The sequence below is a fragment of the Aquimarina algiphila genome (assembly GCF_947494415.1).
GTDB lineage: Bacteria > Bacteroidota > Bacteroidia > Flavobacteriales > Flavobacteriaceae > Aquimarina > Aquimarina algiphila.
This window is the reverse complement of record NZ_CANLVC010000010.1, coordinates 288357-403699: the sequence shown is the minus strand read 5'-3', so window position 1 is coordinate 403699 and position 115343 is coordinate 288357. Positions and strand designations below refer to the sequence as shown.

General features: G+C 32.2%; 99 protein-coding genes and 1 riboswitch (1 of these 100 only partly in view). Of the genes, 47 read left to right on the top strand and 52 right to left on the bottom strand.

Annotated features, from left to right (window positions below; genetic code table 11):
* The 3 genes in view from PQF96_RS25315 to PQF96_RS25305 are tightly spaced (at most 23 nt apart) and all read right to left on the bottom strand, a layout consistent with a single transcriptional unit that may run on beyond the window.
* Positions 1-385, bottom strand: the 5' portion of a protein-coding gene (locus PQF96_RS25315) for a hypothetical protein (protein WP_271769548.1). The gene continues 131 nt to the left of window position 1, outside the view; only the first 385 of its 516 coding nucleotides appear in the window; the start codon lies at positions 383-385; its stop codon lies beyond the left edge, outside the window.
* A gap of 19 nt (positions 386-404) precedes the next feature.
* Positions 405-2801 carry a hypothetical protein gene (locus PQF96_RS25310; protein ID WP_271769545.1) on the bottom strand — a complete coding sequence of 799 codons (2397 nt, stop codon included), beginning with the start codon at positions 2799-2801 and terminating at the stop codon, positions 405-407.
* 23 nt (positions 2802-2824) lie between these two features.
* The gene (locus tag PQF96_RS25305) at positions 2825-4387 is read right to left on the bottom strand and encodes a T9SS type A sorting domain-containing protein (protein ID WP_271769543.1); all 1563 of its coding nucleotides are present in this window, start codon (positions 4385-4387) and stop codon (positions 2825-2827) included.
* A gap of 764 nt (positions 4388-5151) precedes the next feature.
* Between PQF96_RS25305 and PQF96_RS25300 the strand changes: the two genes are divergently transcribed.
* Positions 5152-5637: a hypothetical protein gene (locus tag PQF96_RS25300; protein WP_143915791.1), complete on the top strand. Its 486-nt coding sequence runs from the start codon at positions 5152-5154 to the stop codon at positions 5635-5637.
* 450 nt (positions 5638-6087) lie between these two features.
* On the opposite strand, the gene PQF96_RS25295 is transcribed toward PQF96_RS25300, so the two are convergent.
* Positions 6088-8097: a tetratricopeptide repeat protein gene (locus PQF96_RS25295; RefSeq protein WP_271769540.1), complete on the bottom strand. Its 2010-nt coding sequence runs from the start codon at positions 8095-8097 to the stop codon at positions 6088-6090.
* 645 nt (positions 8098-8742) lie between these two features.
* Between PQF96_RS25295 and PQF96_RS25290 the strand changes: the two genes are divergently transcribed.
* From PQF96_RS25290 to PQF96_RS25265, 6 genes are all read left to right on the top strand, one after another.
* Positions 8743-9549 carry a glycosyltransferase gene (locus tag PQF96_RS25290; protein WP_271769537.1) on the top strand — a complete coding sequence of 269 codons (807 nt, stop codon included), beginning with the start codon at positions 8743-8745 and terminating at the stop codon, positions 9547-9549.
* A gap of 108 nt (positions 9550-9657) precedes the next feature.
* Entirely contained in the window at positions 9658-13668 is a 4011-nt protein-coding gene (locus PQF96_RS25285) for a DUF6923 family protein (protein WP_271769535.1), read from the top strand.
* A gap of 165 nt (positions 13669-13833) precedes the next feature.
* Complete coding sequence (locus PQF96_RS25280; protein ID WP_271769532.1) at positions 13834-15039, top strand: oligosaccharide flippase family protein; 1206 nt, start codon at positions 13834-13836, stop codon at positions 15037-15039.
* Positions 15040-15148: 109 nt separating this feature from the next.
* Entirely contained in the window at positions 15149-15445 is a 297-nt protein-coding gene (locus PQF96_RS25275) for an STAS domain-containing protein (RefSeq protein ID WP_271769530.1), read from the top strand.
* A 28-nt stretch (positions 15446-15473) separates the two neighbouring features.
* The gene (locus PQF96_RS25270; RefSeq protein WP_271769527.1) at positions 15474-15773 is read left to right on the top strand and encodes an STAS domain-containing protein; all 300 of its coding nucleotides are present in this window, start codon (positions 15474-15476) and stop codon (positions 15771-15773) included.
* 240 nt (positions 15774-16013) lie between these two features.
* Positions 16014-17231 carry a glycosyltransferase gene (locus tag PQF96_RS25265; RefSeq protein ID WP_271769524.1) on the top strand — a complete coding sequence of 406 codons (1218 nt, stop codon included), beginning with the start codon at positions 16014-16016 and terminating at the stop codon, positions 17229-17231.
* A gap of 96 nt (positions 17232-17327) precedes the next feature.
* Here PQF96_RS25265 and PQF96_RS25260 read toward each other — a convergent pair whose 3' ends face one another.
* The 4 genes from PQF96_RS25260 to PQF96_RS25245 form a co-directional block, all read right to left on the bottom strand.
* Positions 17328-18155, bottom strand: coding sequence for a M57 family metalloprotease (locus PQF96_RS25260; RefSeq protein ID WP_109433976.1), 828 nt, complete (start codon positions 18153-18155; stop codon positions 17328-17330).
* Between the two features lie 415 nt (positions 18156-18570).
* Entirely contained in the window at positions 18571-20118 is a 1548-nt protein-coding gene (locus tag PQF96_RS25255; protein WP_271769521.1) for a cellulase family glycosylhydrolase, read from the bottom strand.
* Positions 20115-21347 (bottom strand): hypothetical protein, encoded by a 1233-nt coding sequence (locus tag PQF96_RS25250; RefSeq protein ID WP_235010877.1) that lies wholly within the window; start codon positions 21345-21347, stop codon positions 20115-20117. Before PQF96_RS25250 ends, PQF96_RS25255 begins: the two co-directional genes overlap by 4 nt.
* The gene (locus PQF96_RS25245; RefSeq protein WP_109433978.1) at positions 21347-24433 is read right to left on the bottom strand and encodes a hypothetical protein; all 3087 of its coding nucleotides are present in this window, start codon (positions 24431-24433) and stop codon (positions 21347-21349) included. The genes PQF96_RS25250 and PQF96_RS25245 overlap by 1 nt, the downstream gene beginning before the upstream one ends.
* A 173-nt stretch (positions 24434-24606) precedes the next feature.
* Between PQF96_RS25245 and PQF96_RS25240 the strand changes: the two genes are divergently transcribed.
* The 10 genes from PQF96_RS25240 to PQF96_RS25195 all read left to right on the top strand — a co-directional run bounded on the left by PQF96_RS25240 (position 24607) and on the right by PQF96_RS25195 (position 37670).
* A complete protein-coding gene (locus tag PQF96_RS25240) occupies positions 24607-25428 on the top strand; it encodes a dolichyl-phosphate beta-glucosyltransferase (protein ID WP_271769518.1) in 822 nt (273 codons plus the stop codon).
* A 413-nt stretch (positions 25429-25841) separates the two neighbouring features.
* A complete protein-coding gene (locus PQF96_RS25235; protein WP_143915781.1) occupies positions 25842-26399 on the top strand; it encodes an RNA polymerase sigma factor in 558 nt (185 codons plus the stop codon).
* A 2-nt stretch (positions 26400-26401) separates the two neighbouring features.
* Positions 26402-27088, top strand: a complete 687-nt coding sequence (locus tag PQF96_RS25230) for a tetratricopeptide repeat protein (protein WP_271769516.1) — start codon at positions 26402-26404, stop codon at positions 27086-27088.
* A 225-nt stretch (positions 27089-27313) separates the two neighbouring features.
* Positions 27314-28933 (top strand): S8/S53 family peptidase, encoded by a 1620-nt coding sequence (locus PQF96_RS25225; RefSeq protein WP_271769514.1) that lies wholly within the window; start codon positions 27314-27316, stop codon positions 28931-28933.
* Between the two features lie 271 nt (positions 28934-29204).
* On the top strand, positions 29205-31982 hold the full coding sequence (locus PQF96_RS25220) for a CHAT domain-containing protein (protein ID WP_271769512.1): 2778 nt from the start codon (positions 29205-29207) through the stop codon (positions 31980-31982).
* Between the two features lie 146 nt (positions 31983-32128).
* Entirely contained in the window at positions 32129-32968 is an 840-nt protein-coding gene (locus PQF96_RS25215) for a DUF2490 domain-containing protein (protein ID WP_271769509.1), read from the top strand.
* Between the two features lie 43 nt (positions 32969-33011).
* Complete coding sequence (locus PQF96_RS25210; RefSeq protein ID WP_271769507.1) at positions 33012-34055, top strand: P-loop NTPase family protein; 1044 nt, start codon at positions 33012-33014, stop codon at positions 34053-34055.
* Positions 34056-34085: 30 nt separating this feature from the next.
* A complete protein-coding gene (locus PQF96_RS25205; RefSeq protein ID WP_271769505.1) occupies positions 34086-34550 on the top strand; it encodes a hypothetical protein in 465 nt (154 codons plus the stop codon).
* Entirely contained in the window at positions 34543-35877 is a 1335-nt protein-coding gene (locus tag PQF96_RS25200; protein ID WP_271769502.1) for a DCC1-like thiol-disulfide oxidoreductase family protein, read from the top strand. Before PQF96_RS25205 ends, PQF96_RS25200 begins: the two co-directional genes overlap by 8 nt.
* Positions 35878-35996: 119 nt before the next feature.
* Positions 35997-37670, top strand: coding sequence for an ABC transporter transmembrane domain-containing protein (locus PQF96_RS25195; protein WP_271769499.1), 1674 nt, complete (start codon positions 35997-35999; stop codon positions 37668-37670).
* Between the two features lie 123 nt (positions 37671-37793).
* On the opposite strand, the gene PQF96_RS25190 is transcribed toward PQF96_RS25195, so the two are convergent.
* The 4 genes from PQF96_RS25190 to PQF96_RS25175 form a co-directional block, all read right to left on the bottom strand.
* Positions 37794-38048: a hexameric tyrosine-coordinated heme protein gene (locus PQF96_RS25190; RefSeq protein WP_235010880.1), complete on the bottom strand. Its 255-nt coding sequence runs from the start codon at positions 38046-38048 to the stop codon at positions 37794-37796.
* An 83-nt stretch (positions 38049-38131) separates the two neighbouring features.
* Complete coding sequence (locus PQF96_RS25185) at positions 38132-38974, bottom strand: helix-turn-helix domain-containing protein (RefSeq protein ID WP_271769496.1); 843 nt, start codon at positions 38972-38974, stop codon at positions 38132-38134.
* A gap of 117 nt (positions 38975-39091) precedes the next feature.
* Positions 39092-40597, bottom strand: a complete 1506-nt coding sequence (locus tag PQF96_RS25180; protein WP_271769494.1) for an aminotransferase class V-fold PLP-dependent enzyme — start codon at positions 40595-40597, stop codon at positions 39092-39094.
* A 192-nt stretch (positions 40598-40789) separates the two neighbouring features.
* Complete coding sequence (locus PQF96_RS25175) at positions 40790-41518, bottom strand: LexA family transcriptional regulator (protein WP_271769492.1); 729 nt, start codon at positions 41516-41518, stop codon at positions 40790-40792.
* A gap of 335 nt (positions 41519-41853) precedes the next feature.
* On the opposite strand from PQF96_RS25175, the gene PQF96_RS25170 reads away from it, so the two are divergent.
* From PQF96_RS25170 to PQF96_RS25155, 4 genes are all read left to right on the top strand, one after another.
* Complete coding sequence (locus tag PQF96_RS25170) at positions 41854-42126, top strand: hypothetical protein (protein ID WP_271769490.1); 273 nt, start codon at positions 41854-41856, stop codon at positions 42124-42126.
* A gap of 267 nt (positions 42127-42393) precedes the next feature.
* Positions 42394-42882: a hypothetical protein gene (locus PQF96_RS25165; RefSeq protein WP_271769488.1), complete on the top strand. Its 489-nt coding sequence runs from the start codon at positions 42394-42396 to the stop codon at positions 42880-42882.
* Between the two features lie 125 nt (positions 42883-43007).
* Entirely contained in the window at positions 43008-44753 is a 1746-nt protein-coding gene (locus PQF96_RS25160; RefSeq protein ID WP_271769486.1) for a tetratricopeptide repeat-containing sensor histidine kinase, read from the top strand.
* Entirely contained in the window at positions 44746-45492 is a 747-nt protein-coding gene (locus PQF96_RS25155) for a LytR/AlgR family response regulator transcription factor (RefSeq protein WP_143915768.1), read from the top strand. The genes PQF96_RS25160 and PQF96_RS25155 overlap by 8 nt, the downstream gene beginning before the upstream one ends.
* 68 nt (positions 45493-45560) lie before the next feature.
* Here the strand turns inward: PQF96_RS25155 and PQF96_RS25150 are convergent, their stop codons facing one another.
* The 4 genes from PQF96_RS25150 to PQF96_RS25135 form a co-directional block, all read right to left on the bottom strand.
* Positions 45561-46511 (bottom strand): DPP IV N-terminal domain-containing protein, encoded by a 951-nt coding sequence (locus PQF96_RS25150; protein ID WP_271769484.1) that lies wholly within the window; start codon positions 46509-46511, stop codon positions 45561-45563.
* 6 nt (positions 46512-46517) lie between these two features.
* The gene (locus PQF96_RS25145; protein WP_271769482.1) at positions 46518-47426 is read right to left on the bottom strand and encodes a TolB family protein; all 909 of its coding nucleotides are present in this window, start codon (positions 47424-47426) and stop codon (positions 46518-46520) included.
* A gap of 13 nt (positions 47427-47439) precedes the next feature.
* On the bottom strand, positions 47440-48492 hold the full coding sequence (locus tag PQF96_RS25140; protein ID WP_271769481.1) for a DUF2911 domain-containing protein: 1053 nt from the start codon (positions 48490-48492) through the stop codon (positions 47440-47442).
* Between the two features lie 244 nt (positions 48493-48736).
* A complete protein-coding gene (locus tag PQF96_RS25135) occupies positions 48737-49210 on the bottom strand; it encodes a hypothetical protein (RefSeq protein ID WP_109434017.1) in 474 nt (157 codons plus the stop codon).
* A 99-nt stretch (positions 49211-49309) separates the two neighbouring features.
* Here PQF96_RS25135 and PQF96_RS25130 point away from each other — a divergent pair, with 99 nt between their 5' ends.
* The gene (locus PQF96_RS25130; protein WP_271769479.1) at positions 49310-50422 is read left to right on the top strand and encodes a sensor histidine kinase; all 1113 of its coding nucleotides are present in this window, start codon (positions 49310-49312) and stop codon (positions 50420-50422) included.
* Positions 50419-51174, top strand: coding sequence for a LytR/AlgR family response regulator transcription factor (locus tag PQF96_RS25125; RefSeq protein WP_109434019.1), 756 nt, complete (start codon positions 50419-50421; stop codon positions 51172-51174). The genes PQF96_RS25130 and PQF96_RS25125 overlap by 4 nt, the downstream gene beginning before the upstream one ends.
* Positions 51175-51257: 83 nt before the next feature.
* On the opposite strand, the gene PQF96_RS25120 is transcribed toward PQF96_RS25125, so the two are convergent.
* The 6 genes from PQF96_RS25120 to PQF96_RS25095 all read right to left on the bottom strand — a co-directional run bounded on the left by PQF96_RS25120 (position 51258) and on the right by PQF96_RS25095 (position 55729).
* Complete coding sequence (locus PQF96_RS25120; protein WP_271769477.1) at positions 51258-52079, bottom strand: MOSC domain-containing protein; 822 nt, start codon at positions 52077-52079, stop codon at positions 51258-51260.
* 29 nt (positions 52080-52108) lie between these two features.
* Entirely contained in the window at positions 52109-52519 is a 411-nt protein-coding gene (locus PQF96_RS25115) for a nuclear transport factor 2 family protein (RefSeq protein ID WP_200825072.1), read from the bottom strand.
* 164 nt (positions 52520-52683) lie between these two features.
* Positions 52684-53436, bottom strand: coding sequence for a LytR/AlgR family response regulator transcription factor (locus PQF96_RS25110; protein WP_143915754.1), 753 nt, complete (start codon positions 53434-53436; stop codon positions 52684-52686).
* Positions 53417-54499, bottom strand: a complete 1083-nt coding sequence (locus PQF96_RS25105) for a sensor histidine kinase (RefSeq protein WP_235010881.1) — start codon at positions 54497-54499, stop codon at positions 53417-53419. Before PQF96_RS25105 ends, PQF96_RS25110 begins: the two co-directional genes overlap by 20 nt.
* A 10-nt stretch (positions 54500-54509) precedes the next feature.
* Positions 54510-55310, bottom strand: a complete 801-nt coding sequence (locus tag PQF96_RS25100; protein WP_271769475.1) for a hypothetical protein — start codon at positions 55308-55310, stop codon at positions 54510-54512.
* On the bottom strand, positions 55307-55729 hold the full coding sequence (locus PQF96_RS25095; RefSeq protein ID WP_109434025.1) for an ABA4-like family protein: 423 nt from the start codon (positions 55727-55729) through the stop codon (positions 55307-55309). Before PQF96_RS25095 ends, PQF96_RS25100 begins: the two co-directional genes overlap by 4 nt.
* A 354-nt stretch (positions 55730-56083) precedes the next feature.
* On the opposite strand from PQF96_RS25095, the gene PQF96_RS25090 reads away from it, so the two are divergent.
* The gene (locus tag PQF96_RS25090) at positions 56084-57154 is read left to right on the top strand and encodes a DUF5700 domain-containing putative Zn-dependent protease (protein WP_271769473.1); all 1071 of its coding nucleotides are present in this window, start codon (positions 56084-56086) and stop codon (positions 57152-57154) included.
* A 104-nt stretch (positions 57155-57258) separates the two neighbouring features.
* On the opposite strand, the gene PQF96_RS25085 is transcribed toward PQF96_RS25090, so the two are convergent.
* From PQF96_RS25085 to PQF96_RS25065, 5 genes are all read right to left on the bottom strand, one after another.
* Entirely contained in the window at positions 57259-57825 is a 567-nt protein-coding gene (locus PQF96_RS25085) for an RNA polymerase sigma factor (protein ID WP_271769471.1), read from the bottom strand.
* Positions 57826-58135: 310 nt separating this feature from the next.
* Positions 58136-58804 (bottom strand): response regulator, encoded by a 669-nt coding sequence (locus PQF96_RS25080; protein WP_271769469.1) that lies wholly within the window; start codon positions 58802-58804, stop codon positions 58136-58138.
* A gap of 12 nt (positions 58805-58816) precedes the next feature.
* Positions 58817-60796, bottom strand: a complete 1980-nt coding sequence (locus PQF96_RS25075) for an ATP-binding protein (protein WP_271769467.1) — start codon at positions 60794-60796, stop codon at positions 58817-58819.
* A 32-nt stretch (positions 60797-60828) separates the two neighbouring features.
* Entirely contained in the window at positions 60829-60987 is a 159-nt protein-coding gene (locus PQF96_RS25070) for a hypothetical protein (protein WP_271769465.1), read from the bottom strand.
* A gap of 573 nt (positions 60988-61560) precedes the next feature.
* Positions 61561-61806 (bottom strand): hypothetical protein, encoded by a 246-nt coding sequence (locus PQF96_RS25065; RefSeq protein WP_109434030.1) that lies wholly within the window; start codon positions 61804-61806, stop codon positions 61561-61563.
* An 812-nt stretch (positions 61807-62618) separates the two neighbouring features.
* On the opposite strand from PQF96_RS25065, the gene cobW reads away from it, so the two are divergent.
* Genes cobW through PQF96_RS25005 form a run of 12 tightly spaced genes read left to right on the top strand, consistent with a single transcriptional unit; the run spans position 62619 to position 73561 of the window.
* A complete protein-coding gene (gene cobW / locus PQF96_RS25060; RefSeq protein WP_271769462.1) occupies positions 62619-63704 on the top strand; it encodes a cobalamin biosynthesis protein CobW in 1086 nt (361 codons plus the stop codon).
* Between the two features lie 4 nt (positions 63705-63708).
* Complete coding sequence (locus tag PQF96_RS25055) at positions 63709-64296, top strand: cob(I)yrinic acid a,c-diamide adenosyltransferase (RefSeq protein ID WP_271769459.1); 588 nt, start codon at positions 63709-63711, stop codon at positions 64294-64296.
* A 2-nt stretch (positions 64297-64298) separates the two neighbouring features.
* Positions 64299-64991 carry a precorrin-2 C(20)-methyltransferase gene (gene cobI / locus PQF96_RS25050; protein ID WP_271769456.1) on the top strand — a complete coding sequence of 231 codons (693 nt, stop codon included), beginning with the start codon at positions 64299-64301 and terminating at the stop codon, positions 64989-64991.
* The gene (cobJ, locus tag PQF96_RS25045) at positions 64988-66343 is read left to right on the top strand and encodes a precorrin-3B C(17)-methyltransferase (protein ID WP_271769453.1); all 1356 of its coding nucleotides are present in this window, start codon (positions 64988-64990) and stop codon (positions 66341-66343) included. Before cobI ends, cobJ begins: the two co-directional genes overlap by 4 nt.
* 5 nt (positions 66344-66348) lie before the next feature.
* Positions 66349-67011 (top strand): 5,6-dimethylbenzimidazole synthase, encoded by a 663-nt coding sequence (bluB, locus tag PQF96_RS25040; protein ID WP_271769450.1) that lies wholly within the window; start codon positions 66349-66351, stop codon positions 67009-67011.
* A gap of 24 nt (positions 67012-67035) precedes the next feature.
* On the top strand, positions 67036-68226 hold the full coding sequence (gene cbiE / locus PQF96_RS25035) for a precorrin-6y C5,15-methyltransferase (decarboxylating) subunit CbiE (RefSeq protein WP_271769448.1): 1191 nt from the start codon (positions 67036-67038) through the stop codon (positions 68224-68226).
* Positions 68223-68762 carry a hypothetical protein gene (locus PQF96_RS25030; RefSeq protein WP_109434037.1) on the top strand — a complete coding sequence of 180 codons (540 nt, stop codon included), beginning with the start codon at positions 68223-68225 and terminating at the stop codon, positions 68760-68762. The genes cbiE and PQF96_RS25030 overlap by 4 nt, the downstream gene beginning before the upstream one ends.
* Before the next feature lie 40 nt (positions 68763-68802).
* Positions 68803-70656: a precorrin-4 C(11)-methyltransferase gene (gene cobM / locus PQF96_RS25025; protein WP_271769444.1), complete on the top strand. Its 1854-nt coding sequence runs from the start codon at positions 68803-68805 to the stop codon at positions 70654-70656.
* Positions 70656-71387 (top strand): precorrin-6A/cobalt-precorrin-6A reductase, encoded by a 732-nt coding sequence (locus PQF96_RS25020; RefSeq protein ID WP_271769442.1) that lies wholly within the window; start codon positions 70656-70658, stop codon positions 71385-71387. Before cobM ends, PQF96_RS25020 begins: the two co-directional genes overlap by 1 nt.
* A 3-nt stretch (positions 71388-71390) precedes the next feature.
* Positions 71391-72488, top strand: coding sequence for a cobalt-precorrin-5B (C(1))-methyltransferase (locus tag PQF96_RS25015; protein ID WP_271769440.1), 1098 nt, complete (start codon positions 71391-71393; stop codon positions 72486-72488).
* Positions 72485-73195: a hypothetical protein gene (locus tag PQF96_RS25010; RefSeq protein WP_109434040.1), complete on the top strand. Its 711-nt coding sequence runs from the start codon at positions 72485-72487 to the stop codon at positions 73193-73195. Before PQF96_RS25015 ends, PQF96_RS25010 begins: the two co-directional genes overlap by 4 nt.
* A gap of 48 nt (positions 73196-73243) precedes the next feature.
* Positions 73244-73561 (top strand): Hpt domain-containing protein, encoded by a 318-nt coding sequence (locus tag PQF96_RS25005; RefSeq protein ID WP_271769437.1) that lies wholly within the window; start codon positions 73244-73246, stop codon positions 73559-73561.
* Between the two features lie 30 nt (positions 73562-73591).
* Here PQF96_RS25005 and PQF96_RS25000 read toward each other — a convergent pair whose 3' ends face one another.
* Complete coding sequence (locus PQF96_RS25000; protein WP_109434042.1) at positions 73592-74755, bottom strand: response regulator; 1164 nt, start codon at positions 74753-74755, stop codon at positions 73592-73594.
* A 748-nt stretch (positions 74756-75503) separates the two neighbouring features.
* Between PQF96_RS25000 and PQF96_RS24995 the strand changes: the two genes are divergently transcribed.
* The 4 genes from PQF96_RS24995 to PQF96_RS24980 all read left to right on the top strand — a co-directional run bounded on the left by PQF96_RS24995 (position 75504) and on the right by PQF96_RS24980 (position 83788).
* Positions 75504-77168 carry an AAA family ATPase gene (locus PQF96_RS24995; RefSeq protein WP_271769435.1) on the top strand — a complete coding sequence of 555 codons (1665 nt, stop codon included), beginning with the start codon at positions 75504-75506 and terminating at the stop codon, positions 77166-77168.
* Between the two features lie 11 nt (positions 77169-77179).
* Positions 77180-78511 (top strand): cobyrinate a,c-diamide synthase, encoded by a 1332-nt coding sequence (locus tag PQF96_RS24990; protein WP_271769432.1) that lies wholly within the window; start codon positions 77180-77182, stop codon positions 78509-78511.
* A gap of 134 nt (positions 78512-78645) precedes the next feature.
* Complete coding sequence (gene cobN / locus PQF96_RS24985) at positions 78646-82392, top strand: cobaltochelatase subunit CobN (protein ID WP_271769430.1); 3747 nt, start codon at positions 78646-78648, stop codon at positions 82390-82392.
* Positions 82393-82486: 94 nt separating this feature from the next.
* Entirely contained in the window at positions 82487-83788 is a 1302-nt protein-coding gene (locus tag PQF96_RS24980) for a serine hydrolase domain-containing protein (protein ID WP_271769427.1), read from the top strand.
* A gap of 93 nt (positions 83789-83881) precedes the next feature.
* Here the strand turns inward: PQF96_RS24980 and PQF96_RS24975 are convergent, their stop codons facing one another.
* The 11 genes from PQF96_RS24975 to PQF96_RS24925 form a co-directional block, all read right to left on the bottom strand.
* Positions 83882-84283, bottom strand: coding sequence for an HIT family protein (locus PQF96_RS24975; protein ID WP_271769425.1), 402 nt, complete (start codon positions 84281-84283; stop codon positions 83882-83884).
* A gap of 33 nt (positions 84284-84316) precedes the next feature.
* Positions 84317-85255: a sirohydrochlorin chelatase gene (locus tag PQF96_RS24970; RefSeq protein ID WP_271769422.1), complete on the bottom strand. Its 939-nt coding sequence runs from the start codon at positions 85253-85255 to the stop codon at positions 84317-84319.
* Positions 85256-85326: 71 nt separating this feature from the next.
* Positions 85327-86049, bottom strand: a complete 723-nt coding sequence (gene cobA / locus PQF96_RS24965; protein ID WP_143915735.1) for a uroporphyrinogen-III C-methyltransferase — start codon at positions 86047-86049, stop codon at positions 85327-85329.
* Between the two features lie 2 nt (positions 86050-86051).
* Positions 86052-86864, bottom strand: a complete 813-nt coding sequence (locus PQF96_RS24960) for an NAD(P)-binding domain-containing protein (protein WP_271769418.1) — start codon at positions 86862-86864, stop codon at positions 86052-86054.
* Complete coding sequence (locus PQF96_RS24955; protein WP_271769415.1) at positions 86854-87678, bottom strand: (2Fe-2S) ferredoxin domain-containing protein; 825 nt, start codon at positions 87676-87678, stop codon at positions 86854-86856. The genes PQF96_RS24960 and PQF96_RS24955 overlap by 11 nt, the downstream gene beginning before the upstream one ends.
* A gap of 144 nt (positions 87679-87822) precedes the next feature.
* A riboswitch (cobalamin riboswitch) is annotated at positions 87823-88006 on the bottom strand.
* 13 nt (positions 88007-88019) lie between these two features.
* Positions 88020-88544, bottom strand: a complete 525-nt coding sequence (locus tag PQF96_RS24950; RefSeq protein WP_271769412.1) for an AAA family ATPase — start codon at positions 88542-88544, stop codon at positions 88020-88022.
* Positions 88541-89470, bottom strand: coding sequence for an adenosylcobinamide-phosphate synthase CbiB (cbiB, locus tag PQF96_RS24945; RefSeq protein ID WP_271769409.1), 930 nt, complete (start codon positions 89468-89470; stop codon positions 88541-88543). The genes PQF96_RS24950 and cbiB overlap by 4 nt, the downstream gene beginning before the upstream one ends.
* Entirely contained in the window at positions 89455-90474 is a 1020-nt protein-coding gene (locus PQF96_RS24940; protein ID WP_271769406.1) for a pyridoxal phosphate-dependent aminotransferase, read from the bottom strand. The genes cbiB and PQF96_RS24940 overlap by 16 nt, the downstream gene beginning before the upstream one ends.
* Positions 90471-91940, bottom strand: coding sequence for a cobyric acid synthase (locus tag PQF96_RS24935; protein ID WP_271769403.1), 1470 nt, complete (start codon positions 91938-91940; stop codon positions 90471-90473). Before PQF96_RS24935 ends, PQF96_RS24940 begins: the two co-directional genes overlap by 4 nt.
* A gap of 87 nt (positions 91941-92027) precedes the next feature.
* Positions 92028-92525 (bottom strand): DinB family protein, encoded by a 498-nt coding sequence (locus PQF96_RS24930; RefSeq protein WP_271769400.1) that lies wholly within the window; start codon positions 92523-92525, stop codon positions 92028-92030.
* A gap of 106 nt (positions 92526-92631) precedes the next feature.
* Positions 92632-92799 (bottom strand): hypothetical protein, encoded by a 168-nt coding sequence (locus tag PQF96_RS24925; protein WP_160114007.1) that lies wholly within the window; start codon positions 92797-92799, stop codon positions 92632-92634.
* Positions 92800-93153: 354 nt separating this feature from the next.
* On the opposite strand from PQF96_RS24925, the gene PQF96_RS24920 reads away from it, so the two are divergent.
* Positions 93154-95031 carry a sulfatase family protein gene (locus PQF96_RS24920; RefSeq protein ID WP_271769397.1) on the top strand — a complete coding sequence of 626 codons (1878 nt, stop codon included), beginning with the start codon at positions 93154-93156 and terminating at the stop codon, positions 95029-95031.
* A 106-nt stretch (positions 95032-95137) separates the two neighbouring features.
* Here the strand turns inward: PQF96_RS24920 and PQF96_RS24915 are convergent, their stop codons facing one another.
* The 4 genes from PQF96_RS24915 to PQF96_RS24900 form a co-directional block, all read right to left on the bottom strand.
* Positions 95138-96010: a sulfurtransferase gene (locus PQF96_RS24915; RefSeq protein ID WP_271769394.1), complete on the bottom strand. Its 873-nt coding sequence runs from the start codon at positions 96008-96010 to the stop codon at positions 95138-95140.
* 34 nt (positions 96011-96044) lie between these two features.
* Positions 96045-96464 carry a RidA family protein gene (locus PQF96_RS24910; RefSeq protein ID WP_271769391.1) on the bottom strand — a complete coding sequence of 140 codons (420 nt, stop codon included), beginning with the start codon at positions 96462-96464 and terminating at the stop codon, positions 96045-96047.
* A 276-nt stretch (positions 96465-96740) separates the two neighbouring features.
* Positions 96741-97622 carry a helix-turn-helix domain-containing protein gene (locus tag PQF96_RS24905; protein WP_271769389.1) on the bottom strand — a complete coding sequence of 294 codons (882 nt, stop codon included), beginning with the start codon at positions 97620-97622 and terminating at the stop codon, positions 96741-96743.
* Positions 97623-97699: 77 nt separating this feature from the next.
* Positions 97700-98452 (bottom strand): SDR family oxidoreductase, encoded by a 753-nt coding sequence (locus PQF96_RS24900; protein WP_271769387.1) that lies wholly within the window; start codon positions 98450-98452, stop codon positions 97700-97702.
* Positions 98453-98933: 481 nt separating this feature from the next.
* Between PQF96_RS24900 and PQF96_RS24895 the strand changes: the two genes are divergently transcribed.
* Together PQF96_RS24895 and PQF96_RS24890 are read left to right on the top strand one after the other, a co-directional pair.
* Complete coding sequence (locus tag PQF96_RS24895) at positions 98934-100475, top strand: polyamine aminopropyltransferase (RefSeq protein WP_271769384.1); 1542 nt, start codon at positions 98934-98936, stop codon at positions 100473-100475.
* Positions 100476-100484: 9 nt separating this feature from the next.
* Complete coding sequence (locus tag PQF96_RS24890; protein WP_271769381.1) at positions 100485-102002, top strand: flavin monoamine oxidase family protein; 1518 nt, start codon at positions 100485-100487, stop codon at positions 102000-102002.
* On the opposite strand, the gene PQF96_RS24885 is transcribed toward PQF96_RS24890, so the two are convergent.
* The 9 genes from PQF96_RS24885 to PQF96_RS24845 form a co-directional block, all read right to left on the bottom strand.
* Positions 101999-103537: a polyamine aminopropyltransferase gene (locus PQF96_RS24885; protein WP_271769378.1), complete on the bottom strand. Its 1539-nt coding sequence runs from the start codon at positions 103535-103537 to the stop codon at positions 101999-102001. The two genes, PQF96_RS24890 and PQF96_RS24885, sit on opposite strands and share 4 nt — an antisense overlap.
* Before the next feature lie 23 nt (positions 103538-103560).
* A complete protein-coding gene (locus PQF96_RS24880) occupies positions 103561-104430 on the bottom strand; it encodes a DUF350 domain-containing protein (protein WP_109434066.1) in 870 nt (289 codons plus the stop codon).
* 33 nt (positions 104431-104463) lie between these two features.
* On the bottom strand, positions 104464-105168 hold the full coding sequence (locus PQF96_RS24875; protein ID WP_160114008.1) for a hypothetical protein: 705 nt from the start codon (positions 105166-105168) through the stop codon (positions 104464-104466).
* Between the two features lie 10 nt (positions 105169-105178).
* Positions 105179-105712 carry a DUF4178 domain-containing protein gene (locus tag PQF96_RS24870; RefSeq protein ID WP_271769373.1) on the bottom strand — a complete coding sequence of 178 codons (534 nt, stop codon included), beginning with the start codon at positions 105710-105712 and terminating at the stop codon, positions 105179-105181.
* Between the two features lie 5 nt (positions 105713-105717).
* A complete protein-coding gene (locus PQF96_RS24865; RefSeq protein WP_109434069.1) occupies positions 105718-106512 on the bottom strand; it encodes an ion transporter in 795 nt (264 codons plus the stop codon).
* Entirely contained in the window at positions 106502-106879 is a 378-nt protein-coding gene (speD, locus tag PQF96_RS24860; protein WP_271769371.1) for an adenosylmethionine decarboxylase, read from the bottom strand. The genes PQF96_RS24865 and speD overlap by 11 nt, the downstream gene beginning before the upstream one ends.
* 166 nt (positions 106880-107045) lie before the next feature.
* Positions 107046-107762, bottom strand: a complete 717-nt coding sequence (locus PQF96_RS24855; RefSeq protein WP_109434071.1) for a PspA/IM30 family protein — start codon at positions 107760-107762, stop codon at positions 107046-107048.
* 519 nt (positions 107763-108281) lie between these two features.
* Positions 108282-109394, bottom strand: coding sequence for a hypothetical protein (locus tag PQF96_RS24850; protein ID WP_271769368.1), 1113 nt, complete (start codon positions 109392-109394; stop codon positions 108282-108284).
* Positions 109395-109713: 319 nt separating this feature from the next.
* Positions 109714-109860 (bottom strand): hypothetical protein, encoded by a 147-nt coding sequence (locus PQF96_RS24845; RefSeq protein WP_271769366.1) that lies wholly within the window; start codon positions 109858-109860, stop codon positions 109714-109716.
* A gap of 259 nt (positions 109861-110119) precedes the next feature.
* Here PQF96_RS24845 and PQF96_RS24840 point away from each other — a divergent pair, with 259 nt between their 5' ends.
* From PQF96_RS24840 to PQF96_RS24825, 4 genes are all read left to right on the top strand, one after another.
* Entirely contained in the window at positions 110120-110638 is a 519-nt protein-coding gene (locus PQF96_RS24840) for an RNA polymerase sigma factor (RefSeq protein WP_271769363.1), read from the top strand.
* Between the two features lie 71 nt (positions 110639-110709).
* Positions 110710-111666 carry a FecR family protein gene (locus PQF96_RS24835; protein WP_271769360.1) on the top strand — a complete coding sequence of 319 codons (957 nt, stop codon included), beginning with the start codon at positions 110710-110712 and terminating at the stop codon, positions 111664-111666.
* Positions 111667-111752: 86 nt separating this feature from the next.
* Positions 111753-114443 carry a TonB-dependent receptor gene (locus PQF96_RS24830; RefSeq protein WP_271769357.1) on the top strand — a complete coding sequence of 897 codons (2691 nt, stop codon included), beginning with the start codon at positions 111753-111755 and terminating at the stop codon, positions 114441-114443.
* 4 nt (positions 114444-114447) lie between these two features.
* Positions 114448-115251 carry a DUF4249 family protein gene (locus PQF96_RS24825; protein ID WP_271769354.1) on the top strand — a complete coding sequence of 268 codons (804 nt, stop codon included), beginning with the start codon at positions 114448-114450 and terminating at the stop codon, positions 115249-115251.
* The last annotated feature ends 92 nt before the right edge of the window (positions 115252-115343 follow it).

Sequence of the window (115343 nt, the reverse complement as noted above, 5' to 3'; positions counted from 1 at the left end):
AATATTCATAATAATAAGATCGTAGACGTATCTGTTTATGTATACTTGTTATATCTAAAGGGTGAATTTGTTGTATAAACTTCTTTAACGGAATAGCATTTCTTTTTCTTATAAAATTTTGCACCATTTCTTTAGGTAATAAATATCTAAACAAATTACGATGACCATTTTCAATATTATAGTGATTCATATTTATTTTCCATTCTCCCTTTTCACCACCTCCAGTTACTCTTAAATCAATTTTAGTGTTTTCAGGTCTATTTGAAATTTTAATTGAATCACTTTCTTTATTTGCAATTAGAAAAAGGCTATTAGAGGGCACTTGAGCATAAACTATGTTTAGTCCAATTATCACATAAAATGGTATAAAACTAATTAACTTCATATCTATAGGTTTTAAGTTACTAATTTGTAGGACAAGTTTTGGTTGTTGCATGAAAATATTCTTGCGTAGCGTCTATTAATCTCTGTTGTTCTTCATCTCCTAAATCTGTCCAAGCTTTTACACCTTGATTTCTTAAACCGCTCCATGCTAAACCTTGATAAAAATCATCTAAAGAAATTGTTCCGTTATTGGTTAGATAATTATAATCGCCAACTAATACGTTTTTATGAAATTCTTTTAGGGTGTTTGCTATTTGATTAACATATAATAGTGCCATTGTACTATGTTGTGGCTTGGGTTCAAAATTAGTCCTTTCAAACTGGTCAAATGTAAGTCTAAAATCAAGTACTTCTTGTGCTTGTTGATCGGCTGCATTCGTTTTTCTAAACATATCGGCATGAATATATTCATGTATTATTGTTCTTGCAACACTTAATGCAGAACGAGATATTGCTTTGTCTATACTTATTTCAATTACAATTATTCCATCTTCTGGAGGATGAGTTTTTCCACTTACTTCTTTCCCGTCGCTTCCAAACACTTTTTGTTTTGAAACAATTTTGATACCAAACTCGCTATTCCCTTCAAAATTAGCCATAATATCTTTAATAAAATTACTTCCTTTTTCTGCAAGAAATTCATGTAAGCATTTTGCTTTACCTGTTAATCCATCACTCACTATTTGCAAGTCTAAATCTACAAATTCCCCTGCCAAATATGCGATTCTTGCCTCGTTTGCAAAAGCTATACTATTTGCTGAAGAATTATTTGCGGTTAAATAATCAAAAATTAAGCCAGTTTCCGTTGGCATATTAATCAACTCGTTTTGTTGCGCAGGATTTAAATTAAGGGCTTGAGAAATATCATACACTTTCTTTCTAAAAGCAAAGTCAAAAGTTTCACCTCTGGCTGTTGCTAAGGCTCCTTCAACCGCATAAGGAATTTGTAACATTGAGGGGAAACTTAAACCATTTGCCCATAAAACACTTCCAACATTATCTTTAAAGTTTACCCAATATGTAGCTTCTCTTAATGTGAAATATTGTTCTTCTATGAGAAAATCAAATAATAAAGCGGTGTCTTCATAACTAAGTATGCCTTGCATATTGATACCATTATCAGACGCTATTTCTTGTATAAATTGACCTACTAGATTAGGTTTTACATTTGTCCTGTCAAGAACCTCAAGCATTTTAGCTAAACCATAATATTCTCTATTGGATGTTAAGCTTCTTTTGATATTAAAAGCGAGGTCTTGGTTTGATGCTGTTTGAAAATTAACAGGTGTTACAGAATTATATGTATAATTAGCATGAGGAAAAGGAGTGTCCGCATTAACCGCATTTAATAAGCTCTCTGACAAATTTAAAGAGTTTTCTTTATAACCTTGATATCCTAAATAATCTTTAACTCTTTTTCTTATATCAGGTTGACTGTTAAAAAAATTAAGCAAGTTATTGTTGTCAAAACCATTTATTGCATAATTAAACAATACTTCATCGTCCGAAGGTGTGTTTCCAAAGACAGGAGGAGAATAGCCTACTTGTGTTGGTTGTGCGCTTGCGCCTGTTCTTGCAAAAAGTGTCTGTAAGTTTTGTGATTCAGTGCCTTCTGCCGTTAAACTATAATCGTCAGCTTCATTAAAAAAAACAAGTGGATTCCCTTCAAAATCTGTTAAATTTTTTGGTGCATCATCAACCCCTGTTGCATTACGAATCATATAGGTAGTCATAAAACGAATAGCAGGTTCATAATCTAAATGATTATAATGTACAACAAGACTACCTGCCAAAAAGTTAGATATGTATCCGTCAGATTGCATACGCAATAAACGACTATTACGAACACCAAATCTATTCGCTGCCTCGCGTTGACTATTTCTAACCCCTAACTGCTCGCTATACAAAGAATTCACTTCATTGTCTGTTATGTCTTTAAGATATCTGTTGCGAAATTTTAAGTCTCCATAATTACCATTTCTTTTTCTGATATCTAATATACTTACAGCAGCAGTAGAAGTTTGTAATGTCGCCTCATTATAGTTTTCTATTGAAGCTATACTCGCTGATAATCTAGAGACATAATTTAAGGCAAGTTGATTGGTTTCAACACGTTTAAAATAGTTCCTTTGAACATCTGTAAAACTTTCAGTGGGTAAGCCACTCATAGCTGTTTTTAACAAGCCTTCCTGACCACGCAACCATTCTTCTTTTGTGTTATTTATGGGTATGGCAAGATTAAAGGCATTAAAATGAAATAATTGAGTACAAAGGCAGCCACTAGTTTCACTGTTTTTTGATTCACAATCAATACAGCTGTCTGTACCGTCATTAGAATATTGTTCTATTTGTGCATATGTAGCGTTTGATATTAGGCAGACCATACCTAATACTAATATTTTATATATAAATTTCATAATTATTATCTTGTATGGTTAGCTTATTCTTTAATTACAGTTTTAGTAAAATACTGCCCGTTTATCCTCATTTGTACAATGTATGTACCACTAGGTAGAGTACTACTATCTATAGTTACAAATTGTAAGCTAGTATCTGAATTATTTTGACTTGGTAAGCTTAGACGTTGTTGTCCAAATAAATCATAAATAGAAATCTGCACTTCTGCTTCTTTATCTAAAGAATAGGTAATGTTAAATTGATTCCCAATAGGGTTAGGTGCTATAGTAGCAAAGTTTTTATCCAGTTCTAAAGGTGTTGATGTTTTTATGTCTGTTTCTGCAATAGCAGCTATTGGGGTAATAGGTGTTTCTTGCGGGTATAAAACAAACCTAATAGGAGTATGTATTCTTTCTTTAAACTCTACAATTTCACTAGATGTAGTCATTTTAACGATTAGTGCTTCTTTTTGGTTAATTGTTTCTTGTTTAAAAAGCAAACTATTAGTTTTATAGGTAAGTGTGTTTTTGTCTGGATGGTCTTGTAATAGGTTTTTTAATGGCGGTACTATCAAAAATTTACCACCTCCTATATTCATTACAAGCTCACTTCCGTGATTAGTGCTTTTTCGAAGGGTTGCATTTACAACTTTTCTTTGATCTTCTATATCTAGCGAAAGAGTAATGTCCTTATGTGTGCCATAATCTTCTTTTGTTGTTATAGATGCTTTGACAGGGACATATTGTTTTACACCAGATGCCGTCCAGTCATAAATTATAAGATGACCATTAAAAATAGTGTTTCCATCGTTAATAACCGTAATGTCATTGTTGTTTGAGTTGTAATTTTCTAAAGAGGCTAAACGTTCCTCTGCTGAAATCGGAATCCATTCATTGTTTTGACTTTGCAACGTTTGAGCTAATGTCGTGCTGTTAAGAATATCATTATCCGTTAAGATTTGTAAAGCTTTTGTTTTGTCCTCTGGAGTACCATAACCAAAATGATGCATGATAGCTAACCAGTGTTTTGCCATTGGATGATTACTCGCTTCAAAGTGGGCTTTAGCTTTATTTATTTGGCTGACGTTTGTAAAATCCTCGTATGAAGTTAAGTTTTTAAGGCTTAAATACCCTAAAATATAATGTACTATGTCTTTTTTATAATCTTGAGCTAACAAAGGCTCAAGATTGTTAGCTATACTTACTGTGTTTACATCGTGTCCTCCTATGTACTTTCTAGTTAATAAATTAATACTATGGGTAAGTACTGCCGGAGGGTATTGGTTATATGATGCCCTAGAAAGGTGCAAAAAAGATAGTTCACGGATACTACCAAAAACTATAGCGTGATCTCCTTTTTTAAGATGAAGTAACCCTTTAGCATAACCAGATGCGGGACTAAGCCTTCCGTAGCCACTCTCTGCACATGGAGTAATAAAACTAATAAGCTCGTCAATAAACGGAGCAGGGTAATCTTTAAAACTATTTTTTAGCTCTAATACGGTTTCTGCTTTTTGATCACATTCGGTTTTTGTGAGTTGCGCAAACGTAGGTTGCGTAAAAGTTAGGGCAAGGCATAACAAGCCCCATATAATGGATTTGTTCATTTGTAATAATTTAAATGGTTATTAATTACACTTCGACAATGCCTGTCCTGAGCTTGTCGAAGGGCTCAGTGTGACATAAAGTATTCAAACCAAACATTGAGCCTTGATTTTATAAATACCTTATATCGAACTTGCGTTATGTTCATATTGGGGTAAAATCAGACCTAAAGTCACAATAAGGTCTGTTAAAGGAGAAACTCCTTTGTGATCAATAACTTGAATACAGCGCTATACTCTTATTGTTTTTTTCTATGTTATGATTTATTATGTGATTCTTCTAGTGAGTGTAATATGGTATCGTTTTCATAAGTTGGATTTTTATTTGTTATTATTTTGTGTTGTTATTCATTGCAATATTAAGATACGCCAGTTTCATTTTTCGGGATTCTGTAAAATGACATTGTTAATTAATCGTTAAAGTCAAACATCACTGAAGAACACTTTTCATCATAGGATTAGGTTTTGAGAAATTGATATATACGTCTATGTCTTAAATGTTAGATTTGTTACGTGTTATTACACGTTTTTTTTAATTATTTGATAGTAACCCCAGAAATTTCCTTGTTCATTGTAATAGTAAAACATGCCATTTTAGAAAATGTGGTTGATCTGGTTTTCTTCAATCTTTTGTGCATTCGAGATATATCTAGATTTCCTGATACCAAAAAAACTTAATAAAAAATTAGCCAGTTTCAAAAAATGAAACTGGTACTATGTATCCTTGTATCATAAAATAAGTATTAATCACTTAAAACCATAAAAGTATGGCATTAGAAAATCTAATTAGTGTTACGTTTACAGAAGACGAATTAAACAAACTCACTAAAGGATTACAGATTGTAAAAGAGGTTTTATCGAATAAAACAGTCAATCTTACTCCAGAACAACGAGGACAGTATGGACGTATTGCTAATCAAAACAAATTGATTGTAGATAAAGCTAAGAATTACATGGAGCAACATCCTGATTGGATTCCTCGATTTTTGGATAAAGAAGAGTTTGATCGCGATTATACTACTCGTAAACAAGTAGAAACTCATGTACAGCAGTTACAGAATTTATCGCAACAATTACTCGATACCAAAACCCTGCTAGATCATGATAACTATACCAATGCATTAAGTTTTTACCGTATGATGCGTTTTTTGGCTGGCGAAAACGAGCCTGGAGCCAAACCTGTATATGAGGATATGAAACTATTATTTAAACGTAGCAGTAGTACTAATAACGATGAAGGCTCTAATACATGATGTTATAGATAGCCAAGATAATATGAAGCTTTACAAAGGTAATTAGAAGGCGTATCATACTCCTTTGAAACACCTACCCAAGTGGTTCGAATGATCAAAAAGGTATTGCGAAGCGATCCTTAGGTAATTCGAACCACCTTTTTTTGGATTGACACTCCTCAATCTATCGCAAAAAACCGTAAACCTATCCCTTTTATCCCATAAAGTATCAAAAAGAAGTTTGAGCATATCGCTTCGAAGCCTGACATTATCCAATCGAAGCGGCACATGATCGGTGCTAATTACCTTTTGTTGGATTGGAGTCTCTTATGAGATAGCTTACCCCCTTGTCGAGAAGGGGTACTATCATTTATACATTATACCAACTTATTGCATTTCTATCTCTTATAACAAAGCACTAATATATAATACTGATCTAATACCGTCTCCCAAAATATAGTCTCAATGTCACTACGGTTCTAATCCCATTATCTTTTTATTAAAAATAGGATTTTTCATAAAATACCATTTTAATCTAAACCCAAGTTCTACGAATTCAAAACCAGCAGCAGTGGCAGAAGCAATGTTACTATATTTACCATAGATATTGGCATTAAACCGCTGAGAAAATTGATGACCAAATTTTCCTTCTGCCCTAAAAGTAGAAGATGCCGGATCATCCTCTACAAATTGTTGACCAAATGCTGCACTTGCACTATAATACCAATTCTTTTGTGGATCACTAACAACTTCTAGGAATACTTCGCCTAGATTAAATTGATCAGGACTAAAATAAATGGTAGGTACCTGATTTTTAAAAGTGATATATTGATAATTGAGCCCTGCCTTTAGCACTGGTTTTTGTAAAATAGAGTAATATAAAGATGTAAATAATAGATTCCTTGTATTCTCATCTGTCTGCGAAGTGTAAATATATTGTGTATACCAGCCTAAATTAAAATTAGTCCCTAAATTATAATTTAGGCTATAATTGTTCATTACAATTTCTCTGTTTAATAAATCTGCATTAAAATTTTGCAATTCTCTCTTGTACCCTATATCTAGGTTTTGTAATCTAAAAGGTTTTGTTTTTAATACTACCTCGGCGACCAACTCTGTATAATCTGCTGTAAATCCATCTGCATTTGTCAATCCTACCTTAGATTGCAAAGAAATATTACCGTTGAATTTATAAAGAGTTCCTAACCAAAAGTCATTCGAAGTTGCTTCATTTCTAGTGACTGTATTTTTTGTTGTTCTATAATCATATTGGGCTTCTGTTTTAAATCTAGTGGATAAGGGAACTTCTACTTTTAAAGTAATGTTTACCGCTTCATTGTCTCCATTATCAAAAGTATATGCCGTTTTCTCCTCTATAAAAGGAGTATGGGATTTTTTTAATGTTTTGATTAGTTTTTCGGTATCTGGTTGTTTAGGATAATACTCCAGGGTTTTAAAAGCATAGGTATAGGATTTGATATCATCTCCAACAGCTCTATATGCGTTTGCAATACCTAAATTACCATCAAAAGAACCCGCTTCTTTTTCTAAAATCGTGTTATAATTTTGAAGACTGGTTTTAAAACGACTAGTATACATCCCGTGAGTTGCGTATAATGCCAGTACTCTCGAATGATCAGGATACAATAGTTGTAATTGATCTATACTTTCTTTAGCATCCTTAAATTTTTTATTCCATAATAGGGCTTGTATATATCGTTCTGCGGTAGACAGATAAAGTGTTTTATCATCATCTTTAAAATGTTCTGCTTTATTTTTTGCTTGACCTGCAATGAATAATGCCTTTTTCTCTTTATTATTCTTATGGGCTACCAAAGCAAGGCCATTTAAAGATAGGATACTATCCTTAGGGCTAACAGCTAAAGCTTTATATGTATCCTCAGCATTTTCGAGATTATTGGTAATAAGGTAAATATTTGCTTTATTTAACTGTGTATCTTTATCATTAGGAAAATCAATCAGGTTTTGATCCAATAGTTGTAGTGCCTCATCATATTTTTTGTCCTGAGCTATTGCATTAGCATACCCCAAACGAACATACTTTCTGGATAACAACGCATTTGCATTTCTTTTCTGTAATTGTAATGCTTTATTCACTAATATTAATGCTTTCTCATATTTCTTGAGATTAGAAAGTGTATTAGCATATCCCAATACTGCCGGGAAACTTGTATCATCCTCTTGAGTTAATTTTTCATAGAAGCTCTCTGCTTTGGTAAATTGACGATCCCAAAGTAGCGATTCTGCATAATTTAATTTAATCTCAAAATCATCTGAATATTCTTGTAATAATGTTGTAAAAATAGATACTGCTTGCTTAGACTCTCCCAAAAGTCCTACTGCTCTCCCATAACATAAACGGGCGGTTTTGTTTTGAGGATATTGTTTTAGAATGTCTTCAAAAAATGTTTTTGCGTTAGCATATTTACCTGTTTCGAGATACTTAAAACCTTCTTGCATATTTTGAGCAAACAAAGATGAAAATGATACCAAAAAAAGGAAGCTATAAAAAAATGGTTTTAAGTGCATTATTTTGTGTACAAGTTGATTAATTATCGTTAAAGTAAGAATAACTAAAAAAATAGCGGGTAAAAACTCAATAAGTTTTATAAACTTTATATTCTACTCAACTCCTTTCTTAAGAAAACAGGTCTTTGTATTAACACAATTTTAAGTAATTATGTAAAAAATCAGGGGAAAAACCCCCTTAATTTAACACAAAAACCCGTTATTAATCTTTCATTTTATTAACATTTGTAAGATTTTACTTTCTTAAAAACAATAAACAAATGTTAAAGTTTCAGTGAAAACCACACGAATATCGACAAAATACACTGTTTTTGGACTTCACATAAACATTTTGTGGTTTTACCGTATTTAACTTTCAAAAACTGGTATTACTTTTACACCGTATTGATCACTAACTATTTATGATCAATTCAAGTTCAAAAGTAAATTCGTCAAAATGTAAAATAGTCTTCAAAAATCCCCAGAAGAATGTTTAACATAATTTAAAAGATCAGGGACCTAATAAAAAGAAAAGGTCACTTTTAAAAATTTAATACTTCTACTACCCCAAGAAGTAGCCCTAAATTTAAAATTGATATGACGAAAATTACCGGAATCATTGTTCCTTGTTATAATGAATATAACAGACTACCAAAGGAAAAATTTTGTAACTTCTTAACTAATAACCCTTCTTACCATTTATGTTTTGTAAACGACGGCAGCTCTGATAATACTTTGGAGATGTTAAATGAACTTAGACAATTCAACCCTCAAAAAATAACTGTACTCAACCTAGAGGTTAATCAAGGTAAAGCTACTGCAGTTCAAACTGGAGCTAATTATCTTGCAGATCTTGATTTTGTAGAAAACATTGCTTTTCTTGATGCTGATCTTTCTACATCATTAGAAGAAATGGATAATTTGGTACAAAAACTAAATAGTAATCCACAATTAACCATGGTCTTTGGATCTAGAAAAGCAGATGAGTCAGCTAACATCGATCGAAATATCATTAGAAAATTCTTATCTAATTTTGTTGGATTCTTCATTCGGTTTATTCTTCAGCTTCCTATAAAGGATACGCAATGCGGAGCCAAAGTATTTAGAAAAAGTATTATCGAGAATGTGTATAGCCAAAAATTCATAAGCAGATGGTTATTTGATATTGAGATTTTCTTAAGGTTAAAAAAACACATTGGATTAAAAGATCTTTTAAATACTATTAGTGAAGAACCACTGGATAGTTGGATCGAAGTAGAAGGTTCTAAAATCACTTTAAAAGACTCTTTCTTGATTCCTATCAATTTATTAGTAATCTGGTTTAGTTACTTAAAAATCAGAACTCGTATCAAAAGTGCTTCAACTATCTTTAATCTTAAAGCAGAATACAATATGGTAAAATAACTACTTTCTTCTTTTTAAAAACCGATTCAACCAAAATTCTAAATCATAAAAAACTGTCTTTAGTTAGTAATCTAACAATTACAAAAAAGACAAACATCAATATATACTATGAAAAAGACCATCATCCTTTTGGTAATTCTTATAGCAAACATTACTTATGCTCAACAACCTTTTGATTGTAATGAAGGGAAGTTTTATCAAGTAATCTCTGGAGCATTGAGATCGTATGACCCTATAACGGGTACGTATTCTGACCCACTCCATACACATTCTGCGTACAATGCAGGAGGATATAACCCTATAGATAACTTTTTATATGCGATAAGAAATAGTGACAAGCATTTATTACGTATTGGAACTGATCTTATAGTAGATCTGGGAGCAGTAGCGCCTAATGGAGGTATCAATTTTGGAGGCGGTTATGCTGCCGATGTTGATAGTGAAGGAAATTTATGGGTCTTTCAAAATTCATTGGATAAACAATCTTTTCATAAGATTATTAATCTACAGAGTTATGATGGTTCATCCTCTCCTGTATTTGAGATTGTAGTTTCTGATCAACCATCGCCAACGCCTTGTGCCGATATTGTATTTATTGATGGCAATCTATATGGTGGTGCCAAAGGAAAAGTATTCAAATGGGATCTTTCCTCGAATACCCCGACTTTTAGTAGTAAAACTGTAACTGATTTACCAAATCATACGTTTGGTGCATGCTATACTGATACCAGTAACAGGTTATACGTATCCAGCAATAATGGAGGATTACATCTGGTAAATGACTATGAAACTGTTACTCCTTATGCCACATTATTAAATAATACCGAGGTTACTAATTCTAATGATGGATTTAAATGTGCTAGTGGTGTATCCCCTATTGATGCTGATCAAGATGAAGTTCTGGATCCTTATGATAAGGATACTGATGGTGATGGAATTCCTGATATCGTAGAAGGTGGTGGTGTTGATCCATATGGAGATGATGATACTGATGGGATTTTTAATTACCTGGATCCTGATTTTGGGAATACTTGTAATAGTGGAGTTTCTCTTGCTTTTGATACCGATCGGGATGGTGTCCCAAATGTATTAGATCTTGATAGTGATAATGATGGGATATTTGACATTGTCGAAGCCGGTTTGGGTAGTTATGATACTAATGGAGACGGTTACTTTAATGCTCAAGATGCTAATTTTGTAGACTCTGATCTCGACGGAATAGCTGATATTGTAGATATTGATCAAACTGGGGTTGCCTTCTATCCCGCTGATACAGATGGTGATTTAATTTATGATCCCTATGATATTGATTCAGATCAAGACGGTATTATTGATCTTATCGAAGGACAAAATAGCCTTAATTTTATCACTCTTTCTGGTTTAGATACAGACAGGGATGGTATGGATGATGCTTTTGATCCTGATCAAGGAGGTACTCCGCAAGGATATATAAATACAGATGGCACAGATAAACCAGATTTTTTAGATACCGATTCTAACAATGATGGCACATTAGATATCGTAGATGGATATGACACCAATAGTGATGGCACAGCCGATACAGTTGCCATAGGAAATGATTTTGATCAGGATGGTTTAGATGATAATTTTGATCTAAAAGAAACTGTATTCGATTCTGATAATGGTAATCAAACTCCGAGTAGTTTTCCTGTATTGAGTATTGGAGAACGATACCAATATCCAGGGACATATGATGGTAATGGAACTCCTAATTATTTAGGAACAAATGAAATATTATCTACAGATTACTTAACGCGAATCAATGACGCATTACCAGAAGGAAATTCTGTCCCTAATCTCAATCCTAACTACATTTATTCTGGATATGATACTAATATCATCATAGAAAATACAACAAATATTTCAGTTACTTTTATCGGTGAAAACACAACTTATAAGAATACACTTGGATTTTACACTTACGACATTAATAATCCTTCTACTACCGCACCTAACCCCGAAGACATAACCATTGTTTTTCCAAACACTTCTGAAGTAGGAAGCGATGGTGGTTTAAATATCGGTAACACTGTGAATTTGGGTAGTTTCCCAACTGATACTGGTATCGCCTGGGTATTACTCGCAGATGGGTGGAATGGCACAGCTATAGATACCGGATTATGGCAAATTTACTCTAATCCAGATTATAACCCAGAATGTGACGAGACATTACGACCGCACAATATCTTATTGGCAGATACTGCTAATGAAACTATTGTTCTTGGTTTTGAAGATACAAGAAGGGACTATCCTGCTGCTGACCATGACTTTAATGATGTATTGTTTCATGTAAGCGCTGATCAATACTCGTCCCTAAAAACTACAAACATCCCCGAACTAACCGAAGAAGGTGTAGTAACATCAGGTAATGATGGTGGGCTAGAAAGTAATGGTGATCTTGCCAACTTGATTGCTAAGAGAAATTTTTTAAGATCAAAAACGAATACAGTATATAATCAAAAGAAATTACAACAACGCTTTGCTCCAGGTGCAAAATCATATAAATCCGGTAGCAAGGACTTGAGTATCTATTTCCCAAAAACTGGCGCTTCAGGAACCGAAACTTCTTTTGTATCTAGTCCAGATGATTTAATTGGTATAACCAATGCAACCTCTGTTTTTTCAATTGATTATTACAATCAAGATCAAAGAGTTGGTGCAGCCTTAGCGATGGCTACCAATGGATCAGTTTATGATCACTCAAAAACGATATGTGATCGACTTAATGGTTCTGTTTTAGAAGATATCAGGACTTTAAAAGTGAGAAATCATACCTTGGTAAACACCAAAATCAGAAGAGTTACCGGAGAAATTGAACAAGCTTTACATTTCTCAGTGAGAATAGATGAATTTCAAAATGAACTCTATAGTTTATGGAATATCGATCAATATCCTGAGGGTGATTATCTCAACTTCCAGATTTGGGGTGGATCTATACCACAAGTAGCTACTATTGCAAATAGCATCATCGACAAATTAATCGATCAAAAGTCATTAGGCAAAACATTTATTCCTATTAATATCCCATCAGTATTTGTACAAAAGGGATTTTATAAAGATGGAAAGCTTGTTCTGGACATTGTAAATAAATCTCAGGTAAGTCAATTTAACTTTAGAGGGAATAAAAGAGCTACAGAATTATCAAATGAAGAGTTAATTATAAAAACTGTAGCATTATCTGGTAAATACAAAGAAACGACCACTATAGAAACTGGGTACTTATTTGATATTGGTTTTGCTATTACTGGTGACGACCCCAATAAGGCAGATGTATTATACTTAGCTGATGGCCCATGGGGAATCGACTTCTTAGAACAAGGAGCAACCATAACCAATTTTGATATTGGTAAAAATACCAAAACTCAAAATAAAGAGAACGAGTATACCGTAGAACGAGATGTTAAGGTAAGCGGTAACCTTAAGGAAACTATGAATTTGTTTAGAAACATCCTTGGTGGTGATCTTACATTAAATGTTTCTGAGTATGAAGCTGTACAATTCGAATTGTTCTCTGATCAGGATGTAGAAGTTATATTAGTTACCAAAGACCTTACTGATTGGAATGAAAGGCTTAGATATACTATAAAGGCTAATGATACAAAACAAAAATACACTATTCCTTTTTCAGACTTTTATAGTAAAGCAAAACAGACTGTTGCAATTGAAGATTTAAGAAGTGTTGTATTCTCTATTCAGGGAGATTATGCAAGTTTCACTTCTTTTGATCTAGAAGTTGCTAAACTTAAGTTTACTACTGATGAAAAAGAACTCGAAGAGGTTACCGATCCTGTTACAATCAATAATAATAATGACATTGAAAACATTATAATAGATGATAGTGAAACTTCCATAATCAACTCTCCAAATCCATTTAGTACACAAACGACAATAAAGATGCCTAAAGAAAATCAAAAAATAACAATTTCTGTAATTGATATGTTAGGTAGAATTGTGCAAGAGGAGGAATTAGGAAGTATAGGAACCCCATCAAAGAATTTTATTTTTACAGCAAAAAATTTAAGACAAGGAGTATATAAATATATCATAAGAGGAGATAACTTCAAAAAGAGGTACGAAGGAAGTTTCCTAATAAAATAACAATCAAAAATTACTATGCTTTATAAAAACATAAGGCATAGTAATTTTATAAAAAAAGGAAGTATCTTTAAGAACATCTATACATCCCCAAAGAATAAAAATTGAACCTAATCAATGGTAATTAATAGCTCTCTTCTAAAAAAACTAAGCGCTGAGCAAAAATTTATGATCAGTGTTATTATCGTTAATGGAGGGAACTATCTATACAATCTGCTTTTAGGTAGAATCTTAGGGCCTGAGGAGTTTGCTGATGCTGCATTATTAATTACCTTCCTTCTAGTATTATCATTTGTAGCGATGACATTTCAATTATCAACTGCAAAATTTTCTGTGATTTTTGAAAAAGAAATATTCAAGAGTTTTATTAATATCACTTATAAATATTCGAGTATTACCGGGATTATTTTTGGAGTTCTCATGATTGTTTTTTCCAAACAACTTCAGGCAATTTTTAATACACAATCTTCGACCATGTTTATCCTCTTTGGAATTGGTGTTCCTATTTATTTTATCATGAGTGTAAATAGAGGAGTTTTTCAGGGAAGTAAAAAATTTGACAGCCTTGCCATTACTTATCAGGGAGAGATGATAAGCAGGCTTACTATTACTCTTATTTTAATTTATACGATTACTACTTTTCAATCTTCTGTTTTAGTAGCTTCAGGTATCGCCATTTCCTTTTTATTTGGTTTGATCCCTTTTCGTTCGAGAGATATAGAAGTAGCCAAAAAACATAAATTACCAAAGGCAGAGTCAAAGTACATTACCAAATTTTTTATCTTAACGGCATTCTACGAACTCACCCAGATCATCATTAATAATAGTGATATTTTGATGGTTAAACACTATTTTGAGACCTATGAAGCTGGATTGTATGCTTCGTTAGCTCTTATCGGCAGGGTGGTATATTTTGTAGCCTGGATGTTTGTCATGCTGTTATTGCCCAAAGTCGTACAAAAACAAAAAGATGGAGAATCTCATGCTCCGATACTATTTAAATATGTACTTTATATCACATTATTGTCTGCAGCAATTGTACTAGGATGCTTCCTATTTCCAGAGTTTGTAATCAATATCATGTTTGGTCCAGAATATATAAGTGTTGCTCCACTACTTTGGAAATACGCTATTGCAACCTCTCTTTTTGCTATTTCTAATATTTTTGCATATTACTTCTTATCCTTAGATCAATATATTCCTGTAATACTATCGGCTTTACTTGGAATTTCTCAGGTAGTATTGATCATATTTTTTCACGACACATTATCAGAAGTTGTTATCATGCAAATCATAGCCATGGCTATTCTTCTCACATTTCAATTATTCTTTTTTATAAGCTATCAAAAATTGTCTAAAAAAGAGCTCAACTAGCGATTAAATCGATTCGTCGAAAGATATCCGCAACTCAACAGAATTGCATCAATAAAAAGAAAAGATTAATTGATCTTTGAAACAATAATAACCTATAAAACAAGATATTATGGCCTTGCAAATTACTAAGAATCACGAAATTTTTGAAATCAAAGGAAGTATAGTTGCAGAAAACGCACAATCCCTTCAACATCATTTTGAGAAGTTATTATTCGATTGTGATAAAGTAATATTATGTATTGATAAAGTTAAGAAAATTGATGCCTTTGGTGTTACCGTATTGACAAAATTATTCAGGAATGCTATGAAAAATAACAAAATATTTTTCATCATAGGAAAAGAAAACAAGAACGTAAGTAATGCTTTTGGCAATGTAAGTTACATCTTAAGAAGTGACTTTGTATAAAATATAACCTCCCCAAAATACCTATATTATGAAACTACAAATTATAAATTCATCTGGAAAATTTGAAATCATAGGAAATTTCACCTTAGAAAACACAGACACAGTAAAGGATAAATTTAACTATTTATTGGATCATTATGAAGAAGTAGTCATGTCTCTTAAAAAAGTAAAAAAAATTGACCAAAAGGCGATAAATGTTTTAAAGGACATTTATGCAAAAGCAAATAGAAGAAGTAAAATACTCTTTGTATTAGGTAAAGAAAACAAAATAATTACCAATGCTTTTAAAAAAAATAAAGTAAGTCATATTTTTAGAGAAGATTATTAATGGTTAGTATAATAATAACTTTTTACAAAAGTTGTCTAAAAAACACCGAAGATGCTTATTATTATAAGATTTCAGTTGCTTTTTTAACAAGGTTATTATAAATTGTATCTCAATTAAATTAAAAAAGACGTACTACCCCATTCGTCCTAAAATCTTGAAACCTATACTACCCCATAAGATTTCTTTACGATTTTAATTCGTCTCAGTCTATTTCAAAGAAAATAACACAAACATTTACAGATGAAATTAGCTATTGTAACTGCCTACCCACCTAGTAAAGTAACCTTAAATGAGTATGCGTATCACCTGGTAAAATATTTTAGACAGCATACAGAGGTCACCGAGGTTATCCTATTAACTGATATTGCTCCAAAAGAGGCTGATGTGCAGTTCGCAGAAAAAGGATGTAAGATTACTGTTAAGCAATGTTGGAAATTTAATAGCTATAGCAATATTTTCTCTGTAATGAAAGCTGTAAAGCAAACAAAACCAGATGCTGTATTGTTTAACCTTCAGTTCATGAAATTTGGAGATAAAAAAATAGCTGCTGCACTTGGGTTATTGCTTCCGAAACGATGTGTTTTAAAGAAAATACCTACCATAGTTCTATTGCATAACATTATGGAACAGGTAGATTTAGAGAGTTCTGGATTCACAAAAAACAAAGTTTTGCAAAAAATTTATAATGGAATTGGAACCATGCTTACACGGTTTATTTTATCTGCTGATATTGTTGCTGTAACCATTGATAAGTATGTACATATCCTAAAAGCAAAATATAAAGTTGAAAATGTAGTACAAATTCCTCATGGAACCTTTGAACTCCCTGAAGAGCCAAAATATATTCTTCCTGAGGGACCATTACAAATAATGACCTTTGGAAAATTTGGCACCTACAAAAAGGTTGAGATTATGATCGAAGCGGTCGAAAAAATCCGTTCAAGAACAGATGCTAATCTCGAGATTGTAATTGCAGGAACTGATAACCCAAACGTTCCTGGATATTTAGAATCAATGAAAAAGAAGTACGCTCATGTACCTCAACTCACATTTACTGGTTATGTAGATGAAGCCGATGTACCTCGTATTTTTACTGAAAGCGCTATGGTTGTATTCCCTTACACTTCTACTACCGGTAGTTCTGGAGTATTACATCAAGCGGGGAGCTATGGAAAAGCTGTAGTGATGCCAGATTTGGGTGATCTAAGTATTTTAGTAAAAGATGAAGGGTATCAAGGAGAGTTTTTTGATGCCGAAAGTGTAGATAGCTTAGCTGATGCTATAGAAAAAATTGTTTTAGATCCCGAATATCGGAATGTATTAGAAAAAGCAAATTATAAAGCAGCAACAGCCTATCCAATGAGTAAAATTACTAACATGTATATAGACCAGTTTACATCTATAAAAGAAGAAAAAAAACCTAAGGTTAAAAAGACATATGAACAAGCATCCTTGTAAAATATATCTTTAATTATAATATCCAAAAAGCGGAAAGATCTTCGATACTTTCCGCTTTTTCAATAATGTAAATAAGTTTATAATACTGTTGTCTATTTAATACACAAACCTCAATGCTGTTCTATCCGAAGCTGTAAATGGACGATCAGTTCCTCCACTACATGCTAGCATCCAAGAACCAGCTTCTGCTCCTCTAGGTGTCCCTGGAACAAATAATGCTCCTAAACGACCTTCTGGATCAAAATCTCCACCACAACTAAAGGAGCGATCTGCAAAATCTGTATGACGAAAACCAATGGCATGACCAATCTCATGCGCAATAACGGTAGGAGCATCTGCACGTACACTTGTACCTCCAAATACCCGAGAATTTAATACGATCGGAGTAGCAGGTCTTTCATTTCTTGGAAATCCAGCACTTCGACCTAAAACAGTACCTCCTCTTGGGGTATTGGGTATGTTTTCTGATAATATTGCAATATCAGAACTACCTTCCTGAAAAGTTCTTCTAAATGTAAGATTTAAATCCAACTCGTTATAGCGAAGTAATGCCTCATTAAAAGCAGCTACCATCGTTGAACTAAAATCGGGGTCCAAAAACACATCAATGGTAACTGCCCTATTCCTTGGTAATAGATTAGGAGTTACATAGTGCTTTTGATTCACTCCATTAGTTTCTGCCTTTTTGTTCTCTAAAAGGTCATCAATCATTTCCTTATTTAAGAAAATATCTCCTTCTATAACAAAACCATTTTGTCCATTCATTTCAGTTTTATACATACCTTCAGTACTAAAACCTAAAGATTTGATTTGAGAAGCAACTAATAGTTGTTCAGTTTCTTCTACGTTATCTTTTTCTGATTCACAAGATACCAAACCTAGGGTAGCTAAACCTAGACAGGCATAAAAAGCAATTTTTTTCATAATGTAAAAAGTTTGAGTTTATGTTTAAATTATGAGTCGAATATATGGAAATTCAAAAAACAAAAAAATTAACAACCCCAGTAATAGCGGGTGGTTTAAGGTGTAACAAAACCTTTTCGTAAGAATGGATATCCCGTAAAAACATAACAATCCTATAGAATTACTATAATTGAAAAACTAACAATCATCTATTTGATTACTGATAAGTTAGGCAGCATAAAATAAAGTTTTGAAAAGGAAAAATATTAAACTTTAAAAAATGTTAAAAAAAGGGTTAGCATTATTGTATTCGGTCGAATTCCTAGAACAAAATTTAACTTTCTAACTTAAACATTAACATATAATTTTGTTAATTTATATTCAGATTCTCAAACCCCAGGTCTTTTTACATAATTTAGATGAGTCTTTTATGCTTTTAGTTTGCAATAAATTCAAAAGCAGGTTTCTTATTTCCATTGCGATCTATAAACCCAAAATGCTTTTGTTTATGTTTTCGCCAGGGTAATTTTCCGACAACAGCACTCGGAACTTCTTCAAAATCATATAATGTCCAAGAAAGAAAGTGTATATTTTCTTGTTTAATTATCTCTTGAAATTGTTTATGATACTCTGCTTGTCCTTTTTCTGAAGGACCAAACGGACTCCAAAACCCTCTGCTTGACGGTAATCCAAATTCTTGTAATACCATCGGTTTATTTATTTGGGTATTCAATTGATTATAGGCTTCGATAAAATTATTGATATCCCTATAGTAATGAAAAGACACAATATCTATTTCTTCTTTCAGTAAACTTGCAGATTCTACATCAGACCACCCGATTGTAACCAGATGATTTGGATCAAATTGCCTTATTTGTGATATCATTTCCTTTAACCATGCTACTACATTTTCTTTCCCTCTACTCTCAAAGTCTAAATTAGGTTCATTCTTTATATCCCATGCAAGAATAGCTTCATGATCTGCCAAAGCAGTTACAATTTGTTCTGCATGTCTATGTGTTAATGTCCAATCTAACACAGAATAATTTCCGTAAAAATCAAATAGCGTAACAATAACTTTAAGTTTTTTATCCTTGGCTTTATCAAGTACTTGTCTTAGTTTATCTAATTTTTCGGTTTCAACTTTTGCTTTACCAAAACCCTCATACGGCACAAAAATTCGAATCGTATTTAAGCCCGAATCATTAATAATATCAAAATCCTTAGCGATCACATCAATATCAAAATCATCTCCAAACATATTCCATGGTGTTTTCTGGGGATAATAATTTATTCCTTTAATTTGATATTCTTGATTCTCTATAACAATCTTACCCTCTATCACTCTGGCCAAAGTTTTGTTTTGTAATATTGTATCTAATGGTCGGGGTTCTTCTTTTACTATATGACGGATACGCCAGAACCCATCTTCTAACATTAACATAACCTGATAATCTGATCGTAGTTCTGCTTCGAGCAGTACTTCATCACCTTTGTAAACTCTTTGATATTCTTTTACATTTGTATCAGATAATACTGCCAATTGCCCATCTGCACTATAAAAATCTAATGCAATGTTGTGATGAATCGTTGTACCATGTATTGAGATATCTTTCTTTTTATTAGAACCTATTGATTTTAAGAGGTTTTGCCGAGCACTTTTGGTATAATAATCTTCTATTCCTTCTTTTTTATTTGTTTGATATGCCGCATTACGTATATACCAGGCATTAAGATAATCGTGTTCTATATCGAGCAATGTTTGTTTTTCTATTGGACGTCCCGGGTTTATGGTATCCTTCCATTCTAATTTAGGTAAATACACCTGCTCTTTGCTCACTGCTAGATGAAGCATAGAAGTTCTATCTGCTCCTGTGTTAAGATATGATAGTACTTGGCTAATTCCGAAAAGTACCAAAACAACAATACCTATAAAGGAAATGATAATAAACGATCTATATATATTTCTGTTCCAACTTGTCATTGTAGTATTGTCTTCTTATATTCTTTTTGAACTCCTAAAGCTTTAATTTGAATATCGTAACTACCAGAAGGATAAAAACCTTCTTGAAGTAAAAATCTAACTATTCCTTCTGAAGTAGTTTTGATCTTGGTATCGATTTTTTTTTGTTCCTTAAAAATATCCATCCTCACCATAGCTCCATCTGGAATTAATTGCTCCATAAAACTCTGTAATGGCCCTATGATAATCTCACGATTATTATTGTTGAATTGCACGTTAAAATCCTCCAAAACCTGGGTATATGTTATGCTTAGCGTATTACTTTCTGCCATTCCCTGCACATAAGCTTTAACCTCCCAGGTTTCTTTTTTATCTGGGTGTAACATTTTGGCAATTGCCTGTCCATTAATTGTACTTCCCTGGGTGTGCAACATTACTCCCTTTGTATCCTTAATTACAAAATCCACCAATGTACCATCGCTTATAACGTTATCATATTCGTCCTTTATCTCAGAGGTAATAAATTGAGTAATTTGATTTCCATCAGCATACATATGTTTACGTTTACTGCGTATTTGAAAATTTTCGGGTAACGCAGGGAATACATCAACAGAAAATTCTTTAGAAACTTTTTTATTTACCTTAGAAAATAATAATAATCTTCCCGATGGATTGTATGAGAATATATTCGTCCATCCTATCATGTCTTTACTATATATGATCCTTTCTTTTTCTGTCTCTAAGAATTGATGCTTCATCACTATTGCAGTGCTATCTGGTAATGGATTATCATAAGCATCTGTCGGGACAACCACATGCATCGTATAATCTTTTCCACCTGCTATGATACTTGGCGGACCAATATAAGATTCTAGATATATTTGGGTTGTTTCATTTGAAGTAATTTGTATTTCTCCTTGAGTAAGTATTTTGGATTGATAAAACAATGTATACGTTACTATTCCTTTTTTATTTGCTATAAACGAAGGAATTGTAAATTGACTCCCTTGGTGTGTATCTGGATTGATAACTGTGCTTCCATAAGATGAATGTACAAAAAGCTGAGTTTCTGAAGGTATATTAAGTTTAAACTTAAGTATAATGATGCTTCCTGCATTAAACATCGTTTTTTTTGTGATTAAAGCAGCCGAAACCTCCTCTGTCTTCTCCAAAACAGTTGTAAATGCTATACTTATACACAGTACCAGTACAATTAAAAGAGGAGTTATATGTCGTAGTTTCACCTTCATTATTTAGGGGCTCCTATATATGTATTGATTTCTAATTTTATATAACTAAATCCTTTTCCATCTACTGATATCATTGATGCAAATTGATGATCATATTTTCGTTCGGGGACTACTTTATCACTAATGACAGTATTTGACAAGCCATTTACAAAAACATTCTTTAGATTGTTTTCTCCTTTTTCTATTTCTGACAAGTTTAAAAATCTATAGTCAAAATACTGTTTTCGCTGTGGTCGAATACCTTCTGGAAGATATTGGTGATCTACCCATATTAATTCTTTATTTTCATCATAGTAGGAGATTAATAATAAGGGGATTGTAACTTCTTGCAAACCCGAATTAAACAAAACTCCTTCAACATGATCTTTTTGAACAGAAAGTTCATTAATCGCAACTCCCTTATATAAGTCTACAGTGGCTACATTTCCTGCACATTGTAAATCAAATGTATTTGGTTTGTCTTCAAAATCCATAGGGGTAAATTCGTCTGGATTAAAGGTTTCTGGCTTACGTTCTTTTTGATCCACCCATGCGATTCCTTCAAAATTAACACGAAAACTAGTGGTCTCTTTTGGTATCAATTTATGCTTCATTTGATGTTTGGCATTATACCTTGCCAATAGTATATCGTTTTCATATAATGTACCGGTTATAACAACATCTGCCGGTACATTATCAATATTTTGCAATTCACCTATAATCACATGTCGCCCCTCATAAGTGACAATCTTTGCAGACAACACTTCTAAAACTGGTTGTTTTAATACATCTTCATGATATGTTTGCTCTGAGCTTATTCTGCGTCTTCCGTGGTTATGATATTCTGCAGTATTTTCTACAAATAATTGATCTGGAGGAATATCCAAATCATAGAGAGATGGTTTTACAAACCATTTTTTATTCTTTTTCACCAATTCATGATAGAATGTTTTATCTATCTTTTCTAAAGGCGTAATCCAACTCGTTAGCGCTTTTACTTTGGCTGTACTATCAGTCTTGTCTGTTATATTTACTTTAATCTCATCCAGTTTTGCATACGAACTTAACAAACCATCAGTAACAGCAATCTCTAACATAAATTGATCTTTGGTTTTATCACTACTGGGATCCAGGTAGGAATACGCACGTTCAAATTCCTTAAAATCCAATGCATCATAATAGGATTCTGTTACGTTAACCGGACTAATTTGCTTTGCATTTTTTATATATAATTTATAAAACCCTATTCCAAAAACAATAATCATTACACCTCCCCATAGATGAGATATTTTTAAAATTCCTTTATGAAACCCTTCATAAGGAATTCCGAATTTAAAATAAACAGGAAAGCTCTTTTGTTTTGATTTTAATCCATGAATCCAAATCAATTGTATATTAATAATGAATGCAAACAACACAGTTCCAACAGGAATAAGGCCCCACATCAGTTTTTGAAACATCGGAACATCTTCTTTGGGTAAAATACTGGATAATGGAGGTACATTTAATTTTTCCCAAACCATAATTCCATTTTCTAACTGTCGTAACCTTTGCCATCCACAGAAATACAAAATAGGATCATAAAATTTATCATTAGAGAATACATACTTTAAATTGTATTTCTCGGGTACGGTAAGAAATTGCTGTAAAGAACCTATTCCTTCTACCCCTCTAAACTTAGAATTCTCTAGTCGTTCAACTGCTCTTGTAGTTAACTCTGGCAATCTACGTGCAGAGTGATAATTTCCATCAACCGTCATTGCATTAGTCTGAGCAGATAGCCATGCCATTTGATCTCCGAATCCCAAAGGTAAATACCTCCAATGATCATGTTGATCTTGTTGTAAAAAATTAAGAATGGGTAGCATTTTAATTTTTTGAGGCTGAAAAGGTCTAAAATACCCAAGACTCATAGTAAAGAAAACAATGAATACAAAAGTCCCCATAAATAAACCTCCTAAAATTCTGCGATATACCCCACCATATCTATCCTGAATACTTTTTTTAAGATCACCCTCTATAAAACGATAACCAAATTCCCCAAAAATAGGTAATGCCATAATCGATGCCCACAATGTAAACCTGTCCAGTGTAAGAATATTAAAGGCATTTTCTCCTAACATCATTCTAGGTATTGGTGTTGTTCCACCTGTTCCTAAAATTGTTAAAAGGGTAAATGATAAACCAAAAAACAAATATCGTTTACTATAAAATCGATACCATACATAAGGAAGAATAAACAATAAAATTCCCCATGGAATTAAAAAAAACACTAGCCCAGAAGAAGTAACTTCAAAAAAATTATCTCTTGAACCATGAGGGATAGGTACCTGGGTAATAGGATTGTTTTTGGTGTTAATCCAATACGGAAGAATACAAATTATGATTAACAATAATGATCCAAAACCAAAGCTTACAATTCTTTTAAAAAGAGACAGAAATGTTTTAAAGAACAATAAAAACCTAACTTCTTTATATGAATTTACCTGCTCTCTGGATGCATCCATAATGATCATTCCTATTAACGGGAAAATAAAAAATACCATCCCAAAAATTGGAGTCACATGATGAGAAGTAACTGTTACTGCAAGAAGACTTAAAGCATTTACTAAATACTTATACTTACCAACTTTTATCCAAAGATAAATTTCTGGCAATGCATGAAGTAAAATAGAAAGTCCGATTATACTAGGAAGTTGACCAAAAACGTGTAGTGTTTCTATAAAAGTAGAAGAAAACACTGCAAAGATAGCTGTATACCCGGCAACATTCCTATTTGATGTTAGCACCAAAGCAAAACGATATATTCCTGTTATAAAAAGAATAATCCCAATAATAGCAACAGTAAACAGACCAAACTTTAATCCACCTATGTATGACAGTAATCCAATACTTTGATGTACCAAAGGTGGATATCCCATGACTGTAAATCCAGTATACCAACTGTAATTCCAAGGTTCGAACCAGTTATTTGCATAATGGTTTCCAAAAAAAAGATGAATCAGTGCGTCATAGGTAGACTCTAATGTAAAAAATATTGAAGTACCATGAAAGATTACTCCAACCAGTAATGCACTAATTAAATACTTATTTGTGGATTTATCCATAAAGACTCGCCGTAGTTTTCGATTTAAATATACAACAAAGGTTTGGGTTTAGACGAATGGTATGTCTTTCGATAAAAACCATTCGTCGATAGCAATTTTCTGCTCACCGAAATACCTGTTTTTAAGGCCCAAGACACTACTACATTTGAAACATAATCCCAAAATAATCTATTATGAAAACTGGAATCATCATACCTTGCTATAACGAAGAAAAGAGATTAAACGTGGCTGCCTTTGTTAATTTTGTTCAAAAAGAAAACAATTTTCATTTATGTTTTGTGAATGATGGAAGTAAGGATAACACATTAGAAGTGTTAAAAGATATTCAATCTTATAATTCCCATAAAGTGAGTATTATTGATATGAAAAAAAATTCAGGTAAAGCTGCTGCAGTAAGAGCAGGTGCCAGATATTTACATAGTAGAGGAGATATGGAATTTATTGGTTTTATAGATGCAGATTTATCAACAGATTTTGAAGATTTTGACGGGCTTTTAAAAACGTTGAAAACAAATAGAAGATTAAATTTTGTTTTTGGTTCCAGAGCAAAGGAAGCTTCAGGAAACATCGAAAAAAACGGAGTTAGAGCTATAATATCAAAATTCATCAATATTCTTATTGTATTGATACTGGGATTATCCATTCAGGATACACAATGTGGTGCTAAAGTATTTAAAGCCGAATTGGTTCCTGTGATTTTCAATAAAAGCTTCTTCAGCAGATGGTTATTCGATGTAGAAATGTTTATCAAAATGAAGAAACATTTCGGAAAAACAGAAATCATGAATAAAATATATGAGCAACCCCTTAAAAGATGGGTTCATATGGAAGATTCTAAATTGGGATTAAAAGATTCATTAGAAATTCCTTACAGACTAATATCCATATGGTTTAATTATAATGTATTAGAATCTTTACAATCTTCTTTTACTGAAGACACCCTAGAACCTGCGATAGAAATATATGGAATGCCTACCAGGGTATTAGCTGCATAATACTACTCAAAAGCATTTAAAATATTATCCATAAAAGATAATCTAAGTAAAACCCTCTTGTTATTTCAAGAGGGTTTTACTTACATAGAAGCCTGATTTACATATACCATACCTAAATATGCGAACCTTATAAAATTAAACTCAGCCTAAATTTTGGAACATAACTACATTTTTTTTCATAATACAGTTAGGGTAATTTCTTTTTGAACTGTTCATATGTAAATGAACAATTATTTGACTAAATGAACTGAAAAACACGGAAATAAAAAAACTTAACAATTTTTAACTAAAATTTGTCACGTTTTACATTTTCGCACCTTATATGGATACATAATTCAATAATGAAACCGTTTTTTTCTTAGTAAATTAGTCTTATATCTTATGTACCCCTTTGGAGACTAAACCAAATAAGAATGAAACATAAAAATTTTGGACTAAGTGAGACATCATTTGAAAAACTGATAACAGATCTAAAAAGAAATGATTCACATTTTTTTGAACAAGTCTTTCTAAAACAATTTGAAGAAACCATGAAGTATCTATGTAGAGAACACAAATCAAGCCGTGAAGATGCATATGACGCAACAATGGATGCCTTAATCGAATTTAGAGCACGATTTGTAGATGGAAAATTAAAATACGGAAACCTTCGCTTCCTTTTCACAAAAATGGCTTCGCAAATGTTATTTAGAAATCTTAAGAAAAATACATCCAATATTGAAGGCGTAATTACTTTGGCTCAAGAAACCGAAACAGAATCAATCGATTCAGAAGAGTTAAGCTTACTAAATAATGCTTGGCAAATATTAGGAGATTCTTGTAAAAAGCTACTGACCTGGCATTTTTATGGAAAAATGAAACTGTCAGAAATAGCCACAGAAACCCAAAAGAGTCCAGCAACAATAAGAAAACAAAAAGAGCGATGTATCAAACAACTCAAAGAACAATTTAGTTTAAAAAAAATTGTATAGTCATGAAGGATAAATTAAATAAACTTTTAGACCCTGATATCTCTAGAGAAGAAGAAGATCAAATCTTTGAAGACATACTAAAGCAGAAAAATGATAATGATTTAAGAGTCAAATGGAAAAAAATACTAGCTAATGATTATGATATACAAAGAAGTAAAAATGGAAAAAGAAAAACGACATCATCCTCTAAGTATATAAAAATCTTTTTGGCAGCAGCAGCCTGTATCAGTTTAATTGTAACCTTGCAGTTGTTAAGTACACCTTCTATAGATTCTAATGCAATGGCCCAGCAATATCTGGATGAACAAGAAATATTGCACCCTGGTGCCTCTAAAGGTTCTATAGAAGAAGATCAAAATAGAATACTGGCGATTCAGGCATTTAATAGTAAAAAATATCAGCAATCAGTTAAACATTTCCAAAATCTGAGGATTGCGAATGAAGAAGATCAATATTATTACGGATTAGCTTTACTATTAAATCAGCAATATACTGAAGCTATCCAAAAATTTGAGGAGAACAACCTTAACAACAATAGGTTTAAACAAGAGCTAAATTGGTATCAATCTTTGGCATACATACTCAACAAACAAAATGAAAAAGCAAAAATACAATTGAAGAAAATTCGCAATACCGATTGGAAATATAAAGATGCACAACAATTCTTAAAAAAACTCAATGAAGAATAACTAAACACGATTATACATTCTTTACATAATAGGATATTCGACACCAAATGTAAATTCTAATTTTTAATAAACAGTATCTAACTAAGTCTACAAAAATAGCGCTAAGACTAGTTAGAAACTGAAATTATCAGGCACAGAATAGTCACTCTCTATTTTGAATGCCATGCTATAGTACACTTTAAAAAGACCATTTCACACAATTAAAAACCATTAACTCACTTGAACATGAAAACTCTAAAAAAAATTTTAATCCTAATTCTTTTATTATTGTTTCAACTCCCAATTCTAGGTCAGCAAAAAAACACTACACAAAACCATGTGCCCAAATCAGTGGATATATCCAAAAATAATGACGATGACGATGACGATGACGATGATGATGAAGATGAAGATGAAGATGAAATTATTAAACACCCTACTTTATATTTTGTAACACTAGATCCTTCAATTAATCAAAGTGCAGTTAATGACTTATTAAGTGAATTAAATTCTGAAGAAATTTGGTATCGAAAAGAAATCAATCTAAGATTGTGGAATACTACCCAATTTCCATATGTTTCTGCACATGGCCAAACCGTTACGAATATAGATGGACAAGTACAATCTGCAGAAGGAAAAACTGATATCGATGGGGTTGAATTTAATATTGGTCATATTGTACCCAACCCTCCTGTAGATATACAAAACTTCTGTTTTAATACTATAGTCCCCCAATATTCGCTGGGTACAAATCCTATAAAAATTTCTATTTTCGATACGGGAATTAGTACGCAATCAGATGCAAATTTCCCAGGATATTCTTTTAATATAGATAAGTATACCGGATATGATTATATTGACAATGACTCAATACCCAATGATCAAAATGGTCATGGTAGTCATATTGCAGGCATTATACAACACCTTTTACATCATCAAGGAACTACAAATTCTCCTATCTCGTTCGATATTAGGAAAACTCATGATCATTTAGGAAGAGGATATGTTTCTAATCTCATTCCTGCTATTTTAGATGCTGTAAACGAAGGTAATAATATTCTAAATTTTAGTTTTAGTTACCAGAACTACAATGTAAACCCAACAGATAAGCCACTAAAGTTAGCTATCGACTATGCAGAGCAAAACGGTGCTATGATTATAGCAGCCGCGGGTAATACAAATGAAAATAATGATACAGATAATATTATTTCGTTTCCTGCCTCCTATCCTAACGATAATATTTTATCTGTAGCATCCACAGATTGTGATAATAAGCTAAGCCAATTTAGTAGCTATGGGCAACAAAGAGTAGATGTAGCCTTATTAGGTGAAAATATTCCTGGCCCTGGTTTAAATGCAGCTATAACCAACCAATCAGGGACTTCTTTTTCTTCTGCAAATGTTACAGCACTTGCGGCAATTTTAGCCACACATCAATCTCCATTTAACTACCAACAAATTAAATGTTCTTTAATTAACACTTCTACTACCTCATCAGATTTATTTGAAAAAGTAGTTGCCAATGGTGTTATTAACTTTCAAGCAGCATTCGAACAACTTAATAATGCTTGTCAACTCCCAATAAATAAATCTAGCGGATCTACAATTTCCAAACCAAAATCTATGTTTTTCCCAAATCCTTTTAAAGAAATACTTCAATTGCACCTTAAAGAAGATTCAAAACAACAAATCACCGTTTCAATGTATAATCAAAACGGAATATTAACATTAAAAAATCAATTTCATATCTCTCCAGGAGAAAATCAAATTGACTTACCACAAACTGATCAGCTACAACCGGGAATGTATTTTATTAAAGTAAATACAGAAAGCAATACAACGATGCATACTATAATAAAACAATAACCACAACGTTCTCATTACCTAAACCCGCTGTACGTTCTGGGTATTTTCAAATCTAAAATTCATTAATTCTTGCATCCAACAGCATGGATACAAGAATTAGTGACTTTTTTAATAGTAAAGCTATTGAATTCGCAAGGTATTAAGTGATTTTATTAATACTATTTTTCCCTAAAAATTACTCGAAACATATACTCCTTGCACTAAAAGAGATTGAATTATGATTTTAAAAATACCTTTCATTTGCATTTTCATTTTTTATACTTCAATGTCTATGGCAACTGTGCAAAATGATGATTTTTTTAATAAACACTATCAAGAAATTAATCAGAATATCAAACAGAAGCGTTATGAAGATAATCTACAATTGATTGAGAACCTAGTAAAACAAAAAGGTTACAAAATGTTGGATTGTTATTACAAAGGAAAGATATCGCACAAAATTGGTGTATCTTATTATCTTCTCAATAGAGAATCAGAAGCGATAGCTTATTTTAAGGAAGAAGTCTTAAATACTTGGGAAAATTGTGCTAAGGTTCCTCCTTCAGAAAGAGCTAATACTATATACAATATTGGGGTTTCTTACCAATATCTTAATGATATAGAAACAGCTAAATTATATCTAGATGAAGCTCTTTACATTTTTGAAAACGACACACTTTATTCTAGCTATAAATTAGCAAATAAATATCATGGTATTGGTAAATTTTATAAGAATAAAAATGACTTTTTTCGTGCTGAATTATATTTTAAAAATGCAATAAACCTGTATAAACAACAAGATAACACTAAAGCTAAGCAATTTGAGGTCTTTAATAATCTTATTGCTATGAGCAAGGAGTTCAAAGAATATGAAAAGGCTAAAAAGTATATTGATGAAGCTTTATCTATTCATGAAAACTTTCCCGAAACAATTCCAAAACTTAATTTAGCCTGGGTATATCTAAATGCCGGAACAACCCATCTAGAGCTCAAGGAATATAAAACCGCAAAACAAATGGCGCAAAAGGGCTTAAACTTATTAACTAAAGAAAATAAACCCTATTACTTTGCAATCGGCCTCGAATTAATGGCAATGATATATTTAGAAGAAGAAAAATTTAATCTTGCCGAAAAAAACCTCATGAGATCATTAGATATCAGAAATACTATGATTGAAAAAGGAGAAAGTAAATTGTCAATAGTTCATGCCTATGAAAATCTTACCGATATATTTATTAGAAAAGGAGATATAGAAAAAGGAAATCATAATCTAAATAAAGCCTTTGACATATTAGTTCCTAATGCGAGTTTTGACAAAGAACACTTACCTATTATTAAAACATCTAAACCACTAGATAATAAACATTTAATACGACTAATTGAATTAAAAATAAAAATATTTAAAGCTAAATATAAAAGATCAAAAGATATAAAATTTCTTAAACAAGCTTTGAGTACCCAACATAAGATTGATTCGGTAATTAATAGAAGCTTGGTTTCTTTTCAATTTGAACAATCCAAATTAGATTTTTTAAACCTGAAATTTGAACATTATGGCAAGGCTATTGAAGATGCTTTGGAACTACATCGAATTACCGGAGATCCTTTTTATCTTAAAGAAGCGTATTATTTTTCCTCCAAAACTAAAGCAATAGTTTTGCAATACGAACTTAATCAAGCAGACGCATTTCAATCCAATGTTTCTCCAGAAATAGTGAAGCATGAACAAGATTTACGTGCAGAAATGCATGCCCAACAAGTATTACTTTCTGAAGCTACTACCGATAAAGATTCTCTTCTACAAGTGTATACCAAAGCTCAATATGCATTAGATAGTTATCTTAAAGAAATTGAACAAAAAGAGCCTACCTATTTTAAGGAGAAATATGCTTTTATTCGACCTCCAAAACTGAAAGATATACAAAAGGATTTACCAAGTAATATGGCAGTAGTAGAATACTTTATTTCTGAGAATAACATCTATAGTTTTTGGTTAACCAAAAATGATTTTTTTTCAATTACTACTCCTTATGATCCAACTATTATAAAAGCGCTGGATAACTTTATTGTACAATGCCACGATCCAAAGTCAGAAGTATCAGAAAAGCTTTCTCAACTCATATTCGAGAGATGTCTCAAAAAAGGCATTAAAAAGATTGGAAAAGACATAAAACGTCTATGTATAATTCCTGACGGCCAGTTACACAAACTCTCTTTTGAAGCACTAATCGATAGCGATAACAAGACTAAAAAATATTTAATTGAAGATTACACGATCTCCTATTCCTATTCGGTAGCTTTACTATTTCGAAAACAAAATTCGTCATTTCTGGAGAGTTATATCGGTTTTAGTTCAAGATACAGTGGTCAACTCAATCAAAAATTAAAAGCCCGTAAACGTTTTTTTGGAAGTGAAAACCTGATGCAACTTGTTCTTTCTGATGAAGAAATAAAAAGAGGAGCAGCTATTTTTGATGGAGAAATGTATATTGATAATGAAGCTTCATTAGAAAATTTTTTAAAACATAGTTCTGATGCAGATATTATTCATCTTTCCCTGCATGGCTTAGTCGATTTGGATGATCCAGGTAGATCTTGTATACTCTTTGATGACAACCAGAAAGAATTTATTCTTTCTGCCCAAAATCTATATGGAAATCGGTTAAATGCAGATTTGGTACTTCTTAGTACTTGTCATTCTGCAAGCGGAAAAATATACAGTGGAGAAGGAGTTCAAGGAATGAGTAAATCATTTTTATTAGGAGGTGCTCACAACATTATGTCTAGTTTATGGAATGCTACAGAAGCAAGTTCTATAGCCATCACTACATCTTTTTTAGAAAACATACATGACGGTTTACCTAAAGACCTTGCATTACATCAATCCAAACTGGATTATCTTTCCAGAACAGAGCCAAATAAAAAACACCCTTATTATTGGGCTAATTTTATTTTATTGGGTGAAATTGACAAAACCAAAGAGTCCATAAGTCCAACTATTTGGATAGTAATAGTGGGGTTATTTGTACTTTTCTTTTTCATATGGCACTATTCAAAACGATTAAAATAAGTATCAAAATTATGTTTTCACAGTCCTCCTCTTCTCTTTTTTAGACGTTTCTAAAAAAAAATAAAAATAGTCTGTCACACTATTACCCTTTCTCTCTTATAAGGGTAACGTATCAACAAAGTATTAACTCATTAGATATTACTACTGTGACTAAACTAAAAATAATAACTATACTCTTCTTCTATTTTTTCGTTACCGCGACCATGGGACAAGAAGATCTTAAGGTATGGACTGGACATAGTGCTCAGGCAAAACTTACCAAAGAATGGAGGCTTAACGTTGGTCAATTATTATTATTTAGCCAAGAACCATTCGAATTGGCCTCTCTGCAAAATAGTGCCAATATTTCCTACAGATTGAATAAGAGAATTCGGTTTGGAGTAGGCTACCTTAGATCGTCTGACCCTTCTGACCCTGATCAGGAAGCCAGAAATAGAATTACAGGTCGTTTTAGGTTAGATCTAAAATTAGGCAAATTTCGTATTGCAAATAGCCTTAGAGGAGAATGGCATTTCCCCGAACGAAGTAAATTCGAATACCGCTTACGTTATGGATTTCGAGTTCATCATGGTAATTGGGGTTTACCTTTTAAAACCACTCCGTTTATTACAAATGAATTTCATTATTACTTATCCGGAAAACCTCTACAATATAGAGATGAATTAGGAGAAAAAGTAGTTAAACAATCTCCTAACGGCCTTCATGCTCATAGAATCACTTTAGGGGTTCGTTTTAGACCTTTTAAAAGAGCAAATGCTAGTCTAAGTTATATGAGGCAAACAGAATTCAATATCGGTAATAAATATCGGGAAATTAATGTAACAGATCCAAGAAACGGTAAAATCCGTAGAGCGTTTAACCATTTTTCTGTTGTGATGTTTCGATTTTCTTATCAACTAGATTTAAGAAAAAAATCATCATCAACATCTGTAGGAAGTCATTTCTCCAAAATCAATGCTTTACAAACAACACTAGCCTCTAAATAAATTTAAACACTAATTAGAAATTAATTTTTAACCAATATGTATTATGAAAACAATCAAAAAATCTAACATCTGTAAAAATATTGTCAATTATAAAATTGACCAAACCATTGTCAAAAACCATCAACCAATAGCTGGAGATGTGGCGATATTTGAAGTCATTAGTATTGGCTCTTTAAATGCAATTCAAGATTTTGAAGGAAGAAACTGTTATATTTTCGAAGGAGACAAAATAATGCTGGCATTTGGGAATCGTTATGCTAGCAATCAATTCGAAGGATATGTTCCCGAAGGATATCATCAAGAATATGATCTTTTGGGTAAAGGCGGTGTAGCCGGCATCGTAACCTCTATGTTTTACAAATTAGAACTTAAAGGTCCTACTAAACTAAAATTAGTTGGATATGTTACCCAACAGCATGGCAAAGTAATAAATACTATTTATCATCATAGAAAACCAGTAGAGTTCAATGCCAAAAAAATAAGAAACTTTAAAACTATCTTATCTATAGGTTCTAGTATGGATAGTGGTAAAACTACTACTGCAGCATACCTTTGTAGAGGATTAAAGTCCTCTGGATATCAGGTAGCATATATAAAACTTACCGGAACTGTTTTTAATAAAGACAGAATGTTAGCATATGATTGTGGTGCAGATATTGTTAGTGATTTTTCAGAATTTGGTTTTCCTTCTACGTATCTCTGTTCTACTACTACCATAATGGATTTATATGAAGGATTATTATCCGATGTCGCACAAGCAGATCCAGATTATGTGGTCATTGAAATAGCCGATGGATTGTATCAACAAGAAACCAAAGCACTATTAAACCATTCATTATTTACAGAAACCATTGATCATGTTATTTTATCCTGTTGTGATAGTCTAGCAATACATAGTGGTATACAGATGTTATCTCCAATTTTTAATGACCGTTTATTTGCTTTAGCAGGCCTGTTTACTGGCAGTCCTCTTCTAGTCGCTGAGGTCCAGAGTCAATTTTCAACTCCTGTTCTTTCACTTAGTAAATTAGTACAATCTGACATATTGATTGATCTGCTATCACAGGATGTGAATGTTGCTGTATAAAAGAATAATTCATCAAAAAAACTCTTCACCATGAAATATTCTCAAAAACAAGCTATGTGGGTAAGTATATTAATTATTGCTTTGATTTTATCACCTGTTGCAGAAAACTGGGCTAGTAAACCAAAAGACAATTTTCCTTTATCGTATTATCCAATGTTTTCTAAAAAAAGAAAAGCGACCTATGGTTTATATTATTTTGTAGGGTATGATACTACTCAAAAACGACATAAGATCTCTTACAAAATTGCAGGAACAGGAGGTTTTAATCAAGTTCGAAGGCAAATAAGAAAAGCGGCTCGATCAGATAGAGCCCAGACATTCACACAAAAAGTTGCAGAAAAAATCGCCAATAAAAAGGGGTATCCTTATTCCAATTTAGTGCGAATTGAATTAGTTAAAGGATATTATCATTTAGAGAATTATTTTCTAAAAAAAGATACACTCCCTGTTCATGAAAGAAAAATGGCTTTTTATAAAATTGAAAACCATGAATAAGTATTTAAAAATCATACGAGATCACTGGTTTATGACCGTGACTCCACAACGTCTTGCTCTATTACGTATTGCCACAGGCTTATTTAGCTTATGGTATTTACTTTCTCGTTTTGATATGCTTCAAAAGATGGGTAAAAATTTAGAAGCTTTTGATCCTATCGGAGTATTAAGTTGGATGAAACACCCTATATCTCCAGAATTATTCTGGTGGATAAGTATAGGAGTAATCCTTTTGAACATACTCTATATCATTGGCTGGAAATTTAAAAGTATCGGCCCTGCATTTGCTATTGTGGCCCTATTATACTTTACCTATCGTAACTCCTGGTCCATGATTTATCACAATAGAAATGCTCTCATTCTACATATTATAATATTAGGATTAGTAGCATCTGCTGATGCATGGTCATGGGATTCCTGGAAACGAACGAAAAAGGGTTTTAAAATCCCCAAAGCCCATTGGCAATATGGTTGGCCAATTCAGCTCATTTGTGCAGTGACTGTTGGTTCATATTTTCTTTCAGGTATTGCTAAGCTTGCTGGTGATCTTGCGCTAGAATGGGCTAATGGAAGTGCTATGCGTTCGCAAGTAGCTGTAGATGCAATACGCAAAGAAATGTTAGGCTCAGAAAGCGCCCCCCTTTTCGACTTTTTATTTGAGCACACCTGGTTATTTCTAGGAATGGGTATTTTGACCTTTGTCCTAGAGCTGGGAGCACCACTGGCTTTGGTGAAAAGGAGATGGGGTATGGCTTGGGCCGCCTTAACCTGGATGATGCATTGGGGTATCTTTTTTATCATGGGCATAAGTTTTCGCTATCAAATGAGTGGATTGATCTTCCTATCATTCTTTGATCTGGAAAAACTATGGAACCCTTCCAGAAAAGAAAAAGTCAGTGAATATGCTAAAAAAGAGACAAATAATGGAGTTTCAAAACCCGTTATTCTCTTTGACGGAGTATGTAATTTATGCAACGGATGGGTTAAATTCATTCTAAAAAGAGAAAAAAACCAGCAATATCTCTTTGCTTCATTACAATCAGAAACTGCCAATAAACTACTAGTTGATAACAATATACCCCAAAACCTATCATCCATCATTCTTATAGAAAATAACACTATTTATCATAAGAGTGATGCGGTGTTGCGTATCTGCAGAAACCTCAATTCACCATGGCATTTAGGAAGCTTTTTTGGGGTCATCCCCAAAATACTTAGAGATTTCATATACGATATTATTGCCGCCAACAGATATCGATGGTTTGGCAAACAGCAAAAATGTGAGCTACCACAAACAGATCAAAAGATGAGATTTCTGGAATTATGAATAAAAATTCAAGTGGCGGGTCAAAAAACAACTCTGAAAAGAGATTTAGAGTGTCCTTTTCAGGGTTTGGCCTTCCGCTTATTTATTTTCTTAAAAAAGAACCTATTTAAATTCATACTATGTTAAGCAATAAATGGAGTATTATCAAAAATTTTGGGCGTAAGAATATAACATTAGTAATCTTCGCTTTTCTTATGGGGCTTTGCTATAATATCCTTACAATTATGATCCCAATCAGTATTGGAAAATTTTATGAACTTAGTTTTGGTTTTTCTTCACATCGTTTGGCCGCTTTCAAGTTCATTCCTTTTATGGATGCTCCTGACTTTAGCTCTTTTCTTGTCTTTTTCTTTTCATTAGTCTTGTTACGATTAGTATTCGAATACTTTAATCGATATGGCATTGCTCTTGTCGGAGAACGTTTTACCAAACGATTAAGAGAGCAGCTTTTTATCAATCAATTACAGCTAACAATGGGAGTATATGATAATAAAGGGATCGGAAAATACCTATTGAGGTATAGCGGAGACCTTAAGAGCATTCAAAATTATATGAGAAATGGATTAATCAGGTTTTTACAAGATGTATTCTTATTACTCATTGTAGTCATTGCCATTGGTTATTTTGATGTGTATTTGGCGTTGATTATTGCTGGATGTATATTCATTTCCTCTATACTGCTTTGGCTCATTAACAAAGCGTTATATGAGGTTTCTCTTGACAGACGAAATAGTCGTTCTGGAATGCTAACTTTTGTTAACACCAGATTGAGAGGGATCTTAACCTTAAAAGCTTTTAATAAATATCAGCCCGAGGAAAAGCGATATCAAAAAAGATCAGATCATCTTTATACTATAGGAAAACGTTATGCCAAAATTGTATCATTGCTACAAGCTATCATCCCTGCCATTACCTATGCTATGTTAGGAATTATTATGTTATATGTATTTATATCTGCAAAAAACCCTGATAAAATTCTGAGTGGATCCTCATTATTAGTACTTATATTACTGATCATTTCTATACTTCCTGTATTGAGAAGAAGTTTAAGAGTAAGCATCGTCTGGAAATTAGGAGAGATCTCTTTTTCTAAGCTTATAGATATCTTTAGCTTACCAAAGGAAAATCAATTACCATTTGCACACTTAGTGCTTAATCAAGAAGAAATTGTCTTTAAAGATGTTTATTTTGGCTATCCTAATGCTTCAAAACCCGTATTTAAGAATTTTGGTTTATCGATCTCTGCAAAAAGCACTACACTCCTGCAAGGTAGATCAGGAACAGGAAAATCAACTTTCATTCGTCTAATACTAAAATTAATGTCACCATCTAAAGGAAGTATTTCTATTGGAAATCATTGTTGTAGTAAATTATCTGAAAAGACAATTAGAAAGAACATCGCTATTGTATCTAAGGATTTTCCTTTATATGGCAAAGACGTATATGAAGCTGTTGTTTACAACAGAAAGGATCGTAACAAAGAAAAAGCAGAACTCTTACTAGAACACCTCCAGCAACACGAAGACAAACAAAATCAACTACAACTAGAAAGTAAAATAGGAGACCTTGGAGCTAACCTAACCTCTGGGCAGCAAAAAATACTTATGTATTGTAGGGCTCTGCTCACAAAAAAACCTATTCTTATTCTTGAAGAGCCATTAAAAGAATTGAATATAAAAACTCAACAATTAATACTTCAATTATTAAAAAGCATCCAAGATCAAACCACACTTATTTTATTAGATGACCATGAAGTAAAAGGGTTTACTATTGATAAAGTACATTATTTATGATCTGTTTTTGAACGTAGTATTTATTTAAACCAAAAGCCCCATAATAATGCGAGGCTTTTGGTTTTTTGAAGTTAGTATCTAAACAGTAATAATTACTTAAAATCATTTTTCATTTCTAAGATACTATCTCCAATATCCATTAGCAGCAGAAATAGTTTGAAAGTTCAATGCTATAACATGAGAAGCTGCCGTAAGTCCAGAAGCACTATTTGCATAATCTGTACGCAATCGTTTTAATACTTCTATATCTGGTTGAGTTGATTTTACTCCCATTCTAGAAAGTTGTATAGCCAACTCGTATCCTTCTTGCGGGCTTTCTGTAATCAGACTTTTTAACCATATTTCTTTTTGTTCCATATCTAGATTATTTGGTTTCATAACTATTTATGTTTTAAGTTTTATACAAAAATAGATCAGTACTCCTATTAGAAATAAGGAGTATATAACCAAAACATGGACAATTAAACCAACCTATTGTTTTTCAATTGTTTCCTAAACTCTTTTGGGGAAACTCCGCAATGCTTCTTAAAAACTCTACTAAAATAAAGAGGGTCATTAAAACCGGTTTCATAAGCAATATCTTTAACAGGACTATTGGTTAAGAATAGCTTATTTTTTGCGATTGCAATTCTTTTTAGATTTAGAATAGTAATAAAACTATTTTGAAAATATTTTTTACATAATCGATTAAAAGTAGTTAATGAAATCTCTAGCTCTTTTACATAAAATTCTGGAGAAGACTCCGTAACAAAATTATTTTCTATTAGCTTTTCGATTTGGTGATGTACATTATCTTTGGAGGGAAGTTCTTTCTCTTGTTTTCCTTTTTCAATTCTAACAGCATTAATCAAAAATATTTTTAACTGACTTGACACCATGTCTAACTGCCCTATTTCTTTCTTTAGTAGTTCATTTTTTATAAAGACATGAAAATCAGATAACTTATTAAATTCTTCTTTAGCGCATCGCAACAAAAAATCATTAAAAAAATTATTGAATAACAATCCTTGACAACCAATATCTTTAGCATGAATATCTATACAAAAGAAATCAGGATGAAATTGAACAAAAGTTCCTTCAAAAACTCCTTCTAAGGATAGTTTCTGATATGGATAATAAAATAAGATATAGTGATCCTTAATTTCAATTTGTTGCTGATCAATAACTAATACTCCTTTTGCTTTGGTAAAGAAGAAGACTCCATAAAAATTAGGTCTTTCAAATACAGAAAAAAAAGAGTTTTTAGAAAGAGAAGTTATTGTTAATACTTTTTCCTTTTTCTTATTGAATAAAACATACTCCATTATCTATTAAAAATATAACTTTTGTAGTTTATATATATGAAACTAACCATCAATGCCAGCAATTCATTTGAAGTGATCTTTTCAAATTGAAATCGGTATAAAAATATATCTCTTAGATCATATAGTAAACCACTCTTTTATTTCTTTCAAGATATTATCATCCCCAACTCCTTCTACTTCAAATTCATTGGTTTTAGGGTTGTATGTATACGATGCACTCCAATCGTCTATATTATCTACAATTTTATGTATCGCGTTACATGTATAAATTAGTTGTTCATCTGTCAATGTCGGATGTAATGACAATCGCACCCATCCTGGTTTATTTGTCAGGTTATTATTTAATAGATCCTGGATCATCTCTTTTGAAGAATCAGTTTCAATATTAAATAAATGATGTCCATATGTGCTGGCACAAGACCATCCTCCTCGCACCTGTATCCCAAAACGATCATTTAACAAACGAACCATCAAGTTATAGTGGATGTTTTCTACTCCGAAAGAGACACAACCAATTCGTTTTTTATCGGTATTTCCCAAAACATATAGACCTGGAATCTCTTTTAACTTCTCAAAGCATAGTGCTAATAGCTCCTCTTCCCTTTGAGCAATTTCTTTCACTCCCATTTTTTCTTTCAACCGAATTGCCAATGCAGTTCTCATAACTTGTAGAAACCCTGGTGTACCTCCATCTTCTTTGGTTTCTATGTCATCATAATATCCATATTCTCCCCAGGGATTTGTCCATTTTACATTTCCTCCACCAGGAACATCAGGGCAATTAGTATTATACAATGCTTTATTAAACACTAAAACACCACAAGTACCTGGTCCTCCCAAAAACTTATGAGGAGAAAATAAAATTGCATCTAACTGTTCTTCTGGATCCTTGGGATGCATATCGATCTGTACATAAGGAGCTGAAGCCGCAAAATCTATAATACACAAGCCATTATGTTGATGCATGACTTTGGCTAACGTATGATATGGTGTTATAATTCCTGTTACATTTGATGAAGCCGTAAATGCTCCAATTTTTATAGGTCTTTCTTTATATTTCTCAACTTCTATTTCAAGACGATTAGGGCAAACCAAATTATTTTCATCACAAGGTACAATGACCACATCTGCTATAGTTTCCATCCAGGGAACATGATTAGAATGATGCTCCATATGTGTAATAAAAACAACCGGACGTGCATTTTCTGGAATATTGATTTTTTCTTTTACTACATCTGGCCATCGCAAGCTCATGATACGTTGTAATCTTGACAATACTCCTGTCATCCCCGTACCTGCTGTTACAAGAATATCATTTTCATTTGCATTTACATGCTCCTTTATGATTTGACGTGCATGCTTATAGGCATATGTAGAGGCTTTACCTGTTTCACTCGAAAAAGAATGTGTATTAGCTACCATTGGACCAATCGTATCACGCATTATATCTTCTATCGGGCCATATAATCTTCCACTAGCAATCCAATCTGTATATAATAGTTTTTGATTCCCGTTTATAGAATCAAAGGAATGGTTATTCCCTATAATATATTTTTCAAACTGTTGAAAGTGAACCGCCAATGTAGAAGGTTCTTGTTTTTTACAATCACTATCTAATTTCATAAAAAGAAGAGTTTTAAATTTTTCTTTTATTCCAAAAACGTAAGGTTATTTATCAAAACAACATCCTGTTTTTATATTTTCACTAATAATTAATGCAAATAAAACAGTATTTAATAAAAAATAGAGGGTTTCTTAGTTTATTTTAACGATTCTTTATTTTGAGAGTTAAATCTCTTCAGGGAAAATGTATAGCTATCTTCTGCTTTTGTTTCTTCTTACATCAACCACATTAAAAATCTTGGCAATATCTTTTATATGTACTTTACTATCTTCATAATATTCATTTAGGGAATGGAGTGTAAGTACCCCTTCTTCTACATTATGATCTGTAATTCTCTTTAAAAGTATCCCTTCTGTCTTATGAACAATTACAAAATCCCATTTATTAATATGTAATTTACTCATCCAAAAGTCTTGCCGTACATCTCTACAGAGAATAAGATCACCCTCAAGGTAACTTTCATAGCTTGCATTATCCATCGAATCTCCTTTCACCTCAAAAAACACATAATTACCTTTATATTCTCTATCTGCCAAATATGGTATTTTTGGTAATTCTTCTACATAACTTTCATCTTCAAATCCTCCCAAATATCCAGCATACGCATATTGATTCACCAAAGGAATCATCATAACATTAACGTTCTCTGGTACTTTTTGAGAGATCTCTTTATTTGACCCAATCTTTTCAAGAAATTGAGTTGCCTTAGTATCGAGTTCAATATTTTGAACATACGAAAGTAGTTCTAAAGAAGAAACCTGTAAAACTTCTGAAATTTTTAAGAATGCTTCTAAGGTAATAGGAGTTTTCCCTTTCAAATAATTAAATAGCGTTCCTTTCTTTATTCCTGTCTCTTCAATTAAATCTTTTATTTGCTTACCCTTTTTATCGGCTAACTCCTTGATTTTATGTAATTCCATAATAAAAATAAAAATTCAAAATCTAAACTTTGATAAAATACAAATGTGTTAAAGTTTAAAATATTAATTATTTAATTTTTAAAAGTTTAATATTTTGAACTATATTTGTGTTCCTAACGCTAAAATATACAAAAAAATGAACACTGACAACATTCTCATCCTTTCCATGCAATATCTATATTATATAACCACTTCGGCATTTTATACCTATAGGTTGTATAAAATCTTAAACTCTCAGTCTAAAAAACAATAATAACTCACAATGTACCCATAGACATCGTCATATCATATAAATACAATCAAAAGTCATTACTAACAACAAAGGGATAAACTATATGAATATTATTATTAAACATGTCGAAATTATAGAACGAATTGATCAATTTATTAGACTACAAGCTACAGGTTCCCCAGAAGAATTAGCTTCTCGTCTACGAATTTCCAGAACAAAATTGTACCGTATCATTGATATCATGAAAAAATTAAATGCTCCTATTGAATATGATATAAGTACACAAAGTTATGTGTATGTTGAAGATGTAGGATTTAGGTTTGGGTTTTATTCAAAAGAAAAAAACATCAACAGATTAAGTTCTAGCATCTCATGAGGCTAATTATTGTTTGTATTTATTTGAAAAAACAATTAGAATTTTGGATGAATTAAAAAAGTTTAAACCATTTCTATATTCTATACTACATTTTCACCATTTCATACCTATAATCTCTGGTCTTATTCCTTTTTTTTCTAAACCATTAGGTTATTCTGTTTTCTTTGTAGTGTTACTGCTAGTCAGGTAACGGTAATTAACAAGAGTCTATTTAATTATTAAATGTAGTACTTAACGAAATAAATATTAACCCTAAAATAAATTATTATGTGTGCTAAAACCCCACCACCAGGAACATGGAAAGAAAGTATTTCAACAAATAATAGTCCAGCTATTACACTTAATTTTGGTTCTCCATCATTTGAACTTTTACCTCCACTGGTTAAAGTGTCAAATTGGGGTAGTAGCCCTTTAAAAGTAGATATAATAGTTTTTATAGATTCTATTATTTCAAGTTCATCTCAGTTTAAACAATTTATTATTTATTATGAACGTACTACTTGCGAAGCAGGAACTCCTCAGTTAACTATTTACATATCTTATGACTTTAAAGGTATTCCAGGTACTCCAGGTACTCCATCTGTTCCTGCTAACCCAACTAGCAATTCGTATGTTCTTCATTCAATAGAATTAAGCTTTGATAAAAAAAAATATTCATTTATAGAATCTATTCAAAATGTAAAAACTTTTCTTTGGAATCAAGACCCAGAAACCTCAAGAGGCACAGTTACTACTGTCCCTCCTCCTACAGAATAAAAAGAAAATTGAATACAACATATCAAAAAGCGTTGGGGGGCGGTTTTTGAACCTGAAGCAGAGGGTAATATATCCTCTGCTTTTTTTATACTTCAAAATTAACTAAATTGCTCATAAATTAGCATATGGGCATTAGGACTAAAGCAATATTCTTCCCTCTATTTCTTACCATTTCTACATTGCTTTTTTCTCAACAAAAAACAAATACAAGTCTTTTTGAAAAAGAAATCAAAAAAAGGAGTACTCAATTTAGTGACAAACCAAATTTTAACAAAGCGCAATCCTTCTACTTAGCAAAGGAATGGGACTCTACTTTGGTGTATACCATGAAACAGTTAAATGTCACTACAAATACTGAAGAACTTAAGAATTATTGTCACCTTTTTAGAGGACATAGCTTCTTCCAAAAAAAGACATTAAAAGAAGCAAAAAGAGAATTATTGATGGTCTCTAAAACATTCTATTTCTACAATCGGGTAAAGATGATTTTAGGGACAATCGCATTAGAACAAAGCAAATTTAAAGACGCCACACACTATTTTAAAGAGATCGAACACCTAAGTACTTATGAACTTTATGGTATCAAAAAAAGTAACATCGAACATAATTTAGGTATTTGTTATTTACATCTTAAAGAATTTGATGCCGCAGAACCATACCTAATTAAAAGTCTAAAATTACAAGAAGAACAAAAAGACACTTTAGGATTAATAGGGACTTATGGTAATATTGCCAGTTTATATTATGAACAATATAAGGACCAACAGGCAATCCCTTATTTTGAAAAAGCATATCGCCTTTCTAAAACAACTACCGATTATACGGCTAAACAAAATACTGCACGTAATATGGCTGTGGTCGAAGAAAATCGTAAAAACCTCTCTCAATCTCTTGTCTATAGAAAAGAATATGAAAAATGGAGAGATTCATTAAACGACCAAAATAAAATTTGGGAGGTAGCAGAACTCGAAAAACAATTTGCTGTCAAACAAAAACAGAAAGAGGTACAGGTCCTACAAGCAGAAAATAAAATAAAAATAGCCGAGAGAAACGGATTCTTGTATTCTGCTATAGTATTATTAGTGGTATTAGCAGCAGGGGTTCATTTTTATAGGGAAAAAGTAAAAACCAATGCCATTATCACCAAACAAAAAGAGACTCTAGATGAGCTAAATGCTACAAAAGACAAACTCTTTTCTATTGTGAGTCATGATTTACGCTCTTCTGTACATGCATTAAAAACAAGTAATACAAAATTAGTAGACAATCTAGAAAATAAGAACCTGGAAGTATTAGATGGCTTATTACAAAATAACAGTGCTATTGTAAATGGAGCCTATAATTTACTCGACAATTTATTGCATTGGGCCTTATTACAGACGCAACAATCATATTTTGAGATCACATCTATACGTCTATTTTTTATCGTAGAACAAATTGCCTATAACTACAAACCTTTAATGCTAGAGAAAAATATAGATTTTAAGAATAAAGTATCAAAAAGTGATATGGTTTATGCCGATCAGGAATCTTTAAAAATTATTTTAAGAAATCTAATAGACAATGCCATCAAATTTTCTAATCCTGATGGGGAAATTAAAATCTATTCCAGAAATACAGATGATATCTATTGCGAATTAATAGTAGAAGACTCAGGAGTAGGTATGAATGAAAACACTCGTTTAGATTTGCTTAAAGATTCTGTTTTGCTTTCTAAAAAAGAAAATGAAAATATTATTGGAACAGGTTTAGGTTTGCAATTATGTAAATCAATGATTAAAAAAAACAAAGGGAAATTTTCTGTTAAAAGTGAATTAGGAAAAGGTACAAAAATGATCGTATCTTTACCTAAAACGCCTCCTAATGGATAATGTAAACATACTTATTATAGAGGATACTCCCGAAGAAAGTGATGCTTTATCAAACGTACTCTTGGCTAATAACTACAATATTGTAGGTGTCGCCAGAAGTTTAAAGGAGGCACTGACCATGTTTTACAATGCTAAAGTAGACATTGCGATTGTAGATGTTTTTCTAGATGGTACTCCAGATGGAATTACTTTTGCCGAAACTATTAATATTGTACCTGATGCACGAAGACCATTTGTGTTTTTAACCAGTTCTACAGATCGCCAAATCTTTGAAAGAGCAAAACTTACACAGCCTTTTAGCTATCTTATAAAACCATTTAATGAACTAGAAATTTTATATGCTATTGAAATGGCCGTAGAAAAGTTTTATGGACAAACTGATGTGTTTCTAAGCGAAGAAGAAGATACCGTAATAAGTACTGAATATTTATTCATAAAAAAAGGAAAAGCTTTAAAAAAAGTATTTCTCTCTGATATTATATATATCGAAGTAGAAGAAAAATACTGTAACATCATTACCGAAAAAGAGAAGTTTGTGATTCTAATATCACTCACAAAAATTTTAGAATTACTGGACAATTCAGATTTCTGTAGAACACACAGAAATTATATTGTTAATATAGAAAAGATAACAGAAATAATTCCTGGTGACAATCTTATTTTATTGTCAGGAAACCACAAAGCTACATTAAGTGATACGTATAAAAATATTATAAAAAAGGTACGCACACTCAAATAAACAACGAAGTGGTAATCCCTCAAACACAAAGATTATTCTATTTCGCGAAATTTTAACAAGCCCTTATGTTATTGGATTGCTCCCCAAACAGGTGTATACTCGGATTCTGGTGTTTCTGTTATTTGTTTTAAATTCGATCCGTTTTTTGCAATGGTGAATACATCAAAATTATCATTTGTAATATTAGAAAAAACCAGTTCTTGTCCATCGGGTGACCAAGATGTTTTTACTATCCAATATAGATTAGAATCTTTATAATAATTATAGGTATTGTTTTTATTTTGAAGGTTAGCTGTTATGTTCTTTTGATTTGCGCCTGTACTATCCATTACATAAAGATCCAGATAGCCATTCCTATCTGAGAAAAATGCAATTTTTTTTCCGTCAGGAGATACGGCAGGAGCAAAATCATTACCAGAAAGATTATTAGTCAGGTTTGTTATCTGATTATCTTTTATAGTAACTTGGTAAATATCGTTTACCCTATTCTTTTCACTATAAAATACTATTGATTCTCCATCAGATGACCAACTGGGTATTCTGTTTTCATTCCCCATTGTTCCAGTAAGCATTTTTTCATTATTTCCATGTTTATCAGCTATAAAAATATGAGTACTTCTTTGAACATTTTTTTCATATGCAATCATTTCTCCATTTGGAGAATACACACCATTAGTGTAATAATTAGAATTAGGTGAAATTCTTTTTGTTGTATTATTTTCTATATCATGAGTTGCTAGTTTCCAACCTCCATAACGATATGTATTGAAAAGGATGGTTTTACCATTTGGAGATATCTCGGCATTATACTCTCCCATTCCAGACTTAAAAGGGATTAACACTTTTTTATCTGAACCATCAGGATTCATCATATATATTGACCAACCGCTATAGCTTTTGTCTTTTTTAGAAAAAAGGATTTTTGATGATACTGATATTTTGTCTCCTGACGTATGATTCTCAAATTGTGAATTATAAAATGATAGTATACATAAGCATCCTAAAACAAGCTGTTTCATAGTATTTTAATTCATCCAATAGGGTGTCATATCGGTATCATTATTATGAGTTATCTGTTCTAAACCTGATCCATCGCTATTAATAATAAAAAGTTCTAAATTACCTTCTAACATGATATTAAAAACAATCTGTTTACCATCTGCCGACCAACTTGTTTTATAAGCCCAACACTCTTTTGTTTTAAAATCATCTGTTTTTAATTTCGGAGTCAAATTCATCATATTCTTACCTTGTAAGTCCATCACATATAAATGAATTTGTCCTTTCCTATTTGATAAAAATGCAATTCTATCTTCTTTTCTAGAAGTTGAAGAAGCAAAATGATGCGAAGTATCATCAGTTAACCTTTTAAGATGCATGCCATCACTACCTTTACTGTAAATATTGTAATATTGATCTCTTCTGGAGGCAAACACAATTTGTTTACTGTCTTTGCTCCAATCAGGAGTACGATGACTCCCCAAAGCCTTTGTTAATTGCTTTACATTTTTACCGTTGATATCGGCTATAAACAAGTTTGCATTACGAGTATTCCAATTATATTCCTGGTAAACAATGTGTACCCCATCAGGAGAAAACATTGCATTGTATTCGTAGTTAGAACGATTCGTTAATTTTTTTACATTATGAATTTTTCCATTTTTAAAATCTGCAATTCCTAGTTTCCAACCACTAAAGCGATAGGTATTAAAAATTATTTTGGAATCATCTAATGAAGTTACAGCATTATATTCTCCTCTCCTTGGTACCGTTCCTTTTAATAATAATTTTGTGCTCTTTGTTTCTGTATCATACATCATTATCCCTGGTGTTTCTCCAGTATTAAGTCCTCCCAGGCTTCTTGAGAATATTATTTTTGATTGGGCATTACCATATAACGTTAAACTGAATAGAAGTATGAATAGCAATCTCATTTTCATAACAATTTTATTCTTTTTCAATTTTAGCAATAACTCCATCTAAATATGCATATTGATTTTGAGGTGCTTTTTGTTTCGCTTGCTTATAAAACTTCAAAGCCATTTTTTTATTTCCACTTTTTAAATACGCTTCTCCTAAACTATCGGTAAATCCCCAAATAAAAGGGTGACTCTGATTTTGTTTGATATTGAAGGAAAAAACTTCAATTGCTTTTTTAGTTTTACCCATGTTTAACAACTGGTAGCCGTAATTATTCAATTGATTTGGAGTCCCCATTGGAATGGCCTCTTCTATTATTTTTTCTGCAAGATCTGGTTTTCCTTTTTTCATTAGTAAACCGGCTTTAACCTGTAAGTTACTAAATCCTTTACTTGCATTTATAGACTTGTCAATCCAAGCCATTGCTTCTTCGGGATTGACATCATTTTGCAAGCAATAATTTGCGGCCTGCATATGACCACGCCAACCAAAACCTGCCAATCCTTTTAATTCTTGTCGAATATTATTCAATACTACGGTAGTAACATCAAATTCTATTTTAAAAGGTATTTTAGTTTTTTCCCATTGCAAAGAAGCTGTTAGACTTTTATTTCCACGCTCTGTAAAATCATAGTTTAACCATTCTTGAAAAGGAATTGTTTCTGGTTTTACAGTTACTTGTAATGCAATCTCTTTTTCTAAAGGGATATTCGTACCCCAGGATTTTGAAAATTTTGAAAATAAAACTTTAACCTCATCTGTATCAGGAATCATATATAACCCATAAGTACCTGCTGCTATAGGCTTGCCTTCTATCATAGCATCGTGTGTAAAATGTATCGTTGTATTTTCGTTTGCTCCTGCGCGCCAACCTGTGCCATAGGGTACTATGTTTCCAAAGATTTGCCTCCCTCTTACACTAGGACTATGATAAGTAATCGTTACATCAGAAAGCCCCAAACGTTGAGTTATTGTTGATTGTTGACTCACACGAGGTAAGCTAATATTTTGTGAATATGTGATTGAAGTTATTACTGTAAAAAACAATACTAATACTATTTTTGATGCTACACTTTTCATGATTGTATGGTTTTATATATGTCACAAATGTATTGGACAGGATATGTTCATACCATAAAATTGTGATCAACGGTTAGTTTTGTGATCAACCGTTAAAAAAGAAGAAGTAAAGATTATATTGTATAGCTTCTGATAGATTAATTTAAGTAAACTAACCATCCATCACAAAACCAACAGAACGTCACATTTACATTTCCTGAAGATTGTACTTCAATTAATTTTGTGGATTAATAATAGAATTATGTTAATTAGTAGTAAACCCTGCAGAAATGATCTCTCTTTTAATATCATATTCTTTATTATCATAACATAATATAGAATTACCAATAGAGATTTTTTCGTTAGGATTTATGGTATACGCTCTAACCATAGTTGCGTTGGGGTTTCCAGGAAAATTAAAACTAGCTTCTATGGCTAATGTTATAATTTTATCGGCAGTATTCGATAAAAATAAAACATTACCACAATCACTGGGGTGTTCGCTTATAGATAGATTAGAAATTGCTTCTTGACCATATAGATCACCATGTGCATCAAATCCTCCACTTTTATTGGAAAAAAGTTGATGATAAATTTCAAGATAAGATAATTCACTAATGTCTTTCTGTTCTTTTTCAGTAGAATTTACATTAATTTTATCCGAATTTTGTTTATCACTTTTACAATTTGTAAAAATTGTGAAAGGTAAAAGACAGAGTATAATAATGTAAAATTTCATTTGGAAATATTTAAAATTGAACTCATAACAAATATATTGATAATTTTAAAGGATACTAATTAATGACCTTCGATAGGGCAAAATTGCTAATGTCAATTTATGCATTTAACTAAAAAGTTATATTATAAAAATTTACCTATATCTATAAAAAAAATAGTTTGGGGAGCATTGGCGACAAGTATATTTTTTGTTTTAAAAGCATATACCAACCATTTAATCAATGCATACAATTATGAGTTTAGCTGGGTACTAATTTCGTTAAAAACAGGGATTACATATTTTATCTGGGTGGTTTTAACACCTTTAGTCTATCAACTAACTAATACTCTTCAAAATACTAAAGTAAATATTAGTATTAAAATCTTTAAATTTTTATTAGGAGCAATGCTTCTTGCTTTTTTTCATCAATTACTTATTTCGAGGTTGAATGATGGTATATACTATCTTAATAGTGGTTATTTCAAATCTTTTTTGGGGCATAATAACCTTGTTGTACTTGTGATTGGTAGTTTTTCAAGTTTTATAGAACTTCTTGTGATTTCGGCCGTTTTTTTGGCTTCGGACTATCAAAAAAAATACATATTAAATCAAAAAGCACTTATAGCTGCCCAACTTAATGCTTTACGAATGCAATTACAACCTCATTTTTTATTCAACACCTTACATTCTATTGCCGCAATGATCGATATTGACACCAAAAATGCTCAGAAAATGTTAAGTAAATTAGGGCTTTTATTACGCAATATGTTAGAGTATGATGCAGAACAAATGGTAACCGTAAAAGAAGAACTCAACTTTATTAAAGATTATCTGGATCTTGAACAGGTGCGCTATCAAGACAGGATAACTATAAAATATAATATTTCTGAAGAGACTTTATCATTAAAAGTACCTAGTATGATTTTCCAGCCTTTGGTAGAAAATGCAATCAAATATGGGGTCATTCCAACTGTAGATGAAGGGGAAATTAATATCAATATACATTTAGAATACTGTGATATACTGCAAGAACGAGGGTTAATATTAGAAATAACCAATACCGTACATATACAAAATGGTTATAAAAAACCCGAAGGAACTGGCTTAGGCCTTAAAAATGTTAATAAAAGACTGCAACAGTTTTATGACAATGCATATACTTTCAATGCTCATTTTGAAACTCCTGATGTATACATAGCAAAAATAATAGTCCCTATAATCAAACAATTATGAAACTTAGATGCATTATAATTGATGACGAATACTTGGCTAGACAACGTCTACTAAAACTTCTTGAAAATTTTGAAGATCTTCTGGTGGTTGCGACATGCAAAAATGGAAAAGACGCTTTAGAAAAAATTACGTTGAAGGAGCCTGACTTGATCTTTTTAGATATCCAGATGCCTGATATGAATGGGTTTACTGTTTTATCAAAATTACATTTAAAACCTTATGTTATATTTACCACTGCTTATGATACTTTTGCATTAAAAGCATTTGAAATTAATGCAGTTGACTATCTCTTAAAACCATTTGATGAAGATCGCTTAAGTATCGCAATAGAGCGTATTATCCAGCTAAAAAAAAGAAAAGAGTCCTCTCTTTTAGAAGATCAAATCAAGAAACTTCTCTCCACATACCAATCTACTCAAACAAATTACTTACATAAAATTACCCTTAAAACCAGAGGTAAAGATGTAACTATTTTTATTGATGATGTTATCTGCTTTAAAAGTGATGGAAATTATGTTAAGATAATCACCGAAGCCAAAACTCATCTTCATAGAATTACAATGAACACTTTATATAAAAACCTGGATACTAATCAATTTTTGAGAATTCACAGATCCATAATATTAAATAAAATCTATATAAAACAATGCACATATGTCAATAACAATGAGTTTAGATTTGTACTAAAAAATGGAGAAGAATATATTTCTTCTCGCAAATACAGTACTTCTATTACAGCATATTTGTCTTAACTAATTGCTTTTTACGTTACGGTATTTATTTATACTCTAAATGAAGTGTTTTTTTATTTAATTCTCATCTTTTTATCTTCATATCAATGAGTTTGTGAATCATTGTATCTAAGGTTTACAGGTTCTAATATTTCTATGGTATCTCCTAATATAATCTTCTTTCCTTTTTCTGTATCTGGTAAATATGTATTCACAGTTAAATGATACATACTTCCGTAGTGTGCCAAATCACTATTTTCTGGTAAACTTTTGGCTCTGCTTTTCATCATTTTTCTAGCAAACGATCGATCTGATTCTCCTGTAAAAGGGTCTTGTGGAGGGACATTGCATCTCGCTCTTGGGCTTACTCCTATCATTTCGACATCACCTATTTTAAAACGCATTCCAATTCCTGGAGTTTTAAATAGTTTTTCTTCCCAAAATTCGGCAACAGCTTCGATTTCTATATTTGCTCTAAAACGTAGTCGAATATTTTCAAGTGAATAGCTATTTAGGTCTTTGTGTATAGAAACTAAAGACTTTTTACTCACTATAGTTACACTACTTGCTGAAGGAATATCCATTAGTTCTCCTTCAGTTCGATGTATTAGAATTACTTTTAGATCAAAAAAATTGGATAGATAAACATCCAGATCTGTATTACCTTCTCTAAGTTCGAATTTACTTATATCACCGCCTTCTCGATGGGATAATTGTACAATTCCTTTTTGCAGATCGTATGTAGCTTTTAATTCATTGACCCTACCTGTGCGTTTACCATTGACATAGCGACCATCTTCAGCAACCATTGCATAGGCTCTATCATACTTAAGAGATCGTATTCCTATTTCTGCTTCAGATACTTCAATAGGGTCAAGAGATTTTATTGGATAAATACGAATTTTGGATACATAAGGATTTTTCATAATTTATAGTATACATTTAATGCCCATGACTATAATTTTCTATCCTCTTCAGAAATAGGGAGGTCGTTAATACTAGCATAACGTTTTTCCATCAGTCCGTTTTCATCAAACTGCCAGTTTTCATTTCCGTATGCTCTAAACCATTGGCCTTCGTTATTGCGGTATTCATATTCAAACCGAACAGCGATTCTATTTTCTCTAAATCCCCAAAGTTCTTTTTTAAGTTTATACTCTAACTCATGATCCCATTTATTTGCTAAAAACGCTTGTACCTCATCTCTACCATTGATAAAATCAATACGGTTTCGCCATTCTGTATCTTTACTGTAGGCCATAGATACTTTTACAGGATCTTTACTATTCCAGGCATCTTCTGCCATTTGGACTTTCTGTTTTGCAGTTTCCTCATTAAATGGAGGAAGTGGATGTTTTTGTTCCATTATTATTTTATTTTTTAACCTTTAGCTAATATTCTTTCTTGTTGAAAACATCTTAGTCGTATCAACATTACAAAGCTTAGAAGTATAAATACCTTTTCTTTAAAAAATAAATATGGAGACTCAATTTTTAAAAGTGAAGAATTGCTTTAATATGAAAATAATGGTTATTTATTCATCCATTCTTTAAAATCACTTGTCTTTTGTCTGCTAACAATAAACCCTTGATCTCTTGGATTCAAAACAGAAAGCTTAACTCGGTGATTAAAATATGGTTCTATTTTCTGAATTGAATTTTTAGAAATAATTTGTCCGCGATTAATTCTATAGAATTGATCATGATCCAAAGAGTTAAATAATTGATCCATGGTCTCATCAATAATATATCTTTTACCAGAAGTTACTCCAAAAGTGATGCTTTCTTGAGAATAAACATATAAAAGATCTGAAATTCTAATTTGTACAAATCCGTTTCCATCTTTAACAAGAATCCCTTCTCGTATATTGGTTGATTGTATACTCCCCAAGAGTTGTTTTAATATAGCAGGCTCTAATGCATTTGGTTTATTTGATTTATTGAATTTATTTAACGCAATACCTAATTCATTTTGTTGAATAGGTTTTAGTAAATAGTCTATGCTATTTACTTTAAAAGCCTGAATAGCATATTGGTCAAAAGCTGTTGTAAAAATAATTGGTGCTTCTACGTCAATTTTCTGAAAGATTTCAAAACTCAATCCATCAGCCAATTGAATGTCCATGAATACTAAATCCGGGGTAACATGTTTTTGAAACCATAATACCGCGTCTTCAACCGTATCAATTATATCTAACAGTTGATAATCGAAATTACATACTTTTAGCATGTTCTGTAATTGATTTGCTGCTCTTGGTTCATCTTCAACGATCAGTATATGCATAGTTATTTTTTTGATTAGACAATTTTAATAACGGAAGGGATACTATAAATCGATTTCCTTCATTTTTGATTTCAAGTGTTTTACTAGAAATTAATGCGTATCGTTTTTTAATATTCTTTAACCCAACTTTGGTTGATGGTAGTTGAGTAGATTTTGGTTGCATCTTATTATCAACTATTAAATGGTTATCCTTTACTCCTACATTGATTACTAATGGTTTTGCTTTAGAAATTACATTGTGTTTAATTGCGTTTTCTAATAAAAGTTGCAAACTCATTGGCACAATCATCTCATCTAATGAAACTTCAGAAATATTCCAATTCAGTTTTAAATTGTCTCCAAACCTTTCTAATTGTATATGGATATAAGCTTGAGCAAATTTTAATTCCTCTCGTAGCGAGGTAAGGTTAATCCTTCCAGATTCTAATATAAAACGATATACATCTGATAATTTATCTACAAATTCTTTTGCTTCCTTCTTAGAATTTTGATCAATAATATCTCGAAGTGTATTGAGTGTATTGAACAAAAAATGAGGTTGTGCTTGATTTCTTAGTGTGTCTAATTGCACTTGTACAATTATTTGTTTTGCCTCTTCCTCTTCTCGAATAGACTTTTTAAGTCTTAAATTATAATAAATGGCTTCATATATTGCCATAGTCATTGTACTAATTATAATAATAGGTAATAATACTTTAGAGGCGCTAATAGGATTATAATTTTTATCAAAAATAAATGACAACAGTCTATTTCCTAATACATCCACCAATATTACGGTACTAACAATGGCAATAAACAATAGTATAAGTCGCTTTAAGTCATCTTTTAAATCAGGGTATTTCTTTCGTAAAAGAATGATTATCGCACGTATAATAAACCAATCACAAATGGTCATGAATAGCGATGTACTCCAATTCATAACAGCTTCTGCAAAAGGAAAATGAACAAATGAATTATTAAAGAGAAAGTCTGTAATAAAACTTAGGACTAAAATACCAATCACAACAAACCAAAAATCATTAAAACCTAAATATTTTATACGTTTCTCCCTGTTGATTAGCATTATAATTTAATTACAGTTTAATTAAAGCCATACCTTGTTTGGCTTGATAGAAAGTAAACCCAATCCATGTTGCATATAATAATCCAAAAATAGTTACAGCAATAATCTGATTTCTACTTTTTGTATTCCATTTCTTAGATAGCCATAATGCGAATAACGGAATTATTTGTATGCCATGCAATCCAAAAAAGTGCGCTATCCTTAAATCCCCTCCAACGGTACTCCAATTAACCAATGGCAGCCCCGCTCCACCATCTGCTACACCAACATTATGAGACAATTGACTTATCATTTGACCACCTATCCAGCTGCCTATAACTATAATTATCCAACCTAGTAATATTGCCCATTGTACCGATGCGGTAGTTTTTAATTTTAACCTAATAGTTTCGAAGATAAACAATACCATGATTAAAACATTTATTCCAATCAAAATACCCATCGCTGCAAAAAGCAAACCATCAAACAAGGAAGATTGGTTATAATGAGATTGTACCCCTCGAGATGCCTGATAAATGATAATACCTATTTCTAATAATAAGGTCCATGAATTGATATTATTTAAAATATTTTTCTTCCTTTTAGAAAAAGGATATAATGTCATAAGGTATCCTACCGTCAAGATATAAATACTACCAGAAATTGAGAATTTCAGTGGTTTAATCCAAACATTCACTCCCATTAGTGTTCTATCATCTACCAGAAGTCCTATTATACATCCAATAACAGAAATTAGAAGGGTAATTACTATCCAATATAATATTGGACTTTCTTCTTTTACTGTGCTAAATATTTTTTTAATGTAAATCATGATTGTTTTTGTTTAAATGCTCTGATAATCATAAAAAGTAGGAACCCAACCGGACCAAACATAAATGTTGCAAAAAGACAGGGAGCCATTATCAATTGATGAATACCTAGTTTTTTATTTTGATCTAGCATCCACATACCTACTACAAGATCAAAAGCGAGGTAATGCACCCAGCCGGCGAGAACGGCATTTTCTTCTGTAAATAATGCCATGACCGAACTAAGGCTACCAAAATCCATCATCCCACCTATCTGTATCGCTAGAAAAATATAGATGGCATATACTGCGGATAACAGCAATGGAATTACTTTAAAATCAATTAAAAATCTGGTGACTTTCCATTTAGGTAACAGGATCATCAAGATCCACATGGGCATAGCAGTCATATTTGCAAGTGAAAAAACTTCTGTGGGTGTCATATTTATTTATTTTTAAAAAAGGTATAATTTGATTAGTTGATGGTTCAAATATGGAATGGTTTGACAGAAAATGAAATGAGTTTAAGTTCAACCGTCGTTAAATCCACTTGAATCGTAACATTTCTCTTTCAATCCAAAATGGTGCTCTTCCAAATAATGAATGACCCTGCAGGTTGATACTAAAAGAGGTATCAAATTACTGATCTACCAAAGCATGTTAAATGTATTTTTAGGATCAATCCCTTTAATAAAAACCACCCTGCTTTCCTTTTTATAAAATAAAACCAGTCTATAACTGTAACCTTACTCATTTATATGTATCTATACTTTATAACACTCAATTCAAAAAAAGTAATGAAAAAGATATACCTTATCCTGATGATTCTTTTATCTCTTCCAAAACTATATACGCAAGAGATTAATATTTCATATGATTATTCTTCTGTGAAAAAACTAATAGAGATATTGGATAGTGATGAGCTTAATGAAAAGGATTTTAAAGAACTGGTTGCACTGCATGGTACCAAAGCTTATTTAAGAAAGTTGTCTACTTTTTTTCCAGGGATTAATGAATCTAGCTTTAAAAAAAGTTTAACAGCTGCATTAAAAGGAGAATATCTGGACAAAGACCCTTTTATGTTTAGCAAACTGACACCTCTTATTCCACATGCACAAAAACTCCTTGCAGAAGTGATTCAAAAAGAAAAAGAACTTGCCAAAAATTCAGTATTTCTATTAAAAGAATATTCTCCTAAAAATGTAAAGTTGGATGTTACTGTATATATGATTTTAGGTGTTATTGGTGGTGGTTGGACTTTTGATGATGCTCCTAATTCATTTTATGTTGATTTTGCTTCTATGAAAGGTGATTATAATGGATTATCATACTTATCAACACATGAACTATTTCATTTAGTCCAATATCAATACATGAATGAATCTCCAGAACAAAGTTCTGATAAAGTGAATTATCTTTTGGATCAAATGATAAGAGAAGGAACTGCTACATATGTAGCCGATTTTTCAAAAATCTCATCTTCTGGACCGTATATTGATTTTAGTAAAAAAGAATATAGTAGAAATTTTAGACGAATGGAAACTAACTTTGCTCTCCTGGAGACAATTCTATTCCGGGCAAAACATGATGCTACTGTAAACATCGATTTGCTTTACAATATTGGTCTTAGTGGAATGTACCAAAGTCCAATGTATTATGTAGGATATCATATGATTAAATTAATTGAGAAATATAATGATAAACCAGAACTTTTAGCCTTATTACGCAAACCTCCTGTAGACATCATTCTTAGCTATATACAACTATGCGAAGCTTATAAGGATAAAGATAATGAGTTTGTAGTATTTTCTGAAACGACTGTAAAAATTCTGGAATCAATGAAAAGTCAAGAAAGCAACAAAAAATAAAATGATTCAATTAAAAATCACCATTACATTATAGTTTTCTTTTTGTTTAAAATAGTACTATTTAAATATAAATAAACTTAAGGGTAGTATAATTTTAATCTGAATTAACATATGGCCCTTAACTCTTCATACATTGGGTCTTTTTCGATCATTTTTAATAATTGTCTTTTTGCCTCGAATTTCTTTTTTCTAGTATACCCTTCAGAATACCCTGTGATTATCGATATTTCTCTCATTGATTTCCCTTCAAAAAAAAGATATAATAGTTTCTTATTATCTGCACTCAGCTTCTGAAAGTGTTTTCTATAGAGGTGTTCTCGTTCTTGATTTTCAATATTAGCTATTAAAGGATCATTAATTCCTTCTTCAAAACGATTTTGTCCATCATCGATAATAAGTTTTTCTTTTTTCTTTAACCGATTTCTCCAGAGGTTTCTGCAAATACCATAAAAATAAGTTTTTATAGGTACTCTAATTTCTAAAAGACCTGATCTTAACTTCTGATATAATACAACCAAAGCGTCCTGAAAAACATCTTCTACATCTTCCAGGTTTCCATAATTACGAAGAATATACCCTTGGATATATCGTATATTATCCCTGTAAAAACAAGTTAGTATTCTTTCATCTCCTTCAATAATTCCAGCTATGATTACTTGATCGTTGTTCATCGTTATAGTTAGTTTATACCGTTTCGAGATTATAGATAAGCTCTTCACCATTGATCATTCACTTGCTTTTACGATGCAAACATAAATTGACTATAACATATGTCCTTACAGATTTCTGTAATATGGTCTATTTTTTTGAAAAAAAACGTACCCTATACATTTATTAATCATGTTTAATACTTTATCAATCAATTTTAAAAATTGGTAAGAAGGAAGAATTTCTTTTACCTAATGACCCAGAGTATCAATAGGTTGATATTCTCAACCATTTATATAATCTGTCGTGTATTTTAAACCTAGGTGGTATATACTACAACAATCCTAAATCCTTTACAATAGCTACCAAATGAGTAGTGTTTTTGGCTTTGAAATCATCAAAAAGTTTACTGACTCTTTTGTCGATAGCGCTTTCACTATTCGGAGATATTTTTTGTTTTTTAAGCTTGATTCTGATTTCTTTTTTAGTAAACCCTTGTGATAATTCTTCTAGCAACATCATATCCAAATCATCAAGATGAATCATTGTATTTATTGCTGTATTATTAGTTAGTTCTGGTGGTCGTACAGTATTATTCTTATATACTCCATTCACACATGTTATTAATTCTTTTATTGCGTGCTGACCTTTACAGACATATCCATTGATGTCGAGTTTTTCGAATAACATATTAATTTTGTCTGGTCTATTTTCTTGAGAATATACAATTACTTTGATATCTGGTTGTACACTTCTAATATCCTTTATCAAATCGATGCCCGAAGCTCTGGTTTGAATTTTATGATCTTCTCTAAAAGAAAGATCTGTAATTAGTAATTCGAATGCTTCCTTGTCATTATAGGCTTTTCTGAATTTTAGATAAGCATCATCACAGTATTTGGCCTCCTGGATATTATGAATTCCAATTTTATCATTAAGTATTTTTATAATGCCTTGATTGGCAATTTCATAGTCTTCTGCCACCAATACTTTAGTAAACATTTTGCTAACTTTTTAATTAGGGATTTGTATCACGGCCTTGAAGCCTTTATCTTTTTCTGAATCAAAGATAAGAGTTCCACGTATAGCCTCAATACGCTTTTCTGTATTCCGAAGTCCATTTTTGGATTTTACATGTTCTTCTGCCATCCCTACACCATTATCTGAATATTTAATCTGTAATGTATTATTTGTATTAGAAAACATTAATTTAACTAAACTCGCTTGACTATGCTTCTGCATATTCGTCATTAATTCCTGTAGCACTCTGTATACAGTTAGTTTTATGGTTTTATCCATATCATTCCAATCCATTTTATCAAACCCAATGACAATCAATCGAATACCATTCTGCGCATAGTTTTGTAGCATGTTATTCAATTCTTCAGCATAGGCCTCCCCGGTTTCGAATTCATTATTTTCACGGGATATATCTCGTGCTCTTATATAAGTACTATTGAGTTTATCTTTAATTTGGGGGTCATGTGGATCATTCTGATATTGCAACATCACCTGGAAAATATCATTCCCCAGCTCATCATGTAAGCGTTTAGAAATACGAGTCTCTGTTTCATAACTAGCTTCAAATTGTGCTATTTTATTTTGCTGGTTGAGATGACGCATTTGTTGTCTAAAAAAGTAAACCACGAACCCAATACCTGTAAGTAATAATAAAATCCCAAGTAGATATATTGCGTTTTGATTACGAACTCTGGAGATTTTCCTGTTTTTCCGTTCGTTCTCCTTTAGTAGGTTTTCATTCTCAAACCGTGTGGGTGCATAGATTTCTCGTGTCTTTTTTCTGAGCTCCATGAGCTGAAGGCTTGCTTCTTTAAAACGTTGATGGTCTTCTAAAGACTTTGGATCCAGTTCTGTAATCAAAGTCAACACTTCCAATAATGCTTCATAGTCACCAACATCTTTTATTGTTTGATAAGCTTTATGAGCATGATATTTTGCTTTTTCTATATCTTTATTTCTATAGTACTTAGTGAGATGTATATAGCTTGCAAATAAGCCTAATATACTTTTTCCTTGTTCCCTTATATTGAGGGCTTCTAAGAGCATCTTTTCACTTTCAGAATTATTAGGATTTTGAAGGAATTTAATATGTCCAATATTACTTAAGATTTGTGCATATCTCATTCGTTTTTGAAGTACATCCTGATCCTTCAACAATGATTGTAAAATATCAATACTTTCATCATATTTTTTTTGCCCAGCCAAAATATTTGCACGCGTATTTTTAAAAATGGGTAGATTCTGAATTCCAATCCTATTTTTAGCAATTGAATCGTTAAGTAAGTTTAGAACTTTAGAATTCCAAAGCAAAGCTTCTTGAGGGTTTTTTAGTTGATTAAAAGATATTGATATACTGTGATACAATCCGGATATTATTTTGTATTCTGAAGAGTTTTCTAAATATTTTAAGCCATCAGTAGCTGTTGTTTTACTGGCATTATGATCTCCTAATACTCTTTGAATATTAGACATTGCCATCAAACATCTCCCTGCGTTGATACTATCCTTTATATTTCTACTAATTTTAAAAGAATGATTATAGTACTCGAAAGCTTCTAAATAATTATCTAATTTTTTGTTATAAAACCCTAGTCTATACAATGCTTTAGCTATGTAACTACTATCCTTATTTTGTTGAGCAAGTTCCAACAGTAAATACGATTGGTCAATCGCTTTTTGAGGCCCCTCATATTTATTAAAAAGTTTTGCTTGTAAAGAAAGTCCTTTATATCGTAACGAGTCCATTTCTAATTTCTTGGCTCCTTTTAAAAAGTTAATTAAAGCTTCTAATTGTTTTTCCTTAGTTTGGCTAGTATTAGAAGCAATCTCAAAATAAAAGTTTAAAGAATCAATCTTCTTTTGTTTTACTAAAGAAATATGACTACTATTTTGATTATCTGGACTGCATGAATTATTTAAGAATATTAATATTATATATAAAAAGAAGAGGGATGTAACAGTCCATTGTTTCATCCCTCAAAAGTACTAAATTAAATTATGATGAGTTAATTTTCATCTTCCTCTAATCCTTCATCTTCTCCAGTAGTATTTAACACCTCAGTATGTAGTTTTTCATTTTCTGTAACACTATCATCGGGTGTACATGAAGTAAGGTTAACGCATAGGAGTAGAGCTAATAATAATATGTGTTTTAAGGTTTTCATTGTGCTAAATTTTTTGTTTTCCAATTGTTTGGGGTACGCCCATAGGTGTCAACCCCAGATTGATATACTACTGTATACCCATACCTATGGGAATTAATTGATCGTTTTTGGGAAAGTGAAATCCTATACAGTCACCATACCCTACTTTCCCCTTTTTTGGGTAGCAGTGAGCTGTAATTGGATTTTTTTGGTGGGTCAGTTTTCTGTATTCTCTATACAATCCAGGTGTAAACCAAACATTTTATTAGGCTCACATATACTGTGGGTATCGATTTTTAGATATACTCCGTTTTTAGGGATCATTTATCCCAAGAAAACGTTATATAGATCTAAAAAATCTACATTGCTATAAAAAATACTGACTATTGATGTCGGTAACAGTTAGAGTACATAATCAAATACTAAGTGATTCTAAATAGTAGGTATATCGTTGATTATCTTGGTTCGTTCTTCAAATTAGCATGCTAATATGATCTATTGATTGCTCCTAAAGAAATCGTTGTTTTTATTACTATTTTTCAATTTGTCTTGGGAGACAAACTCAATCGCTTATAATAATTACTCTTATAAAGCTTATGAAACTATAGCTTTACAAGAAGTGTAACTGCCTTTGATTACTACTTCATCTTCATGGAAATTCTTACTTATAAAGTGAAGTGTTTTTTCCAGTTCTTTGTTACCATCAGATTGGGTCATCTTTTCTGGAAGAGGATTTACAACCGAAGTATATAAACCCATTCCAAGGATGCTTCCGAATACATCGGCTAACAGGCAATTTCTGATCTCCTGCTCCTTGTTATAAAATTTATTATACTTCATTGTTTTTGTCTTTTTTTGTTATTGTTAATCGTTCTACAAAGATGCGAATATTTTTTAATATACGCAACTATTTTTTGAGCTTATTTTACTGAAAATCAAATAGTTAAACTACAAATTAAGCATAGAAATCCCTGTCCGTTTTACAACGAATTTTGGGTGTTTTGGTAATTATCTGTATATATGATACTTACTTTCCAATTTCTATTTTTTATGTACTAATCAATCTTTATTCATTCATTTAAAAAGTTTTACAATTTTGTTTTAATTCATTTAATTATAATTGACATTTCAATTCTTTTTATAGTATACTTACTATTCTACTTCATGATTTAGAATAGATCTTAAGGTTTTATTTTACTTTGCATCAAAAAATACTCCATAAAAAAAGCGTCCAATATATTGGACGCTTGCTATTCTGTATTAGTTTTCTAATTTATATCATTCTAAAAAATGATTAAAATAGCTACATAGCGTCCGATCATCGATAGATACTTCAGTAATCCATCGAGTATCACCTGTATTAAACAGTGACTTTATTATGATATGTATACTATTTGGTTTCATTGTGTTATACAAATATTAATGATTCTAGTATTATTTTCCAAATTAAATCTTAAATATTTCTAACACCTATTATATTTTAGATACCACAGAATAAAAAAAACCAACTGTTTGAAGCAAGTTTAGTTTTTATGAGACTTGATATGTAGAAGTCGAGCACATCAAAATTGTTATCATAAACATATTAGAATTTCCTTTTTCATTTAAGTTATAATAGATAGTTTTGTTAGGAATCATTTTTGACAAAATTTATGGCTTTAAACACTCAAAAAATACCAGTAACGATAATTACTGGTTTTCTAGGATCTGGTAAAACAACGTTAATACATAAAATCGCTAAAAATGCCAATGGTAGACGATTAGCAATTATCGTTAATGAATTTGGAGAATTAGGAATGGATGGTGAGATCCTAAAAGGAAATGATTGTGGATGTGAAGAGGAAAATATACTCGAATTGAGTAATGGATGTCTTTGCTGTACAGTTCAAGAAGAATTTCTCCCCACAATGCTTCAGTTAATGGAGCGTAAACAAGATATTGACCATATCATTATAGAGACTTCGGGGTTAGCATTGCCTAAACCATTATTGAAAGCGTTTAATTGGCCGGATTTAAAACCTCAAATAACAGTAGATGCAGTAATTACAGTTGTAGATTGTGTAGGACAAGCGACTGGAGAAATTTGTGATCGAGATAAAGTACAATCTCAACGTTTGGATGATGAAAACTTAGATCACGAATCTTCTATCGAAGAATTATTTGAAGACCAACTTTCTTGTGCAGATCTTATTGTAATGACCAAATCTGATTTGATTGATGATTCAGCATATAAACAAGTACATGATATTATTCAGAATCGTGTAGGGGACAACATAAAATTAATTTCTGCTGTAAAAGGAGATATTCCTGTAGAAGTATTATTAGGAATCGATGCTAAGGCAGAAGATCATGTGGATAGTAAACATTCTCACCATGAAAATCATCATCACCATGATCATGATCATGACCATCACCATGATCACGATCATGACGAAACCATCAATTCTATAGTAATTGAAGTGAAAGCCCCACATACTCCCCAACAATTAGTTGATACGCTAAAATCACTAGTGGTTGAGCATCATATCTATCGAATCAAAGGGATTATTCATGTTCCTGGAAAACCTATGCGTATGATAGTTCAAGGAGTAGCTGATAGATTTGAGAATTATTTTGACAGAAAGTGGGCTGATGACGAAATAAAAGCTACACGATTAGTAATAATAGGAGAAGAAATAGAAGAAGAAAAATTACAGCAAGCGTTAGAACAAAAACTAATGACAACTATAGAAGCCTAGTCCTATGAAAATATATACACGAAAAGGAGACACTGGCATGACAGGTGTTTTTGGAGGAAAAAGAGAATCTAAGGATTCAGCTCGTATTGAATGTAATGGAGCATTAGACGAAGCCAACTCTACTATCGGGTTACTGCGATCAAAATTAGGCAATGATCATGAATGGCAACAAAACTTGCATAAAATCCAAAAGGATTTAATGGATATGATGTCTCATTTGGCAAGACCCTCTGATTCTAAAAAAGAAAACCCTAATCCAAAACCTATAGATGGAGCCGATTTTTGCGAACAATGGATGGATGATATGGAATCTAAAATAAGCTCTCCTTCAGATTATTTTCTACTACCAGGTGGAAACGAAATTTCAGCACTATGCCATGTATGTCGCACACAGATTAGAAGAGGAGAGCGCAGATTGGTAACGTTAATGCGCGAAGATCCTGCATCTGTAGAAGAATATGTAGTCGCTTATATTAACAGATTGTCAGATTTGTTCTTCACCATGGCCAGAGCCGAAATGGATAAAGCAGGTGTTGCAGAAGAAAAATGGCAACTCTTCTTATATAAGCGAAAAAAGAAAAAAACGACATAATTTTGAATAGTATATACGGAATTGCCTTAGGGCCAGGAGATCCAGAGCTCCTTACCCTAAAAGCTTTACGAATATTAAAAGAAGTAGATCTTATTTTTTATCCCGGATCAATCACAGACGGAATAAAAAAAAGTTTTGTGTTTCCTATTCTAAAATACCACAAGTTAGAAAACAAAGAACTAAGAGGTTTCTTTTTAAAAATGTCGAATGATAGAAAACAGGCTTCAGAAATTTATGACTCCACAGCAAAAGAAATTCAGGAAGCGTATCATTCAGGAAAAAAAATAGCCATTGTTTGTGAAGGAGATATTAGCTTATATGCCTCTTTCTCCTATATATTGGCCGAACTTCAAAACTTACAATTACCTGTATCATTAGTCCCTGGAATCAATTCTTTTTCTTTAGGAGCAGCGCAACATAGGATTCCGTTAAGTTTGCTCAATGATAAAATAGTTGTTATCCCCAGAGTTAAACATATCACAGAAATCACTACATATTTTTTAGAGTTTGATACCGTGATATTAATGAAAATAAGATCTGGGTGGAGTAATTTTCAATCAGAATTAGCAAAAAAAGATTGGAAATGTTACTATTGTGAACGTTTAGGAACCAAGCAGGAATATATAACAACAGATTTAACGACACTGACTCATAGAGAAATACCATATTTCTCTTTATTAATTATTAAAAAATGATCAAAGTTGTAGGGCTTGGCCCTGGACATTCAGACTATATTATCCCGATGGCTACACAAGCAATTTCTGAAGCTACGGTAGTAATTGGGTATCACTATTACTTTCAATTCATACAACATCTGGTTCATCCTGATGCTTTATGCATCGGAAAAGAACTTAGTGAGGAGGAAAAAAGAGCAGAAATTGCAATACAACATGCCTTAGAAGGAGAACATGTGGTCGTGATTGGTTCTGGAGATGCTAGTATATATGCAATGGCATCTATCGTATATCAAAAAGTTGCTGAGCAAGCATTAGATATTCCTATAGAAACAGTACCTGGGATTTCTGCTTTTATTACAGCAGGGAGTAAACTGGGTGCAATACTAGGTCACGATTTTTGTTGTATCTCATTATCTGATTTAATGACACCATGGACAACTATTGAGAAACGTATTCGCGCTGCGGCAATGGGTGATTTTGTAACAGGGCTATATAACCCTAAAAGCAAAAAACGATACTGGCAACTTCAAACTTTGCAACGTATTTATCTGGAGTATCGCTCCACTGAAACACCAGTTGCTATCTGTAAACAATTAGGAAGAACAGAAGAAGAAATCAAGATCACAACCTTAGGAGATTTTGATGTCAATGATGTGGATATGTTTTGTGTAGTACTTATAGGGAACAGTCAAACGTTTAACTATAGAGATCATTTGATCACTCCAAGAGGCTATTTAAACAGGAAACCAGAAACGGGATCAGAAATTCAACAAGCTAGTTTTTCTGAAATAACAAATAATATACCTCAAAACACACTAGAAAAAGATGCCCTTTGGGCGGCTATACGATGCATTCACACTTCGGGAGATTATGAGTACATCAAGTATTTGAAAACTTCAGAACAGGCAATAACAATTTGGCATAAATATCTTCAGGCTGGAGGTACAATTGTGACCGATGTTACTATGGTTCAAGCTGGTATCACAAAAGGGTATATTTCCAAATATAACAATAAAGTAGTATGCTTATTAAATGATCCTGAAACATTAAAATTAGCTGAAGAAGAAGGCTTAACAAGAACACAAGCTGGTATAAAACTAGCAGCAAAAAAATATCCAAAGGCATTATTTGTTATTGGCAATGCTCCAACTGCATTAATTGAAATCACGGATCAAATCCAGGAAGGCACCCTATCTCCAACAGGAGTTATCGGAGCGCCTGTAGGGTTTATCAATGTCATCGAATCTAAAGAAAGATTAAAAACAATAACAGAGATCCCATATGCTCTGATTACAGAAAAACGAGGAGGAAGTAATTTTGCTGCAGCTATTGTAAATGCAGCTTTTACTCTTGAACAAGCTAAACTATAAGTATTATGGAGGAACAACCACAACGCATATTTACTAAAGAAGAGCAACAGTTACTCGAAGAAATCTTGGCACATCGAAGAGATGTTCGAGGAAATCATTTTCTAAATACTCCTATTCCTCAAAACGCTATTGACACTATTTTAGATGCAGCGCTTGCAGCTCCTTCTGTAGGCTTCTCACAACCTTGGGAATTTGTATTAATTAAAGATCAAACCACAAAACAAGCAGTAAAAGCAACTTTCTCTGAAGAGACACAACGAGCAGCTCTGTTGTTTGAAGACCAAAAACAAAAAGAATATATCAAACTTAAGTTAGAAGGGATTGTAGAATCTCCTCTAAACATAGCTGTATTTTACAAACCAAAAGATGGCCCTGTACTAGGACAAACTAGCATGCCTAATATGGGAAAATACAGTGTAGTTTGTGCAATACAAAATATGTGGCTCATGGCTAGATCTCTCAATATTGGAATGGGATGGGTAAGCATTTTGGATCCTGAAAAAGTAAAAACTGTACTTAACGCTCCCTCTGAGAATCAATTAATCGGTTATTTATGCTTTGGATATACTGATATGTTTTATAATCAACCTGAATTAGAACTCAAAAAATGGGATCGCAAAAAACTCCAAAAAGACGTAGTCTTTGAAGAAAAGTATAAATCTCCTTAGATTACAGAATATTATATTGACATTATGATGATTTTTCATGTAATAGGTATCGCAAATAAGACACCCAGTTTCACGATAGAGCAGCAACAGGTGATTCTTAACACTGCAATATTCAGCGGAGGAAAACGCCATTATAAATTAGTCAAAAACAAACTTCCAGAAAATCATAAATGGATTCACATTGCATCACCAATGGCAGATGTATTTAATGCTTATCAAAAAGCAAACGAACCTATTGTCATTTTTGCCTCTGGAAACCCTTTATTTTATGGATTCTCAAACACATTACAACATAAATTTCCTAATGCAAAAATTATAACCACACCGTATTTTAGTTCAATTCAACTACTTGCCAATGCAACAAATACAAATAGTAATCAATTACAAACTGTAAGTGTTCATGGAAGAAACTGGAATGCTTTTGATGCTATTCTAATTCAGCAAAAAGAATTGATCGGTGTATTAACCGATACAGAAAAAACTCCGACCATCATTGCGCAACGCATGTTAGAATATGGTTATTCGAATTATGAAATCATTATAGGAGAAGATATTGAAGGGGATCGGGAACAATTTCATGAGTTGACGTTAATAGAAGCTTCAAAAAAAATGTTTCATCCATTAAACTGTGTGCTACTCAAAAAGAAATTTCATCGTACTATTGATTTTGGAATAAAGGATCTTGATTTTATAGGTTTGACGAATAGGCCAAATATGATTACTAAGATGCCTATTCGACTAACAACATTACATCTTTTAGAGGTTATAAATAGTAACATACTTTGGGATATCGGATTTTGTACCGGATCTATAAGTATTGAAGCAAAACTAAAAAATCCAAACCTCGAAGTCATTGCTTTCGAAAAAAGACAAGAATGCGAACGTATTATCATAGAAAACCAGAAACGTTTTGGTGTTCCTGGTGTTAAGATAGTAATTGGAGATTTTTTTGAACAAGACCTTAATCAATTTCCAAAACCAGATGCTATTTTTATTGGCGGACATGGTGGTAAATTAGAAGAACTCTTTCTCAAAATTCATCCTTTTCTAAAACCAGAAACCAATATTGTCATTAATACAGTCAAAGAAAACTCAATAGAACTGTTTAAAAAAGGTTGTTCAAAAATCGGATACAGTATCAATAATACTCATAAAATAAGCTTGGATTTACATAATACAATTACCTTACTAAAAGCCAAAAGGGAAATAAAATGATAAAAAAAATATTCTTCTGGGGTTGTGTTTTAATCGGATATACAGTTTTTGGGCAGGATATTGTAAAAAAAGAAGTTCTTAAACAAGAAGTAGATACACTACATTTTCAACCTGGAAACTTCACCACAGTAAGGCAAATTTCAGTACGTATAGGTGCAGGGTTACAAAATGATTTTTATTCTGAAGTTGGAGCAGCATTACATACCTGCAGATATGGAGATACAGGTTATTTTTCTAAAGCTTATTATGCAGCTTTAGAATGGATGCCTGATCAAAACAATGATATTTATGGCATAAAAATCGGTTACGAGACAAGTGCTTTATTATTAATTACAGGCTTAGAAATAAAATATCAAACAGATTTTAAAATAAATGATATTGTAATCACTCCAAAAATAGGTTTAGGTATATTTGGTGATGCCAATATATTTTATGGATATAATATATCTACAAATAACACCCCTTTTTCTAGAATAAGGAATCATCAATTTTCGATTGTATTTAATTTAAATAAACATTTTCTAAGATATCCTTAACCAATATCTTTGACAATTAAAAGGTCCTAATAACATACGCATGTCAGAACCCATTATAAAAGTTGCAATACTCTGTTTTACAGATCATGGATTATCTATAGCTAAAACATTACAAAAAGAGTTTTATCGTTCCAAAATTCTCACAACCAGAGATACTACTTCCAGTAAGGATATCAAACAGATTGATTCTGTAGCCGAGCTAATGAAAAATTCTTTTCACAACTATGATGCTTGGATTTTTATAGGAGCTTTGGGTATTTGTGTTCGTAGTATAGCACATCATATTGAGGACAAAACTAAAGATCCAGCTGTTATTAATATAGATGATCAAGGAAAATTTGTCCAGTCGGTATTAAGTGGTCATATTGGTAGAGCAAATGTTGTTACCAAACAAATAAGTAAAATACTAGATGCACAAGCTGTAATATCTACTTCGAGTGATTTGCAAGAATTATGGGCATTAGATACACTTGCAGAAAGATATCGCTGGAAAGTAAAAAGTTCTATTAGCACCAATGAAATTATCTCTTTGTTTGTAAATAGAAAATCAACTGCACTGATCCTAAAAACCAAAGACAAAGGAACTCAATACCTCGAAAAAACATGTCCAGATTTTGTTGACATATTTTACAACCTCGATGATTGTGATATAAATGAGTACGAGTTACTAATTTATATAGGGTATGAAGTTTTTGATAGTAAAACTCCAATAATCTCATATTATCCTGCTTGTATTGCAATAGGAAGTGGTTGTGCTAAAGACATAGAACCTTCATTATTAATCAAGGGATTAGAATCTGCATTAGAAAAAGAAAATGTCGCTATAGAAAGTGTATATGCTATCGGATCTGCAACAATCAAGAATAAAGAGCAAGCTTACCTTGATTTTGCAAAACAATATAACATCCCATTTATAACATATTCAGGCGAAGAACTTAATACTATTACCGTAGCTAACCCATCAGAAGTAGTAAAAAAGAAAGTTGGAGTATATGGCGTTTCTGAAGCAGCAGCTGCTTTGATTGCTGATCAGTCAACTTGGCTTACAGAAAAAACAAAAGTGTTGACTCAATCAGGTAAGAAATTCACCTATGCTTTTAGTTTATTAAGCGTATATGAACGTAAAGCTAGTATTGCTATTGTAGGTGCTGGATCTGGAGATCCAGAATTATTAACTCTAAAAGGGCAATATATTTTAGAAAATGCGGATTGTATTTTATACGCAGGTAGTTTGGTCCCAGAAGCATTAACTCATATGGCAAAAGAAGGAGCTTTGGTTCGTAATTCTGCCTCGATGACCTTAGAAGAACAAGTAGCAATAATAGATCAATATTATGGTCAAGGAAAATCCATTGTTCGATTACATTCTGGTGATCCTTCAATTTATGGAGCGATACAAGAACAAATGACCATTTTTGACGAAAAAGGATATGAATATTATATCGTTCCGGGGATTTCATCATTTCAGGCTGCGGCAGCGCATCTAAAATCAGAATTTACTATTCCCGAAATAGCGCAAACTATTATCCTTACCAGAGGTGAAGGTAATACTCCAATGCCAGAGCATGAGAAAATAGCAGATATGGCAAAATTGAGAGCTACCATGTGTATTTTCTTAAGCGTGGGTATCGCAAAAAAAATACAGGGGCAACTCTTAGAACATTATCCAGAAGACACTCCGTTAGCCATATTGTATCGAGTGAGCTGGCCAGATGAGCAGGTATGGACAGGTAAACTTTCAGAGTTAACTACAATAATTAAAGAAAATAAACTCACTAGAACGGTTATGATTGTAGTAGGAGAAGCTATTGGAGCTCGAAAAAATCGCTCTTGGTTGTACGATGATAAATGGCATCATATTTTTAGAAAAAAAGAAAAAACAATTCAATCCTGATGATACTTGTATTTGGCGGAACTACAGAAGGTAAACGTGTTGCTAAAACATTGGATGAACTAGATATTCAATACTATTATTCTACTAAAACCAAAGTAGAGTATATTGGAAAAGGAATTCCGATATTTGGTGAAATGACTACAACGTTATTAGAAGCTTTCTGTAAGAAACAGAATATTACTCATATCATCAATGCTTCTCATCCTTTTGCGATACAATTACATCAAACCATTGCTAATATTTCTCTGGAATTACCTTTAATACGTTTTCAGAGAAAGCATTCTCCCAGAACTTTACATCGACTTGTTTCTTATGTTGATACCTTTGAAGAAGCCATACATCATTTTAATAAAAACCACTATCAATCATTACTTGCTCTATCTGGAGTACAAACTATTATAAAGTTAAAAATGTATTGGAAAACCCATCCTACTTGGTTTCGAATTTTGGATAGAGATTCTTCCCGAGCAATAGCTACAGCAACTAACTTTCCTATAACTCATTTACTATTTGGGTATCCACAAACTAAAAATGAAGAAATAGCTTTGTTTACTAAAATAGCGCCAGAAGTAATTTTCACCAAAGAAAGTGGAAATAATGGAAAATTAGAAGAGAAAATACAAGCTGCATTTGCTGTAAATATTCCTATTGTTATTTTAAAAAAACCAGAAATTTCTAATAGGTATCTTTGTGTTGATACAGCAGATGAATTAAACAAGTTAGTAACTTAATTTTTGGGAGAACTAAAAGACATACCAGATAAACCATTACGTAGAGGTTATACTACAGGAGCTTGTGCAACTGCTTGTACAAAAGCAGCTTTATTAAGTTTAGTCACTCAACAAAAAATCAAAGAAACACAAATACAATTACCTATTGGGGAAACGGTTACATTTCTGGTTGAGTTAGTTTCACTCACCCAAAAAGAAGCTACATATTCTACCATAAAAGATGCTGGTGATGATCCTGATGTAACCCATCAGGCAGAGATTATGGCTACTGTCAATCTTAATACCGCGGGGGACATTATTTTTAAAAGAGGAGAAGGGGTTGGACTAGTAACACTTCCCGGGTTAGAAATCTCTGTAGGAGAACCTGCTATTAATCCAGTACCCAGGGAAATGATGAGCATCGTTTGCAAAAAAATACTATCTGATTACCAACTCGAAACTAATGGTGTGACAATCACAATATCTGTAAAAAACGGCGAACAATTAGCAAAAAGAACACTTAATAGTCGTCTGGGGATTTTACATGGAATTTCAATTTTAGGAACCACCGGCATTGTGACTCCTTTTTCTGCTGCCTCTTACATTGCTAGTATTCGACAAGGAATAGATGTTGCCATAGCTAATGGAAAAACTCAATTGTTAATTAATTCGGGGGCACGTAGTGAAAAAATGTTGAAAGCATTATTTCCTGAAATTGATGATATTTCATGTGTGCACTATGGTAATTGGATACAAGAAACTTTTGAGAAAATTGACAAATCCCCGCAGATTACTAAAGTATTTATGGGTATAATGTTAGGTAAAGCAGCAAAATTAGCACAAGGTAATACCAACACCCATAGCGGGAAAACAACTTGGGATAAAAACTTCATTCATCAACTGGCTATAGAAGCAGGCTATCCAAAAGAAATTGCCAACAAAGTTTTATCACTAAATATGGCAGGACGTCTAAGGGAAATTTTTACTTTTACAACCCAAGAAAAATTTTATCAAAAACTAATAGAACGATGCCATTACCATTGTCAGAAAATAGCTCCAAAAGTGCAGCTTCAAATATATTTGATCAATAATGATGGAATCCATATAGCATATACTTTATGAACATAATGAATCTTGCCCGACCGCTAATCGCAGGAGTATTACATTCTTTTGAACCCGATCATATGTCCGCGGTTTCTGTATTGGCAGCAGAAAATGCTATTAAGAAGAAAAAAGTATCTTTCAAAACTGTATTTACAGCATCTCAGTGGGCATTAGGACATTCTGTTACTTTGTTAATGTTTGGTGGAATTGCGCTAGTATTTAGAGCGGCGTTGCTCACTTTTGTTGAAAGTATTTCCTTCTGGGCAGAATTTTCTGTTGGTCCTATTATGATTTGGCTAGGTGTAATGGCAATTCGTAGAAATCATAAGATCAATGCAATGATGGCTGATCATAAAAAAATAGAAGCCCATGAACATCTTGCTAATAACCCTATTCATTTACATGGTAAAACCGGTGAAGAAATAGCTATGAATCCTATCAATCGATCTTTTTGGATCGGTATGCTCCATGGGTTAGCTGGAACTGGAGGTGCACTTACCTCAGCACTTATTATTAGTGCTGATACTATATCCGATGCAATATTAATCCTAATTGTAGAGTCTATTGGTATTATTTTCTCTATGGCTGTCTATAGCTATGTCCTTATTTTTACCATGAGCCGTTTTATAGAACGTAATATATCCGTTTTTAAATGGATGAATGGTGTAATTGGTATTATTTCTATACTAGTTGGATTGATGGTATTACAAAGTGTACTTTTTTAATAATTCAAATAATTTTGTTTATCACGTTCTAATCAAAAAATCACTTCAATGGAACAACCAAACTTATCAGAGATTAATAAGCTATCTAATGGGGATAAAATTTTTGAAGAAAAAATTTTTAATGTTATCAAAAAAGAGTTCCCGTTAGAAAAAGATCAATACTTCAGTAATTTGGAGCATAAAAACCTTATAAAAGCTGCAGAAGACGTCCATAAATTAAAGCACAAAATCAGTATTCTCGGACTTGAAAAAAGTTATGAAATTGCTACTGATTATGAAAACAATTTAAAAAAAGGAAGTTACAATCTAAAGGAAGATTTTGAAAAAACTCTACAAGTGATCACAGAATATATAAATACGCTATAATTTATACCTATTTCCTTTTAGCCATACCACTTACCTAACCTTGGATTTGACTTTAAAGTTATAATAATAAGCAATTTGGGCAAGCTGCCCCACAATTTTCACAGAATCTTTCATAGATAGTTTGGAACCATCTGCATGTATCCAACGTTTAAGAGGTTGCTCACATATATAGGAAATTGCTTTTTCTCTTCCATAAAATTTACGCATCTTCATAAAAATCTCTACATCAAACAACCATTTTGTTATAAACTTCTCTCGAAACATTTCATTCGCTATTTCTTTATCCATGATTTTAGCTCCACATTGTGTATCATTAAAAGACATGCTTAAGATATTTCGAATAATCAAATTAATGGTTTTACTGATAATTTTTCGTGCTGACTCTTTGGTAATGTTTGCTCCCATCCTACTCATTCTGGAGCCGCTTACAATTTTAAACTTGGAAGATTCTATAGTTTTAACCAAATCATCAAAATCTTTAAAATCTGTTGATAAATCAGCATCCAAATATCCTATATAGTCTAACTGTGAGTCCTTGGCAAGATGAAGAACCCCTTGTCTTACTGCTTCTCCTTTTCCACCATTTTTAACACAATTATAGACACTAATGTTATCTTCTCTACCTTCAGATAATTTTTTTAACACTTCTAATGTATTGTCTGTACTTCCATCATTAACAAAACATAAATGGTATCCTAGATTACTATGGGTAAAATCAATGAATTCTTTACTTAAAATTCTTTTTTCTTCGTTATAACAAGGTATTACAACACCAACACAATGTCTTTGTAACATTTGACCTTTAGAACTATTGTCTAACTTTTTTTTAGATTTTATACCAAATATTCTCGCTATTCGTGCCGAAATTTCATTCAGAGATAATGGCTTTTTCATATAATCATCTATCCCCAGATCAAATCCATCTACGATAGTATCCTCATTGGTATTACCAGACATCACCAAAATCTTAACATCTGACTTTTTTTCTTGACGAATATTTTCAATTACTTCAAGACCAGACATTCCATCCATATTAATATCAACGATTACAATATCTGGTTTAAAACTATCAAAAAGTTCTAATCCGGATTGCCCATCACTGGCACATTTAATAGTGTATCCTATATCAGACAGATGTTTTTCTAAGGATAATAAAACAAGTTGTTGATCATCTATTGCCAAAATTTTTTTCATTCAAAGTAGGTTTTACGATATAACCATCCAATACATTAATACAGAATATATCGTTGTTCAAAAACTAAATAGGGGTAATTAGAAAAATGGGGATTTTAACGTACACGAACCTTATCGACTTCCGTATTCGTTTACATTTTGACAAGAAATAACTAACTCTTTGTTATCAAAGAAAAGTAATAACTATTCTAAAAATAGGAAATTATTGGGGAATTAAGTTTGTAAAATATTTATATTTTAAAAAACACTTCTTAATTTTTGTCGCATTTAAATCAAAATTAGAGATGTGTTTCAATTTATTTCTATCATAATTCTCATCTATTTTTAAAGATTTATTTCTTAATAAAGACAAAAGGTAAAATTCCTAACCAAGAATACCCAGGTTTTAAAGTGCTAACCAGAAAAACAGCGTCATGTTTGTCCTCTAGCTTTTTTTTAATTTAATTTGTTTAACAAAAAAGAAGAGGAAAGAAAATTCGAACTATTCAAAAAATAATGGATGTTGTATATTCTTCAGAAAGAGTATGGTGCCAGGTGTGTTTATTTTTATCTTAGAGGCCTAATTTTGAAAAAAGGGTGTTGCTTATACCATATGCACCAAACTTTTCAATTGATGAAAGTTCTATCAAAACAGGAATAAATTATTTTCCATCAAAGATTGTAGAAAGATTAAATGATTGAACTTATAAAAAACCTTAATTCATAACTGTTATAAATCCGTATTTTTACATTTCATATAAAGATACAGATGCCATCAAAATATAGTTATCCTTTTACTGCAATACCAGCTCAAGAAGATTTGAAATTATGTTTACTACTCAACCTAGTAGATCCTAGTATAGGAGGAGTTCTGGCTACAGGTGATAAAGGAACCGCTAAAACAACCATGGTACGTGGATTGAGTCAATTAATGGGAAGTGATTTTCCATTTGTGAATCTACCCATTGGTGCTACAGAGGATAGAGTACTGGGGAGTATTAATCTGGAAGCTTTAATTAATCAAAAAACAACCGTTGTCGATAAAGGTTTATTAGCACAAGCTCATCTAGGTTTTTTATATATTGATGAGGTTAATCTATTAAATGATTATTTAATGGATGTTTTACTAGATGCATCCGCAACAGGTGGTTATCATCTGGAGCGAGAAGGAATCTCCCAATGGATGGACAGTCGTTTTTGCCTGGTAGGCACTATGAATCCAGAAGAAGGTTCGTTACGTCCTCAGTTATTAGATCGATTTGGTTTGAGTGTTACAATTCAAACCCCTACAGACAAAAAAATACGTTCTCAGATAGCAATGCAACGTCTTACCTTTGATAGTGATCCTGTTGGATTCTATCAACAATTTGAAAAAAAAGAACAATCTATTAAAGAACAGGTCCTTTTAGCAAAACAGCAATTACAAACCATTCAAATTCCTGAAAGTGTTCAAGAACTATGTGCAGCATTAACAATTACTAACCAGGTAGAAGGAATGCGCGCAGATATTTTGTTACTCAAAACTACCAGAGCTTATGCGGCTTATCATAATCACTCAGAAGTGACTTCAGAAATGGTAAATATCATTGCTCCTTTCGTTTTACAACACAGAGCTAAGGAATATACGCCACCAAATGATCCAGGTACTAACGATAATAATGATAAGGAAAAAGAGCAATCGCAAGAGGAAACAACACCTCAACAATCATCTAACAATTCTGAATTTCAATTACCCGAATCTGTACAACAAGGCCTGCAATTCTCTGCACCAAAAAATAACAAAAAACAAGAGATAAAATTGGATGCCCTTGATACCGTTTCATTAGCTTCTTATCCTGCAAAACAACATACCGAACTTGCTATAGTAAAATCTGTAAAAGCATATTTAAAAACAGGAATATTTAACCCTGTTTATAAACAACTCATTCAAAAGTCAACGGCTCGTATTGTATTTTTGGTCGACACCAGTACTTCTATGGCTTTAGATCACCAAATGGGGTATTTAAAAGGAATTATTGAAAAAACAATAATATCATATCCACTACAAAAGATACAATATGCTATTGTGGGGTTACACAATACAACCGCTAAAATTCTACAAGAATTCACATCTAATACTAAGCAAATTGTTACAACTAATTATCAATTAAAAACTGGTGGAAAAACCAATTTGGGTGCTGCATTTTTTAAAGTATATGAATTATTGAGATCTTTGAATATTCAAACTACACAGTTATTTATTTTTACAGACGGAAAAGCAAATACAGGAGCTAAAGACCCATTTCAATATGCTATAACTACATACAAAACATACCTTAGTAAAATACCAAAAACTACCGTTATAGATACAGAGCGTGGTTTTTTAAAATTAGGTAAAGCCAAACAACTAGCAGAGCAACTAAAACTCAATTATTCGGTAGTTTCTGATTTTTAATATTTATACAAATGTCCAAAGCATTTTTAATAGCTGCTCCATGGAGTAATTCAGGAAAAACAACACTTACCTTAGGAATACTACGTTGGTTTCTTAATCAAGGATATAGAGTGCAACCCTTTAAATGCGGACCTGATTACATCGATACCATTCATCATAGTACTGCTGCCAAAAAACCAGCTATTAACTTAGATACGGTGATGATGCCAAAGGAGCATGTGATATCCATTTTTAACAAATATCAACAAGCTACGGATATTAGTCTTATCGAAGGTGTCATGGGATTGTTTGATGGTGCTGTTAAAGATCAAGGAAGCTCAGCAGAAATTGCCAAACTTTTAGACATACCCGTAATTCTTGTTGTTAATGCGAGTAGTATGGCTTATACTATTGCTCCTATTTTATATGGATTAAAAACATTTGACCCCGAAGTTAATATAGCTGGAGTAATTTTTAATTTTGTAAAAACTGAGTCACACTATGCCTTTCTTAAAGAGGCATGTGATGTTGTTGGAATTCCATCTTTAGGATATATTCCTCCTAACGAAGAAATTGCTATTCCATCTCGTCATCTGGGGTTACATATTGATCATACTTTTGAAAATGTTATTGAGAAAGCAGCTTCTCATATAGCAAATAACATCTCTATACCTAAACTATTAGAATCTATAAAAGACACTAAAAATGGTAGGAAAGAAAAGCCAGTAAAAGAGATAACTCCTAAAACAAAAACGATTGCTATTGCTAAAGACGAAGCCTTTAGTTTTACATATTTAGAAAACCTGAAATGGCTTGAAACGATAGGAAATGTCATCTATTTTAGCCCAATACACGATACAAAACTTCCTGATGCTGATTATATTTATTTAGCAGGTGGGTATCCAGAATTACATCTTCAAAAGTTATCTAAAAATACAGCTATGAGAGCTCAGATCAAAGCAGCAGCTGATCGAGGGGTTACGATTTATGCAGAATGCGGAGGGATGATGTATTTGGGAAATACTATTATTGATGAGGATTCAGTCGCATACCCTATGGTCGGGGTTTTTCCATTGAATACTTCTATGGAAGGCAAAAAGTTGTCTTTAGGGTATCGAAAAGTAGTATGGAATGATTTGGAAATATGGGGACATGAATTTCACTATTCCAAGGTCTCAGGTGATGATACCATTCTTAGTACGGGGAAAGTATTTTCTGCAAGAGGAAAAGAAGTTCCCACAAAAATATATACCTATCAAAACGTATATGCCAGCTATATTCATTTATATTGGGCGGCAATAAACCCAAATTCTATATTAAGTTTTTTATTCCAATCTAAATCTACTTCAAATACTGATACATAAACCAATTTTGATTCTCACCGTAGCTATTGGCTACGCTTTCAAATTAAAATAGATTTGGAGCACCACTCTTTATTGTATATTTGGTTTTCATTACAAAATCCCAATACAGAGTTTGGGTTAAAACAAGAAAACCTATGCATTTAGTCGCAACCATACCCGGTGGATGGAATCCAAATGATGATGAAATTTTTTATATAGATCAGCAACCGGGCGATATTGTATTTTTAAGTGCAGGAGATACCGAAATTCATACGCTGAATGAAGCGTATAAACAATTATACGAAATAGATGGAGAATCCTTGCCAAGTTTGCGTATGACCAACCTGGTATATCTTAAACAAGAATTAACAATCGACACCTATCTGGATGAAGTACTTGAAAAGGCTAAGGTAATTGTATGTAGCATGTTAGGAGGCATTAGTTACTATAAATATTTGGTAGAATCCCTGGTTGCATTGCAAGAACGAATTGGTAATACTGTACTATTTTTACCCGCTCATGAACCCGATTTTGAATTGATGAAATTATCCTCTGCAGATATTCATATTGTGCATCAATGCAGGCAATATTTACAAGAAGGAGGAAAAGAAAATACTATTGCGCTTTTCAATTACCTACGGCATACCTTTTTTGATGCACAACTCACTATCACTCCTGCTCAATCAATAGTCGATACTTTCTTATATACTGCGGATAAAGGAATGCTTACCCAAGAGGCTTTAGAAACTTCTTTGGACACTGGCAAACCCAACGTGGTGATATTGGCATATCGCACTCATTATCTTTCTGATAATGTAGCTCCAATACATGAGATGAGTGAAGCATTACATGTTCGAGGAATGAATACTTTTGTAGTTTTCGCCAGTAACTTAAGAGATGCAAAACTAGTAGAACAAGTGCAGCAATTAATAACACATTCTGGGAAGCGAGAAGTCCATACAATTATTAATACTACAGGGTTTACCATCAAACCGATGGATGGATCCACTTTTATTTTTGAAAATCTAAAAGTTCCTGTATTACAAGCTATATTTTCTACATCTAATAAAGATGTTTGGAAGGATGGCCTTTTTGGATTACCTCCTACAGATATTGCCATGAATATTGCATTGCCAGAAATTGACGGACGTATTATAGGCCGTGCAGTATCTTTTAAAAAAGAAATAGAAAAGGATACGCTTACTGACAGTTCTATTCTAAAATATGAAGCCTATACTCCTGCCTGCGAATTTATGGCAGAATTGGTGCAGCATTGGACAACACTACAGTATAAAAAAAATAGTGAAAAGAAAATAGCCATTATTTTACCCAACTATCCTAATAAAGATAGCCGTCTAGCTAATGGTGTAGGGTTAGATACTCCAGAAAGTTGTATTGTTTTACTAAACGCTCTCAAATTGAAAGGGTATAACGTAGGAGAACAGTTACCCAAAAGTGGAACCGAGTTAATGCATTGGATCACACAAGTAACTACCAACGATGTAACCACAACAATAACCAGACCACATGCTTTGGTATTTGACCATACAGCATTTCAACAATGTTTCTCTGCATTATCAGAAGAACTCAGAAACAAAATAACTGAGCATTGGGGAACACCAGAAGAGGACCCATATCATACAGGAAAAGGGTTTATCATTTCTGGGTTTTTATTGGGAAATATCTTCGTAAGTATTCAACCTTCCAGAGGTTATAATCAGGATCCACAAGCAATTTACCATTCTCCTGATTTGCCTCCAACCTATCAATACTTAGCCTATTATTTTTGGTTACAAACAACATATGGTACTGATGCGGTGATCCACTTAGGAAAACATGGTAACCTCGAATGGTTACCTGGTAAGAGTGTGTCATTAGATCCTGAAACTTGCTTTCCGGCAGCAGTATTTGGAGCATTACCCCATTTTTATCCTTTCATTATTAATGATCCGGGAGAAGGAACACAGGCGAAAAGAAGAAATCAAGCTGTGATTATAGATCATCTGATTCCGCCAATGACTCGTGCAGAAAGTTATGGTAGTTTGATGAAGTTAGAACATTTGGTAGATGAATATTATGAAGCTGCTTCCTTAGATCCTAAACGATCTCGTGCATTAGAAAAAGAAATAGCGACACTGGTTAAAGAAACAAAACTGAATGTAGATTTAGGAATTGCTTCTGATGATGTGGATGAACTATTAGTGAAGCTGGATGGGTATTTATGTGAATTGAAAGAAGCACAGATTAGAGATGGATTGCATATTTTTGGAAAAGCACCTATTGACGAACAGTTGATTGACTTATTAATCGCTTTGCATCGTGTCCCTGGATATGGAAAGGAAGGTATTACCCAGTTACTAGCCAAAGATTTCAATATTACAGAAAATATCTTAGAGATCCCATATACAGAGGTGATGAACCTAACTATTGAAGGTACATTTTGTAAAACAGCAGGTCAGGTTATTGCTCAATTAGAAGATATTGTAAAACGATTATTGATTTCTTATTTAGAAGAAAGTAACATCCCAAAACAATACCCTCTGACTGCTCAGATGTTAGAATACATTAAATTTAACACCTTACTAAAAGTTCAAAAAACAACTGATGAATTAGACTTTTTACTCTCTGGATTAGACGGTCAATACATACCTTCTGGTCCTTCTGGAGCTCCAACCCGTGGTCGATTAGATTTATTACCTACCGGTCGAAATTTTTACTCTGTGGATGTGCGTACCATTCCTACCGAAACTGCATATCGATTAGGCGAAAAAAGCGCACAATTGATTATTGATCGATACTTACAGGAAAATGGTGATTACCCTGAAACTATTGGGATTTCTGTATGGGGAACATCGACTATGCGAACAGGAGGAGATGATATTGCTCAGGCATTTGCGTTGATGGGTGTTCGCCCTATTTGGAAAAACGTAAACCGTAGAGTCACTGATTTTGAAGTCATCCCTTTGATTACATTAGGAAGACCCAGAGTGGATGTTACCTTGCGTATCTCAGGTTTTTTTAGGGATGCCTTCCCAGATGTGATCAACCTTTTTAATGCTGTAGTTACTCGATTGGCAAATCTAGATGAACCTATCGAAGATAATCCAATTCGAAAACGTTTTTTAGCAGAGCAACAACAATGGCAAACACAAGGATTACCAGAGTCAGAAGCTTCGCAACGAGCTTTATATAGAGTGTTTGGCTCTAAACCTGGTGCTTATGGAGCAGGATTACAAGCTGTGATTGATGAAAAAAACTGGCAAACTCAGGAAGATTTAGCCAAAGTATATATTAACTGGAGTGGGTATGCATACGGGAATTCAAAAAAAGGAGTGTCTGCTCACGAATCTTTTCAGAATCGATTGCAGGCCATGCAAATCGTAATGCAGAATCAAGATAATAGAGAGCATGACATTTTGGATAGTGATGATTACTACCAGTTTCATGGTGGATTGGCGAATGCGGTGAAAACTGTAAAAGGAGATGATGCCGAGATTTATTTTGGGGATAACTCCAGACCCGAAACTCCTAAAGTAAAAACCTTAAAAGAAGAACTACTAAAAGTGTATCGATCTCGGGTGGTTAATCCAAAATGGATTAAAGGTGTACAACGACATGGGTATAAAGGGGCATTTGAAATGGCTGCTACCTTGGATTATCTATTTGCTTATGATGCGACTACCAATCTCATTGATGATTTTATGTACGAAGGTATTACCGAAAGTTATCTATTAACTCCAGAAAACAAAGAGTTTATTCAACAAAATAATCCTTGGGCATTAAAAGACATGAGTGAGCGTCTGCTCGAAGCTATACAACGTGGCATGTGGAAAAACCCATCAGATGAGATGAAACAGGAGTTAGAAGATTTATATCTTAAAGGTGAGGGTATTGTAGAATAATTTAAAAAAAAAAGGTAGACCAATGCTTCTATTGGTTCATTTATAAGTTTAGTTTTTTATTGATTTGTTATTTAATAAATCAAAAAACATCATCATGTACTTTCTCTTAAAAGAAATCGATACTAATTCTTTAAGTTTTAAATTTCTAAATTGGACTTCAATTCCGTTTGATAATACCCTAAAAAAGATACAACAGGTAATATTACTATTATCTATTCTTTTTATGATTCCATCTTGTCAATCAGATGATATCGTTTCAAAGAAAGATAAGGAATTAAATCTCGAATTAGAACAATTATACAAGTCATCACCTCTAGTTGGGTTTTCTGTATCTATTGTAGATGATAATGATGTTTTATATCAAAATTCATTTGGATATGCTGATACAAAGGAAGACAAAAAATATACAGAATATACTACACAAGCTATTGCATCCATCTCTAAAACGGTTATTGCGTTAGCATTAATGAAAGCTGTCGAACAAGAAAAACTTGATTTGGATACCGATATTAACCAATATTTACCTTTTGAAGTAAAACATCCACATTATTTAGAGAAACCTATCACAATCCGCCATTTAGCTACACATACTTCAGGAATTAAAGGCGTTCAAGAAATAGATTATAGGTCTTATATTTTTGAAAATCTTTCTGAAATTGATCTTTCCATTTATCCTCCAGAATCTAAACCTTTTTTTGACTTTGTAAAAGCAAATGTTGATATAGATGATGCTACCTATTTAGAAAAAGCACTTGCTATAGATGGCGAATGGTATGACGTTTCTAATTTTTCAATGAATGCTCCTGGAGAAAAATATGAATATAGTAATATAGCTTCAAATTTAGCAGCATATGTTATCGAACACGCAACAGGTATTTCTTATGAAGAATATACCCACCTATACATATTTAAACCTTTAGAAATGAATACGACCAGTTGGGGAAAAGATAACATAACTGCTGATACCCATGCCACATTATATTTGAATAAAGATTTAGAAATCCCTAACTATACTAGAATAACTGTAGCGTCTGGAGAGTTAACAACAAACAATTCAGACTTTAACAGGTATTTTATAGAAATGATTAAAGGGTATAATGGAAAAGGGAAATTATTATCAACAGAGCATTATAAAGAAATATTTACCCCTCAAGCAACTCATGAAGAAATAAAGGATACTACAGGGGGATTATTTTGGATAATTAATAACAAAGGTAATATTGAGCATTCGGGAGGGGGTCTGGGAATTGTTACATCTTGTCTTTTTAACCCTACTACAAATAAAGGATATTATTTTATGACTAATATATTAGAAGATGCTGTACTCAACCCTGATGTTTCAACACCAATTAATAAAATTTTGGAAACCTTAGATATATATATGGATAAATATTAGTTTAAAGGATTCAGTAACTAATAGCTGTAAAGAATAGGTTCTTTACTTTTAAATTTTTTTTCTATTATCCCCGTACTGTCGACAATTTCGATTTCATTTAATTTTATCCAGCATATCCTCAAAATCTTTTACTAATTCTGAGTCTTTGTTCCATTTAATATTTTGACCATCTCCTCTTTTTCTGGGAACAATATGGAAATGAAGATGAAATACTTCTTGTTGTGCAACTGCTCCGGAGTTGCTAATAATTTGGATATTATGAATTCCTAGTTTTTCTTCAAATAGCTTAACAACTTTCTTTACAGAAGTAATTACGCTACGTAATTCTTGCTCTGGAATATCAAAAATAGTAGTATAATGTTTTTTGGGAATGACCAAAGTATGATATCTAGTTGCCGGATATATATCAAAAAAAGCATAGGTATCCTCTGTTTCATACACTTTCCAGGATTTGGCTTCTCCTTTTACAATTTTGCAGAATATACAATCACTCATGAGTTTTTAATATAACTGTACAAATTTTATGACTCAAATCCCCAATACCTTTTTAATTTTACTACCCAAAGAGCTTTTAACCTCACCTGGTTTTTCGTCTTCCTCAAAAAGAATTCCTTTTACATTAAGATGATGCCCCACTTGTTCTTTGCCATAATCTTGTTCGAACCCTACTACTTGTTTTCGATATTTGCAGAGTTGACAATTCATAAAGGCTGTTCCTGTTTTGGCTTCTTCCAACCGCTCATCAAAAGCCTTCATCAATAATTCATCAGTACCAAAAGGAGCAGTATACACATATTCTTGATCAGAGGTTTCATTCATATCGGTCACATGACCATAAATACGCTCTAACAAAACTCCGGTAAAAAAGAAAAAAGGAATGACAATCGTACGTTTAAAACCTAGCTTTTCAATCATTTGCAGAGATTCATCAACCTTTGGATATGCAGTACCACTATATGCTGTGGTAGCAAACCCAAATCCCATTCCTTCCCACAGCATACTGGTTAGTTTACATACATCGCTATTTGCATCTGGGTCAGTTGTACCTCTACCAACAACAACCAAACAGGTTTCTTTTCTATCCATTGGAATTAATGTGGCTTCAGTTTCCTGAATTCGCTTCACAGCAAGATCCAGTAAAAATGAATTCACACCTATGTGTTTCCCCATGGTAATGGTTAAATCTTCGTGATATCCTTGTATAGTATTGAGTTCATAAGGAATATCATTTTTTGCATGGGATCCTGCAAATAAAATAACCGGGAGCGCATATATTTTTCGAATTCCATTAAGATACATACGTTCTACGGCGGCTTCATAGGTAGGATGATTAAATTCTAAAAAACCATAATCAACTTCATAATCATTTTGATAACGATCTTTTAAAATAGTTACTAATTTTTTAAATGAAGTAATGGCAGCTTTTCTTCGGCTACCATGTCCGCAAAGTAATATACCCTCTTTCATACACTTGATTAAAATAAATATTCAACAACATCGAAAATGGATTCCAGCCTACCCTGGAATAACAAACTTACTTATAAAATTGGATTTGCTCCAATAATTAAAACAACAGGCATTTGCAATGCGCTATTTTTAATTTGTTCTTCTATACTGCCCAAAGTCCCTGTGATTATTTCCTGATGAACGCGGGATACATTAGATGCCGCATTTACAGGAATTGTATCATCTTTACATACCTCTAATAGTTTAGGGATAATTCTATGTAAGCTTTTTAGTCCCATATATATAGAAATTGTATTTCCAGCTTTAAGCATATGCGCTATTCCTGTGAGTTGCTCAAAAGAATAATCTGCGGTATGCGCTGTGCAAATAAGCATAGCATTAGACTTATTCCTTTCTGTAATTGGGATATTAAAAATATTAGCAGCTGCTAATGCTGCAGAAATACCAGGAATAACTTGAAAAGGAATTTTTTTTGATGTAAGATATCTTGCTTCTTCAGCTGCTCTGCCATAAACATAAGGATCTCCTGATTTAAGACGAACTACTTTTTTACCTAAAAGATAATTTGCTTCTAATAACTCATTTATTTTTTGTTGACGTTCTATTTGATCAGAAGTATCTCCAAATTTACGTCCTACATATATTTTTTCTCCATCTGTATTTATAGTCATGATTGTGTCAGAAACCAAATTATCATGAAGAATAACATTTGCTTCTTCTATAAGTCGATGTGCTTTTACAGTTAATAAATCCGGATCTCCAGGACCGGCGCCAACAATAGATACAGGGTACATTTCTAAATTAATTTTAATGGATCAGGATGTATATATGTATACTCCAGTAGTTTTTTACTCTTCGTATTAGAGATAATTTTATACGCGATGTTTTTTTGTTTGACAAAAGTTGGAGGGGTAAGTTTAATTTTGTTTGCCGCCAAAGTATAAAAATCTTTGCGCAATGGATGATGGTCTGCACAACCATTAATAATTTCTCCCCAAGCATCTTTTTCTATCACAGCATTAATAAGTCCGATACAATCATCTCTATGAATAACATTGATGGGAGCATCTCCATTTTGAACCTCCTTCTTATTCGCAAGGAATCGCCCAGGTAAACGATCATATCCAATAAGACCACATAATCGAATAATTGTTAATCTTTCTCTTAATTCTTTTTGTAATAGCTGTTCTACAATAGCAACCGCTCTTCCTGATTCTTTTTCAGGTTGAATTTCTATAGTCTCAGTAACCTCATCATTTGTATTCTGATATACAGAAGTAGAGCTAACAAAAATAACTTTCTGGGTTGATGAAATGTATGGAAGTATACTTTGTATCTGTTGTTGGTATATTTCTATGATATTGGGGATACGTTTAGGTGGGAAATTGATAATAACTACTTCACTATCTAAAAGAAAATCCTTATACATTTCTTCAGAGGCTTCACCTAACTTCAGTAAAAATGCTGTAATTCCTTGTGCTTGAAATTCTGAAATTTTACTTGCGGTTGTTGTAGAACCTTTTACAGTACTCCCTTTTGAAATTAAATCAAGAGCAAGTGGTAATCCTAACCATCCACAACCTAATATGCTTATATTTTTAGGAATCATCTTCTACTATTCTAATGTGATCTGGTGACATTGACAAATATATTTTCAGGATATGCTCCCAAGTTTTATTGTCTTCTTCTTTTATCCACATGGTCACCAAATGTTTTCCTTTTTTGTTTTTAAGACGTAATGCCTTGGTAAAGATAGCCTTTTTTTTCAGCCAGATCACTTCTGCAACGCTTACTTTGCGATCTGCTATCTCTTCAGGAATATCTTTAGGAATGCCGGCAATAGCTAATGTTAATTTTAATTGTTCTCCTGTTATTTTTACTTCGTATTTATCACTATAATCCACTTGATGAGGTTGATCAATATTCAACATAGAGTCTTCTCCAACTTGCACTGCTATTGGCCTGGGAGTTTGAAAGAAATATTGAAATAATGGATATAAATGTTGGTCTGAAGCAAATGCTCTTGCTATTAAGATCTCATCATGTATCTCTTCAGTTTTACATTTAAAAACGGGAGGGGATACTATTTTTTCATTTTCTGTTAATAATACAGACCATCCTTCCTGATACAATAGATATTCTTCAGTTGGTTGATTCTCCTGGGTATGAGATTTCATAATAGTTACTGCTTTCTCAGGAGTTAAGTTTTTATACCAAAAATTACCAGGTTGTACTATCCAGGTAGGTGCATCTTCACATCTACCGTTACACCTGGTTTTTATGGTGTGTGTATTATCCCACAACCCTTCATTACGAAGATATGCTCTTGCTTCTCGCACTGCTATTTCGCTCTTAGCTTTTTGACAAGAACCTCCATCACAAAATTGAAAGGTAGTTGTTACTTTTGGTATGTTTTTTCCCATAGTATTATTTGTAAATAAAAAACAGGAAAAGTTGTAGGAAGAAAAAAATAGTGAGAAGATATGCACATCATTTGATATGCGTATTTCAAGAAATACAAAGATTATCCAATCTATCTTTTTATATCCAACCCTTTACCCGAGAGTTTATATAATAATTATATGGCAGGTCTCCTGACTTACGCATTACTATCGCCTTCCCATATAATATACAGTGGCATTTTGATAGTAATTCTTAAAGCGCATTACAGTTGCGGGAACAGTTTTGGATTTTCACCAAATTCCTTTTTAATCTCATATCACTACAAGAACCATAAAATCAGTAGCGAAGATACTTTTTTTGTTTAAATAATTGATCTTATAAAATCAACACGTTGTGTTAAAGTTGTTTTTGGTAAGATTTCTATATTAAAGTGTAATTCTTCATAGATTTCTATAAGATGTTTATGGATTTGTATTGATTCTTCTCTAGATTGAGGACGTTGAGGATCATTAATATAAATTTCTCCCCAAGGTGGTGCCAGAAATACAGTACTAGCGTAATATGTTGTATAAGGAAAATCTAACAGATATTGTGGAGTGGAACAGAGTTTTGTTTTTAAATAAGCAATAGTATCAGGTAATCCCCGATCCACAAAAGTAGTTTGATTAACAGGGTTTTGTAACTCTTTTATTGTCTGTTGATATACTAAATCTACAAAACCAGAAAGATCTCCCCAAGGGGTTTTATTTTTTCCTATTTGTTGTTGTTCTTTGATTATTTTCCTTGATATTTCTTCATAACACAAATATCCATTTTTTTGTAGCTCATTAATTAAACTTGTCTTTCCTGTACCAGGAGCTCCAGTTATGATATATCTTCTGTTCATGGTAAGAAAAAATATATGCTACAAATTATTGCAACAAAAACAAAAGTTACTTTTTGGTTAATTTCTGCTACAGCTTTTATCTCACGATCTTCTATCATTCTATCATTTGTTCCTATATAAGGTTTATTTACCAGTTTTTTATGATAATAGTTTGGTCCTCCAAATTTACAATCCAGAATTGCTGCCAATGCGGCTTCTGGATATCCTGCATTTGGACTTGCATGTTGTTTCCCATATTTAAGCACAAAAGGAATCTTATGAAGTTTAGCAGTTACCACTAGCATTAAAATTGCAGTGATTCTAGCAGGTAGATAGTTAACAACATCATCCAACTTAGCCGCAAATTTTCCAAAATTGATATAGCGTTCACTTTTATATCCAATCATAGAATCTAATGTATTAATCATTTTATACCCCATAGCCCCAGAAATTCCAAACAACGCATAATAAAAAAGTGGTGCAATAACACCATCGCTAAGGTTTTCTGACATCGTTTCAAAAACGGCTGTTTTTATTTGTTGTTCATTTAACTGATCTGTCTCTCGTCCTACTATCCAGGATAATCGTTTTCGACCTTGATTTACCCCTTGTTTTAAGGCTTTAAAAACTGCTTTTCCTTCATCGATCAAACTCTTATTTGCCAGAGCAAAAAACACAAATACGGAGGTGAAAATATAATACCCTATCGGAAAAAGTTGCAACAATTTTTGAGCCGTATAAAAAAAAAGTAATACAATACTTACTAATAATAATGTAAGTAACATTCCTTTGACAAAAATAAAGGAGCCTGTATTCATTTTTTTTTCTCCGATCGCAATAGTGTTTCCAAATAACCGTATTGGATGCGGAAGCCATCTTGGATCTCCAAGTATTAAATCAAGCACGTATCCAATGATTAAAGGAACTATTATTAATGTATACTCCATTCTTTCAAAGCATTAATCAGTAGTTCATTCTTTTTAGAATCTTGACTTGCAATTCGAATATAATGCTTATCCAAACCTCTAAAATTTGAAGCATCTCTTATTAATAATTGATGAGTATATGCTAAATAATCTTTCAATTTTGCAGCATCTGGTGTTTTTAGTTGTACTAAAAAATAATTTGTTTCTGAAGGTATAACCGTAAAATGATTTAGGGAGTCAATTTGTTTTTGCAAGGTTTTACTATATGTTAGGAGTATCTCCATATTTGGGTATATTGTGTCGTAATTATCAAAGATATATTTACCAGCTTCTATCGCCATTGCATTAACACTCCATGGCATTTTAGAGTGTTGAAGTCTATTTTTTGTTTCTGGATTACATACGATATACCCTAATCTTAACCCCGGTATAGAGAACAATTTGGTCAACGATTTTACGATAATAAGATTATCAAATTCTTCTAATAAAGGAATGCAAGAAGTAATCTGAACAGTAAAATCTATATATGCTTCATCGATTACAAATATTGTATCAGGATATTTGATTAATAATGCTCGTATTTCTAAAATTGTAGTACTAAAACCATCTGGATTATTCGGATTACAAGCAAACACTAAATCGTCTTCAAAATTTGTGTACTGTAGATCTACTCGTTTATAATACCGAAGATGCATTTTGTTCCTTGCACAGGCATCTTCATATTCAGAGAATGTGGGAACGCCTATTGCTGCTTTCTTATCATAAAATAAAGTAGCAATTAAATAGAACGCTTCTGTTGCTCCATTCGTAATTAATATGTTATCCGGTTTCAACTGATGATGTGATGCTATTTTCTCTGCCAATTCATCTGCATTAGGAGTTGGATAATTTGCTATCGCGGGCAGATGTTCTCTAAGATGAGATAAGAGTTTCTCAGAAGTTCTTTCATACCAAACATTAGAACTAAAATTAGCTTTAAAATCTGTTGCATATCGATATCCATCATCGCCGTGTCCGTAGATCATGATGTTAACTGCATTTCTAAGATTATAGCTTCTATGTTTATGTGCTTTTCTAATAAATTAGCGAGCTTATCATAATTCTCTTCTTTATACGCTTTGTAATTAAAATTTGTTTCTGATTTTTCTGAAGAGAAATTTCTCAATATATCTTCTATCACAACAGCATTATCCAAAATACCATGAATATAAGTACCCCAACAATTTTTCTGTCGATATCCTTCAGTCTGTTCTCCTATTTGATTTAAAGGTGCTGTATGTTCAAAAGTAGTTTCTCCCATATGAATCTCATATCCTGTACATATTTCTGGATATTCTTTGAACTTGAAACTACATTGTGTAGTCGTTTTTTCTGCAGTCAATTTGGTTATAATGGGTATAATCCCAAGCCCTGGAAGCGTCTTTACATCACTTTCTACTCCTAAAGGATCATCTATACGATTTCCTAACATCTGATACCCTCCGCAAATACCGATAATTATTTTTTGGGATTCATGAGCTTTCAAAATCACTTCTGCAATTCCCTTTTCTCTAAGAAATAAAAGATCCTGAATAGTATTTTTACTTCCCGGAAGTATAATAACATCTGCTTCTGCAATACTTTTAGGATCATTAGAATAAAACAAATGCGTTCTTGGATCTTTTTCTAACACATTAAAATCAGTATAGTTAGAGATATAAGGAAGTAATACGATTGCTATATTAATACTTCCACTAGCAGCAGTGTTCTTCTTTTTTTGTAACCCCACAGAATCTTCTTCTTCAATATAAATATCTTGTGCGTAAGGCACGATTCCTAACACAGGAATTCCGGTAAGTTTTTCCAGCATATTTTTTCCTTCTTCAAATAAAGAAATATCACCTCTAAACTTATTAATGATAATTCCTTTTATCAATTTCTTTTCCCAAGGTTCTAGCAAAGCTATAGATCCATATACACTTGCAAAAACACCTCCTCTATCAATATCTGCTATCAAGTATACATCTGCATTTGCGGCTTGTGCCATCCTCATATTGACAATATCCCGATGTTTTAAATTGAGTTCACTAATACTTCCAGCCCCTTCTAAAACAATTGGGCTATATCTTTCTTGCAATCGAAAAAATGCAGTCTTAGCCTCTTCAAACAAATGTGTTTTATTATTTCCTAAAAAATAGTCCTTTATGGTTTGATCACCAATAGGTTTACCATGTAATACTACCTGAGATTTATTTGCGCCAGAAGGTTTTAACAGGATAGGGTTCATGTCTGTAGAACAATCAATATTACAAGCTTCGGCTTGCACTGCCTGCGCTCTTCCGATCTCCAGTCCATCTGGAGTTACAAAGCTATTAAGCGACATATTTTGTGCTTTGAAAGGAGCTGGAGTATAACCTCTTTGTTTTAAGAGTCTACAGATACCCGTAACCAACATACTTTTTCCAACATCAGAGCCCGTGCCTACGAACATAATAGGGCGTGATTTTTTCATGCTTATTTACTCGGTGAATTGATCCCAAAATTAGGTAAATAATTTGATTTTTGTGGTCTAAGCAGAATACCTTTATATTTAAATTAATTATATCTGGCATCTTTTCATAATCCATTTTATTTGCCCTAGATGACTAATTTCATCATCTACAAAATGTTTTATCATATAGTAATTATTTAGGATCGGTATATGTTGATTACGAGTAAAGACCCAATTGTCATCATAGTTTTTAAGGTTTTCCAAAGTATGTTGTCTCACTTCATATAACTCTGATAAATAATATTCTAAATCATTGCTATGAATTTTTCGTGTATTCATATATTCTGGGGCTGCATCTTTATGTCTTTCTTCTTCTTGAGCATTGATTAATCTATCATAAAAAAGAGGTCTTTGATAATAGAATTCTGAGCCAGCAATATGAAATAACAACATCCCAATGCTATTACTCTTATCATCTACATAAAAGTCTAATTCTTTGGGTGTTAAATTTTTCACTATTCGCAAAGTAACATCTCTGGTATGGTTCATCTGGGAAACTAGCATTCCAATATGAATGTCGTATTCTTTACTCGGTAAAAGTATCATGATACTATGTATTTTAAAACAAAATGACTACTGAAGGGCAAAATAAAAGAGATCGACTCAATGGCTATAAGACGATCTCTTTTGTTATCGATATTTATACCATATTCTACTTAACATGATCAGTACAACTCCTATAATCTGTTTGACAATCATCACAAGTACCATAATCATTTGTACAAAATAATGCTGCTCTACCACCATTAATAGTGCTACTTTCTAATTTTGAAATCTGAATTTTTTTAAGACTCAAACCGATCTTTTTTTTATTTTTCATCTTATTTCTAATTTAATTACCTCTTACTCTATTACACAGGATTTTCAGAAAACTCCTCATTATTAAACTTTAATATATACTCTTCTTTATTCTATGATTTTTTCAGATTCTACTTCTTATTTAACATAAATATATAGACAAAGAAAACAGGTATCATACAGAAATACTTATTCCATACTTCCTGATATTTATTTGTTTATGATGAGTCAATATTTGTTCTAGAGTTATCTTTTATTTTTAAAAATCTAGAAGTAAAAAGATCAAAAGCATTTATATTGAGCTCATTATCAAATCTAAAAAAGGTCAATCTCCTATTCTATATTTCTTACATTAGCTACTACAATCAATTTTCACATGATAAAATATATTCAAGAGCTATCTATAATTTCAATTCTAACTATTATTTTGTTAGCTCCTGCTTCTTCATGTAGTCAGGATAAAAACAGGATTGAAAAACCAAACATCGTTTGGATAACTTCTGAGGATAATTCAAAACATTATCTAAAGATGTTTGATGATAATGGAATTTCGACTCCTAATATTGAATCACTTGCAGAGCATGGTATAGTTTTTCATCGGGCATTTTCAAACGCCCCAGTTTGTAGCGTTGCTCGTTCTGCGATAATTTCGGGGATTTATGGCCCAAAAATAGCTGCTCAATATCATAGAAAAATAGCAACAGTTCCTATGCCTGATTCAATAATGATGTTTCCAGCTTATTTACGTGAAGCAGGTTATTATACTACCAATAATAGTAAAGAAGATTACAATATAATTAAAGGGGATAATGTCTGGGATGAGTCCTCTAGAAAAGCATCATGGAGAAATCGATCAGAAGGACAACCATTTTTTCATGTCTTTAATATTCATGATACTCATGAAGGAGAATTACATTTTACAAAGAAGGAAATGGAATCAAATCCGACTAAAACAGACGAGAATTCTTTCAAAGTACAACCCAATCATCCTGATACTAAAATTTTTAGATATTCAAATGCTCTTTATCGCGATAAGATTCAAGAGATGGATGCTAAAGTAGGTGAGGTAATTAACGAACTTAAAAAAGATGATTTACTTGAAAACACATTTATATTTTATTTTGGAGATCATGGAGGAATTTTACCCGGAAGTAAAGGGTATCTATATGAAACAGGACTACATGTACCTCTTGTAATTTATGTTCCTAAAAAATACGAACACTTAGGGAATGTTAAAAAAAGAAGTGTGATTAAAGGGATGGTAAGCTTTGTTGACTTAGCTCCAACTGTATTGAATTTAGCAGGAGCTCAGATTCCGGAGGGATTAGATGGAAAAGCATTTTTGGGAGAGAATATTGACCTTGAGGAAGTCGACACTAGAGATGAAACATTTAGTTATGCCGATCGATTTGATGAAAAATATGATCAGATACGTGCCATTCGTAAAGGAAAATTTAAATATATCAAAAACTATCAGCCTTTTAATTATGATGGTATTATGAATAATTATCGATACAAACAATTAGCTTATCAAGAATGGCAATCCTTATATGAAGAAGGCAAATTAAATGACATACAATCTGCTTTCTTCAAAGATCGTGAGCCAGAAATGCTTTTTGACGTAGAATCTGATCCATTCGAAACTAAAAATCTTATTGATGATCCAAAATATCATGATATTTCTAATGATATGCGTCAACGATTAAACAAATGGGTAAAACAAATGCCTGACTTGTCTTTTTTTCCAGAACATTTTTTAATCGAAAATGCTATTGATAACCCAGTCGAATATGGGAGATTACATATCGATCAAATCCATAAATATATAGATATTTCGAACTTATGCTTATCAAAATTTAAAAATGTAAAACAACAGGTCATTACCAGCTTAACTTCTGAGGACCCTTGGGAAAGATACTGGGGATTAATTACATGCAGCAACTTTAGAGAAGATGCTAAATCTTTGGAGTCTATAATACAAGCTATTGCTCATAATGATCCAGAAAATTTAAATCGTGTTCGGGCTGCCGAATATTTGGGTATAACAAAGCGTGAAGATCCTTCAGCTATTATGACTACTGCATTATACAATTCTAAAAAACCTGCAGAGGCACTATTAATATTGAATTCGATTGTATTGATGCAATCCAATAAGTACAACTATAAATTTGAATTACAACTTAACAATATTTCAGCAAATCTTATAAAGAACAGAGATATTAAAAGTAGACTAGAATTCTTAAATATTTTATAGTCTTAATTTTTATCTATCCAAAATCTGATGTTTGCGCTAAGGTATCTGTTGTATAGGACATAATTAATAATATTATGAGGGTTATTCTTTTCATTTTATATATGGCTTAAAAGAATTGTTCTACAGGACGATTTGGATCTAGTTTCCATATAGAGAACGACCCATCAAACAAACTGGATTGAATACCTAAACTAGCCAAAGCCAACATTGCAACAGTTCCAGAATAACCTGCTCCACAAGAAGATATGATTTTTTGAGTACGCCAGTTTGGTACAGTGTCATCAAATAATGTAATCATTGCCTCTTTTTCTAGAAAAAGTCCGGTTTTTTTATCTACAATTACATTGTAAGGAACACTGTTTGCACCAGGAATATGACCCGTTCTAGGGTCTTCTGGTTTGCCATTATACCCCACTATACCGCGACCATCTAAAACACAAGCATTGTGTTTTTTGATCAAAAAATCTTCCAGAGTTATTCTCAAATGCTCTTGACACATGGGTTCAAATGTACCTATTGAGATTTCAGGAATTTCTTGAGAGATTGGTAAATCTTGTGATTGCCAATATTTGAGTCCTCCATTAAGAACACGCACATTATCAAAGCCCCAATATTGCATAGCCCACCAAATTCTGCCGGCAAACATATGGTAATCATCATCATAAAGTATTACCGTATCTTCTTTATTAATCCCCAAATTCTTAAAGGATTGTTTCACTTCTTCGAATGATGCTACTTGTGCCAAATTTGGCACTATATCTTGCTCTATAAATTCTTTTCTCCAATCCAGAAAAGTTGAGGTAGGAATATGCCCTTCTTTATAGTCATTATATAGTGATCTGGGATTGTCTCCCCAAGTGCCTCTAACATCAAAGACTTTGACATTAGCTGTACCCAAGATATCATTGAGTTCTTTAGCAGATATAAGAGGGGATAAAAAATTACCTTCTTTAACTGTATTTGATTTTTTTTGTGTCATAATATTATACGTTTATCAATAGTCAAAACATTTACTATTGTGGTTTATATACCTCTACTTCAATTTCGATCATAAGTTCTGGCATTGCTAATTCTTTAACACCCAGCCAAGTTGATTTTGGGTAGCGATTTTCTTTATATAACGATTTTCGATACTCTAGATTTTCTAAAAATAGAGACATGTTTGTAGTGTAAATGTTTTCTACAATAACATCGTCAAAAGTACAACCATAGTGCGTTAGCATTTTCTCAATATCTGCATAACAATTTTTCATTTGTTGTGTATAATCCCCAACAGCAGTTGGTTTTCCTTCTTCATCCATACTTACTGCTCCCGAAGCTTTAATAAGGTTTCCTATTTTTACCGCGAATGAGTATCCAAAACCATTTTCGGTTTTTTGTGATCTGCGCTGATAATATTCTGGTTGATCTATTGTTACTATTTTCTGTGTCATTTTTTCTATTTTTTAAGGTTTTTAAAAATTAAATTGCAAAGATGAAGGTCATACAAAAATATATCGGTTGTACATTTTAAAGAATGGATAAAAGGATACTTATCTGGTACAATTAGGTTTTATTGATTCTTCTAATATCATTTACCTCCTGTGGTTATTACCTCAAATTCTGTTTCCCAAAAAACATAGATAACCCAATGAATGTCAAACTATTTTTGTTGGATCACATGCCATTTTTTTTGTATTGTCGTACTTCTTAATCTAATTAGCTATGCTCTATATACTTTTGTTACCTGAAGTATTTATTTCTCGAAATTCGGTTGGTGTCTTTCCTGTAAATTTTTTAAACAATCTGCTAAAATATGTAGGGTACTCAAACCCTAAACTATACCCTATCTCTGAAATAGGTTTATTTGTAGATTTTAAATCTTTTTTAGCAATTGATATTGTCTTTTCATGAATGATTTCAATGGTAGTTTTTCCGGTATGATATTTTATTAAATCACTAAAATAATTAGGTGACAAATTCAGGTTTTCGGCAAAATAATTTACTGAAGGAAGTTGATTTGGATTATCTAAGTAATAAGTATTCAACAGTTTTTTAAATTCTACCACTAATTTATTATGTAATGGTTGCCTGCTATTAAATTGTCTATGATAACATTTTTGTACATAGGTAAAAAACAGATTACAATAGGCCATTAATAAATCCATCGAATAATCATCTTTTAGATATTCATCGTTTATTTGCTCAAACAATGTTTCTACTCTCATTTGTTCCTCTTCTGTAAGGAAAAGTGCTTCTGAAATTTGATACTTAAAAAAGTTAAAATCAATATTAAATTCTTGAAGCAATATGGGAGAAATCATAATATGATAACCACTCCATTGATTTTTGGATTTCCATTCAATACGCTGGTTTGGACTTAAAAAATATAAGAAACCAGAATTCTCATCATATTCTGTATTTCCGTACCAACGCAAATCACTCATGTTACGTTTAAACGCAATCATATAATAGTCAAAAGTAATCCCAGCAGACTCTAATTTTAAATCATCATAGTCATCATATTTAACCACATCTATGAGGTCTTTTTTAGGACTCTTTAGATTAAGATACCGGTTAAAACCTTTTATACTATTAAAATGTGGGATCATAAAACGAAATAAAATGAACCATAAATCTAGTAAAATAAATGTTGCCAGATTTATGGTAAATTAACTATATGAAATTATTAAAAATCTTGCACTGTAGGACGAAGTACTATTTCATTAATATCAACATCGGCAGGTTGTTCTATTGCATATGCAATTGCTCTGGCTACTGATTCTGAAGGAATGGCTATATCATAAAATGCATTAAGGTTATCAACACTTTCTTTATGAGAGCTCCCATGTTTTAATTCAGAATCAACAGCTCCAGGCTCAATAGTAGTGGTCCTTATAGCTCCTCCTACCTCATGCCGTAACCCTTCGCTAATAGCTCTTACGGCAAATTTTGTTCCGCTATATACTGTTCCTCCTGGGCTAAATACTTTAATTCCTGCAACCGATGCAATGTTAATGAAATGCCCTGAGTTTTGCCTTTGAAATACAGGTAATGCAGCTGCAATTCCATAAAGTACTCCTTTAATATTAATATCAATCATTCTATCCCATTCTTCAACTTTTACCTCACTCATTGGAGCAATAGACATTAGACCTGCATTGTTCACTAAAACATCAATTTTACCAAAAGTATCCATGGCTTTATTAATTAAATTCTGTACTTCATCATTTTTGGTAACATCGGTTTTTAAATAAACAGCTTCACCTCTTTCTTCGGCATTTATTTCTTCTGAAATCGTTTTTAATGAAGCTTCTCTACGAGCTCCTAATACAACATTAGCACCTAAAGCAGCAAGGTGACGTGCTGTAGACTCTCCTAACCCACTACTAGCACCTGTTATGACAACAACTTTGTCTTTTATATTTTTAGATAATTCCATATTAATATCTTTTAAATTGATTACAAAAGTAGATTCAGAATCTAAAAAAAGACTAAAACATAAAAAGGAAGTACTGAAACAAATTACTCACTATAAATCTAGGATATAATTTAGTTCTAACGTTAGCTTGAGTAGCTAATGATCATGCTACGTCTTTTAATAATCAGATTATTTACTGTCAAATGAAGTTAAAGTCAAAATGTATGATCGAAATTATTACTGCCTCAATTTTGAATACATTGTTTTTTCGGACGCTCACTACCCTAAGGAAATGCGGTTATTTCTGCTAACAAAAAACCAACGTTAAGATATCTAACCTATACTTACTCACTAAACATTATTATGTTATCTCACAATGTCATTTTTGCACTCATATGTATGAAATAAGTTAATTACAATCCTATTCTCTCTTTTCATTTTTTTCTATGTAATTTTGGAAAGATTACACGAACACCATTGTAAACCTATTAATGTATAACACTTGTCACAAAAAAAATCTAGAATTCTCAAACTTGCTCTATTTGCTACAGGACTTTCTGGAATCGTAGCAGAGTACATTTTATCTACTCTAGCCACTTATTTTCTTGGGGATTCAGTTTTTCAATGGACGATGATACTCTCGATTATGTTGTTTTCTATGGGAGTAGGAAGTCGGTTAAGTACACTTTTTACAACAAAAATTTTAGAAAAATTTTTGATCGCTGAGTTTTTATTATCACTACTTACATCTACAGCTGCACTCACTACGTATTTCTTGATGGGAATTACAGAAAATATTGGAGTAGTCATCTATAGTTTTAGTATTGCTATTGGACTATTAATCGGTATGGAAATTCCGTTAGTAACTCGTATTAATGAGGACAATGAAGAGTTGAGAACTAATATTGCTGGTGTTATGGAAAATGATTACTATGGTAGTCTCATCGGTGGTTTATTTTTTGTTTTTGTTGGTTTACCTTTTTTGGGTTTAACCCATACGCCTTTTATTCTTGGTGGGATTAATTTTTTGGTAGCTATTGCTCTTTTTATACGACTCAAAAAATATATAGACATATCTTATCGCATACCTTTTACTATTACCATTCCTGTCATATTATGTACCATTCTATTTTTAAGTTATAATGCAGACGAGATTGTATTGTATGGAGAACAAAAAAGATACAATGACAAAGTAGTATTCTCTAAGCAAACACGTTATCAAAAAATCACCATTACACAATGGAAAGAACATTATTGGTTGTACCTAAACTCAAGTAAACAACTCTGTACTTTTGATGAGTTTCTATACCACGAACCACTAGTGCATCCTGTTATGAAACTAACCAAGGATCCCCGTAATGTACTGATTCTTGGAGCTGGTGATGGCTGCGCAATAAGAGAAGTATTAAAATATAAGGATGTAGAACAAATTACATTGGTAGATATTGATCCTGAAATGACAAAAATCGGAAAATCAAATGAAATCTTCACCACGATGAATGATAGTGCATACTATGATCCAAAAGTAAAAGTAGTGAATCAAGATGCGTTTCAATTTTTGGAAAATACTACTGCATTCTATGACGTGATGATTCTGGATTTTCCTGATCCTAAAAGTATTGATTTAAACAGAGTATATACTAAAGAGTTTTATCGACTTTGTCATCGCAGGCTTAGACCTTTTGGACATATAATTACACAGGCAGTTAGCCCTTATTATACTACAAAAGCTTTTCGATCGATCGAAAAAACAATAAGTGCTTCGGGTTTTACAGCATTTCCTATTCGCAATCATGTATATTCTTTTGGAGAATGGGGTTGGGTGATCGGATCTAAACAAGAAAGCAAAGGTGAACTCAAAGAACGTCTTTTGGATATGAATTTTGAGGATATAGAAGTAGAATGGATTACCAATGAATCTATGAATTTAATGACTTCCTTTGGTAGAGATTTAATCAAAATAGACAGTGTAGAGATAAATACAATACGTAATCCTGTGCTCTATAAATATTATTTAGATGGTACATGGGCCAAATTTTTATAACACACATCGATGGATAGACGTCAATTTTTATACCTTAGCGGAGGATTAATAACCATTACGGCTTGTAAAAAATGGAACAGAGAAGCTATATCTAAACCTAATTTCCCTATTCATATTGATTCTAATAGCGCTACAGGACATCTTGTTAAATCTGCAATTCAACTGCCTATAAATTCTACTTTGACCACAGAAACACTTATTGTAGGTGGAGGAATCTCTGGACTCGCTGCGGCCTGCTCGTTACCATCAAATGATTTCTTAGTTTGTGAGTTAAATTCGAATTTGGGAGGCACTTCTAGCGCTTTATCTATTAATAATGTATTGTATTCGCAAGGCGCACATTATGAACACACCTATTTACATAATTATGGACAGGAAGGATTAAAATTACTAGAGAAATTAAATATAATACGATTCAATTCACATACCAATTTGTGGGATTTTATCGACAGACAATACCTTATTGATTCTGATCAAGAAGAAGCTTGTTATATGCACGGGGAAATGAAAACTTCTGTATTACTAAACTCTGATTTACGTAAAAACTTCTTTTCTTTATTACAAGACTTAAAGGGAAAATTTCTCTTACCAAGTACTTCGATTTCTTCAGAATTTTATGACCTTGATCGTATTACATTCTACGATTATCTAAATAAATACTTACCTATTGACAGTTCGTTTATTAATGCTATAGATTATCAGATGCTGGATGATTATGGAGGTACTTCTAAACAAGTTTCGGCTTTAGCTGGGATTCATTATTATACATGTAGACCATATTACACCAATAAGAATATCAAGGTATTCTCACCAACACAAGGAAACTACTATTTTATAGAAAAAATGGCGAATCAACTTCCTTCTGATAATATACAATGTGATCATTTAGTTTTTGGAATGAAAAAAGAAATCAATAAATGGCATGTTGACATATTAGACACCAAGAATATGATTAGAAAAAGGGTAGTTGCTAATACTGTGATTTATGGAGGGCAAAAACATGCCCTAAAATACATTCATCCCAAATCTCATCTTCAATTTAAGGATATTTCTTATACACCTTGGGTAATTATTAATGTGGTGCTTAATGAGACAATTACACTACCTAATAGTAAATGGCAAAATGATTTTATCTCTACAGACACTACCTTTTTAGGTTTTACTGATTCCAAAATTCAGAATCAAAAACAGGAGCGTGTACTTACGGCATATTACTGTTTTCCTGACATGCATCATTATAGTGTCCAAAATATCGAAACTTCTTATGATACTATAGTATATGAAACAATACAAAAGATGTCTACCTATTACAAAAAAGACATCATCATTGCTGTAAAAGAAGTATACGTCAAGCTGTTAGGACATGCTATGCCACTTCCTAAACCTGGATATTTAACTAAATCCAGAACTCTATTAACAGATGGTCTTGCCTTTGCAGGATCAGATACTGGACGTTTGCCTCTTTTATTTGATGCTATGGATTCTGGGATACAGGCTGCAAAAATGGTTAATACTGCTTTTATCTAATACATATCCCAATTACCATCTAAATAATATTTATAAAGCATTGGTGAATTAATTGTATTAATTTCGATCTTGGTTGTATCTATGAGGGGTTTACCAAAAGAAGTGATTAAATCTATCGATTCTTTATTTAGCCATTTATTATTAAGTCTTTCATAAGAGGTTTGTTTTAATCTCTTTATCATTTGTTCTTTGGTATATTTTTTACTCCCTAAGATCCAACCCCACTCTCCCAAAGTCAATACCTGATTATGCATTTGCAAGTTTGTAAATCCTGCAGCTTTCATAGTTTTATCAATGCAGTAAAATGCTTTTGTTGCATAATATGGACTACCTGCCTGCGTAATTATATGACCATTTTGTCGTAGTGCATGATGTATCAGATGATAAAACTCTAAGGAATAAAGCTTATTAATTTCAATGGTTTTTGCATCTGGTAAATCAACCAGAATAATGTCGTAAAAAGCTTCGTTTTTTTCTAAAAAAGTAAACCCATCCCCATTAACAATGGTTACTTTAGGATCACTTAATGCTGATTCATTATATTTCACAATCCCTTCAAATTCTTTACCCAAGCGTGTCATGGCTGGATCTAAATCCACTAATGTGATGGTTTGGACATCTTCATATTTTAATAGTTCTTTTACATTAAAACCATCTCCTCCTCCTATTATCAAGATATTTTTATGCTCTGGAGTAAGCGCCATAATAGGGTGTACCATCGGTTCATGGTATAGAAACTCATCAAAAGTGCTTAATTGTTGATTCCCATTAATGTACAACCAATAATGTTCTTTCCATTGTGTAACAGTAATGTGTTGATATTTAGACTGTTCCTGATAGACTATCTTATCTTTATATCTAGATTGCTCACTATATAAAACTATGTCTTCTGACTTTATAAACCCTATACTTAGTAAAGAAACCAATGCTAGTATACTGGTAATTATCCATTTTTTTTCTTTGAATAATGTGTTTCGATAGTTAAGAAATAAGAGTATGGCTACTACAAAATTAAGAGCTCCAAAAACAAATGCGGTGTTCGTAATTCCCAATTCTGGCAAACCCCAAAATGCAAATAACAAGCCTCCAATAAGGCTTCCAATATAATCCCAGGACATAATATTGGAAATATTTTTATTTAAAGGTTCATAAGTTTCATTTAATCGCGTTGCTAAAGGAATTTCGAACCCTATACAAAAACCTACTAACAATGCTAGCCCATAGATAATAATATGTATAAACTCTGTTTTGGAAGCTATTGCATATACTAATAGTGGTGAAAAACTAATTAAAATTGATAATAAAAATTCTATACCAAGAAACGTGAGCAATATCTTTTTGGTTATCAGCCGACTCATTCGACTACCGATTCCCATGGCAAATAGCATTATGGATAATACAACAGTCCATTGCACTATTACATTTCCTATAAAATAAGAAGCTAATGTGGACAATATAAATTCTGAAGTCAATCCAGAAATTCCAGTCGCAAAAATGGCAATCTTAAGCCAAAAACCCTTATTTATTTTAACCATCGGAATATTAAAAAGTGAAGCTTTTATGAAAAGCTTAAACAGATAAGTATCGATCCACCGATATATGAAAAGGCTTCGATAACGGCAGCTCCATTATTAGGTTTTTTTTGATTTATAATCTCATCAGTAAGCCTTCTTTTGGGTAATAATATTTTATCGGTTAAAAATCTTGCCAGAGGCAGTAATAACAGACCTATACCGGTTTCAAGTAAGAAATTTTCACCAACTATAATCCAACTATCTGCTTCCATCTGCGCTCCAAAACGTATGAGATTAGCAACAGCTATTATGGCTCCAGAAAACCCTATCCCCACAGCTACATTGTCATTTTTGATATGTTCATGAATATCATATGGTGTTATCTTATTATATACCAGACTTACTAGTGCTAACACAAATTGTGAAATACCCCACATTATTAAAATTTCGATAAAACTATCTTGATTTTCGGTAATAACCCCATAAATCACTAAGCTATTAGCAATGCATATAGCAGCTTCTAAGACACCTACTCCTATATTCTGATCTTCTATAATTTCTTTCTTAATTGAAAACTTTCTTAATATCAGTTTATCAGAAATCAAAATAGATATATTGAGTAAAACAATAGATAATAAGCCATAGATTCCAACTTCAATAAGATCATCTATGATATGGCCAATCCCATCACCAGAATAAACTGCAGATATTACAATAACCAGCCCTATATAATAGCCAACATTAGCGAATGAAAATGCCAGATTATCTTTTTCTACTAATTCTTGATCAATATTAACACTCTTATGTAAGAGTTGATATACTTTTTTACCAACTAAAAACAAGGCAAAACTTACAAATAAATAGATTAATGCCGTAACCAAATTATCTATAGTTTCTAAAAAATTAAACTGCATATCTTCTTGAATTAATAACTTGTTATAAAAAGATTATTTACCAAAACCTGTACTTCTAGATCTACTCCCTGATCTATTCCTTGAGGAGGACCAACCTGATTTGGAAGCTCTGCGCCTGAAAAAATTAGGTTTTTCTTTTCTAGTTTGTTGAGAATTTGTCCCATAGAGTTGGCCATTCCCTTTTTTAGGGCCATAATAATTTCTTTTTCCATAATACCCTCCACCACGATACGTATCATAGTCTTGTCGATATACAGGTCTATTAATCATGCCGAACATTTGATTCATAAACATGTATCGCCCATAGAATCCCCAAAAAGTAATACCATTATGTGTTCTCCATTCACCATATCTATCATCACCTACATATCGATATCCGGGAGGAGACGCGGCTTTAGAAATCTTCCCCTGACCTTGTTTTTCTAAAATAACCATTCCTAAATTATCTTCATGTTTGGTAAAGAATTTTTCGTCTACTTCAACCCAATCAGAAACCTCTTCAAACGGCATATCATCTTCTTTATGCTTAATTACTCTATATTTATGCATATACGTATTAAAAAAAGTACCTTCAACATCCATATCCTCTAAAATTACAGAGAACTCTTCTTCACTACTATTTTCTACGATATAATTATCTAATGGTGTTTTTTTAAAATTCTTTGTGCTACAACCTGCTATAAAATTCAATATAAAGAATCCTAATACTGTTACTTTTACAAAATTTGATGTGCTCATTCTTTTAATTTTATCTTGGTAGAATATTGGAAAACTCATATTCTTTTACATAACTCCCGTGAGAAGCTTCGAATTCTTCTTCTCCAACTCTACTTATCGAGATCAACTCTTTAGTATCTCTATTCTGATATGTCCAATTGATTAGTTCGTCATATTCTTCTTCCTCTCCTTCTTCTATACAATGCCCCATACTAGAATCTATTTTTGTAAAAATACTATTATTATAGTTTATGGTACCAGGGGCATCATCATTAGCAATAATACTTTCCATTATATTAGATTGAATGTCTAATAGATCCATTTTTTTCCAAACAGAACAGATTAATTCATCATCTTCTTCAATATAAAGATACAAGGATTCATCCCCAGAATCTAAAAAACATTCTCTTGCATAAGAATTATTTCCCCAATCATATAAATACACAGATTTAACTTCCCATGTTTTTATGAAGTAATCAACCATAAATCCTTTTTTGAGATCATTCACTGTGAAATCTACAATGCTTTCGCTTTTATCCTTCTTAAAAAAATCAAATATTCCCATATAAATTAATTTACATTCTTACCACAATGTTTGCAGGTTTTATTTTTATTTTCCAAAGTATCGCCAAATCCATTTGCTAAAATTCCTGCAGGCAACGCAAATAGTCCAACCCCCAAAATGGCCATTATCCCTGCCATAAATTTACCTAATGACGTAATTGGATATACATCTCCATAACCAACCGTTGTAAGTGTAGCAACTCCCCACCACATTGTTGCTGGGATACTTGAAAAAGCTTCAGGCTGTGCCTTATTTTCTACAAAATACATTAGACTTGAGGATACTACCAATAATGTTAATACCGCAAAAAGCGAAATTATTAACTCTTCTTTTTTAGATCGAATTACAGTACGAATGTGACTAAAAGCCCTGTTATATCTTGATAGTTTCAATATTCTAAATAAGCGAACTAATCTTACCCCTCTGATAACTCTAGAATCGACAGTAATTAACAAAGGAATGTAAGCAGGTACCACAGCAATTAAATCGATTATACTATAAAAAGAAAATAAATATTTTAATCGTCCCATTACTGGTTTCGAATGCTCTTTTTTTTCTGTAATAGACCATATTCTAAAAACATACTCGACCGTAAAAACACAAATAGAAAAAATCTCAATAGTGTCAAAGACAGATTGGTAATCTTTTTTTAATGAATTAACAGATTCGAGAACGACGGCTACTACATTCAAAAAAATTAATGAAATAATAAATAGGTCAACTCTTCTACTCCATTTATCATCAGGCGCTCCTTTTTCTAAAATCTCATACGAACGCTTTTTAAATCTTTTATAGTTCATCTAGTTGCTTTATGTTACTATTTATCAAACCACGTTCTACACTTTTATAATTATGAACTTTAGAATTTAATGCTTTGGCTAATAATTGATACGATGTAAGATAATCCATATCAGTATTACAAGTAAAGAAATCTACCGCAGCATACCCGTGTTCTGGCCAAGTATGTATTGCCAAATGACTTTCGGCTACAACAACTACTCCTGTTACTCCTTGTGGTGCAAATTGGTGAAATACTGATTTTATTATGGTTGCGCCAGCAACATTTGCTGCCTCATTCATAGATTCTTCTAATACATCTAATTTATTAAGAATAGTATCAGAACATTCATAAAACTCCATAAGTATGTGTAATCCTAGTCCATTCATTTTTGTAAGTAAAGTAGTTTAAAGGTTAGCTTACTAGCAACAATTAATTACGAAGTGGTTTATTTTTTTATTCTAGCGAAAAATAATGATTTTTTAACCAAATCTAAACCGCTTCATATGTAACACCTGTAAATAAAAACCAACAGGTCTTTGGCTTCATTATTTTTTAGTTATCCTTATTTTTTGAAGCTATTTTTGCTTTTAATTCAGCCAAATTATCCGACACCTTATCATTAGTACTATCCTGTAGTACGCTATTTATTTCATCATCTATTGATTTTCCCTTATTAGCAATACTTCCATAAGCGTCAGATAAGGCTTCTTCTTGTTCTACCTTTTCTTTCATTTTTTCTAATAAAGAAATCGTATTGGAAGAATCAATCTCAGAGATTTGTTTATTTAGATTTTTGGTAGCAGACGCTACTTTCACCCTTGCCTTTAAAGTTTTCAATTCGTTTTCCCAAGAATTAATATTGGATCTTAATTCTTTTACATTACCTTCTAACTTACTAACATTTTGGCTCAATAATAACTGTTCTTTTGAAGTTCTTTCTACATGCTCTTCACATGCTGCTTTTTTTTGTAATGCTTCACTAGCCAAACGATCAGCTTCATCCGATGCTAATTGACCGTCTGCCGCCTTTTTAAGTAACAAAATTGCCTTTTTTTCATAATCTTCAGCCCTTTGAGCATCTTTTCTAATTTCATTTTTAGATCTAATTTCTAGTGCTTTAACTTCTGCTAAAGCTTTTAGACTATTTTCTAGATCTTTTTTCATATCTCGAATCCCTTGCTCTGTCATTTTTATAGGATCTTCCAATTTATCGACTATTGCATTTGTTTCTGCTTTTCCTATAGTAAATAATCTCTTAAACAAACTCATATAACATCTATTTTATTGGTATGCAATGAACACATTACATATTTTCATTCTATTTAAAAAACAAATATAATACATTTTTTTACGTTTGCTAAAAAAATTAGCAATAAAAATATTATTATTTGAAGCTAGCGCCTTCAACAATATCTACACAAACAAAAAAACACTATAAGCTACACGAACAATAAGATAGTACTACATTTATTTTACTCACAAATAGCTAATTTTTTTAGCACATCTTTCTTGTTTTAAAGGATTCAGGCTTTAAAACCTAGTCAATTATGATTTAAAGTTAGACTTAGAGTTAGCTTTTCATCCTGTCAAGGCTAATAAAATTTTGGCAACAAAAAAGCTTCAGAGATATTCTAAAGCTTTTTATTTCGTATTAGAAACAGGCTCATTAGCCTCGAATCTTGCCGTTTGGTTTATAAATTACACAACCTGCAAACAATATTATATTATATCGATTCTAATGCATACAATAATAAAGACGTTTTGAGTAATTGACATTTTGCATTTGCCCTATGCGGACATTTTTCTTAGTTCTTGCCATTGTTTTAGGTTTTGTTCCATCTCCTCTATAATTTCTTTGGGTACCTCTGAAAATAAGGCAATTTGCTCAGCTGTTTGGCCATTATCCAGCTTTCGTAACACTTCGATATTTTTAATGGTCTTTAAATCAAGACTAGAATATAAACTTAACTCATAACTGGTTATCTTATTTTCCATTCCATAAGCAACTTGTATTATATATCTAATTTTTTCTTTTTCTTTTACAGCTTTATCTGTATCATTTAAAACAGTATCTGTAATCCTTTTTAAATCACGGATATTACCTTTTTTCATTCTTTCTGCTAAATCATCATAGATCATATTTAAATTTCTGATTTCGACAGTTTTTTCCTTGACCGCCTTCACTATGAGATCTGGATATTTTGCACTTTTTTTATCAATTAAGCCTTTTGCTAATAATGATTTGCCAAGATCTTTAAAAAATTTGTCCATATTCTCTTTTGCTTTTTGAAGTGGGATAAATATACTTTCATTCATAGATTTATGAGCAGTACGAGCATCTCTTCTAAATTTTTCAAATTTTTCCTTTCTTCGTTCACCAGAAAGAATTCCAGATACAATAATCAACAACAATCCAATTGCCATTTCTGCCGTTGCCTTCTTAAAACCCATTGTTTTTAATGAGTTAAATGTTTTCAATACAAGTGCTTCTCCTATAGCTAATATTAATTCTACTTCCCAATCTTTTTTGAACTTTGGCACTACAGGTATTTGAGCTTTTATAATTGGAAAAAAATCTAAAATCATTTTTCTCCATTCCTTCATATACTGTCCAATAGCTAGCAACTCATCTTCATACTTAACCAAATAAGTAATTAAACGCTCTGTATTAAAAGAGATATCCCTTAAGCTCAATATCTCATTTAAAGCCTCATGTTTTCTACGCCTGTTATCAGGTCTAAAAATATTATCTCCTAAAAAACTGGCTACATTTATCCTTTCATTTCTAATTCTATTATATAGTAAATTTGAATCTTGGGTAGTTTTATTAATTTTACTCCGTAATTCAAGAAGCATCTCTTTTTGGACACCTAATTCTTTCAAAAAATCTTCTAATGGCATATCCATTACCTTTCTAATTGATGAAAACTCTTGTATTTGCAAATGATTTGTCATGATCTTGGTTTTAAAAATGTTTAGTGATAAAGTTCATTATCTGTATTAATGATAAAGAGTAAAACTCAACTACATCCTGTTGAGCACTACACTAAAATAAACACTAAAGCATTGTCTTGGATGCAAACCAGCCTAAAACAGAGGAAATCACGTATCAAATCAAGTATAAATACGTGTGACATGGACAATAATATGGAATCAAATTTTTCAGACATTAAGTCATTGGGATTTGTCGCTTGCAAACTCATGGTAATATACTTCCATTTTAATGAGCCTCTATTACAGATTTAGTAAATTTTTCTATAAAAGGATCAACATCAGGTTGATTACCTATAAGTTCAAGATCAAAACCAACTATAGCAGGATAATCATTGACTACCTCATTGAAATCTTTATCAAGTTTATCTGGCATTGGAAAATTATTACCAGCTCCAAAGGGCTCTTGTTGACCAAAAGCAATACCCTTTTGTGTTAGTGTTTGTAGTCTAGTGTATAAATCTTTGGCTTCTTGATTTAAATTAGCCTCAGCAAAAATACCATTATTCGTGTATTGGATACGATTGATATATTCAATTAAAAATTAAAAAATGTGATGAGGAAGTAAAATGTAACAGAAATGAATTTTGAACGTTTTTTATATAATTTAGCAATACTAACCTTTACTAAATTATTTGAATAAAAAAATCAAATCGAATTCTATCAAAGAGGCCAAATTTTCCAATTTGTTTGACAAGCATTATAACAGATTGTACAATTATGCCTTTAAAGTTTTAAAAGAAACTGACCTTTCTGAGGAGTTAGTTCAAGAAACTTTTATCAAGCTATGGGAAAATTTTGAGCATATCAAGGAGTCCGAACGTTCTATTGAATCATTTTTAATCACAACCCTCAAAAATAAAATTATAGATGATTATAGAAAAAAACAGACCAGGGAAAGACATACTAATTTATATGCTCTTAACACCAGTATAGAAACCCATATTGATAAACAATGGGAATTAGTACAGCGTATTGAAGATATTTATACTACTCTCGAACAAAAGACAACAGATATTTTCAAACTATCAAGAGATAAAGGTTTGACTTACAAAGAAATTTCTAAACAAAAAGGCATTTCTATAAAAACCGTAGAACTTCATATTTCAAAGGCTTTAACAGCATTTAAGAACGGCTTAAAGGATTACTTTTAAGAAAAAAACGGGTTTTTAATAGGGAGACCCTGCTTGGCAAACGTCTTATAAGTAGTAAACACCTTTTTGGTATGGAGCATTTTAAAATTACGGAAACCGAACTTTGGGAATATATCTCAAAAAAGGCTGATGATATAACGATTCAAAAAGTAGAAAAATGGATGGATTCTACAGATTTTGATGAAGATTTATTTATCAAAATAACTACCATTCATAATCATACTTCTGAACAAAGTCCTTCTATCGAACAAGCTAAAAAACGTTTTTTTAATACTGTCAAACCAAAGACAACTGGTTGGAAAGACATGCTAAAATATGCAGCCATACTGATTGTAGTAATTTCTGGAACATATCTATACAATACTTTATTATCAAATAACAATCAAATAGTCGTACAAACAACTTTTGGTGAACAAAAGAACATAGAACTATCAGATGGCTCCAAAGTCTGGTTAAATGCATCAAGTAGCTTATACTATGATGCAGAAACTCCAAGAACTTTACACCTGGAAGGAGAAGCATTTTTTGAAGTTGCAAAAGATACATTACACCCCTTTACAGTTACCACACCAGATCACATTACAGTAAAAGCTTTAGGTACCAGTTTTAATGTTAAATCGTACATGGATAGTCCTATTACAGAAACAAAATTACTTACAGGTAAAGTAGAGGTTACTTCTGATATACAGTTTGAAAAAAGTGTTATAATGATTCCGGATGAAAAAGTAATCTTTTATAAGAACACCAAAAAAGTAGTAAAGTCTAAAATGGATCTTAATGAATCTAAAATTGCCTGGAAAGAAGGAAAAATACAATTCGAAAACAAAACCTTTAGAGCAATAGCTATTGACCTAAAAGCTCAATTTGGCAAACAAATCCACTTTAAAAATGAAGACATTGCAAATTCTAAATTTACAGGTTCTTTTGATAATACAACTCCTATAGATGAGATTTTTGAAATCCTTAAAATCTCAAAAGATTTTACATATAAACTAAATACAAAAACTAATGAGTGGATAATCCAATAAAAAAGTGGGAAAACTGCCATTTTCCCACTATAAATGCTAAAAAATTCTAATCGCGAAATCAGTAAAAATTAACAATATTCAAATTTATGAAAATAAACCTTTTTGAGGTCATCCCATGGCTAAAAAATAGTTATGGAAAAACCATTTTCTTAATGAAATTATCCTTCTTTCTTTATCTTGTTTTTTGTTTTCAACTCTTAGCATTCAATGGCTTTTCTCAAAACAATGTCACACTAGAGGAAGAAAATAGTTCATTAAAATCAATTATACATAAAATTGAAGAACAAACATCTTACAATTTTATTCTAAATAACGATATAATCGATGTTGATCAAAATTTTAGTATTAACGTTATAGAAAAGGATGTAACAAAAACAGTTGCATTACTTTTTAAGAATTCTACAATTTCTTATAAAATCAAAAAAAATCATATTATTCTTTCCAGAATCAAAAAGAAAAATGGTGATTTTACCATTTCTGGAGTTATTACAGACGCAAGTTCAGGCGAAACACTTATAGGTACCAGTATTATTGTCAAAAATAGTAACAAAGGGGTATTTACTAATGAATATGGTTTTTATTCTATAACATTACCAAAAGGAGATTATCTTTTTGAAATTTCACACTTGGGATATGCAACCAAAGAAGTTGCAATACAATTGCAACGTAATATGAACATAAAGATAGAACTTCAACCCTCTTCAAACGAGCTAGATGAAATCATTATATTATCAAATCAGAACAATAAAAGTCAGGTAGCATCAATTCTTGGAGGGACTTCTAATTTAACAACATCAGAAATAAAAAAATCACCAGCTCTTTTGGGAGAACCAGATATTACCAGAACGGTATTAGCGCAACCAGGGATTAGTAGCGTTGGCGAAGGAACCAGCGGTTTTAATGTAAGAGGTGGGAATGTTGATCAAAATTTAATTCTACTCGACGAAGCTCCTTTATACAATACCTCTCATTTATTTGGATTGTTTTCTATTTTTAATGCAGATGCTATAAAAGTTATACAATTATATAAAGGAGAAATCCCAGCACGTTTTGGAGGTAGAGCATCATCGGTACTAGAGGTTCGACAAAAAAACGGAGACTCAAAAAGAATAAAGGGAGAAGGTGGGTTAGGGTTATTGTTTTCTAAATTTACTATAGAAGGCCCTATTAAAAAAGATAAGGTAAGTTTTTTAGCCTCTGGTAGACGATCTTATTTTGATGTGTTTTTTCCTTTTTTTAAAGGAAACGAAGCTGTTGATAAATTCCATTTTTATGATTTGAATACAAAACTTACCTGGAACATCAATAAAAACAATACGTTGTATGCCTCAGGTTTTTTTGCTGCTGATATTATAAAATTTAATCAAGAAGAAGATGGTGAAGGGGGATTTGATTCTGACTTAGACCTTGGATGGACAAATACTACTGCTACCTTACGATGGAACCATATCTTTTCTAATAAATTATTTGCAAATATTACAGGTATTTATAGTAAATATGATTATTCATTTGGAACCAGACAGGATCTTGGAGAAGAAGACATAGAAGACACCTTTAATAGGTCTATCAAAAATTGGATTTTTAAGCCTGATTTCACTTATTATTCAAATCCTGTTACAAAAATGAGATTTGGTCTTTCTGGTAATTTATATCAATTTATTCCAAAACAAAAAATACCAGAAGGCAATGTTCTTCTTGACAAAGAAAAAGCAGTACAACTAGCAGCGTATTATAGTATTGAAAAGCAATGGAATAAATTATCACTGCACACAGGTTTACGGTATTCCTGGTTTGCAAATTTTGGTGCAGAGAGTATAGCGATCTATAGGCCTGATTTACCTCAAACGCCAAGTACAGTTATAGGCTTTAGAGAGGTTAAAAATAACGAAATATCTAAAAGTTACTTTGGACTAGAACCACGCCTGGCCTTAAAATATGATTTTAATGATCGAAAAGCTTTTAAAATAGGATACAATAGAATGTTTCAATACATCCATTTAATTTCTGCTCAAACTATAGTTTTGCCTAATGATATATGGAAACCATCTGGAGAGTACATTTCTCCCTTAGAAGTGAATCAGTTTTCGGCCGGATATGCATATGATAGCAAGGATCAAAACTATAATTTTTCAATAGAAGGGTATTACAAAACATTTGACAATATAGTAGAGTATAAAAATGGAGCTAGGTCAGGAGTGGTTGACAACTTAGAAACCGAGTTAGTTCCCGCCAAAGGTTTTTCTTATGGATTAGAGTTAGCAGTCCATAAAAATAAAGGGAGACTAACTGGAAATGCAAATTATACCTATGCCGTATCTAAACGGAAAACAAAAAGTAATTTCTCTTCAGAACAGATTAATAACAACGCATATTTTCCTTCAAATTTTGACAGACCTCATATATTGAATATTACAGCAAATTATAAATTATCTAAAAAGTGGGAAATGGGAGCTTTTTTCACCTATCAAACAGGAAGACCCACTACTCTTCCCAATGGTAGACTGAGCATAAACGGAGATTCATTTCTTACATTTTCTGATAGAAATGCCTTTAGAGTTCCAGATACCCATAGAGCCGATATTTCGTTTACCTATACACCCACAGGTAATCCTAAAACCAATTGGAAAGGTAGTTGGAGTTTTGGGTTATATAATGTGTATGGTCGCAAAAACGTTTTTTCCATTAATTCTACTTTGGACGATAACAAATTAGAAACTGGACAAATCTCTTTGATTCCAGCCCCAATACCCTTCATATCTTATAATTTTAAATTTTAGAATCATGAAAAAACTATCTATACATATAATACTTGTTTTCTTATGTATTGCAACAAGTTGTGTTGATGACATCGCTCCAGATTTTGAATTTAAAGAGCAAGTTTTTGTTTCTGGATTGCTTACCAATGAAGAAGGTTTTGTGTCAGTTCAAATTCAAAAAACAGTAGCGGTAACCGATACCACCTTTGGTGCTATAAACGATGCACAAGTATCCTTATTTACAAGAGATGCATCCAATACAGTCTCGTTGGTTTCGGATTCGTTTACAGTAAATAATGGTGAATATAGAACATCAGCAATAATTACTCCCATAATTGGAAATACTTATTGGATCGAAGTCATGCTACCTGATGAAACTGTACTCATATCAGAAGAAGAAATTTTAAAATCACCCATACCCATTATAGATATGGTAAAAAACGGAAACACGGTTCGGGTAACTTTTACAAGCCCAATCGATGAACAAAATTTCTACTTAATTCGCTCAGAGGTACTTAAAGATGGTGAGTTAATTTCTGATGAATCAGGTGTATTTGATGATAGAGCTATAAATGAAGAATTAGAAAAAAATCTTGACATTAGTTATAACATAAGTAATGGTGATGCATTAAGGATCAGTATCAACAATATTAACTTTAACACGTTTCAGTTTTATCGCAATGTACTTGGAAACCCAGATGATCTGGAGCTATCATCTTTATTCCTGCCTATTAACATTATCGGTAATATTACCAATACTACAAATTCCGAATTGACATTTGGCAATTTTGGTATAGCAGGATTTAGTACCATGACTATTAATTTCTAAGCGAACACTTTTTATAAATACAATTTTTTCAAAACTAGTTGAGGTAATAAATTACCCCCGGCAGTCTTACCCTTCTATTTTAAAAAAATAAC

Excerpts from the sequence above, each read along its gene's own strand:
- PQF96_RS24975 (WP_271769425.1), bottom strand. The coding sequence starts at position 84,283 with ATGAGTGATTGTATATTCTGCAAAATTGTAAAAGGAGAAGCCAAATCC.
- PQF96_RS25225 (WP_271769514.1), top strand. The coding sequence starts at position 27,314 with ATGAAAACTCTAAAAAAAATTTTAATCCTAATTCTTTTATTATTGTTT.
- PQF96_RS25200 (WP_271769502.1), top strand. The coding sequence starts at position 34,543 with ATGAATAAGTATTTAAAAATCATACGAGATCACTGGTTTATGACCGTG.
- PQF96_RS25240 (WP_271769518.1), top strand. The coding sequence starts at position 24,607 with ATGAAAACTGGAATCATCATACCTTGCTATAACGAAGAAAAGAGATTA.
- PQF96_RS24930 (WP_271769400.1), bottom strand. The coding sequence starts at position 92,525 with ATGATACTTTTACCGAGTAAAGAATACGACATTCATATTGGAATGCTA.
- PQF96_RS25295 (WP_271769540.1), bottom strand. The coding sequence starts at position 8,097 with ATGCAAGAAGGTTTTAAGTATCTCGAAACAGGTAAATATGCTAACGCA.
- PQF96_RS25005 (WP_271769437.1), top strand. The coding sequence starts at position 73,244 with ATGGAACAACCAAACTTATCAGAGATTAATAAGCTATCTAATGGGGAT.
- PQF96_RS24905 (WP_271769389.1), bottom strand. The coding sequence starts at position 97,622 with ATGATCCCACATTTTAATAGTATAAAAGGTTTTAACCGGTATCTTAAT.
- PQF96_RS25265 (WP_271769524.1), top strand. The coding sequence starts at position 16,014 with ATGAAATTAGCTATTGTAACTGCCTACCCACCTAGTAAAGTAACCTTA.
- bluB (WP_271769450.1), top strand. The coding sequence starts at position 66,349 with ATGGAGGAACAACCACAACGCATATTTACTAAAGAAGAGCAACAGTTA.
- PQF96_RS24920 (WP_271769397.1), top strand. The coding sequence starts at position 93,154 with ATGATAAAATATATTCAAGAGCTATCTATAATTTCAATTCTAACTATT.
- PQF96_RS25115 (WP_200825072.1), bottom strand. The coding sequence starts at position 52,519 with ATGGAACAAAAACATCCACTTCCTCCATTTAATGAGGAAACTGCAAAA.
- PQF96_RS25065 (WP_109434030.1), bottom strand. The coding sequence starts at position 61,806 with ATGAAGTATAATAAATTTTATAACAAGGAGCAGGAGATCAGAAATTGC.
- PQF96_RS25170 (WP_271769490.1), top strand. The coding sequence starts at position 41,854 with ATGAATATTATTATTAAACATGTCGAAATTATAGAACGAATTGATCAA.
- PQF96_RS25075 (WP_271769467.1), bottom strand. The coding sequence starts at position 60,796 with ATGAAACAATGGACTGTTACATCCCTCTTCTTTTTATATATAATATTA.
- PQF96_RS25020 (WP_271769442.1), top strand. The coding sequence starts at position 70,656 with ATGATACTTGTATTTGGCGGAACTACAGAAGGTAAACGTGTTGCTAAA.
- cobJ (WP_271769453.1), top strand. The coding sequence starts at position 64,988 with ATGATCAAAGTTGTAGGGCTTGGCCCTGGACATTCAGACTATATTATC.
- PQF96_RS24940 (WP_271769406.1), bottom strand. The coding sequence starts at position 90,474 with ATGATCTACGGACACGGCGATGATGGATATCGATATGCAACAGATTTT.
- PQF96_RS25190 (WP_235010880.1), bottom strand. The coding sequence starts at position 38,048 with ATGAAACCAAATAATCTAGATATGGAACAAAAAGAAATATGGTTAAAA.
- PQF96_RS24850 (WP_271769368.1), bottom strand. The coding sequence starts at position 109,394 with ATGCCATTAGAAGATTTTTTGAAAGAATTAGGTGTCCAAAAAGAGATG.
- PQF96_RS24970 (WP_271769422.1), bottom strand. The coding sequence starts at position 85,255 with ATGAAAGAGGGTATATTACTTTGCGGACATGGTAGCCGAAGAAAAGCT.
- PQF96_RS25165 (WP_271769488.1), top strand. The coding sequence starts at position 42,394 with ATGTGTGCTAAAACCCCACCACCAGGAACATGGAAAGAAAGTATTTCA.
- cobM (WP_271769444.1), top strand. The coding sequence starts at position 68,803 with ATGTCAGAACCCATTATAAAAGTTGCAATACTCTGTTTTACAGATCAT.
- PQF96_RS25100 (WP_271769475.1), bottom strand. The coding sequence starts at position 55,310 with ATGATTTACATTAAAAAAATATTTAGCACAGTAAAAGAAGAAAGTCCA.
- PQF96_RS24915 (WP_271769394.1), bottom strand. The coding sequence starts at position 96,010 with ATGACACAAAAAAAATCAAATACAGTTAAAGAAGGTAATTTTTTATCC.
- PQF96_RS25255 (WP_271769521.1), bottom strand. The coding sequence starts at position 20,118 with ATGACAAGTTGGAACAGAAATATATATAGATCGTTTATTATCATTTCC.
- cobW (WP_271769462.1), top strand. The coding sequence starts at position 62,619 with ATGGCTTTAAACACTCAAAAAATACCAGTAACGATAATTACTGGTTTT.
- PQF96_RS25260 (WP_109433976.1), bottom strand. The coding sequence starts at position 18,155 with ATGAAAAAAATTGCTTTTTATGCCTGTCTAGGTTTAGCTACCCTAGGT.
- PQF96_RS25000 (WP_109434042.1), bottom strand. The coding sequence starts at position 74,755 with ATGAAAAAAATTTTGGCAATAGATGATCAACAACTTGTTTTATTATCC.
- PQF96_RS24995 (WP_271769435.1), top strand. The coding sequence starts at position 75,504 with ATGCCATCAAAATATAGTTATCCTTTTACTGCAATACCAGCTCAAGAA.
- PQF96_RS24950 (WP_271769412.1), bottom strand. The coding sequence starts at position 88,544 with ATGAACAGAAGATATATCATAACTGGAGCTCCTGGTACAGGAAAGACA.
- PQF96_RS25250 (WP_235010877.1), bottom strand. The coding sequence starts at position 21,347 with ATGAAGGTGAAACTACGACATATAACTCCTCTTTTAATTGTACTGGTA.
- PQF96_RS25220 (WP_271769512.1), top strand. The coding sequence starts at position 29,205 with ATGGCAACTGTGCAAAATGATGATTTTTTTAATAAACACTATCAAGAA.
- PQF96_RS24890 (WP_271769381.1), top strand. The coding sequence starts at position 100,485 with ATGGATAGACGTCAATTTTTATACCTTAGCGGAGGATTAATAACCATT.
- PQF96_RS25300 (WP_143915791.1), top strand. The coding sequence starts at position 5,152 with ATGGCATTAGAAAATCTAATTAGTGTTACGTTTACAGAAGACGAATTA.
- PQF96_RS24825 (WP_271769354.1), top strand. The coding sequence starts at position 114,448 with ATGAAAAAACTATCTATACATATAATACTTGTTTTCTTATGTATTGCA.
- PQF96_RS25110 (WP_143915754.1), bottom strand. The coding sequence starts at position 53,436 with ATGCATATACTGATCGTTGAAGATGAACCAAGAGCAGCAAATCAATTA.
- PQF96_RS25305 (WP_271769543.1), bottom strand. The coding sequence starts at position 4,387 with ATGAACAAATCCATTATATGGGGCTTGTTATGCCTTGCCCTAACTTTT.
- PQF96_RS24935 (WP_271769403.1), bottom strand. The coding sequence starts at position 91,940 with ATGAAAAAATCACGCCCTATTATGTTCGTAGGCACGGGCTCTGATGTT.
- PQF96_RS25150 (WP_271769484.1), bottom strand. The coding sequence starts at position 46,511 with ATGAAACAGCTTGTTTTAGGATGCTTATGTATACTATCATTTTATAAT.
- cobA (WP_143915735.1), bottom strand. The coding sequence starts at position 86,049 with ATGTACCCTGTATCTATTGTTGGCGCCGGTCCTGGAGATCCGGATTTA.
- cobN (WP_271769430.1), top strand. The coding sequence starts at position 78,646 with ATGCATTTAGTCGCAACCATACCCGGTGGATGGAATCCAAATGATGAT.
- PQF96_RS25210 (WP_271769507.1), top strand. The coding sequence starts at position 33,012 with ATGAAAACAATCAAAAAATCTAACATCTGTAAAAATATTGTCAATTAT.
- PQF96_RS24845 (WP_271769366.1), bottom strand. The coding sequence starts at position 109,860 with ATGCCAGATAAACTTGATAAAGATTTCAATGAGGTAGTCAATGATTAT.
- PQF96_RS25160 (WP_271769486.1), top strand. The coding sequence starts at position 43,008 with ATGGGCATTAGGACTAAAGCAATATTCTTCCCTCTATTTCTTACCATT.
- PQF96_RS25155 (WP_143915768.1), top strand. The coding sequence starts at position 44,746 with ATGGATAATGTAAACATACTTATTATAGAGGATACTCCCGAAGAAAGT.
- cbiE (WP_271769448.1), top strand. The coding sequence starts at position 67,036 with ATGATGATTTTTCATGTAATAGGTATCGCAAATAAGACACCCAGTTTC.
- PQF96_RS24870 (WP_271769373.1), bottom strand. The coding sequence starts at position 105,712 with ATGGGAATATTTGATTTTTTTAAGAAGGATAAAAGCGAAAGCATTGTA.
- PQF96_RS24880 (WP_109434066.1), bottom strand. The coding sequence starts at position 104,430 with ATGCAGTTTAATTTTTTAGAAACTATAGATAATTTGGTTACGGCATTA.
- PQF96_RS25275 (WP_271769530.1), top strand. The coding sequence starts at position 15,149 with ATGGCCTTGCAAATTACTAAGAATCACGAAATTTTTGAAATCAAAGGA.
- PQF96_RS25245 (WP_109433978.1), bottom strand. The coding sequence starts at position 24,433 with ATGGATAAATCCACAAATAAGTATTTAATTAGTGCATTACTGGTTGGA.
- PQF96_RS24955 (WP_271769415.1), bottom strand. The coding sequence starts at position 87,678 with ATGGGAAAAAACATACCAAAAGTAACAACTACCTTTCAATTTTGTGAT.
- PQF96_RS25030 (WP_109434037.1), top strand. The coding sequence starts at position 68,223 with ATGATAAAAAAAATATTCTTCTGGGGTTGTGTTTTAATCGGATATACA.
- PQF96_RS25055 (WP_271769459.1), top strand. The coding sequence starts at position 63,709 with ATGAAAATATATACACGAAAAGGAGACACTGGCATGACAGGTGTTTTT.
- PQF96_RS25090 (WP_271769473.1), top strand. The coding sequence starts at position 56,084 with ATGAAAAAGATATACCTTATCCTGATGATTCTTTTATCTCTTCCAAAA.
- speD (WP_271769371.1), bottom strand. The coding sequence starts at position 106,879 with ATGAATGGACTAGGATTACACATACTTATGGAGTTTTATGAATGTTCT.
- PQF96_RS24835 (WP_271769360.1), top strand. The coding sequence starts at position 110,710 with ATGGAGCATTTTAAAATTACGGAAACCGAACTTTGGGAATATATCTCA.
- PQF96_RS25010 (WP_109434040.1), top strand. The coding sequence starts at position 72,485 with ATGAACATAATGAATCTTGCCCGACCGCTAATCGCAGGAGTATTACAT.
- PQF96_RS25280 (WP_271769532.1), top strand. The coding sequence starts at position 13,834 with ATGATCAGTGTTATTATCGTTAATGGAGGGAACTATCTATACAATCTG.
- PQF96_RS24875 (WP_160114008.1), bottom strand. The coding sequence starts at position 105,168 with ATGAGCACATCAAATTTTGTAAAAGTAACAGTATTAGGATTCTTTATA.
- PQF96_RS25140 (WP_271769481.1), bottom strand. The coding sequence starts at position 48,492 with ATGAAAAGTGTAGCATCAAAAATAGTATTAGTATTGTTTTTTACAGTA.
- PQF96_RS25230 (WP_271769516.1), top strand. The coding sequence starts at position 26,402 with ATGAAGGATAAATTAAATAAACTTTTAGACCCTGATATCTCTAGAGAA.
- PQF96_RS24885 (WP_271769378.1), bottom strand. The coding sequence starts at position 103,537 with ATGGTTAAAATAAATAAGGGTTTTTGGCTTAAGATTGCCATTTTTGCG.
- PQF96_RS25080 (WP_271769469.1), bottom strand. The coding sequence starts at position 58,804 with ATGTTTACTAAAGTATTGGTGGCAGAAGACTATGAAATTGCCAATCAA.
- cbiB (WP_271769409.1), bottom strand. The coding sequence starts at position 89,470 with ATGGAGTATACATTAATAATAGTTCCTTTAATCATTGGATACGTGCTT.
- PQF96_RS24925 (WP_160114007.1), bottom strand. The coding sequence starts at position 92,799 with ATGAAAAATAAAAAAAAGATCGGTTTGAGTCTTAAAAAAATTCAGATT.
- PQF96_RS24865 (WP_109434069.1), bottom strand. The coding sequence starts at position 106,512 with ATGAACTATAAAAGATTTAAAAAGCGTTCGTATGAGATTTTAGAAAAA.
- PQF96_RS25095 (WP_109434025.1), bottom strand. The coding sequence starts at position 55,729 with ATGACACCCACAGAAGTTTTTTCACTTGCAAATATGACTGCTATGCCC.
- PQF96_RS24980 (WP_271769427.1), top strand. The coding sequence starts at position 82,487 with ATGTACTTTCTCTTAAAAGAAATCGATACTAATTCTTTAAGTTTTAAA.
- PQF96_RS25175 (WP_271769492.1), bottom strand. The coding sequence starts at position 41,518 with ATGGAATTACATAAAATCAAGGAGTTAGCCGATAAAAAGGGTAAGCAA.
- PQF96_RS24960 (WP_271769418.1), bottom strand. The coding sequence starts at position 86,864 with ATGATTCCTAAAAATATAAGCATATTAGGTTGTGGATGGTTAGGATTA.
- PQF96_RS25105 (WP_235010881.1), bottom strand. The coding sequence starts at position 54,499 with ATGCTAATCAACAGGGAGAAACGTATAAAATATTTAGGTTTTAATGAT.
- PQF96_RS25195 (WP_271769499.1), top strand. The coding sequence starts at position 35,997 with ATGTTAAGCAATAAATGGAGTATTATCAAAAATTTTGGGCGTAAGAAT.
- PQF96_RS25285 (WP_271769535.1), top strand. The coding sequence starts at position 9,658 with ATGAAAAAGACCATCATCCTTTTGGTAATTCTTATAGCAAACATTACT.
- PQF96_RS25205 (WP_271769505.1), top strand. The coding sequence starts at position 34,086 with ATGAAATATTCTCAAAAACAAGCTATGTGGGTAAGTATATTAATTATT.
- PQF96_RS25290 (WP_271769537.1), top strand. The coding sequence starts at position 8,743 with ATGACGAAAATTACCGGAATCATTGTTCCTTGTTATAATGAATATAAC.
- PQF96_RS25070 (WP_271769465.1), bottom strand. The coding sequence starts at position 60,987 with ATGAAAACCTTAAAACACATATTATTATTAGCTCTACTCCTATGCGTT.
- PQF96_RS25145 (WP_271769482.1), bottom strand. The coding sequence starts at position 47,426 with ATGAGATTGCTATTCATACTTCTATTCAGTTTAACGTTATATGGTAAT.
- PQF96_RS25085 (WP_271769471.1), bottom strand. The coding sequence starts at position 57,825 with ATGAACAACGATCAAGTAATCATAGCTGGAATTATTGAAGGAGATGAA.
- PQF96_RS24830 (WP_271769357.1), top strand. The coding sequence starts at position 111,753 with ATGAAAATAAACCTTTTTGAGGTCATCCCATGGCTAAAAAATAGTTAT.
- PQF96_RS25270 (WP_271769527.1), top strand. The coding sequence starts at position 15,474 with ATGAAACTACAAATTATAAATTCATCTGGAAAATTTGAAATCATAGGA.
- PQF96_RS25310 (WP_271769545.1), bottom strand. The coding sequence starts at position 2,801 with ATGAAATTTATATATAAAATATTAGTATTAGGTATGGTCTGCCTAATA.
- PQF96_RS24855 (WP_109434071.1), bottom strand. The coding sequence starts at position 107,762 with ATGAGTTTGTTTAAGAGATTATTTACTATAGGAAAAGCAGAAACAAAT.
- PQF96_RS24900 (WP_271769387.1), bottom strand. The coding sequence starts at position 98,452 with ATGGAATTATCTAAAAATATAAAAGACAAAGTTGTTGTCATAACAGGT.
- PQF96_RS25130 (WP_271769479.1), top strand. The coding sequence starts at position 49,310 with ATGCATTTAACTAAAAAGTTATATTATAAAAATTTACCTATATCTATA.
- PQF96_RS25185 (WP_271769496.1), bottom strand. The coding sequence starts at position 38,974 with ATGGAGTATGTTTTATTCAATAAGAAAAAGGAAAAAGTATTAACAATA.
- PQF96_RS25120 (WP_271769477.1), bottom strand. The coding sequence starts at position 52,079 with ATGAAAAATCCTTATGTATCCAAAATTCGTATTTATCCAATAAAATCT.
- PQF96_RS24990 (WP_271769432.1), top strand. The coding sequence starts at position 77,180 with ATGTCCAAAGCATTTTTAATAGCTGCTCCATGGAGTAATTCAGGAAAA.
- PQF96_RS25125 (WP_109434019.1), top strand. The coding sequence starts at position 50,419 with ATGAAACTTAGATGCATTATAATTGATGACGAATACTTGGCTAGACAA.
- PQF96_RS25135 (WP_109434017.1), bottom strand. The coding sequence starts at position 49,210 with ATGAAATTTTACATTATTATACTCTGTCTTTTACCTTTCACAATTTTT.
- PQF96_RS24910 (WP_271769391.1), bottom strand. The coding sequence starts at position 96,464 with ATGACACAGAAAATAGTAACAATAGATCAACCAGAATATTATCAGCGC.
- PQF96_RS25235 (WP_143915781.1), top strand. The coding sequence starts at position 25,842 with ATGAAACATAAAAATTTTGGACTAAGTGAGACATCATTTGAAAAACTG.
- PQF96_RS25180 (WP_271769494.1), bottom strand. The coding sequence starts at position 40,597 with ATGAAATTAGATAGTGATTGTAAAAAACAAGAACCTTCTACATTGGCG.